The sequence below is a fragment of the Paenirhizobium selenitireducens ATCC BAA-1503 genome, assembly GCF_900492185.1.
In the GTDB taxonomy this organism is placed as follows: Bacteria; Pseudomonadota; Alphaproteobacteria; order Rhizobiales; family Rhizobiaceae; genus Allorhizobium; species Allorhizobium selenitireducens_A.
In genome coordinates this window covers 1-112,895 of record NZ_UEYP01000008.1, presented here as the reverse complement: position 1 = coordinate 112,895, position 112,895 = coordinate 1, and the positions used below count along the sequence as shown (strand labels likewise).

Annotated in this window: 104 protein-coding genes (1 of these 104 running past the window's edge); 52 read left to right on the top strand and 52 right to left on the bottom strand. The window is 63.1% G+C overall.

The features are described 5' to 3' along the window. Both RHIZ70P_RS15205 and RHIZ70P_RS15200 read right to left on the bottom strand, forming a co-directional pair. On the bottom strand, positions 1-844 hold the 5' portion of the coding sequence (locus RHIZ70P_RS15205; RefSeq protein ID WP_115671322.1) for a branched-chain amino acid ABC transporter permease. Its footprint begins 29 nt before the window's first position; the window shows 844 of its 873 coding nt (coding positions 1-844); it begins with the start codon at positions 842-844; its stop codon lies beyond the left edge, outside the window. Positions 845-1,008: 164 nt separating this feature from the next. Then, entirely contained in the window at positions 1,009-2,235 is a 1,227-nt protein-coding gene (locus RHIZ70P_RS15200) for an amino acid ABC transporter substrate-binding protein (protein WP_115671321.1), read from the bottom strand. Between the two features lie 175 nt (positions 2,236-2,410). Here RHIZ70P_RS15200 and RHIZ70P_RS15195 point away from each other — a divergent pair, with 175 nt between their 5' ends. Next, positions 2,411-3,307, top strand: coding sequence for a helix-turn-helix domain-containing protein (locus RHIZ70P_RS15195; protein ID WP_181904039.1), 897 nt, complete (start codon positions 2,411-2,413; stop codon positions 3,305-3,307). A 31-nt stretch (positions 3,308-3,338) separates the two neighbouring features. On the opposite strand, the gene moaA is transcribed toward RHIZ70P_RS15195, so the two are convergent. From moaA to RHIZ70P_RS15150, 9 genes are all read right to left on the bottom strand, one after another. Then, complete coding sequence (gene moaA / locus RHIZ70P_RS15190; RefSeq protein WP_115671319.1) at positions 3,339-4,376, bottom strand: GTP 3',8-cyclase MoaA; 1,038 nt, start codon at positions 4,374-4,376, stop codon at positions 3,339-3,341. Further along, positions 4,366-4,914 carry a DUF2478 domain-containing protein gene (locus tag RHIZ70P_RS15185; protein ID WP_115671318.1) on the bottom strand — a complete coding sequence of 183 codons (549 nt, stop codon included), beginning with the start codon at positions 4,912-4,914 and terminating at the stop codon, positions 4,366-4,368. Before RHIZ70P_RS15185 ends, moaA begins: the two co-directional genes overlap by 11 nt. Next, a complete protein-coding gene (can, locus tag RHIZ70P_RS15180) occupies positions 4,911-5,576 on the bottom strand; it encodes a carbonate dehydratase (protein ID WP_115671317.1) in 666 nt (221 codons plus the stop codon). The genes RHIZ70P_RS15185 and can overlap by 4 nt, the downstream gene beginning before the upstream one ends. Before the next feature lie 110 nt (positions 5,577-5,686). Next, entirely contained in the window at positions 5,687-6,604 is a 918-nt protein-coding gene (locus tag RHIZ70P_RS15175) for a peptidylprolyl isomerase (RefSeq protein ID WP_115671316.1), read from the bottom strand. Positions 6,605-6,608: 4 nt separating this feature from the next. Further along, positions 6,609-7,328, bottom strand: a complete 720-nt coding sequence (gene narI / locus RHIZ70P_RS15170; protein WP_115671315.1) for a respiratory nitrate reductase subunit gamma — start codon at positions 7,326-7,328, stop codon at positions 6,609-6,611. A gap of 11 nt (positions 7,329-7,339) precedes the next feature. Then, a complete protein-coding gene (gene narJ, locus RHIZ70P_RS15165) occupies positions 7,340-8,053 on the bottom strand; it encodes a nitrate reductase molybdenum cofactor assembly chaperone (RefSeq protein ID WP_115671314.1) in 714 nt (237 codons plus the stop codon). Further along, positions 8,053-9,591 carry a nitrate reductase subunit beta gene (gene narH, locus RHIZ70P_RS15160; RefSeq protein WP_115671313.1) on the bottom strand — a complete coding sequence of 513 codons (1,539 nt, stop codon included), beginning with the start codon at positions 9,589-9,591 and terminating at the stop codon, positions 8,053-8,055. Before narH ends, narJ begins: the two co-directional genes overlap by 1 nt. Then, entirely contained in the window at positions 9,588-13,346 is a 3,759-nt protein-coding gene (locus tag RHIZ70P_RS15155; RefSeq protein ID WP_115671312.1) for a nitrate reductase subunit alpha, read from the bottom strand. The genes narH and RHIZ70P_RS15155 overlap by 4 nt, the downstream gene beginning before the upstream one ends. Before the next feature lie 17 nt (positions 13,347-13,363). Continuing rightward, the gene (locus tag RHIZ70P_RS15150; protein ID WP_147294008.1) at positions 13,364-16,108 is read right to left on the bottom strand and encodes a nitrate/nitrite transporter; all 2,745 of its coding nucleotides are present in this window, start codon (positions 16,106-16,108) and stop codon (positions 13,364-13,366) included. A gap of 234 nt (positions 16,109-16,342) precedes the next feature. On the opposite strand from RHIZ70P_RS15150, the gene RHIZ70P_RS15145 reads away from it, so the two are divergent. After that, a complete protein-coding gene (locus RHIZ70P_RS15145; RefSeq protein WP_115671310.1) occupies positions 16,343-17,077 on the top strand; it encodes a cyclic nucleotide-binding domain-containing protein in 735 nt (244 codons plus the stop codon). Here RHIZ70P_RS15145 and RHIZ70P_RS15140 read toward each other — a convergent pair whose 3' ends face one another. From RHIZ70P_RS15140 to RHIZ70P_RS15120, 5 genes are read right to left on the bottom strand one after another with little or no spacing between them, the layout of a single operon-like run. Then, positions 17,078-17,473 carry a hypothetical protein gene (locus RHIZ70P_RS15140; protein ID WP_115671309.1) on the bottom strand — a complete coding sequence of 132 codons (396 nt, stop codon included), beginning with the start codon at positions 17,471-17,473 and terminating at the stop codon, positions 17,078-17,080. It abuts the gene before it with no gap. Continuing rightward, positions 17,470-18,183, bottom strand: a complete 714-nt coding sequence (locus RHIZ70P_RS15135) for an ABC transporter ATP-binding protein (protein ID WP_115671308.1) — start codon at positions 18,181-18,183, stop codon at positions 17,470-17,472. Before RHIZ70P_RS15135 ends, RHIZ70P_RS15140 begins: the two co-directional genes overlap by 4 nt. A gap of 4 nt (positions 18,184-18,187) precedes the next feature. Continuing rightward, a complete protein-coding gene (locus RHIZ70P_RS15130) occupies positions 18,188-19,321 on the bottom strand; it encodes an ABC transporter permease (protein ID WP_115671307.1) in 1,134 nt (377 codons plus the stop codon). Beyond that, positions 19,318-20,481 carry an efflux RND transporter periplasmic adaptor subunit gene (locus RHIZ70P_RS15125; protein ID WP_115671306.1) on the bottom strand — a complete coding sequence of 388 codons (1,164 nt, stop codon included), beginning with the start codon at positions 20,479-20,481 and terminating at the stop codon, positions 19,318-19,320. The genes RHIZ70P_RS15130 and RHIZ70P_RS15125 overlap by 4 nt, the downstream gene beginning before the upstream one ends. Continuing rightward, positions 20,478-21,092: a TetR/AcrR family transcriptional regulator gene (locus tag RHIZ70P_RS15120; RefSeq protein WP_181904038.1), complete on the bottom strand. Its 615-nt coding sequence runs from the start codon at positions 21,090-21,092 to the stop codon at positions 20,478-20,480. The genes RHIZ70P_RS15125 and RHIZ70P_RS15120 overlap by 4 nt, the downstream gene beginning before the upstream one ends. Before the next feature lie 291 nt (positions 21,093-21,383). Between RHIZ70P_RS15120 and RHIZ70P_RS15115 the strand changes: the two genes are divergently transcribed. From RHIZ70P_RS15115 to paaZ, 8 genes are all read left to right on the top strand, one after another. After that, complete coding sequence (locus tag RHIZ70P_RS15115; RefSeq protein WP_115671366.1) at positions 21,384-22,259, top strand: PaaX family transcriptional regulator C-terminal domain-containing protein; 876 nt, start codon at positions 21,384-21,386, stop codon at positions 22,257-22,259. 171 nt (positions 22,260-22,430) lie between these two features. Continuing rightward, a complete protein-coding gene (pcaF, locus tag RHIZ70P_RS15110; RefSeq protein WP_115671305.1) occupies positions 22,431-23,636 on the top strand; it encodes a 3-oxoadipyl-CoA thiolase in 1,206 nt (401 codons plus the stop codon). 17 nt (positions 23,637-23,653) lie between these two features. Next, a complete protein-coding gene (gene paaA / locus RHIZ70P_RS15105) occupies positions 23,654-24,652 on the top strand; it encodes a 1,2-phenylacetyl-CoA epoxidase subunit PaaA (RefSeq protein ID WP_115671304.1) in 999 nt (332 codons plus the stop codon). Positions 24,653-24,715: 63 nt separating this feature from the next. After that, the gene (paaB, locus tag RHIZ70P_RS15100; protein ID WP_028737551.1) at positions 24,716-25,000 is read left to right on the top strand and encodes a 1,2-phenylacetyl-CoA epoxidase subunit PaaB; all 285 of its coding nucleotides are present in this window, start codon (positions 24,716-24,718) and stop codon (positions 24,998-25,000) included. Beyond that, the gene (gene paaC, locus RHIZ70P_RS15095; RefSeq protein ID WP_115671303.1) at positions 25,000-25,776 is read left to right on the top strand and encodes a 1,2-phenylacetyl-CoA epoxidase subunit PaaC; all 777 of its coding nucleotides are present in this window, start codon (positions 25,000-25,002) and stop codon (positions 25,774-25,776) included. Before paaB ends, paaC begins: the two co-directional genes overlap by 1 nt. Before the next feature lie 10 nt (positions 25,777-25,786). Further along, positions 25,787-26,308: a 1,2-phenylacetyl-CoA epoxidase subunit PaaD gene (paaD, locus tag RHIZ70P_RS15090; protein WP_115671302.1), complete on the top strand. Its 522-nt coding sequence runs from the start codon at positions 25,787-25,789 to the stop codon at positions 26,306-26,308. A 20-nt stretch (positions 26,309-26,328) separates the two neighbouring features. Then, positions 26,329-27,405, top strand: coding sequence for a 1,2-phenylacetyl-CoA epoxidase subunit PaaE (gene paaE / locus RHIZ70P_RS15085; protein WP_115671301.1), 1,077 nt, complete (start codon positions 26,329-26,331; stop codon positions 27,403-27,405). Between the two features lie 71 nt (positions 27,406-27,476). Beyond that, positions 27,477-29,540 (top strand): phenylacetic acid degradation bifunctional protein PaaZ, encoded by a 2,064-nt coding sequence (gene paaZ / locus RHIZ70P_RS15080; RefSeq protein WP_115671300.1) that lies wholly within the window; start codon positions 27,477-27,479, stop codon positions 29,538-29,540. A gap of 98 nt (positions 29,541-29,638) precedes the next feature. Here paaZ and RHIZ70P_RS15075 read toward each other — a convergent pair whose 3' ends face one another. The 4 genes from RHIZ70P_RS15075 to paaG all read right to left on the bottom strand — a co-directional run bounded on the left by RHIZ70P_RS15075 (position 29,639) and on the right by paaG (position 32,902). After that, positions 29,639-30,238 (bottom strand): TetR/AcrR family transcriptional regulator, encoded by a 600-nt coding sequence (locus tag RHIZ70P_RS15075; RefSeq protein WP_115671299.1) that lies wholly within the window; start codon positions 30,236-30,238, stop codon positions 29,639-29,641. 97 nt (positions 30,239-30,335) lie between these two features. After that, positions 30,336-31,646, bottom strand: coding sequence for a phenylacetate--CoA ligase PaaK (gene paaK / locus RHIZ70P_RS15070; protein ID WP_115671298.1), 1,311 nt, complete (start codon positions 31,644-31,646; stop codon positions 30,336-30,338). Positions 31,647-31,673: 27 nt separating this feature from the next. Further along, positions 31,674-32,111: a hydroxyphenylacetyl-CoA thioesterase PaaI gene (paaI, locus tag RHIZ70P_RS15065; protein ID WP_210209750.1), complete on the bottom strand. Its 438-nt coding sequence runs from the start codon at positions 32,109-32,111 to the stop codon at positions 31,674-31,676. Next, positions 32,108-32,902, bottom strand: a complete 795-nt coding sequence (paaG, locus tag RHIZ70P_RS15060) for a 2-(1,2-epoxy-1,2-dihydrophenyl)acetyl-CoA isomerase PaaG (protein WP_115671297.1) — start codon at positions 32,900-32,902, stop codon at positions 32,108-32,110. The genes paaI and paaG overlap by 4 nt, the downstream gene beginning before the upstream one ends. Positions 32,903-33,009: 107 nt before the next feature. On the opposite strand from paaG, the gene paaN reads away from it, so the two are divergent. The 7 genes from paaN (at position 33,010) to RHIZ70P_RS15025 (ending at position 41,209) form a co-directional block, all read left to right on the top strand. Continuing rightward, positions 33,010-34,662, top strand: a complete 1,653-nt coding sequence (gene paaN, locus RHIZ70P_RS15055) for a phenylacetic acid degradation protein PaaN (protein ID WP_115671296.1) — start codon at positions 33,010-33,012, stop codon at positions 34,660-34,662. Positions 34,663-34,700: 38 nt separating this feature from the next. Beyond that, positions 34,701-35,843, top strand: coding sequence for an ABC transporter substrate-binding protein (locus RHIZ70P_RS15050; RefSeq protein WP_115671295.1), 1,143 nt, complete (start codon positions 34,701-34,703; stop codon positions 35,841-35,843). A 102-nt stretch (positions 35,844-35,945) separates the two neighbouring features. Beyond that, on the top strand, positions 35,946-36,818 hold the full coding sequence (locus RHIZ70P_RS15045; RefSeq protein ID WP_115671294.1) for a branched-chain amino acid ABC transporter permease: 873 nt from the start codon (positions 35,946-35,948) through the stop codon (positions 36,816-36,818). A gap of 2 nt (positions 36,819-36,820) precedes the next feature. Then, positions 36,821-37,777, top strand: coding sequence for a branched-chain amino acid ABC transporter permease (locus RHIZ70P_RS15040; protein ID WP_181904037.1), 957 nt, complete (start codon positions 36,821-36,823; stop codon positions 37,775-37,777). Further along, positions 37,774-38,559 (top strand): ABC transporter ATP-binding protein, encoded by a 786-nt coding sequence (locus tag RHIZ70P_RS15035; RefSeq protein WP_115671292.1) that lies wholly within the window; start codon positions 37,774-37,776, stop codon positions 38,557-38,559. Before RHIZ70P_RS15040 ends, RHIZ70P_RS15035 begins: the two co-directional genes overlap by 4 nt. Then, positions 38,501-39,247 carry an ABC transporter ATP-binding protein gene (locus RHIZ70P_RS15030; protein ID WP_419178300.1) on the top strand — a complete coding sequence of 249 codons (747 nt, stop codon included), beginning with the start codon at positions 38,501-38,503 and terminating at the stop codon, positions 39,245-39,247. Before RHIZ70P_RS15035 ends, RHIZ70P_RS15030 begins: the two co-directional genes overlap by 59 nt. Before the next feature lie 6 nt (positions 39,248-39,253). Continuing rightward, a complete protein-coding gene (locus RHIZ70P_RS15025; RefSeq protein ID WP_115671290.1) occupies positions 39,254-41,209 on the top strand; it encodes a 3-hydroxyacyl-CoA dehydrogenase NAD-binding domain-containing protein in 1,956 nt (651 codons plus the stop codon). Between the two features lie 12 nt (positions 41,210-41,221). Here RHIZ70P_RS15025 and RHIZ70P_RS15020 read toward each other — a convergent pair whose 3' ends face one another. Continuing rightward, complete coding sequence (locus RHIZ70P_RS15020; RefSeq protein ID WP_115671289.1) at positions 41,222-42,085, bottom strand: MurR/RpiR family transcriptional regulator; 864 nt, start codon at positions 42,083-42,085, stop codon at positions 41,222-41,224. Between the two features lie 188 nt (positions 42,086-42,273). Here RHIZ70P_RS15020 and RHIZ70P_RS15015 point away from each other — a divergent pair, with 188 nt between their 5' ends. The 7 genes from RHIZ70P_RS15015 (at position 42,274) to RHIZ70P_RS14985 (ending at position 51,033) form a co-directional block, all read left to right on the top strand. Then, a complete protein-coding gene (locus RHIZ70P_RS15015) occupies positions 42,274-43,362 on the top strand; it encodes a D-TA family PLP-dependent enzyme (protein ID WP_115671288.1) in 1,089 nt (362 codons plus the stop codon). 530 nt (positions 43,363-43,892) lie between these two features. Beyond that, complete coding sequence (locus RHIZ70P_RS15010) at positions 43,893-45,374, top strand: M81 family metallopeptidase (RefSeq protein ID WP_115671287.1); 1,482 nt, start codon at positions 43,893-43,895, stop codon at positions 45,372-45,374. Positions 45,375-45,442: 68 nt separating this feature from the next. Continuing rightward, the gene (locus RHIZ70P_RS15005; protein ID WP_115671286.1) at positions 45,443-46,960 is read left to right on the top strand and encodes an ABC transporter substrate-binding protein; all 1,518 of its coding nucleotides are present in this window, start codon (positions 45,443-45,445) and stop codon (positions 46,958-46,960) included. A 21-nt stretch (positions 46,961-46,981) separates the two neighbouring features. Continuing rightward, positions 46,982-47,923, top strand: coding sequence for an ABC transporter permease (locus RHIZ70P_RS15000; RefSeq protein WP_181904040.1), 942 nt, complete (start codon positions 46,982-46,984; stop codon positions 47,921-47,923). Positions 47,924-47,928: 5 nt separating this feature from the next. After that, entirely contained in the window at positions 47,929-48,783 is an 855-nt protein-coding gene (locus tag RHIZ70P_RS14995) for an ABC transporter permease (protein ID WP_419178302.1), read from the top strand. A gap of 2 nt (positions 48,784-48,785) precedes the next feature. Continuing rightward, on the top strand, positions 48,786-50,591 hold the full coding sequence (locus RHIZ70P_RS14990) for an ABC transporter ATP-binding protein (RefSeq protein WP_115671283.1): 1,806 nt from the start codon (positions 48,786-48,788) through the stop codon (positions 50,589-50,591). A gap of 46 nt (positions 50,592-50,637) precedes the next feature. Continuing rightward, entirely contained in the window at positions 50,638-51,033 is a 396-nt protein-coding gene (locus RHIZ70P_RS14985; RefSeq protein WP_115671282.1) for a RidA family protein, read from the top strand. A 24-nt stretch (positions 51,034-51,057) separates the two neighbouring features. Here RHIZ70P_RS14985 and RHIZ70P_RS14980 read toward each other — a convergent pair whose 3' ends face one another. From RHIZ70P_RS14980 to dctP, 5 genes are all read right to left on the bottom strand, one after another. Further along, positions 51,058-52,608 (bottom strand): malonate--CoA ligase, encoded by a 1,551-nt coding sequence (locus tag RHIZ70P_RS14980; RefSeq protein ID WP_115671281.1) that lies wholly within the window; start codon positions 52,606-52,608, stop codon positions 51,058-51,060. After that, a complete protein-coding gene (locus RHIZ70P_RS14975; protein ID WP_115671280.1) occupies positions 52,605-54,041 on the bottom strand; it encodes a malonyl-CoA decarboxylase in 1,437 nt (478 codons plus the stop codon). The genes RHIZ70P_RS14980 and RHIZ70P_RS14975 overlap by 4 nt, the downstream gene beginning before the upstream one ends. Next, complete coding sequence (locus RHIZ70P_RS14970) at positions 54,038-55,354, bottom strand: TRAP transporter large permease (RefSeq protein WP_115671279.1); 1,317 nt, start codon at positions 55,352-55,354, stop codon at positions 54,038-54,040. The genes RHIZ70P_RS14975 and RHIZ70P_RS14970 overlap by 4 nt, the downstream gene beginning before the upstream one ends. Beyond that, the gene (locus RHIZ70P_RS14965; RefSeq protein WP_115671278.1) at positions 55,351-55,929 is read right to left on the bottom strand and encodes a TRAP transporter small permease subunit; all 579 of its coding nucleotides are present in this window, start codon (positions 55,927-55,929) and stop codon (positions 55,351-55,353) included. The genes RHIZ70P_RS14970 and RHIZ70P_RS14965 overlap by 4 nt, the downstream gene beginning before the upstream one ends. A gap of 64 nt (positions 55,930-55,993) precedes the next feature. Next, positions 55,994-56,998 carry a TRAP transporter substrate-binding protein DctP gene (dctP, locus tag RHIZ70P_RS14960; protein ID WP_115671277.1) on the bottom strand — a complete coding sequence of 335 codons (1,005 nt, stop codon included), beginning with the start codon at positions 56,996-56,998 and terminating at the stop codon, positions 55,994-55,996. A gap of 122 nt (positions 56,999-57,120) precedes the next feature. Here dctP and RHIZ70P_RS14955 point away from each other — a divergent pair, with 122 nt between their 5' ends. The 6 genes from RHIZ70P_RS14955 (at position 57,121) to RHIZ70P_RS14930 (ending at position 62,739) form a co-directional block, all read left to right on the top strand. After that, positions 57,121-57,795 carry a GntR family transcriptional regulator gene (locus RHIZ70P_RS14955; protein WP_115671276.1) on the top strand — a complete coding sequence of 225 codons (675 nt, stop codon included), beginning with the start codon at positions 57,121-57,123 and terminating at the stop codon, positions 57,793-57,795. Between the two features lie 393 nt (positions 57,796-58,188). After that, the gene (locus tag RHIZ70P_RS14950) at positions 58,189-59,352 is read left to right on the top strand and encodes an ABC transporter substrate-binding protein (protein WP_115671275.1); all 1,164 of its coding nucleotides are present in this window, start codon (positions 58,189-58,191) and stop codon (positions 59,350-59,352) included. A gap of 57 nt (positions 59,353-59,409) precedes the next feature. Further along, complete coding sequence (locus tag RHIZ70P_RS14945) at positions 59,410-60,270, top strand: branched-chain amino acid ABC transporter permease (RefSeq protein ID WP_115671274.1); 861 nt, start codon at positions 59,410-59,412, stop codon at positions 60,268-60,270. Continuing rightward, positions 60,267-61,298 carry a branched-chain amino acid ABC transporter permease gene (locus RHIZ70P_RS14940; protein ID WP_115671273.1) on the top strand — a complete coding sequence of 344 codons (1,032 nt, stop codon included), beginning with the start codon at positions 60,267-60,269 and terminating at the stop codon, positions 61,296-61,298. The genes RHIZ70P_RS14945 and RHIZ70P_RS14940 overlap by 4 nt, the downstream gene beginning before the upstream one ends. Beyond that, complete coding sequence (locus RHIZ70P_RS14935; RefSeq protein ID WP_115671272.1) at positions 61,295-62,041, top strand: ABC transporter ATP-binding protein; 747 nt, start codon at positions 61,295-61,297, stop codon at positions 62,039-62,041. Before RHIZ70P_RS14940 ends, RHIZ70P_RS14935 begins: the two co-directional genes overlap by 4 nt. Further along, the gene (locus tag RHIZ70P_RS14930; RefSeq protein WP_115671271.1) at positions 62,041-62,739 is read left to right on the top strand and encodes an ABC transporter ATP-binding protein; all 699 of its coding nucleotides are present in this window, start codon (positions 62,041-62,043) and stop codon (positions 62,737-62,739) included. The genes RHIZ70P_RS14935 and RHIZ70P_RS14930 overlap by 1 nt, the downstream gene beginning before the upstream one ends. A 147-nt stretch (positions 62,740-62,886) precedes the next feature. Here the strand turns inward: RHIZ70P_RS14930 and ligM are convergent, their stop codons facing one another. Then, positions 62,887-64,296, bottom strand: coding sequence for a vanillate/3-O-methylgallate O-demethylase (gene ligM / locus RHIZ70P_RS14925; RefSeq protein ID WP_115671270.1), 1,410 nt, complete (start codon positions 64,294-64,296; stop codon positions 62,887-62,889). A 152-nt stretch (positions 64,297-64,448) separates the two neighbouring features. Next, on the bottom strand, positions 64,449-65,183 hold the full coding sequence (locus tag RHIZ70P_RS14920; RefSeq protein ID WP_115671269.1) for a GntR family transcriptional regulator: 735 nt from the start codon (positions 65,181-65,183) through the stop codon (positions 64,449-64,451). 226 nt (positions 65,184-65,409) lie between these two features. Between RHIZ70P_RS14920 and RHIZ70P_RS14915 the strand changes: the two genes are divergently transcribed. From RHIZ70P_RS14915 to RHIZ70P_RS14905, 3 genes are read left to right on the top strand one after another with little or no spacing between them, the layout of a single operon-like run. Continuing rightward, entirely contained in the window at positions 65,410-66,462 is a 1,053-nt protein-coding gene (locus RHIZ70P_RS14915; protein ID WP_115671268.1) for an alpha/beta fold hydrolase, read from the top strand. Next, positions 66,455-67,297: a class III extradiol dioxygenase family protein gene (locus RHIZ70P_RS14910; RefSeq protein ID WP_115671267.1), complete on the top strand. Its 843-nt coding sequence runs from the start codon at positions 66,455-66,457 to the stop codon at positions 67,295-67,297. Before RHIZ70P_RS14915 ends, RHIZ70P_RS14910 begins: the two co-directional genes overlap by 8 nt. 4 nt (positions 67,298-67,301) lie before the next feature. Then, positions 67,302-67,622: a YciI family protein gene (locus RHIZ70P_RS14905; protein ID WP_115671266.1), complete on the top strand. Its 321-nt coding sequence runs from the start codon at positions 67,302-67,304 to the stop codon at positions 67,620-67,622. An 18-nt stretch (positions 67,623-67,640) separates the two neighbouring features. Here the strand turns inward: RHIZ70P_RS14905 and purU are convergent, their stop codons facing one another. Further along, positions 67,641-68,489: a formyltetrahydrofolate deformylase gene (purU, locus tag RHIZ70P_RS14900; protein ID WP_115671265.1), complete on the bottom strand. Its 849-nt coding sequence runs from the start codon at positions 68,487-68,489 to the stop codon at positions 67,641-67,643. 204 nt (positions 68,490-68,693) lie between these two features. Between purU and RHIZ70P_RS14895 the strand changes: the two genes are divergently transcribed. Then, positions 68,694-69,623, top strand: a complete 930-nt coding sequence (locus RHIZ70P_RS14895; protein WP_115671264.1) for a methylenetetrahydrofolate reductase — start codon at positions 68,694-68,696, stop codon at positions 69,621-69,623. Between the two features lie 174 nt (positions 69,624-69,797). On the opposite strand, the gene RHIZ70P_RS14890 is transcribed toward RHIZ70P_RS14895, so the two are convergent. From RHIZ70P_RS14890 to RHIZ70P_RS14865, 6 genes are all read right to left on the bottom strand, one after another. After that, a complete protein-coding gene (locus RHIZ70P_RS14890) occupies positions 69,798-71,105 on the bottom strand; it encodes a TRAP transporter large permease (RefSeq protein ID WP_115671263.1) in 1,308 nt (435 codons plus the stop codon). Further along, on the bottom strand, positions 71,102-71,617 hold the full coding sequence (locus RHIZ70P_RS14885; RefSeq protein ID WP_115671262.1) for a TRAP transporter small permease: 516 nt from the start codon (positions 71,615-71,617) through the stop codon (positions 71,102-71,104). The genes RHIZ70P_RS14890 and RHIZ70P_RS14885 overlap by 4 nt, the downstream gene beginning before the upstream one ends. Positions 71,618-71,686: 69 nt before the next feature. After that, a complete protein-coding gene (locus RHIZ70P_RS14880; RefSeq protein WP_115671364.1) occupies positions 71,687-72,802 on the bottom strand; it encodes a C4-dicarboxylate TRAP transporter substrate-binding protein in 1,116 nt (371 codons plus the stop codon). 43 nt (positions 72,803-72,845) lie between these two features. Beyond that, complete coding sequence (locus RHIZ70P_RS14875; protein WP_115671261.1) at positions 72,846-73,727, bottom strand: amidohydrolase family protein; 882 nt, start codon at positions 73,725-73,727, stop codon at positions 72,846-72,848. Further along, positions 73,718-74,188 carry a MarR family winged helix-turn-helix transcriptional regulator gene (locus tag RHIZ70P_RS14870; RefSeq protein ID WP_115671260.1) on the bottom strand — a complete coding sequence of 157 codons (471 nt, stop codon included), beginning with the start codon at positions 74,186-74,188 and terminating at the stop codon, positions 73,718-73,720. Before RHIZ70P_RS14870 ends, RHIZ70P_RS14875 begins: the two co-directional genes overlap by 10 nt. 10 nt (positions 74,189-74,198) lie before the next feature. Further along, positions 74,199-74,993 (bottom strand): crotonase/enoyl-CoA hydratase family protein, encoded by a 795-nt coding sequence (locus RHIZ70P_RS14865; RefSeq protein ID WP_115671259.1) that lies wholly within the window; start codon positions 74,991-74,993, stop codon positions 74,199-74,201. A 141-nt stretch (positions 74,994-75,134) separates the two neighbouring features. Here RHIZ70P_RS14865 and RHIZ70P_RS14860 point away from each other — a divergent pair, with 141 nt between their 5' ends. From RHIZ70P_RS14860 to RHIZ70P_RS14850, 3 genes are read left to right on the top strand one after another with little or no spacing between them, the layout of a single operon-like run. Further along, complete coding sequence (locus tag RHIZ70P_RS14860) at positions 75,135-76,988, top strand: feruloyl-CoA synthase (protein ID WP_115671258.1); 1,854 nt, start codon at positions 75,135-75,137, stop codon at positions 76,986-76,988. After that, entirely contained in the window at positions 76,985-77,746 is a 762-nt protein-coding gene (locus RHIZ70P_RS14855; protein WP_115671257.1) for an SDR family NAD(P)-dependent oxidoreductase, read from the top strand. Before RHIZ70P_RS14860 ends, RHIZ70P_RS14855 begins: the two co-directional genes overlap by 4 nt. Before the next feature lie 5 nt (positions 77,747-77,751). Beyond that, entirely contained in the window at positions 77,752-79,329 is a 1,578-nt protein-coding gene (locus RHIZ70P_RS14850) for an acyl-CoA dehydrogenase family protein (protein ID WP_115671256.1), read from the top strand. 59 nt (positions 79,330-79,388) lie between these two features. Here the strand turns inward: RHIZ70P_RS14850 and RHIZ70P_RS14845 are convergent, their stop codons facing one another. Continuing rightward, positions 79,389-81,032, bottom strand: coding sequence for a sulfatase-like hydrolase/transferase (locus RHIZ70P_RS14845; RefSeq protein ID WP_235842240.1), 1,644 nt, complete (start codon positions 81,030-81,032; stop codon positions 79,389-79,391). A 62-nt stretch (positions 81,033-81,094) separates the two neighbouring features. Between RHIZ70P_RS14845 and RHIZ70P_RS14840 the strand changes: the two genes are divergently transcribed. Further along, complete coding sequence (locus tag RHIZ70P_RS14840) at positions 81,095-82,018, top strand: lysylphosphatidylglycerol synthase transmembrane domain-containing protein (RefSeq protein WP_115671254.1); 924 nt, start codon at positions 81,095-81,097, stop codon at positions 82,016-82,018. Positions 82,019-82,032: 14 nt separating this feature from the next. Here RHIZ70P_RS14840 and RHIZ70P_RS14835 read toward each other — a convergent pair whose 3' ends face one another. From RHIZ70P_RS14835 to ribA, 3 genes are read right to left on the bottom strand one after another with little or no spacing between them, the layout of a single operon-like run. Then, complete coding sequence (locus tag RHIZ70P_RS14835; protein ID WP_115671253.1) at positions 82,033-82,785, bottom strand: FkbM family methyltransferase; 753 nt, start codon at positions 82,783-82,785, stop codon at positions 82,033-82,035. Continuing rightward, positions 82,782-83,561: a CDP-alcohol phosphatidyltransferase family protein gene (locus RHIZ70P_RS14830; protein WP_115671252.1), complete on the bottom strand. Its 780-nt coding sequence runs from the start codon at positions 83,559-83,561 to the stop codon at positions 82,782-82,784. Before RHIZ70P_RS14830 ends, RHIZ70P_RS14835 begins: the two co-directional genes overlap by 4 nt. Before the next feature lie 6 nt (positions 83,562-83,567). After that, the gene (gene ribA / locus RHIZ70P_RS14825; protein ID WP_115671251.1) at positions 83,568-84,674 is read right to left on the bottom strand and encodes a GTP cyclohydrolase II RibA; all 1,107 of its coding nucleotides are present in this window, start codon (positions 84,672-84,674) and stop codon (positions 83,568-83,570) included. A 321-nt stretch (positions 84,675-84,995) separates the two neighbouring features. On the opposite strand from ribA, the gene RHIZ70P_RS14820 reads away from it, so the two are divergent. From RHIZ70P_RS14820 to RHIZ70P_RS14805, 4 genes are read left to right on the top strand one after another with little or no spacing between them, the layout of a single operon-like run. Then, positions 84,996-85,997 carry a zinc-dependent alcohol dehydrogenase gene (locus tag RHIZ70P_RS14820; protein WP_115671250.1) on the top strand — a complete coding sequence of 334 codons (1,002 nt, stop codon included), beginning with the start codon at positions 84,996-84,998 and terminating at the stop codon, positions 85,995-85,997. A gap of 25 nt (positions 85,998-86,022) precedes the next feature. Then, positions 86,023-86,421: a 6-pyruvoyl trahydropterin synthase family protein gene (locus tag RHIZ70P_RS14815; RefSeq protein ID WP_115671249.1), complete on the top strand. Its 399-nt coding sequence runs from the start codon at positions 86,023-86,025 to the stop codon at positions 86,419-86,421. Continuing rightward, the gene (locus RHIZ70P_RS14810; protein WP_115671248.1) at positions 86,418-87,461 is read left to right on the top strand and encodes a glycosyltransferase; all 1,044 of its coding nucleotides are present in this window, start codon (positions 86,418-86,420) and stop codon (positions 87,459-87,461) included. Before RHIZ70P_RS14815 ends, RHIZ70P_RS14810 begins: the two co-directional genes overlap by 4 nt. Continuing rightward, positions 87,458-88,252 carry a class I SAM-dependent methyltransferase gene (locus RHIZ70P_RS14805; protein WP_115671247.1) on the top strand — a complete coding sequence of 265 codons (795 nt, stop codon included), beginning with the start codon at positions 87,458-87,460 and terminating at the stop codon, positions 88,250-88,252. Before RHIZ70P_RS14810 ends, RHIZ70P_RS14805 begins: the two co-directional genes overlap by 4 nt. 205 nt (positions 88,253-88,457) lie before the next feature. Here the strand turns inward: RHIZ70P_RS14805 and RHIZ70P_RS14800 are convergent, their stop codons facing one another. The 11 genes from RHIZ70P_RS14800 to RHIZ70P_RS14750 form a co-directional block, all read right to left on the bottom strand. Next, positions 88,458-89,633 carry a M20 aminoacylase family protein gene (locus RHIZ70P_RS14800; RefSeq protein WP_115671363.1) on the bottom strand — a complete coding sequence of 392 codons (1,176 nt, stop codon included), beginning with the start codon at positions 89,631-89,633 and terminating at the stop codon, positions 88,458-88,460. Positions 89,634-89,635: 2 nt separating this feature from the next. Then, positions 89,636-90,241, bottom strand: coding sequence for a CoxG family protein (locus RHIZ70P_RS14795; RefSeq protein WP_115671246.1), 606 nt, complete (start codon positions 90,239-90,241; stop codon positions 89,636-89,638). Positions 90,242-90,264: 23 nt separating this feature from the next. Next, positions 90,265-91,146 carry an NAD(P)-dependent oxidoreductase gene (locus RHIZ70P_RS14790; protein WP_115671245.1) on the bottom strand — a complete coding sequence of 294 codons (882 nt, stop codon included), beginning with the start codon at positions 91,144-91,146 and terminating at the stop codon, positions 90,265-90,267. Continuing rightward, positions 91,143-93,533: a xanthine dehydrogenase family protein molybdopterin-binding subunit gene (locus RHIZ70P_RS14785; protein ID WP_210209749.1), complete on the bottom strand. Its 2,391-nt coding sequence runs from the start codon at positions 93,531-93,533 to the stop codon at positions 91,143-91,145. Before RHIZ70P_RS14785 ends, RHIZ70P_RS14790 begins: the two co-directional genes overlap by 4 nt. After that, on the bottom strand, positions 93,530-94,012 hold the full coding sequence (locus RHIZ70P_RS14780) for a (2Fe-2S)-binding protein (RefSeq protein ID WP_115671243.1): 483 nt from the start codon (positions 94,010-94,012) through the stop codon (positions 93,530-93,532). Before RHIZ70P_RS14780 ends, RHIZ70P_RS14785 begins: the two co-directional genes overlap by 4 nt. Further along, positions 94,009-94,887 carry an FAD binding domain-containing protein gene (locus RHIZ70P_RS14775; protein WP_115671242.1) on the bottom strand — a complete coding sequence of 293 codons (879 nt, stop codon included), beginning with the start codon at positions 94,885-94,887 and terminating at the stop codon, positions 94,009-94,011. Before RHIZ70P_RS14775 ends, RHIZ70P_RS14780 begins: the two co-directional genes overlap by 4 nt. A gap of 4 nt (positions 94,888-94,891) precedes the next feature. Continuing rightward, on the bottom strand, positions 94,892-95,989 hold the full coding sequence (locus RHIZ70P_RS14770; RefSeq protein ID WP_115671241.1) for an ABC transporter ATP-binding protein: 1,098 nt from the start codon (positions 95,987-95,989) through the stop codon (positions 94,892-94,894). Positions 95,990-96,003: 14 nt separating this feature from the next. After that, a complete protein-coding gene (locus RHIZ70P_RS14765; RefSeq protein WP_115671240.1) occupies positions 96,004-96,981 on the bottom strand; it encodes a carbohydrate ABC transporter permease in 978 nt (325 codons plus the stop codon). A 1-nt stretch (position 96,982) separates the two neighbouring features. After that, positions 96,983-97,864 (bottom strand): carbohydrate ABC transporter permease, encoded by an 882-nt coding sequence (locus tag RHIZ70P_RS14760; RefSeq protein ID WP_115671362.1) that lies wholly within the window; start codon positions 97,862-97,864, stop codon positions 96,983-96,985. A 256-nt stretch (positions 97,865-98,120) separates the two neighbouring features. Continuing rightward, positions 98,121-99,449 carry an extracellular solute-binding protein gene (locus RHIZ70P_RS14755; protein WP_115671239.1) on the bottom strand — a complete coding sequence of 443 codons (1,329 nt, stop codon included), beginning with the start codon at positions 99,447-99,449 and terminating at the stop codon, positions 98,121-98,123. A 176-nt stretch (positions 99,450-99,625) separates the two neighbouring features. Beyond that, positions 99,626-100,315 carry a TetR/AcrR family transcriptional regulator gene (locus RHIZ70P_RS14750; RefSeq protein WP_115671238.1) on the bottom strand — a complete coding sequence of 230 codons (690 nt, stop codon included), beginning with the start codon at positions 100,313-100,315 and terminating at the stop codon, positions 99,626-99,628. Between the two features lie 181 nt (positions 100,316-100,496). Between RHIZ70P_RS14750 and RHIZ70P_RS14745 the strand changes: the two genes are divergently transcribed. Next, complete coding sequence (locus RHIZ70P_RS14745; protein WP_115671237.1) at positions 100,497-100,808, top strand: NIPSNAP family protein; 312 nt, start codon at positions 100,497-100,499, stop codon at positions 100,806-100,808. On the opposite strand, the gene RHIZ70P_RS14740 is transcribed toward RHIZ70P_RS14745, so the two are convergent. Both RHIZ70P_RS14740 and RHIZ70P_RS14735 read right to left on the bottom strand, forming a co-directional pair. Then, the gene (locus RHIZ70P_RS14740) at positions 100,760-101,101 is read right to left on the bottom strand and encodes an AMP-binding enzyme (protein ID WP_115671236.1); all 342 of its coding nucleotides are present in this window, start codon (positions 101,099-101,101) and stop codon (positions 100,760-100,762) included. The genes RHIZ70P_RS14745 and RHIZ70P_RS14740 overlap by 49 nt on opposite strands. Positions 101,102-101,709: 608 nt before the next feature. After that, the gene (locus RHIZ70P_RS14735) at positions 101,710-102,666 is read right to left on the bottom strand and encodes a bile acid:sodium symporter family protein (RefSeq protein ID WP_115671235.1); all 957 of its coding nucleotides are present in this window, start codon (positions 102,664-102,666) and stop codon (positions 101,710-101,712) included. An 89-nt stretch (positions 102,667-102,755) separates the two neighbouring features. Between RHIZ70P_RS14735 and RHIZ70P_RS14730 the strand changes: the two genes are divergently transcribed. The 9 genes from RHIZ70P_RS14730 to RHIZ70P_RS14690 all read left to right on the top strand — a co-directional run. Then, positions 102,756-103,616, top strand: coding sequence for a LysR family transcriptional regulator (locus tag RHIZ70P_RS14730; protein ID WP_115671234.1), 861 nt, complete (start codon positions 102,756-102,758; stop codon positions 103,614-103,616). Between the two features lie 208 nt (positions 103,617-103,824). Continuing rightward, the gene (locus RHIZ70P_RS14725) at positions 103,825-104,556 is read left to right on the top strand and encodes a FadR/GntR family transcriptional regulator (protein WP_115671233.1); all 732 of its coding nucleotides are present in this window, start codon (positions 103,825-103,827) and stop codon (positions 104,554-104,556) included. A gap of 101 nt (positions 104,557-104,657) precedes the next feature. Then, the gene (locus RHIZ70P_RS14720) at positions 104,658-106,166 is read left to right on the top strand and encodes an ABC transporter substrate-binding protein (protein WP_115671232.1); all 1,509 of its coding nucleotides are present in this window, start codon (positions 104,658-104,660) and stop codon (positions 106,164-106,166) included. 69 nt (positions 106,167-106,235) lie between these two features. Then, positions 106,236-107,183 carry an ABC transporter permease gene (locus tag RHIZ70P_RS14715; protein WP_115671231.1) on the top strand — a complete coding sequence of 316 codons (948 nt, stop codon included), beginning with the start codon at positions 106,236-106,238 and terminating at the stop codon, positions 107,181-107,183. Continuing rightward, entirely contained in the window at positions 107,180-108,058 is an 879-nt protein-coding gene (locus RHIZ70P_RS14710; RefSeq protein ID WP_115671230.1) for an ABC transporter permease, read from the top strand. The genes RHIZ70P_RS14715 and RHIZ70P_RS14710 overlap by 4 nt, the downstream gene beginning before the upstream one ends. 22 nt (positions 108,059-108,080) lie before the next feature. Next, positions 108,081-109,865 carry a gamma-glutamyltransferase family protein gene (locus RHIZ70P_RS14705; protein WP_115671229.1) on the top strand — a complete coding sequence of 595 codons (1,785 nt, stop codon included), beginning with the start codon at positions 108,081-108,083 and terminating at the stop codon, positions 109,863-109,865. Between the two features lie 2 nt (positions 109,866-109,867). Then, positions 109,868-110,626: a DUF1028 domain-containing protein gene (locus RHIZ70P_RS14700; protein WP_115671228.1), complete on the top strand. Its 759-nt coding sequence runs from the start codon at positions 109,868-109,870 to the stop codon at positions 110,624-110,626. Between the two features lie 37 nt (positions 110,627-110,663). Further along, entirely contained in the window at positions 110,664-112,505 is a 1,842-nt protein-coding gene (locus RHIZ70P_RS14695; RefSeq protein WP_115671227.1) for an ABC transporter ATP-binding protein, read from the top strand. 224 nt (positions 112,506-112,729) lie between these two features. Beyond that, positions 112,730-112,895: transposase (locus RHIZ70P_RS14690; protein WP_147294007.1), on the top strand; the 166-nt coding region annotated here is incomplete at its 3' end.

Below are 112,895 nucleotides of genomic sequence, written 5' to 3'. Positions count from 1 at the left end.
CCGGGCGCCACAGCAGCACGGACAGGAAGATGAGATAGGTGGCGGCGAGCGTCAGGCCGGGATCGAGATAGGTGGCGACAAAGGTCTCGACGAGGCCGAGGATCAGGCCCGCGGACAGCGCCCCGAGGATATTGCCGACCCCGCCCATGATGACGACCACCAGGGCCTTCATGGTGAAGACGACACCGGCCGTGGCGGTGAAGGTCTGGTAGGTGGAGATCACCACGCCACCGGCGGCAGAAAGTCCGCAACCGATGGCGAAAGCCAAACGGGCGGCCCGGTCGACATCGATTCCGACCAGGGGCGCGGCTGTGGGCGAAACGGCAACGGCGCGCAGCGCCGTGCCCCACAGCGTGCGGGTGAAAAGAAGGTAGAGCCCGCCGCCCAATACCACGGCCAAGCCCAAGGCCAGCAGCCGGTTGGCGGCAATCACCGCGCCGAACACGTTGATGCCGACATTGAGGTAATTATAGCTGGTATAGTTGGAACCGAACGCCACCAGCATGACGCCCTGGATAACGAATAGCAGGCCGAACGTGGCAAGGATGGAATCGATTTCCAGGCTTTCGCGATTGGCGGCACGGGCCACCAGCGGTCGCAGCATCAGCCCGTAGACCAGGTAGCCGAACACGAAGCCGATCGGCACCGCGACCAGCAACCCCAGCACCGGATTGACGCCCCACTGGCCGAACAGGACATAGGCGAGGAAGGCGGCGGCAATGATCGTCTCGCCATAGGCGAGATTCATGATGCGCGCGATGCCGTATTGGAGCGTCAGCCCCATGGCGATCAGCGCATAGGTGCCGCCGAGCACGAGGCCGGAGACTATGGTGGTGACGAGCATGTCCTGCTCCTCCTTGCGACTTGTAGCCTGCGGCAGCCCGTTCGGGCCGACCGGACTGCTGGGCCTGGTTCTTGGCGGTATCGAAGCATGGCGACCTGGCCCCCTCCCCGCCGCGCGGGAAGAGGGAGGCGGTCGGCGACGGCGGGAGCGGTGCTCCGGCCTGCCTATTTCTTCCAGGCTGGACGCGGGATGAGCGGCTGGCTGGCGCCGGCTCGATCACCCGGTGCGATGGCGACGAACTGGCCGTTCTGCCACTGACCGGCCCACCACAGATCGCGCAGCTGATTGTCTTCGAGCTTCGTGTCTCCGAGCACGGTGTCGAAGCTGCCGGAAGAGATTTCGGCCGCCACCGCTTCGCGGTCCAGCCCCTTGCGCTTGATCGCCTCCTGGAGGATCTCCAGGGAAGCATAGGTGACCACGCTTGCCCAGTAGTCCGGCACCTTGCCGGTGGCCGCCTCGTGACGCTTGCGGTAGTCGGCGATCTTCTCGCTGGTGCCGTCGATCCCGCCGATCCCCATCACGCCGGTGATCGCCTCGCCGTTGTTCTTGGCATAGACAGGAAAAGCGGTCCCCACCCCGAGATACAGGACCTTCGGGTTGAAGTCGGCGACCTGCGCCTGCTGGGTCAGGGCGAAGGTCTCCGGCGGATAGGAGAAGGCGATGAAGGTGTCGGCGCCGCTCGCCTTTGCCTCGTTGATCATCGGCGTGAAATCGGTGGTCCCGACCGGATAGGTTTTGTCGTAGACCACCTCAATGCCGGCGTCCTTGAAGGCAGGGCGTGCCGCCGTCACCAGATCGATGCCGAAACCGTCGGCGATCGAGATCATCGCCACCTTCTTGTTGATCGTTCCCTTGTCGGCGGCGTCAAGCAGCAGCTTGGCCAGCGCGCCCGTATAGTCATGACCGCCACCGAGCAGCCAGAAGCTCTTCTTCCAGCGCTTGACGAATTCCGGCGCCTTGTCCGTCACCGACGTGGCGGCCAGATGCGGATAGCCGTAGCGGTCGAGCAGCGGGGCGGCGGCCAGGTTGTAGCCGGTGCTCCACGGCGGCAGGATGAAGTCCACTTCGTCCTGGGTGGCGAGCCTTTGCAGCGCGCGAACCAATTCCTCGGCCGAAGAGCGGTCGTCATATTCGACGACCTCGATCGGCAGCCTCTTGCCGTCCGGCATTTCGAGCCCGCCGGCCGCATTCACTTCCTTGACCCAGAGCTGGTAGTTGGGCAGCGTGGTGATGCCAGTGCCACCGGCATTCGGGCCGGTCAGCGACAGCGCATAGCCGATCTTCACCGAGGTCCGCTCTTGCGCCAGCGCGCCGGTCGCGCCCCCGCCTGCCAGCATGGCCGCCGTGCCGGCGATAACGCCAAGCACCTGTCTGCGTTGAAACAGTGTCATGGTAGTCCTCCCAAATGGCCTGCCTCCACAGGCGTTCCGTCCTGTCACCGCGGCGGTTTCGTCTCCTCCGACCCGCTGCGATTTCCTGACAATCATAAGACTAGCCCCACCTCCCTGGCGAATGAATAGACTTTTGCAGGAGTTATTTGTACTTTTCACGGATAGAGGAGATGTTATGCCAGCTTCCGGCCTTTTCGTCCCGCGACACCGCAGCGCCATAGCCACCTCCAGCCCGACCGAGGCGCGGTTGTTCGGCGTGTCTCTGTCGCCGCTCGGCTGGACCTTTCGCGGTAGAAGGAACCGGTTGATCATCCTTCTGTCGGGCTCGGGACGCATCACCATCGGCGATAGCGAAGTGTCGCTTGCGGGGCCGGCGATCCTGTGGACGCCGGCCGGCGACAGGGGGGCCGTGACCATCGACGCCGGCACGGAAGGGGCGGCGCTGGCGATCCCCGAACTGGAACTCGGCCCCGCCATGCCGGCCGGCGCCATTTTCGCAGAGGTTCGCAATGCCCTGTCCCAGCCGATCCTCGGCGCGCGCATTTCCGCCGCCGACGCGCGACGCCTGTGCGCCACCATTGGAACGATCGAGGAGGAGCTGAAGGAAAACGGCCCTGGCGCCCAGGAGGTGATCCGTCATCATCTGGCGCTTCTGGTCATCGCCATCTGGCGGCTCGCCAATATCGAGACCCGCCAGCCGAAGCCCTCGCCGCGTACCATCGTGCGCGGCTTCGTGCATCTGATGGAACTGCATATCCGAGATCATTGGACGGTTGGCGACTATGCAGCCGCACTCGACATTCCGGCAGACCGGCTGAACACGGCGATCCGTCGCGCGGCCGGCCGAACCCCGCAGGACCTGATCCATGCCCGCATCATGACCGAGGCCGCCACTCTGCTCGACGGCTCGACATTGCAGATCGGCCAGATAGCCACCATCCTCGGCTTCAAGGACGCCGCCTATTTCAGCCGTTTCTTCAAACGGCTTTCCGGCATTTCCCCCCGCGCCCACCGCGAAGGCGCAAGCAATCGCAACCGCCCGCGCGACACGAGCTTCGCCGCCTGGCCGTAAAGCCGCATCAGCAATCCCGCGCCCTGCGTTTCTATCCGCCCAGAACCGACATATGGCGCGCTATTCCGTTGATGGCCTGGCCTGAAATCTCGAACGAATGGCCCTTCGGTTTGCAGCCAAGCGCATCCCGGATCATGCGACCCACAACGACGGCCGGATCTTCGCCACGCAAGGCATCGCGAAGCCCGACTGAGCCCTCCTGCCCCATGCAGGTGAAGAGATCGCCGGTGCAGCTGATGCGGACGCGATTGCAGCTTGCGCAGAAATCGCAGGACAACGGCGTGATGAAGCCGAGCCGTCCGCCGGTTTCGGCAAGGCGCACATAACGGGCCGGACCACCGGTACGGTCTTCGACGGCAACCATCGTCCAGCGTTCCGCGAGCGATCGGCGAAGATCGCGCAGCGACAGGAAACTCTCGCCACGGTCATGACCCGCTTCGCCGAGCGGCATTTCCTCGATCAGCGTCAGGTCCATGCCGCGGCCGTGGGCAAAGCGGATGAGATCGTCGACTTCGCGCTCGAAGGCGCCGCGCAGCGCGACCGCGTTGAGCTTGACCTTGAGCCCGGCGGCAAGCGCGGCGTCGATCCCGTTCAACACGGCATCGAGCCGGCCCCAGCGGGTGATCTGCGCATAGCGGGCGGGGTCGCGACTGTCGAGCGAGACATTGACGCGACGGACGCCCGCGGCAAACAACGCCTCCGCATGACGCGCCAGCAGCGTGCCGTTGGTGGTCAGGGTCACCTCGTCCAGATCGCCGTTCCGCAGATGGGCCGACAAGAGCTCGAACAATTGGATGATATTCTTGCGCACCAGCGGCTCCCCGCCGGTTAGTCGGATCTTGCGCACCCCGCCGCGCATGAACACCTGCGCCAGGTCATAGAGTTCCTCCAGCGACAGCACGTCCCGGCGTGGCAGGAAGGTCATGTGCTCGGCCATGCAATAGGTGCAGCGCAGATCGCAGCGATCCGTCACGGAGAGCCGAAGATAGGTGACCTGCCGGCCGAACTGATCGATCAGCGGGGAAGGCCCTGCCCCGGGATCGGTGATGACCCGACGTTCATGCCGCATCGCAAGACGTCCTCGCCGCTTCGACGGCTGCGCGTGCCCATTCGACCACGACGGCCTCATCCGGCGCCAGCACCGCGCCGAGTTCGCCGGCAAACCCTTGCCACGCCTCGACATAGTTTTCGCGCACCGCCGTCAGGAGGGGAATGCCCCGCGCGCAGGCCTCCTCGATGACGGCGCGAAAGCCCTGGCCCTCGGATTCCCCCTTGCCGAACCGGTTGAGGATCAGAAGGTCGGGCCGCCTGTCGAGCCCCGCCAGCAGTGGACCGGCGACGCCCGCCAGCGCCTGCGGATCGAGCCGGCAACCGCGCGCGCCAGAGCCCAGGGCCTGCGAGATGATGTGGTGCTCGCCGCTCGCGATATCCTCCAGATCGATCCGGTTGCAGCACTCGCCGTCGCCGCCGCTTTCCCGCTGAAGGAAGCCGGCGACGATTACCCCCTCCTTCTGCAGGACGCGGGCGACCGCTTCGAGAATATCGTCGACCGGGCGGTCCCGCTCGACGCGGATGGCGGCCTGGAGGGGGAAATCATGGTCTTTCATGGTGCTTTCCTGGACGATCCGAAGGTGATGACCGGCGGCGCTATGCCCTCGTCGCAACGAAACTCCGCCGCACTCCTGTCGCAGTCGCATTTCAGGTCGCGCAGCAGGCCGTCCTTCAGGCCGTAGATCCAGCCGTGGATGGTGAGCGGACGCCCACGCTTCCAGGCCGATTGCAGGATCGGGGTGCGCGACAGGCTTTCCACCTGCCCCACGACCGTCAGCTCGCAGAGCCGGTTCAGCTTCTCTTCCGTCTCGTCAATCCTCGCCAGTTCCGCGCAGTTCGCCTGCGCCACGTCCCGGATGGGCTGCAGCCAGTGATCGATGATGCCGTGGCGATGCCCGTCCATGGCCGCTCGGATACCGCCGCAGCCATAGTGCCCGCAGACGATGATGTGCTTCACCTCGAGGGACTCCACGGCAAATTCCAGCACCGACAGCAGGTTGAGATCGGCCCGGTGGACGAGATTGGCGACATTGCGGTGGACGAAGACCTCGCCGGGCTCGAGCCCGGTGATGACATTGGCGGGAACCCGGCTGTCGGAGCAGCCGATCCACAAATATTCGGGCCGCTGCAGCGCCGACAGCCTGTCGAAATAATCGGGGTCTTCCGTGCGTTTGGCCGCCGCCCAGCGGACATTGTGGTCGAAGAGATCAGAAAGCATCGCGGTACTCCAGGGCTGACGTCCCGTCCGGGCGGAGCGGCAAGGCTTGGCGGAACATCCCGAAGTTTGCCCGTTTCGCCTTGTCGTTCCTTTCCGTCATCGCCACTCCGTCACTGCATCAAAGGTCCGTCGGCACCGAGCACGTCGATCCCGGTGATCGTGGCGTCGGCGGCCAGGATGGCGATGAACTGCGACACGGCCTTCGACCAGGTCGAGGCTTCGAGCCAGCCGGCGATCCGGTCCTGCACGAAGTCGAACGGCAGTTGCTCGCCATCGATCCGCCGTTCCAGCCGGATGATGTGGAAGCCGAACCGGCTTTCGACCGGCCGTGGCGTGATCTCGCCTTCCGTCATCCGCGCCAGCGCCCGCTCGAATTCCGCAACCGTGCTGCCGCGGGTCAACTGGCCGAGATTGCCGCCCTGGGCCGCGGAGGGACAGGCCGAATGGGTCCGCGCCATCGTCGCGAACTCGCTGGGGTGCTCGACAAGGACCGTCGCCAGCCGTTCCGCGTCGTGGCGGGCCGCATCGCGGGCCCGTTGGTCCGCGGGATCGGCGGCGATCAGGATATGGCTCGCCTCGAAGATCGGCTCGCTGCGGAACTTCGCCCTGTTGTTCTCGTAGAAGCGCAGGCATTCCTCCGCCGTCGCGGAGGGAACGGAAACCTCCTGCTCGATCAGCATCCGGATGGCTGCGTCCTCGTCGGTTTCACGACGCCCATCCGCGTTCCGTTCAGGCGCCAGGACAAGGTTCAGTTCGACGGCCCGCTGCAGCAGAAGCTCGCGCACGGCCAGCGCCCTTGCCGCCGCCAGGAGGGCCGCGCCAGGGTTTTCGGCCGGATGGTTCTGCGCCTCGGCGAGAATGTCGCTTTCGGCGATCTCCACCCCGTTCACCGACACTGCGTCGAGCACCGGTCGGGCTTTCGGCGGAATGCGGGTATCCGGCTCCTGGTAGGTCGAATAGCTGTCCTTGTGCCCGGAGCCTTCGGGCGCGCCGGTACCCTTGTTCGCATTGTTAAAAAGGGTGACCATGGATCTACTCCGCCGGAATACGGTTGACGGAAGCGCTGCGATTGCGCTGCCGCACGACCTGATAGCCCGGGCGCCAGAGATAGCGCACGGGTGCGCTCAGCATGTGCACCAGTCGGGTGAACGGGAAGAGCAGCAGGATCGTCAGGCCGAGGAAGAGGTGCAGCTTGAACACCAGCGCCGCGTCGGCGACATAGGAGGCCGCATCCGGATTGAAGGTGAAGATGCCCTGTGCCCAGTTCATGAACTTTACCATTTCGTGGCCGTCGAGATGGGCAAGCGAGGTCGGGATGGTCGAGAGCCCGAGGAAGAGCTGGATCCAAAGCAGAATGATGATCAGCGTGTCGGTGGTGCTCGACGAGGCGCGCACGCGCGGATCGAACAGCCGGCGATGGACGAGAAGGGTGGCGCCGATGATCGCCATGACGCCGGCAATGCCGCCGGCCACCACGGCCAGCGTCTGCTTGGCGCTGTGGCTGATGCCGAGGGTGTCGAAGATGACGATCGGCGTCAGCAGGCCGACCAGATGGCCGGCGAAGATGAACAGCACGCCGAGATGAAACAGCACGGAGCCCCAGATCAGCTGCCTGCGACGCAAGAGCTGGCTCGACCCCGAGCGCCAGGTATAGGGCTCGCGGTCATAACGGATGATCGAGCCGAGGATCAGCACCACGAGCGCGATGTAAGGGTAGATGCCGAACAACAGCGAATTGAAAAAACCAGACATGTCCTGCCCTCCTAAACCGGTATCGTGTTCAAGGGATCGTTCGGCTTGCGCGCCGCCGCCCGCATCTGTGTGCGCAGCCGGTCGGGGCCGCAGCTGTTGTCACCCGCATTGCCGCCGAAGGTGACGACCTCATCCTCCCAGATGCGGTCCATCGCCTCGAGGTCGTTCGGATCGTCCTCCGCGCCGTCCAGCAGCTCCTTCAGGAGCTTCTGGTCCGGCTTGCTTTTCGACACGAGAGCAAGGGCCGAAAACGCGTTGGAATAGACTGAATCGCGCTTCCTCAGCCGCTCGCCGATCGCCGCCGTGATATGACCGGTCTGGGCGAGCAGGTCGTCGACTTCTTCCGTTGTCAGGGTCGCAAGGAATTCCAGGAACAGCGGCAGATAGTCCGGCAGTTCCTTGGCGTCGATTTCAAAACCCTGGTCCTCGTACATGGTCTTCAGGTCGACCATGGCCTGGCCGCGGTCGCGGCTCTCGCCATGGACATGCTCGAACAGGTTGAGCGACAGCGACCGGCTGCGGTCGAACAGGTAGACGTAGCGCTCCTGAGCCTCGTAAAGGTCCTGTCCGGCGAGATCGTCGATCAGGCGGCCAAGCAGCAGCCTGACCTCCCGGGAGATCGTTCCGTCATCTTCGACCGCCGCCTTGAGTTCCGGCGCTCCCTCGATGAGTTCCTCGGTCGGGTAGCTGAGCAACAGCGATATTGCCTTCAGTGCCTTGTGCATCAGAGGCGCTCCTTGAACAGGTCGGTCGGGGTCTGGACGACCTTGCGGCGCTTGGCGCCGAAGAGGTCGCTGTCGGACGTGCCGCCCGAGCAGCCATTGCCGAAGGAGAATCCGCAGGAACCACGGACGTCATAGGCGTCCTCGGTGACCTCGCGATGCGTCGTCGGGATGACGAAGCGGTCCTCGTAATTGGCGATCGCCATGATGTGGTACATTTCCTCGATCATCTCGGCGCTCATGCCGACCTTCGCGGCAATCGACGTGTCGATGACGCCGTCGATCGTCTTCGAGCGCATGTAGGCGCGCATGGCGAGCATGCGCTCCAGCGCCGAGACCACGGGGGCCTCCTTGCCGGCCGTCAGAAGGTTGGCGAGGTAGCGAACCGGAATGCGTAGCGACCGAACATCCGGCAGCGGGCCGTCCATGCCGAGCTTGCCCGACTGGGCCGCCGACTGCAGCGGCGAGAGCGGCGGGATGTACCAGACCATCGGCAGCGTGCGGTATTCCGGATGGAGCGGGAAGGCGATCTTCCAGTCCATCGCCATCTTGTAGACCGGCGAACGCTTGGCGGCCTCCAGCCAGGCATCCGGGACGCCGTCCTTGCGGGCCTGCTCGATGACGGCCGAATCGTTCGGATCGAGGAAGATCTTCAGCTGTTCCTCGTAGAGATCCTGCTCGTTTGCCGTGGATGCTGCTTCCGATATCCGGTCGGCATCGTAAAGGATGACACCGAGATAGCGGATACGTCCGACGCAGGTTTCCGAGCAGACGGTCGGATGGCCCGCCTCGATGCGCGGATAGCAGAAAATGCACTTTTCGGATTTGCCCGAGTTCCAGTTGTAGTAGATCTTCTTGTAGGGACAGCCCGACACGCACATGCGCCAGCCGCGGCATTTTTCCTGGTCGATCAGGACGATGCCGTCATCCTCGCGCTTGTAGATCGCCCCCGACGGACAGGCGGCTGCACAGGTCGGGTTGAGGCAGTGCTCGCACAACCTCGGCAGATACATCATGAAGGTGTTCTCGAACTGGCCGTAGATTTCCTTCTGCACACCCTCGAAATTGTAGTCCTTCGAGCGCTTCTCGAACTCGCCGCCGAGGATTTCCTCCCAGTTCGGACCCCATTCGATCTTTTCCATCCGCTCGCCGGTGATCATCGAGCGCGGCCGTGCCGTCGGCATGGCGCGGCTTTCGCCGGCTGTCTGCAGGTGGCCGTAGTCGAAGTCGAAGGGCTCGTAGTAGTCGTCGATTTCCGGCAGGTCGGGATTGGCGAAGATCTTGGCGAGGATGCGCCACTTGGCACCCATCTTCGGCTCGATCTTGCCGTTCGACTTGCGGACCCAGCCGCCGTTCCACTTCTTCTGGTTTTCCCATTCCTTAGGGAAACCGATACCGGGCTTGGTCTCGACATTGTTGAACCAGGCGTATTCGACACCTTCGCGATTGGTCCAGACGTTCTTGCAGGTGACCGAGCAGGTGTGACACCCGATGCACTTGTCGAGGTTCAGGACCATGCCAATTTGCGCGCGGATTTTCATTCTGCCGCCTCCTTGTTGTCTGCGACGCCTTCGGTGTGCGGCCCTTCCAGCCAGTCCACCGTTTCGAGTTTGCGGACCACGACGAATTCGTCGCGGTTGGCGCCGACCGTGCCGTAGTAGTTGAAGCCGTAGGCCTGGTGGGCGTAGCCGCCGATCATGTGGGTCGGCTTGGTGATGACGCGCGTGACCGAGTTGTGAATGCCGCCACGCTGGCCGGTGATCGGCGAGCCGGGCGTGTTCACGATCTTCTCCTGGGCATGGTACATGAAGATCGTACCGTCCTTCATGCGCTGCGAGACCACCGCGCGGGCGACGATGGCGCCGTTGGCGTTGTAGACCTCGACCCAGTCATTGTCGGCGATGCCGGCCCGCTTGGCGTCGGGCTCGGAAATCCACACGACAGGGCCGCCGCGATTGAGCGTCAGCATCATCAGATTGTCGCTATAGGTGGAGTGAATGCCCCACTTCTGGTGCGGCGTGATGAAGTTCAGCACCAGATGCGGCTTGCCGTCCGACTTCGCCTCGATCGCCGGATTGACGGTCTTGGTGTCGATCGGCGGCCGGTAAACGCAGAAGCCTTCGCCGAAGGCGCGCATCCACAGGTGATCCTGATAGAGTTGCTGGCGGCCGGTGAGCGTCCGCCACGGGATCAGCTCGTGGACGTTGGTATAACCGGCATTGTAGCAGACCTTCTCCGATTCCAGGCCCGACCAGGTCGGCGAGGAGATGATCTTGCGCGGCTGGGCGACCACATCGCGGAAGCGGATCTTCTCGTCTTCCTTCGGGATGGCGAGATGGGTGTGGTCGCGGCCGGTGAACTTCGACAGCGCTTCCCAGGCCTTGACCGCCACTTCGCCGTTGGTTTCAGGCGCGAGCGACAGGATGACCTCGGTTGCGTCGATATCGCTGTCGATCCTCGGACGGCCCTTTGTGACGCCCTCCTCCTGCACGACGCCGTTCAGGCGGGCGAGCAGGTCGACTTCGTGCTCGGTATTCCAGGCAATGCCCTTGCCACCATTACCGAGCTTCTCGAGCAGGGTGCCGACCGAGGTGAACTTCTTGTAGAGGTTGGGATAGTCGCGCTCGACCACCGCGACCGTCGGCATGGTCCGACCCGGGATGGGCTCGATCTCGCCCTTCTTCCAGTCCTTGACGTCGAACGGCTGGGCGAGTTCGCCGGCGGTATCGTGCAACGTCGGCACGAGGACGACGTCCTTCTCCACCCCGAGGACCTCCGGCGCGACCTCCGAGAACTTGCGGGCAATGCCCTTGAAGATCTCCCAGTCGCTGCGCGCATCCCAGGCCGGATCCGCCGCACTCGACAGCGGATGGATGAAAGGATGCATGTCGGACGTGTTGAGATCGTTCTTCTCGTACCATGTGGCCGTCGGAAGCACGATGTCGGAATAGACGCAGGTGGTCGACATGCGGAAGTCGAGCGTGACCAGCAGGTCGAGCTTTCCTTCCGGCGCGTCCTGGTGCCAGACGGCTTCCTTGGTGATCTGGCGACCTTCCTCGCCGAGATCCTTGCCAAGCACGCCGTGCTTGGTGCCGAGCAGGTGTTTGAGGAAATATTCATGCCCCTTGCCGGACGAGCCGAGCAGGTTGGAACGCCAGACGAACAGGTTGCGCGGCCAGTTGGCCTTGTCGTCCGGGTCCTCGCAGGACATGGACAGCGTGCCGGCCTTCAGTTGCTCGGCGACATAGTCCTTGGCTTCCTTGCCGGCCGCTGCCGCGTCCTTCGACACCTGAAGCGGATTGGTCTTCAGCTGCGGTGCCGACGGCAACCAGCCCATGCGCTCGGCACGGATGTTGTAGTCGATCAGTGTCGCGTCCCAAGGACCTTCCGGCGCGGTCGGCGAGAGGATCTCGTCCACCTTCAGCGTCTCGTAGCGCCACTGGTCGGTATGCGCGTAGAAGAAGGATGTGCCGTTCATGTGGCGCGGCGGACGGTTCCAGTCGAGCGCGAAGGCGAGTGCCGTCCAGCCGGTCTGCGGGCGCAGCTTCTCCTGTCCGACATAATGGCTCCACCCGCCGCCGGACTGACCAACGCAACCGCACATCACCAGCATGTTGATGATGCCGCGATAGTTCATGTCCATGTGGTACCAGTGGTTCAGACCGGCACCGAGGATGACCATGGAACGACCGTTCGTCTTTTCCGCATTGCTGGCGAATTCGCGGGCGACCGCGATGATCTGGTCGCGCGGAACGCCGGTGATCTTCTCGGCCCAGGCCGGCGTGTAGGGCAGGTTTTCCTGGTAGGACTTGGCCGAGTTCGGATCGTCGAGGCCGCGGTCGAGACCGTAGTTGGCGACGAACAGATCGAAGACGGTGGCAACGAGTGCTTCGCCGTCGGCGAGCTTGACCTTGCGGGCCGGCACCTTGCGAACCAGCACGCTGGCATGGTCGGTGCCCTCGAAGTAATCGTGCTCGCGATTGCCGAAATAGGGGAAGCCGACATTGGCGATCGTGTCATGCTCGCCGTCGAGGATGAAGCTCATGGCGAGTTCGACGTCGGCGCCCTTGCCGTCCTTCGCCTCAAGGTTCCACTTGCCCTGCTCGCCCCAGCGATAGCCGATCGAACCGCCCGGCGAGACGAACTGCTTCGTCTTGGCATCGACCGCGACCGTCTTCCATTCCGGATTGTTCGTCTCGTCGAGCGCGCCGGTGAAGTCGGAGGCCCGTACGAAGCGATCGGGGATGAAGTGGCCGTCCTTGCCGACCAGTTTGACCAGCATCGGCATGTCGGTATAGCGGCGACAGTAGTCCTCGAAATATTCGGCCTGGCGGTCGAGATGGAACTCGCGCAGGATGACGTGGCCCATGGCCATGGCGAGCGCGGCGTCGGTTCCCTGCTTCGGATGCAGCCAGAGATCGGAGAATTTCGCCGCTTCCGAATAGTCGGGCGAAATCACCACCGACTTGGCGCCCTTGTAGCGCGCCTCGGTATAGAAATGGGCATCGGGCGTGCGCGTCTGGGGGACGTTGGAGCCCCAAAGGATCAGGAAGCCGGAATTGTACCAGTCGGCCGATTCCGGAACGTCGGTCTGCTCGCCCCAGGTCATCGGCGAAGCAGGCGGCAGGTCGCAGTACCAGTCGTAGAACGACAGGCAGACCCCACCGAGCAGCGACAGGTAGCGCGAGCCGGCCGCATAGGAGACCATAGACATGGCCGGGATCGGCGAGAAGCCCACCACCCGGTCCGGGCCATAGGTCTTGACCGTATAGGCGTTGGCGGCGGCGATGATCTCGTTGACCTCGTCCCAGGTGGCGCGCACGAAGCCGCCGAGACCGCGCATCTTCATATAGTCGGCGCGCTTCTCCGGGTTCTCCTGGATCGCCGTCCAGGCGCCGACCGGGGTCTTGATCGTGCGTTCCTTGCGCCACAGCTTGAGCAGGCGCGAGCGGATCAGCGGATATTTCACCCGGTTGGCAGAATACATGTACCAGCTGTAGCTGGCGCCGCGTGCGCAGCCGCGCGGCTCGTGGTTGGGAAGGTCCGGCCGGGTGCGGGGATAGTCCGTCTGCTGGGTTTCCCAGGTAACGATCCCGCCCTTCACATAGATCTTCCACGAACAGGAACCCGTGCAGTTCACGCCATGCGTAGAGCGCACGATCTTGTCGTGCTGCCAGCGCTTGCGATAGGCGTCTTCCCAGTCGCGGTTCTCGGTCGTGGTGACGCCGTGGCCGTCCGAGAAGGTATCGGCATTCTTGCGCGCCAGGAAGTTCAGGCGATCGAGCAAATGGCTCATGGTGTTTTCCTCCAGATTCAGGCGGTTGCGGCGACCGGGCTGACCCGGCCTCGCTCGACGTCATGGAGCAGTCCGCCCTTGCGGGTGTAGACGGCCCAGGTGATCGCCAGGCAGGTGACGTAGAAGAACAGGAAGGCCCAGAGCGCTGCTTCCGGCCCACCGGTCATGGCGATCGAAGTGCCGTAACCCTTGGGGATGAAGAAGGCACCGAAGGCGGCGATCGCCGAGGTGAAGCCGGTGATCGCGGCCGATTCCTTCTCGGCCTGCAGGCGACGTTGTTCCGGGGTTGCCTGCGGCATCAGCCGGCCCATTTCCTTGCCCATGATCGCCGGGATCATCTGGAAGGTGGAGGCATTGCCGACGCCGGTGGCGAAGAACAGCAGCAGGAAGGAGGCGAAGAACCCCCAGAAGGCATTCGGCTGTTCCTTGATGCCGATGAACCACAGCACACCGGAGACGCCGATCATCATCAGGGCGAAAGCCCAGAAGGTGACCCGTGCCCCGCCGTACTTATCGGCAAGCCAGCCGGTGCCGGAGCGCGACAGAGCGCCGACCAGCGGACCGAGGAAGGCGAACTGCAGCACGTTGACGTCCGGAAAGAGCGTCTTGGTGAGAAGCGGGAAGCCTGCCGAATAGCCGATGAAGGAACCGAAGGTGCCGGTGTAGAGCCAGCACATGATCCAGTTGTGCTTGCGCTGGAAGATCACGGCTTGCTCGGCGAACGAGGCCTTGGCCGAGGCGATGTCGTTCATGCCGAACCAGTTGCCGAGCGCAGCCAGGATGATGAACGGCACGAAGAAGAAGCCGGCATTCTGCAGCCAGAGCGGCGCCTCTCCCGTCGCCGATTTGACGATGGCCGGATCGCCGCCAAGACTGCCGAAGATGCCGGCGGTGATGGCCAGCGGCACGACGAACTGGACGACGGAAACGCCGAGGTTGCCGAGGCCGGCGTTAAGCGCCAGCGCATTGCCCTTCTCCGCCTTGGGGAAGAAGAAGGAGATGTTCGCCATGGAGGAGGCGAAATTGCCGCCACCAAAGCCGCACAGCAGCGCCAGCAGCAGCAGGATCGCATAGGGCGTGTCGGGGTTCTGCACGGCATAGCCGATGCCGAGCGCCGGGATGATCAGCGACCAGGTGGTGAGCGTCGTCCACAGGCGCCCGCCGAAGACCGGTACCATGAAGGAATAGAAGATGCGCAATGTCGCGCCCGACAGGCCCGGCAGCGCGGCCAGCCAGAACAGCTGGTCGGTGGTGAAGGTGAAGCCGACCAGCGGCAGCTTGGCGACGACGACCGACCACACCTGCCAGATGGCGAAGGACAGAAGCAGCGCCGGGATCGAGAGCCACAGATTGCGGCGGGCGATCTTGCGGCCCTTTTCCGACCAGAAGGTCTTGTCTTCCGGCCGCCAGTCGGTCAGCACGGCGGCGCTTTCCTTGACCGGTTTGCCCACACCCTGGCCCATGCCCTGCATTTCGGGGAAGGACGGCAGCTCGGCGAGTTTCTCGCCTGCGGTTTCCTTTTCCATCTGGCGAACAGCGAAGTGCATCCAGGTGAGCGAACCGAGCGCGATCAGGAAGAGCAGCATGAAACAGCTGGTCCACAGACCGGTGAGATCGAGCAGCAGGCCGAAGACGATCGGCAGGATGAAGCCGCCGAGACCACCGATCATGCCGACCAGGCCGCCGACGGAACCGACATTGCCGGGATAATAGACGGGGATGTGCTTGAACACCGCGGCCTTGCCGAGCGCCATGAAGAAGCCGAGGATGAAGACCGTGACAGTGAAGCCGATGAGGCCCATCTCAGCATGGAAGGCAATCGGACCGTTGACGCCCTGGATGACGTAGTCCGTCGGCGGATAGGAAAGCACAAAAGTGGCGGCGACGGAGACCAGGAAGGTCCAGTACATGACGCGGCGCGCCCCGTAGACGTCGGAGAGATGGCCGCCATAGGCACGGAACAGGCTGGCGGGGACCGAGAAGAAGGCGGCGATCATGCCGGCGGCCCGAATGTCGACGCCATAGACCTTGATCAGATACTGCGGCAGCCACAGCGCCAGCGCGACGAAGGCACCGAAGACGAAGAAATAATAGAGCGAGAAGCGCCAGACCTGGACATTCTTTAGCGGCTCGAGCTCCAGCCAGGTGCTCTTCGGCTTTTCGCCGGTGCGGCGGCGCTCAACGAGGACCGGGTCATCCTTGGTGGTGAACCAGAAGACGATCGCCATGACCACCAGCGCGCCGGCCCAGACCTGGGCGACCGCGTGCCAGCCGAAGGCAACCAGCACCAGGGGCGCGAGGAACTTGGTGACTGCAGAGCCGACATTGCCGGCGCCGAAGATGCCAAGCGCCGTGCCCTGCTTTTCCGGCGGATACCAGCGCGACACATAGGCCACGCCGACCGCGAAGGAGCCGCCGGCGATGCCGACGCCGAGCGCTGCGACCAGCATTTGCGGATACGTGGTGGCGTAGGTCAGGAAGAAGGTTGCCACGGCGGCGGCAAGCATGGTGGCGGTGAAGACGACACGACCGCCATAGCGGTCCGTCCAGATGCCCAAGACGACGCGGATGAGCGATCCGGTGAGGATCGGCGTGCCGACCAGCAGGCCGAACTGGGTTTCGGAGAGATTCAGATCCTTGCGGATCTGAATGCCGATGATTGCAAAGATCGTCCATACGGCGAAACAGACGGTAAAGGCGATGGTACTCATCGCCAAAGCAGTCCTTCGCCCCTGCGGATTGCCATCCAATGGGTTTGGCATAGCCATGCTCCTGGTTCGGATTACACGTATTTCCAAGCAATAAGAGACCAGTCGCGGATTGTTTTTGTTGATCTGGGTCAACAGTATTGTATTTAGGCGATATTTTTTCTAAACTGCATTTAGCATTATTTGAATGCTACTATTTTGACTCTACGTTTTACTTAGTTAGCCTAGCGATTTGACATTTTTCGTTCCATCGTTTGATATCCGCAGCAACGAGCCGGGACCGACGCGATGCGCGCTGAAGATATCGAGAAGCTGAAATGTCTGAACGTCTTCAGGGGGGTGAAGGAAAACACCTTCCAACGGGCAATAGCCCCCAGCTTCCTGCAATCATTCCCTGCCGGAACGATACTCCTCGAGGAGAATAGGCCAGCAGATTTTCTCTACATCGTCCTCGACGGACTGGTAGAAATGTCGTCGTCTGCAACTGGTGACGAGACGGTAATTGAAATACTCGGGCCCGTAAATCTGTTCATACTTGCGGCCGTGCTCAACAACGACATCTGTCTTCAGTCCGCCAGAACCCTGACGCCTGCCCGGATCCTGATGATCCCCGCCAACCTCATTCGCGAGCTGCTGGCAGAGGATCACGATTTCATGAAGGCGGTGGTGTTCGAACTGGCAAGCGCCTACCGGCGCACGGTCAAGGAATTGAAGAACCAGAAATTGCGCAGCGGAGCGGAACGGCTGGCCAACTGGCTGCTCCGGGAGGAGCGCAGCCAGGGCGGCGAAGGGCGCCTGACCATTCCGTACGAAAAACGGATCCTGGCCGCCTATCTCGGCATGACGGCGGAAAACCTGTCGCGCGGGTTTTCTGCCCTGTCGGCGCACGGCGTCACTATCAAGGGACTGCAGGTCGACATTGTCGATATCGGCAAGCTCATCGATTATGCCCGGCCCTCGCCGCTGATCGATGAGGGCGAACCGCGATTGCCGCGAAACCAACTGACCGCTGCGACACTTTAGCTACCGACGCATGGACCGCCACGACACAGCGGCGATGGACGCCCATACAGCCGTGCGCAGAAGCATCGCGCCAACGGTACGCATCTCGTAGAGCCCGCCGCCTGCCACATGCAGCCCGAAAGCTGCAAGCACCAGCGCCGTCGCCAGGGCAATCGCAATGGATAGCCAGACCGCCAAGCGCCGTTTCAGCAGGAGCCCCAGCCCGGCCAAGACATAGAAGAATCCGGCGATGAAATTGAACCACAAGACGAATGGAACGGCATTGCCCACGGCCGCCCGTGCCGCCTCGTCGCCGAACAGCGCCGTACCGCCGGAGAAGATCGTCAACAGGCCAAAGACAAGACCGAAGGCGCCTGCCGCCTTCAGTCCCCGGCCGCCGTGTGGAATCGTGCTCATGCAGTGCTCCCTTCCTGGTTTTCCAACTTACCATCGCGCAGATGGAAAAGCCGATCGAAACGGTCGTAGATCTTTTCGTCATGGGTCACCGCGACAATGCAGGCCTCCTGTTCGGCGGCGAGTTTGCGCAGCAGATCCATGACGATCCCAGCCCGCTTGGAATCGAGCGCCGCGGTCGGCTCGTCGGCGAGAATGATGCGCGGGCTGTTGGCGAGCGCGCGGGCAATCGCCACGCGTTGCGCCTCGCCGCCCGACAGCAGCGCCGGCATGGCATCCTTGCGGTGGCCGACTTCCAGGTAGTCCAAGAGTTCGATCGCCCTGCGCCTTGCCTCGCCGGCCGACTTCCCCGCCAGTTGCAGCACCAGCGCGACATTGTCCTTGGCGTCGAGGAACGGCAAGAGGTTGTGAAACTGGAAGATGAAGCCGATCTTGTCGAGCCGCAGCCGCCGGAGATCACCCCTCAGCCAGCGGTTCTCGTAGACCGGCTCCCCGTCCAGCCACACCCGCCCCTCGGTCGGGTCGATGATGCAGCCGATGATGTTGAGCAGCGTGGTCTTGCCCGAGCCGGACGGCCCGAGCAGCGCCACGACCTCGCCGGAGCGGACCTGAAGGTCGACCCCGCGCAGGGCATCGACGCGCGTCGCTCCCTCTCCATAGTGCTTGGAGATGGCCTTGAGGTCGATGATCAGGCGGCCTTGGGGATCAGCCATCGCGTCAGCCTCCGATTGCGGTCGCCGGATCGACCCTGAGCGCGGCACGAATGCCGAGGCCGCTGGCGAGGATGCAGACAACCAGAATAATGCCGGCAAGAGCCGCCGCATTGATCGGCTCCAGCATCACGCGGCGGGGGAAATAGTCCTTGATCAGCAGGATCAGCATCAGTCCGAAGCTCCAGCCGACGGCACCGAGCGCGATCGATTGCTGGACGATCAGCCCGATGATGGTGCGGTCGGGCGCGCCGATCAGCTTGAGCGTCGCGATCTGCTTCAGCTTCTCCATGGTCATGGTGTAGATGATGAGCGCGATGACGACGGCCGAAACGGTCAGCAAAATACCGAGAAAAAGGCCGATCTGCCGGCGTGCCCTGTCAACGACGGAGCGGACCAGCAAGTCCTCCTGGTCGGCCTGCGTCATGGCCGAGAGGTGTTTCCACTGGCGAACGGTGCGCGCTACCGAATCCACATCGGCATTGGCATCGACGCGGGCGATGACGGCGGCCACCGTGTTGCCGCTCTCGCCTGTCGCGCCGCGCGCTTCAAGGATACGGGCGGCAGGCGGTGCGAGCTGCGATTGCAGCGTCTGCGCATCCGAAAGCGTGATGTAGAGCACAGGATCGCCGCCGGAGTTCATCGCATCCTCGACAAGTCCGACAACTTCGAACCGGTTTCGGCCGAGCGTGATCCGATCGCCGATGGCGAGCCCCGACTTGCGGTCCGCGACCGCCTCGAAATGGCTCTGCCCGATGCCGCGCCCCTCAACCACCGCATCCGGGCCGCCGGGACGGCCACGCTCGTAGCCGATGATGTAGAGCCGGAGCGTCTTTCCGGCAAAGGCGGCTTCGACGGTCTGGTAGGTGATGCTGCCGGCATCGCTGACGCCGTGCAGACGCGCCACGGCATCGCGCGTCTCGCCGGGGATCTTGGAGGATTCGGCGAACGGGCCTTGCCGACCGGCTTCCACCACCCAGAGATCGGCCTTGGGAGCCTTGACGATGTTCAGCGCATCGGCCACGAGGCCGTTGTAGATCCCCATCATCGCCAGGACCACGGCCATCAACAGACTGAGACCGAGACAGGTCAGCACGAAGCGGAACAGATTGTGGCGGACATCGCGATAGGCAAGGTTCATGGCCGCGTCTCCCCGGCCATGCGTGCGGCCCGGCCCTCCACCAGCCCCTTCGACGGCGCGGTCACGACGCTGGCGCCGTCCGGCAGGCCGCTCACGATCTCGACCCGCGCATCCTCCGTTCGATGGCCGAAGGTCACCGGCACCTGGACCAGTTTGCGGTCCACGACGACGAACACCCGCCCCTGATGGCCGTCGAAGCCGCTGATCGCCGCCTCCGGCACCAGCAGCGCCTCCGGCAGTTCGTCGACCGTGATCCGCACCTCGGCCTGTTCGCCGAGAAAGGCCTGCGGCGGACACTTGTCGCAGGTGATCCAGACGCGGCGCTCCTCGTTGGCGCGGTCGCTCTCGATGCCGATGCGCGCCACCTTCCCCCTGTAGACGTCATGCGGCATGGATCGCAGCCGAACCTCGGCCGGCTGTCCGACGGCCAGCGCGCCGGCGCGTTCCTCGTCGATGTATGCCAAAGTCCAGACGGTCTTGGGATCCATGAGCGTGAAGATCGCATCACCGGTGCGCACGACGGCACCAGCTTCGGCATGGCGAGCGACGACGACCGCGTCGAAGGGTGCCTGCAGAACATGCTGCTTGAGCACGGCGGTCTCATAATCGAGTGCCGCGGCGGCATCGGCCGCTTGTGAAACGAGAACATCCACCTCCGTCTGCGCGACGGTGAGTTCGGCGGCTGCAACCTCAACGTCGCGTTTCGCCTCCTCGGCGGTCTGACGAGAAATCGCATTTCGACCAGCCAGTTCCTGCTGGCGTGTGTCGTCCGCCTGGCGTTGAGCAAGCACTGCCCTGGCTTTCTCGACATTGGCCTTCGCCTTGCGGGTATTTGCCGCCGTAGCGGCAATTGCCGCCTTGGCCCTTGCCACCCGGGCCTGCTGCGCATCCCGATGCAATCGCGCCAGCTCCTGGCCGCGCGTCACGACGTCACCGCTATCGACGGAGAGATCGGCCAGCGCACCGCCGACCTCGAACCCGATCTTCGATACGATCCGCGCCTCGACCGTGCCGAGCCCGTACACCTTCACCGCGACATTCCGCTCGACGGCGGCAACCGGAACGACGATCGGCCGCTTGGTCAAAAGGACATAGGCTAGAACACCTGTCGCGACGACCGCCACGGCCACCAGCAGGACTTTGATCTTTGCGCCCATCATGACTGCTTCCCCTCTATCGCCGACCCCAGGAACAACGCCATCTGCACGGTCAGTAGCCGTGCGCCCTCCGGCCGCAAGGCAAAGCCGCGCCCACCGAGCGACCATCGCATCGCCAGCCCCTGGACAAGCGAGATCAGCAGCACCGCGCCGTCCGCCGGATCGAGGTCCTGGCGGACCGTACCGGCATCGCGCGCCGCAGCCAGTTCGCCGGCAAGGATGCCGTGAAACGCCGTCATCAAACCGACGAAGGACTGGCGGAGCACGTCGTTCTCGACACGCAGTTCGCGCGAGAACAGGATCGCGGGTATGGCAGGGTTGGCTTCGATCAGCGCGAGCTGAGCATCGACCAGCGCCACAATTCGGCCTTCCGGCGTCGCGCTCGAGGCCTGGGCCTCACCCCAGGCCGCCTGCAGCCGATCGGCAATATCCGCCGCCACGGCCTGCCACAGGACGGTTTTTGTCGGGAAGTGCCTGAAGATCCCCGGTTGCGTCAGCCCGACAGCTTCCGCGACGGCATTGGTGGTCAGTCGGTCGGGCCCCAACTCGTCGGCAAGTCGCAGCGCCGCCCGCAATATCTCGTCCTTGCGCTCATCCGCCGTCTTACGCACCATCGTCGATCCGATCCTATAGTTAGTTATCGATCACTAACTATAGGAATGATGAAGAAAAGTCGAGGGGCTTTTTATGCGCAATCGCGTCAATCATTGATGGGGGGGGGGGTATCAGCCGGACAAACGTCGAACCAGGTCCACCGATCCGACCAGTCGGCATCCGCGCGTGAGACAGGATAATGACCGGCAATTTGACATTCATCTGCGGTGCGCCTACCTCGGAAAATCAACGCGTTGAACCGCCGGCCGTCCGGCCGAGCGTATTTGCCCGACTGCATGTTTGGAGGCGAAATGTCCGTTGCGCTGCCTGGAACCAAATGGTTGCCGCTGCTGCAGCAGGGCCTGACCATTCGCGCGCCCGCGATGATCGTTACGATCTACGGCGATATCGTCGTGCCGCGCGGCGGCGTGTTGTGGATGGGCACGCTGGTGGAGATCTGCGCGCGGCTCGGGATCAGCGAGACGCTGGTGCGCACCGCCGTCTCACGCCTGGTCGCGGCCGAGCAACTGGTCGGTGAGCGTGATGGCCGGCGATCCTACTATCGGCTGGCATCCGGTGCGCGGACGGAGTTCGCCGCCGCAGCGAGGTTGCTTTACGGCCCGCAGGCCGAGGCCGACGGTTTCCTCATCCATCATGCGCCGGGCCTTTCCGACGAGGTCATCCGCCGATTGCGTCTCGGCCGCATGGGGCCGGACCTCTACCTTCGGCCAAATCATCCGGAAAATGCTCCGCTTCCCGGCCTTGCCTTCCGCGCCGACGTCATGAAGGGCGGCGGCATGCTGGCCGAGTATGCGGCAACGCTCTGGGACCTCGGGTCATTAGCCGACGAGTACCGCGCGATGATCGATCTGTTCTCGCCGCTCGCGGCGGCGCTGGAGCAAGGCGAGACCTTGCTGCCGGCCGATGCGGTCAGCGCGCGGCTTCTGTTGGTTCAGGTCTATCGCGCCGTGCTTCTGCGTGATCCACGGCTGCCCGCCGACGCACTTCCCCTCGATTGGCCGGGTCTTGCGGCCCGCCGGCTCTTTGCCCGTCTCTACCGCTCGCTCTCCCCCCTGGCCGACGCCCATATCGCTGCCCGGTTCGAAGGCCGAGATGGCCATCTGCCGGCTGAAACGGCCGAGACCGCGACACGGCTGCAATCACTGTCGCTCGAGATTGCAAACTAAGTAGCAGAAAGAAAAAAGGATAATTCCTGCTCGGTAGGCAATCGACCCAAAACATCACGCATTCATCAAAAAACCGCTTTCCTGTGTGATGTTTTGGCGCTATAAGCTGACCGAACGGTTGGCGAATTGGAGACATGCCAGCTGCAGCTGATACTCGTGGAGGAGTGATCGATGAGCCAAGCCTTTATCTGCGATGCCGTGCGAACACCCGTCGGCCGCTATGGCGGGGTCCTCGCATCCGTGCGGGCGGATGATCTGGCTGCGTTGCCGCTGGCCGCGCTGATGGCGCGCAATCCGAGTGTCGATTGGTCCAAGGTCGACGACCTTATCTACGGCTGCGCCAACCAGGCCGGCGAAGACAATCGCAATGTCGGCCGTATGGCCGTTCTCCTGTCCGGCATGCCGATCAATGTTCCGGCAACGACCGTCAATCGCCTCTGTGGTTCCGGCATGGATGCCGTCGGCATGGCCGCGCGGGCGATCCGCGGCGGCGATTGCGACCTGGTGATTGCGGGTGGCGTCGAGAGCATGACGCGCGCGCCTTTCGTCATGCCGAAGGCGGATGCGGCCTTTTCCCGTTCGAACGCGGTCTACGACACCACGATCGGCTGGCGCTTTCCCAATCCCGAACTGAAAAAGAAGTTCGGCACCCATTCCATGCCCGAGACGGCCGACAATGTCGCCGAGCAGTACAATGTCAGCCGCGCCGATCAGGACGCCTTTGCCGCCCGCAGCCAGGCCCGCTGGGCCGCAGCCCAGGCCGCCGGTGTCTTTGCCGACGAGATCGTCCCCGTGACGATCCCGCAGAAGAAGGGCGAGCCGCTGGTCGTCTCGATCGACGAACATCCGCGTCCCGGCACCACGGCCGAACAGCTGTCGAAGCTCAAGGGCGTCAACGGCCCGGATCTCAGCGTCACCGCCGGCAATGCCTCCGGCGTCAACGATGGCGCGGCCGCGCTGGTGGTCGCCTCGGAAGCCATGGCCAGGGAACAGGGTCTGGCACCGCGCGCCCGGATCGTCGCCATGGCCGCAGCCGGCGTCGAGCCGCGCATCATGGGTGTCGGCCCGGTGCCGGCGGTCCGCAAGGTCCTGGCCCGCGCCGGCCTGTCGCTTTCGCAGATGGACGTCATCGAGCTCAACGAGGCGTTTGCGGCCCAGGCGCTCGCCGTCCTTCGGGAACTCGGGCTCCCCGACGATGCTGCGCATGTCAATCCGAACGGCGGCGCCATCGCGCTCGGCCATCCGCTCGGCATGTCCGGCGCCCGCCTCGTCACCACCGCCATGTACCAGCTTCACCGCACCGGGGGCCGCTATGCGCTCTGCACCATGTGCATCGGGGTGGGCCAGGGCATCGCCATCATCATTGAACGGATCTGAGCAGGGAGGAAACCGCCATGTATGCGCAAATGGTCAAGACCGACAGTGATCGGGTGAAGTCGCCGAACGAGATGTCACCGCAGGAGCGGGCCTTTCAGGAGCGCATCGACCGGGGCGAGAAGATCGAGCCCAAGGAGTGGATGCCCGAAAGCTACCGCAAGACGCTGATCCGCCAGGTCGGCCAGCACGCCCATTCAGAGATCGTCGGCCAGCTGCCGGAGGGCAACTGGATCACCCGGGCGCCCACGCTGGAGCGCAAGGCGATCCTTCTGGCCAAGGTGCAGGACGAGGCGGGCCACGGCCTCTATCTCTATTCCGCCGCCGAGACCCTCGGCGTCAGCCGCGACGAGCTTCTCGCGCTGCTGCATTCCGGCAAGATGAAGTATTCCTCGATCTTCAACTATCCGACGCTCAACTGGGCAGACATCGGTGCGGTCGGCTGGCTGGTCGATGGCGCCGCGATCATGAACCAGGTGCAGCTGCAGAAAACCTCCTACGGCCCCTATAGCCGGGCGATGATCCGCATCTGCAAGGAAGAGAGCTTCCACCAGCGCCAGGGCTACGACATCATGATGAAGATGGCCTTCGGTACGCCCGAACAGAAGGCGATGGCGCAGGATGCGCTCAACCGCTTCTGGTATCCGTCGCTGATGATGTTCGGTCCGTCCGACAAGGACTCCGTGCACTCCGCGCAGTCGATGCAGTGGAAGATCAAGATCAACACCAATGACGAACTGCGCCAGAAATTCGTCGACCAGACGGTGCCGCAGGCCAAGTATCTTGGGCTCACCATCCCCGACGAGAACCTGCGCTGGAACGAGGAGAAGGGCGGATACGACTTCTCCGAGCCGGACTGGGAAGAGTTCTTCAACGTCATCGCCGGCAATGGACCCTGCAATGCCGAGCGCCTCGGTGCCCGCGTCACCGCCTGGGAAGAAGGCGCGTGGTTCCGCGATGGCCTGATGGCCCATGCCGAAAAGCAAGAGGCGCGCCGGGCCGGGCGCAAGGCTGCCTGATCAATCCAATTCGGGGGCGGCCCGCCCGCTCCCGTCCGTCATTTGAACTTGGGAGGAATAGCAATGTCCAGCGAATGGCCCCTTTGGGAAGTCTTTATCCGCGGTCAACATGGCCTCAACCATCGCCATGTAGGCAGCCTGCATGCACCGGACGCCGAAATGGCGATCCGCAATGCCCGCGACGTCTACACCCGCCGCAACGAAGGCGTATCGATCTGGGTGGTGAAGTCGGTCGATATCACCGCTTCGTCTCCGTCGGAAAAGGGGCCCCTGTTCGAACCGTCGAACTCCAAGGTCTATCGTCACCCGACCTTCTTCGACATCCCGGCTGAAGTGGGGCACATGTGATGGCAACCGCAATCCCGGCGGTCGATCAGGCCGCATTCTTCGAATGGCTGCTCAGAATGGGAGACAACACGCTGATCCTCGGACACCGGGTATCCGAATGGTGCGGTCATTCGCCCGTGCTGGAAGAGGATATCGCGCTCGCCAACGTCGCGCTCGACCTGATCGGCCAGACCCAGTTCTGGCTGGGTCTTGCGGGTGAGGTCGAAGGCAAGGGGCGCACGGCGGACAATCTCGCCTATTTGCGCGATGCTGCGGCCTTCCGCAACGTGCTGCTCGTCGAGCGCCCGAACGGCGATTTCGGCAAGACGCTGATGCGGCAGTTCCTCTTCGATGCCTACCACATCGAAATGCTCCGCGCGCTCGTCGCCTCGAGCGATCCGCGCGTCATGGAAATCGCCCAGAAGGCGCTGAAGGAAGTGTCCTACCATTTCGAGCGCTCTGCCGACCTCGTCATCCGTCTCGGCGACGGAACCGAGGAAAGCCATCGCCGAATGCAGAAGGCGTTGGATGATCTGTGGCCCTATACGGCCGAGATGTTCCTCGACGATTCCGCCGACGAAGCCGTGGCTGAGGCCGGCATCGCGCCGCTTCCCTCGGCGCTGAAGGCAGCCTGGGACAGTTCGGTCGGCGAAGTGCTCACGGAAGCGACGCTCGTTCGCCCGGACGGCAGCTACCAGCACAAGGGTGGCAAGCGCGGGGTCCATACCGAGCATCTGGGCTATATCCTCGCCGACATGCAGTTCCTGCAGCGGGCCTATCCGAACTCGGTCTGGTGAGGGCGGTGCGATGGACGCCAGGACATTGCCCGAAACGGAAGAGGTCTGGCGCTGGCTGGGCGAGGTGCCGGATCCGGAAATCCCCGTCATCAGCCTGACCGATCTGGGCATCATTCGCGATGTCTCATGGGACGGCGACACCCTCGTTGTTGCCGTTACCCCGACCTATTCGGGCTGCCCGGCAACGACAGTGATCAACCTCGACATCGAGGCGGCGCTCAAGGGCCACGGCATCGAGAAACTACGTCTCGAACGACGGTTGTCGCCCGCCTGGACGACGGACTGGATCAGCGCCGAGGGGCGGGAAAAGCTGCGCGCCTACGGCATTGCGCCGCCGATCGACGGCACAGCCGCCGACGGGCGGCTGATGGCCCGGGCCAGCCGGCTTGCCGGTTCGAACCTCGCCGTCGCCTGCCCGCGTTGCGGCTCGACCAGGACCGAAAAAGTCAGCCAGTTCGGCTCGACCCCGTGCAAGGCGAGTTACCGATGCCGCGACTGTCTGGAACCCTTCGACTATTTCAAGTGCATCTGAGGATGCGGAGGACATAACTCATGGCACGCTTTCATCCCCTGACCGTGACCGACATCCGCCACGAGACCCGTGATGCGGTGGTCGTGACGCTCAAGCCGCGCGAGGAGGATCGCGCAGCCTTCGATTTCACCCAGGGCCAGTACCTGACTTTCCGCCGCGATTTCGAGGGGGAAGAGTTGCGCCGGTCCTACTCGATCTGTGCGGGCAAGGACGAGGGCGTCCTGCGCGTCGGCATCAAGCGCGTCGACGGCGGCGCGTTCAGCAACTGGGCCAATGGCAATCTCGCGCCGGGCGACGTAATCGAGGCCATGCCGCCGATGGGCCGCTTCTACATGGACATCGATCCGGCCGCCGAGAAGCAGTACCTCGGCTTTGCCGGCGGCTCCGGCATCACGCCGCTGCTGTCCATCATCAAGACGGTCCTGGCACGCGAGCCGAAGTCCCAGTTCACGCTGGTCTATGCCAACCGCCAGATCAATTCGATCATGTTCCGGGAGGAGCTGGAGGACCTGAAGAACACCTATCTCGGCCGTTTCTCCGTCCTGCATGTGCTGGAAAGCGAAGTGCAGGAGATCGACCTGTTCACCGGCCGTCTCGACGAGAACAAGCTTTCTGCGCTGTTTTCCACCTGGATCGATCCGAAGTCGATCGACGCCGCCTTCATCTGCGGGCCCGAGCCGATGATGCTGACCATCGTCGCCAGCCTCAAGGCGCATGGGCTGAAGGACGAGCAGATCAAGTTCGAACTCTTCGCCTCTGGCCAGCCGGGCCGCGCCAAGAACCGTGTTGCCTCGGTCAGCGCCGAGGAAGCGGCGGCCGTGGTAGAGGCGACGATCACGCTCGACGGCACCACGCGGACCTTCAAAATGCCCAAGCACGGCGTCAGCATTCTCGAGGCGGCGATCGCCCAGAGCATGGACGCCCCCTTCTCCTGCAAGGCCGGCGTCTGCTCCACCTGCCGGGCGAAGGTGCTCGAAGGCGAGGTCGAGATGGACACCAACCACGCACTTGAGGACTACGAGGTCGAAGCCGGCTACGTGCTGACCTGCCAGTGTCACCCGCTGACCGAGAAGGTCGTGCTCTCCTACGACGAATAACCTCCCAAGCGGCGGGGCCACTTGTGCCCCGCCGACTGCACTGAATAAACCGATCCAGGAAGGATGACTTCATGAATGTTTCGGCCCGCGTTCCGCGCCGTCTCGAAAGCTATGTCTGCGGCCGCTGGACACCCGGCGACAAGCAGGGCGTTCCGCTACTCGATGCCTCGACGGGTGCCGCAATCGCATTCATCGACTCGACCGGCATCGATTTTGCCGCAGCACTCGCCTATGGCCGCGAGGTCGGCGGACCGAACCTGCGCGCCCTGTCCTTCCATGAACGGGCGCAGATGCTGAAATCCCTCGGCCAGGTCCTGATGGACCTGAAGGAGGAATTCTACGCCGAGAGCGCGCTGACCGGTGCCACCCGTGCCGACGGCTGGGTCGACATCGAGGGCGGCATCGGCACCATGCTGTCCTATTCCTCCAAGGCGCGCCGCGAACTGCCGAATACCCGCGTGCTGCTCGACGGCGACGTGGAACTGCTGTCCAGGGACAACAGCTTCTCCGCCCAGCATATCCTCACCCCGCTGCACGGCATCGCCGTCCACATCAACGCCTTCAACTTCCCCGTCTGGGGCATGCTGGAAAAGATCGCCCCGACGCTGATCGCTGGCGTCCCCTCGCTGGTCAAGCCGGCAAGCCAGACCGCCTATCTGACCGAACTCGTGGTCCGGCGGATCATCGAGACCGGCATCCTGCCGGAAGGTTCGTTGCAGCTGGTGTCGGGCTCCGTTGGCAACCTGCTCGACCATGTCGAGGGGCAGGACGCGGTGACCTTTACCGGCTCCGCCTGGACCGGCCGCAAGCTCAAGTCTCATCCGGCGGTGGTGGCCAATTCGGTGCGCTTCACCATGGAGGCCGACAGCCTGAACGCGTCGATTCTTGGGCCTGATGCCGCTCCGGGCACGGAGGAGTTCGACCTCTTCGTCAAGGAAGTGGCGCGCGAGATGACGTCCAAGGCCGGGCAGAAATGCACCGCCATCCGTCGTGTGATCGCACCCAAGGCCCATGTCCAGGCGCTTGTCGAAGCGCTCGGCGATCGTCTCTCGAAGACCGCGCTCGGCAACCCCTCTGACGAGGGCGTGCGCATGGGGCCGCTGGCAAGCCTCGCCCAGCGCGACGAAGTGCGCGAGCGCATCCGCGACCTTTCCGCCGATGCCGAGATCGTCGCCGGCGATCCGGACAATGTCCGCGTCTTCTCCGGCGATGCCGAGAAGGGCGCCTTCCTCAATCCGGTTCTTCTCTATTGCGACAAGCCGTTTACCGCCTCTGCCGTCCACGATGTCGAGGCATTCGGGCCTGTCTCCACCGTGATGCCCTATGAGGGGATCGAGGAAGCGATTGCGCTCGCCCACAAGGGCAAGGGTTCGCTGGTCGCCTCGGTCTTCACCAACGATCCGAAGGTCGCCGAAGAAATGGTGATCGGCATGGCGCCCTATCATGGCCGTGTCCTGATCGGAAACCGAGCCTCGGCAAAGTCCTCGACGGGCCATGGATCGCCCCTTGCAGGGCTGGTGCATGGCGGGCCGGGCCGCGCCGGCGGCGGCGAGGAAATGGGCGGCATGCGCGGCGTCAAGCACTACATGCAGCGCACCGCCGTCCAGGGCACCCCGCGTCTCCTTTCGGCCGTCACCGGCCGCTGGATCGAGGGTGCCGGGGCCGGCGACACGAGCGTCCATCCGTTCCGCAAGTCGCTGGCGGAGCTGAAGATCGGCGACCAGATCGTCACCGCCAAGCGAACGGTCACGCTCGAGGACATCGAGCACTTCGCCCACTTCACCGGCGATACCTTCTATGCCCACATGGACGAGGCGGCGGCCAAGGCCAACCCCTTCTTCGACGGGCGCGTGGCGCACGGATACCTGATCGTCTCCTTCGCCGCCGGCCTGTTCGTCGATCCGGATCCGGGTCCGGTGCTTGCCAATTACGGCGTCGACAACCTGCGCTTCCTCACCCCCGTCAATCCGGGCGACACGCTGCAGGTTCGATTGACCTGCAAGGAGATCAATCCGCGCGCCAATGCCGATCATGGCGAAGTCCGCTGGGACTGCCAGGTGACGAACCAGAATGGCGCAGTCGTCGCGCAATACGACGTCTTGACCATGGTCGCCAAGACCTGGAACGCGGCTTGAGGACATGCAAAAAAACCGACGGCCAGAATTAACCTGGCCGTCGGTATGAAGAATTTTGTCAGGAAGAATGGGCGCCGGTTGAAGCTTGCGGGCGGCGGTTAGCGAACCGCCTTGATGCCTTCGAGGATCAGGGTCGTCGCCACATCGGCATAGTCTTCGCGGGTGATGCGACCGCCGTCCCGGAACCACATGTAGACCCAGTTCATCATGCCGAACAGCGACATGGTGACCGGCATCAGCAGAGGTCGCTCTCTGCTGTCGAGTTCCGGATTGATTTCTTTGAGCACATTCGAGAACCGGCGCACGATCCGTCGTTCGATCGCGGTAATGCCTGCCTTCTGCTCGTCGGACAGGGCCGAGGTGGCGTTGAGCTGTACCTTGTGCTGGTTGTCTGCCCCGCGATAGTTTTCCAGCACCACGCCGACCAGCCGCCGGAGCCGCTTCTCCGGTGAATCGTTCGCATCGTCGGCCGCCTCGATCGCCTGGTCAAGCTCTTCCAGATGGGTAATGATGATCGCGTAGATCAGCGCATCCTTGCTCGGATAGTAGTGATAGAGCAGTGCCTTGGAGACGCTGGAATGACTGGCGATCTGGGACATGGAAGCCTTTTCCATGCCCTGCTCGGCAAATACGGCGGCGGCATTGTCGAGAAGGCCGCGGCGCTTTTCCTCAAAATCGGTTGCCCGGGTGCGAGCCATATTTTCACTTTCCTACTCGCAGAACGCCTGCAAAAGGGGGGCCTTGTCGCCCCCGCCTGAATATATCAATTGCCTTTGCCCTGTCATGGGTCGCGTTTCAGGTCTTCGGGCGGTTATCCACCACACGCTTGGCCTTGCCTTCCGAACGGGCGATGGACGTCGGGTCCTGAACCTCGATCTTGGTGGTGATGCCGACGACGCTCTTGATGTGGTGCGCCAGTTCCTTGGCCGATTGCGCACGCGCCGCAGCATCGGTGAAATTAGCCGCGCATTCGACGTGGACGGTCATGTTGTCCATGCGGCCGGCGCGCGTGAGCTCGATCTGGAAGTGCGGGGCAAGTCCGGCGCATTTCAGGATCTGTTCCTCGATCTGCGTCGGGAAGACATTGACGCCGCGCAGGATGATCATGTCGTCGCTGCGGCCGGTGATCTTCTCGATGCGCCGCATCGAACGCGCCGTGCCCGGCAGAAGCCGCGTCAGGTCGCGGGTGCGGTAACGCACCATCGGCAGGCCTTCCTTGGTCAGCGTGGTGAAGACCAGTTCGCCGAGCTCGCCGTCGGGCAGCACGGCACCGGTCACCGGGTCGATGATTTCCGGATAGAAATGGTCTTCCCAGACGTGCAGACCGTCCTTGGTCTCGACGCATTCATTGGCGACGCCCGGCCCCATGACTTCGGAGAGGCCGTAGATGTCGACGGCGTGCATGTTGAAGGCCTGTTCGATCTCGCTGCGCATGGCATTGGTCCAGGGTTCGGCACCGAAGATGCCGACCTCGATCGAGCTTTCGCGCGGATCGATGCCCTGGCGGCGAAACTCGTCGAGGATCGACAGCATGTAGGAGGGCGTCACCATGATGATGCGCGGCTTGAAGTCGTTCATCAGCGTGACCTGGCGCTCGGTCATTCCGCCGGAGATCGGCACGACGGTGCAGCCAAGCCGTTCGGCCCCGTAGTGCGCGCCAAGGCCACCGGTGAACAGGCCGTAGCCATAGGCGACATGCACGATGTCACCCGGACGGCCGCCGGACGCGCGGATCGAGCGAGCGACGACATCGGCCCAGACGTCGATGTCGTGCTTGGTGTAGCCGACCACCGTCGGCTTGCCGGTGGTGCCGGACGAGCCGTGGATACGGACCAGTTTTTCCCGGGGAACGGCGAACATGCCGAAGGGATAGGTGTCGCGCAGGTCGGTCTTGGTGGTGAAGGGGAACTTCGAGAGATCCGAAAGCGTCTTCAGGTCTTCCGGATGCACGCCGTGCTCGTCGAACCGCTGGCGATAGAACGGCGAGTTTTCGTAGGAATGCTTCAGCGAGCGCTTCATCCGGTGAAACTGGAGCGCCGAGATTTCATCCCGCGAGGCGATTTCGATCGGGTCCAGATCTTGGGGACGGGTTACAAAGTCGAGCATGATTTCCTCCCTGGGATACGTCTTGGTTCAGGCGGGATCGGGCAGGTGGGTGCCCTTCACCGTTCGCGACAGGCCGCGAAACTCGGCGACCAGGTCGCCGTTCTGATTTGAAATGCGAATGTCGTAGATGCCGGACCGGCCCTTGCGCGAGACTTCGCGGGCCTCCGCTGTCAGCCGGTCGCCGATCCTCCCGGGACTGATATAGGTAATCGAGCAGTTCTGCGCGACGGTCAGCTGATTGTAGCCGTTGCAGGCAAAGGCGAAGGCGCTGTCGGCCAGCGTGAAGATATAGCCGCCGTGGCAGTTGCCGTGACCGTTGGACATGATCTTGGTGATCTCCATCGACAGGGTCGCCTGCCCCGGCGCGATGTGCTCAATGCGCATGCCGAGATTTTGCGACGCCGTGTCGAGGTCCCACATCGCCTTGGCGCAGGCCTCGGCCATTTCCTGTGCGTTCATCGTCATCGGCCCGAAAACTCCGGCTTGCGCTTCTCGAGGAAGGCGGTGACGCCTTCGGCATAGTCGGCCGTGCGGCCAGCTTCGCGCTGGCAGTCTCGCTCCATGTCGAGCTGATCGTCGAGGCTGTTGGTGGCCGCCGCCTGGATGAGGCGCTTGGTGAGGCCGAGGCCGCGCGTTGCGCCTTCGGCCAGCGAGCGAGCCAGCGTCTCGGCCTCGCCGATCAGCTGATCGTCGTCGACGGCCTTCCAGATCAGGCCCCAGTCGGCGGCGCGCTCCGCCATCAGCGGCTCAGCGGTCATGGCGAGCGCCTTGGCGCGCGGTTCGCCGAGGATGCGGGCGAGGCTCCAGCTGCCGCCGGCATCGGGGATCAGGCCGATCTTTGAGAAGGCCTGGATGAACTTCGCGGAGCGGGCCGCGAGCACGATATCGCAGGCGAAGGCGATGTTGGCGCCGGCTCCTGCCGCGACGCCGTTGACCGCGCAGATCACCGGTTTTTCCAGCGAGCGGATCAGACGCAGCGTCGGATTGTAGAAGGTTTCCAGCGTGTGGCCGAGATCGGGAGCGGGGCCGCCCTTGCGCGGATCGCGGTCGCCGAGGTCCTGGCCGGCGCAGAAGCCGCGGCCGGCGCCGGTCAGCAGGACGGCCCGCACGCCGGCATCGTCATGGGCGCGCTGAAGCGCCGCGCGCAGGGCGAGGTGCATTTCTTCATTAAACGAATTGAGTTTGTCCGGCCGGTTCAGCGTCAGCCGCAGAACCCCGTGATCCATCGTCACCAGAACGGTGTCGGATTGGTGCATCGCTCTCTCCCTGGTCCCCGCTCCGAATTTTCCCGGGGGCGTAAAAAGATCTTGCATAAACCGACCGGACGGTCAATGATAAAGGCAGGAGCAGGGAGGAAATTGCCATGAACGACATGTTCGACCGCCATCGCGGTCTGTTGGAGACGGCTGTCAAGGCCCTGTCCGACCGGGGTTTCTGGTCGCCCTTTCCGGAAGTTCCGAGCGGCAAGATCTATGGCGAAACCGCCAAGGACGATGGCGAGGCTTTTTTCAAGGCCCTGCTCGGCACGCAGTTCGAACTGCCCGGCCACCCGGAAGATGCCCGCCTCGGTTCCGAAGTCTCGCCCTGGGGACCTGACCTCAATATCCTTTATCCGGCAGCCGGTGCCGCGACGCTCGTTGCCGCCTCCAAAGCGGCCGGCGATGCCTGGGCCGATGCCTCGCCAGAGCTGCGCGTTGGCGTCTGCCTCGAAATCCTGACGCGGCTCAACCGCATAAGCTTTGAAATGGCCAATGCCGTGATGCACACGACCGGCCAGGCCTTTCCCATGGCCTTCCAGGCCGGCGGTCCGCATGCCCAGGACCGTGGTCTCGAAGCCGTCGCCACCGCCTGGGCGGAAATGACCCGCATGCCGGGCCAGGCCACCTGGGAAAAGCCGCAGGGCAAGGCGGCGCCGATCGTTCTGGAAAAGAACTGGCAGGTCGTGCCGCGCGGCGTGGCGCTGGCCATCGGCTGCCAGACCTTCCCGACCTGGAACACCTATCCGGGCCTGTTCGCGAGCCTCGCGACCGGCAATACCGTGATCGTCAAGCCACATCCCGGCGCCATCCTGCCGCTCGCACTGACCGTGAAGGTGGCGCGCGAAGTCCTGGTCGACGCAGGTTTCCCGGCTGACGTGGTCCTGCTGGCTGTCGATCAGGCCGGCGCCGAAATCACCAAGGAACTGGTCACCCACCCGGACATCGGCATCATCGACTACACCGGCTCCAGCGCCTTCGGCGAATGGGTGCGCGACAATGCCCGTTCCGCCCAGGTGTTTACCGAGGAAGCCGGGGTGAACTCGATCGTCGTCGCCGCGACCGACGATTTCTCCGGCATGTGCGCCAACATCGCGTTTTCGCTGTCGCTCTATTCCGGGCAAATGTGCACGGCCCCGCAAGACATTTTCGTACCCCGTGCCGGCATCTCGACCAATGAAGGGCACAAGAGCTTCGACGAAGTTGCAGCCGCGATCGGCGCTGCGGTCGACGCGCTGCTGAGCGACCCGGCACGCGCTTCCGGTGTCTGTGGCACGATCGCCAATCCGGCGACGTTGGCACGGATCGACAAGGCGCGCGGCTTTGGCCGGATCGTCCGCGATTCGCAGCCGCTGACCATCGGTTGTAGCGCCACCCCACTGATCATCGCCCTGGACGCCGCCGAGACGCAGGTTCACGAGGACGAGTGCTTCGGGCCGGTTGCCTTCATTATCGCGGTCGACAGCGCCGAAGCCGGCATTGACGCAGCCGCCAACCTTGCCCGCAGCAAGGGCGCAATTACCGCCGCGCTGTACGACACCGACGAGGCGCGTATCGCCTACGCGGTGAAGGCCTTCGCCCGGGCCGGCGTTAACCTGTCGATCAACCTGACCGGCAACATTTTCGTCAACCAGTCCGCGGCATTTTCCGACTTTCACGTCACCGGCGGCAATCCCGCCGGCAATGCCAGCCTGACCGACACTGCCTTCGTCGCCAACCGGTTCCGGCTGGCGATGTGGCGCCGCCCCAAGGCGGCGTAATCGACTTCATTATTCAACGTTCTCAGGGAGGAGACACAATGAAAATCACCACGACAACCGCACTCGCCACGCTGATGGCATTGGGCATCGCAACCGCTGCCCAGGCCGAGATCAAGATCGGTGCCACCGTATCGGCAACCGGCCCCGCCTCGTTCCTCGGCGACCCGGAAGCCAAGACGCTCGAAATGCTGGTGGAGGAAATCAATGCCGCCGGCGGCGTCAACGGCGAACCGCTGAAGCTCGTCCTCTATGACGACGGCGGCGACCCGAACAAGGCGCGCACCTTCGCGACCCGCCTCGTCGAAGACGACGAAGTCGTCGCCATCATCGGCGGCACGACGACCGGCACGACCATGTCGATCATTCCGGTCGCCGAGGACTCGGAGGTTCCGTTCATCTCGCTCGCCGGCGCGATCGAAATCATCGATCCTGTCAAGCACTGGGTCTTCAAGACCCCGCATACCGACCGCATGGCCTGCCAGAAGATCTTCGAGAACATGAAGAAGAACGCCATCACCAAGATCGGCGTGATTTCCGGCACCGACGGCTTCGGCGCCTCGATGCACAAGCAGTGCGTCGCCGTAGCGGGTGATTACGGCATCGAGATCGCAGCCGACGAGACCTATGGCCTGCAGGACGCGGACATGACCCCGCAGCTGACCAACATCAAGGGCACGGCCGGCGTGCAGGCCGTGCTGAATGCCGGCTTCGGCCAGGGCCCGTCGATCGTGACGCGCAACTATTCGCAGCTGGCCGTCGGCCTGCCGCTCTACCAGTCGCATGGTGTCGCCTCCGACGGCTTCATCGAGCTGGCCGGCGCAAAGGCCGCCGAAGGCGTGCGCCTCCCCGGTACCGCCCTGCTGGTCGCCGGCCTCCTGGCGGATGGCGATCCCCAGAAGTCAGTCGTAATGGCCTACAAAACCGCCTATGAGAAGAAGACAGGTTCTGCCGTCTCGACCTTCGGCGGCTATGCCCATGACGCGCTGCGCATTCTCGTTGATTCGATCGGACGTGCCGGTTCCGCAGAACCGGAAGCGATCCGCGATGCAATCGAGTCCACGTCCGGCCTGGTCGGCACCACCGGTGTCGTCACGATGAAGGCGGACGATCACCTCGGCCTCGATCTCTCGGCATTCCGTATGCTCGAGATCAAGAATGGTGGCTGGACCATCATCGAGTAAGCACCTGGCTCGCTCCGTTCACGGGGCGATGGCATTGGCGCGGAGCCTGCGTGCGACATGCAGGCTCCGCCTCAAGAATGTTCGGCCACAGTGGGGTCTTTGATGCCTGAACTGATGCAGTTTCTTCTTTCCGGCCTGACGGTCGGCGCAGTCTACGCGCTCGTCGCGCTGGGCTTCACCATCATCTACAACGCCTCCGATGTGGTGAACTTCGCCCAGGGCGAGTTCGTCATGCTGGGCGGCATGATCACGGTGTTTGCCTTCGACGCCGGCCTGCCTCTGCCACTGGCCGCGTTGATCGCCATCGCCCTGACCGCGGCCATCGGCGTGGCGCTCAACAAGCTCGCCATCGAACCGGCGCGCGGCGCACCTGTGGTCTCGCTGATCATCATCACCATCGGTGCATCGATCTTCATTCGCGGCGTGACGCAGCTCGTCTTCGACAAGCAGCTTCACCGTTTCCCGGCTTTCACCGGCGACGAGCCGATCAAGATCCTCGCCGCCACCATTCTGCCGCAGAGCCTGTGGGTCATCGCCGGGGCGGTCGTCGTGTTCGTCGGCCTTTGGCTGTTCTTCACCCGCACATTGACCGGCAAGGCGGTGCTTGCCACCTCCAACAATCGCCTCGCCGCACAGCTCGTCGGCATCAACACGAACTGGGTGATGACGCTCTCCTTCGCGCTTTCGGCCGCCATCGGTGCGCTCGCCGGCGTGCTGGTCACCCCGATCACGCTGACCAGCTACGATCTCGGTATCGCGCTGGCGCTTAAAGGTTTTGCCGCCGCCATGCTCGGTGGGATGGGCAATCCGAAGGGTGCGCTCGTCGGCGGCATCCTGCTCGGCCTGTTCGAGGCGCTGACGGCCGGCTTTATCAGCTCGCAATACAAGGATGCGGTCGCCTTCGTCGTCATCCTCGCCGTCCTCTTCGCCATGCCGCAAGGCCTCTTCGGACGCAATTCGGTCAATCGGGTGTGATGATGCGGCTCACGACAAAACAGACCACTCTGCTGGTGCTGGCGCTGCTGATCGCCGCCACGCCCTTCTTCTTCCCGTCGGCCTTCTATTTCCGCGTCGGTTCGCTGCTCTTCGTCAACGGCGTGGCGGTGCTCGGCATCGTCATCCTGACCGGCTTTGCCGGACAGATCAGCCTCGGCCATGCGGGCTTTGCAGGCATCGGCGCCTATGCTTCGGCGCTGGCGCCCGTGCATCTCGGCCTGCACCCGGCGTTCGCTGCACTCCTTGGCGCGGCGCTCTCGGCTGCGATCGCCTATGGGGTCGGGCGGCCGATCCTGCGACTCAAGGGCTATTATCTCGCCGTCGCATCGCTCGGTTTCGGTATCCTGGTTTCCATGGTGCTGTCCAACGAAGCCTGGTTGACGGGCGGGCCGGACGGCATCGCCGTTGCCGATCTCGGCCTTCGCCAGGCGCTCGGTGCGCTGGGGCTCAAGCTTTCTGCACCGGAATTCTGGTACTTTTTCTGCGGGCTCTGCCTTTTGATCGGCGCATGGCTGGCCCTCAATCTCTACGACAGCCCGACGGGCCGCGCGCTGCGTGCCCTGCATGGTTCCGAGATCGCCGCAAGCACGGTCGGTGTCGACGTCGCCCGGCTGAAGCTGCAGGCCTTCGTCATCTCCGCAGTTTTTGCCTCGGTCTCCGGTTCCCTGCTGGCCCTGCAGAACAAGTTCATCACGCCGGACGTCGCCGGCTACATGCACTCGATCGAGCTCGTCACCATGGCCGTGCTCGGCGGCGCGGGATCGGTGCTCGGCGCCATTCTCGGCGCCGGCATCCTGACGCTCCTGCCGCAGGTGCTCACCGTGTTTGCCGAATATGAACAGGTCATGCTCGGCCTGGTCATGATGCTGGTAATGATCTTCCTGCGCGAAGGCCTGCTGCCGTCACTGCTGCGTCAATTCACCGGGAGGGGAGCATGAGCCTTCTTAGCGTCGAGGGATTGGGAATTGCCTTCGGCGGCCTGAAGGCCGTCGACAATGTCAGCTTTTCCGTCAATCCCGGGGAAATCGTCTCGGTCATCGGCCCGAACGGTGCCGGCAAGACCACCCTGTTCAACATGATTTCCGGCGTCTACATGCCGAAATCCGGCAAGGTGAAGCTCAGCGGTGAAGAGGTGACCGGGTTTTCTCCGCATCTTCTGGCACGGCGCGGCATGTCGCGCACGTTCCAGAACCTGCAGATCTTCCAGAACATGACCGTGCTCGAGAACGCCATTGCCGGCTTTCATCTGCGCGAGAAGGGCTCGGTGTTCGCCGACCTGCTCGGGCTTCCGGCGTCACGCCGGCGATCGAGGAAAGCGCAGGCCGGGGCGCGCGAACTCCTGGCACGCGTCGGCCTTGCCAACGCCGCCGAACTGGAGGCCGGCAACCTCTCCTATGGTGCGTTGAAGCGGCTGGAGATCGCCCGGGCCCTCGCCCTCGACACCAAGGTCCTGCTGCTCGACGAACCGGCCGCCGGCTGCAATGCGGTAGAGACCGAGGAGATCGACCACCTGATCGCCGAGGTGGCCGCCTCCGGCGTCGCCATCCTTCTGGTCGAGCACGACATGAAGATGGTCATGCGCATCTCCAACCACATCGTCGTCCTCGATCATGGGGTGAAGATCGCCGAGGGTGATCCCGCCACCGTGGCCCGCAATCCCGATGTCGTCGCGGCCTATCTCGGAACTCAGGCACAGGAGGCGTCCCATGCTCACGGTTGAGGGACTGCGGTCGCGCTATGGCCGCATCGAGGCGCTGCACGGCATCGACCTGCACATCGATTCCGGCGAGATCGTCACCATCGTCGGCGCCAATGGCGCGGGCAAGACGACCTTGCTGCGCTGCCTGTCCGGCCTGCAGCCGATCAGTGCCGGACAGATCATCTTCCGCGGTGAGGCGCTGGCCACAACGCCCGCCTACAAGCGTCTCAAGCGAGGTCTTGCCCAGTCTCCGGAAGGCCGGCAGATCTTCACCAACCTGACGGTGGAGGAAAACCTGCGCCTCGGGGCCTTTCTCTTCACCGACGATCGGGTTGACCGGGACATGGAAAACGCCTTCCAGATGTTCCCGATCCTCAAGGAAAAGCGCAACCTCGCCGCCGGCGGCCTGTCCGGCGGCCAGCAGCAGATGCTGGCCATCGCCCGCGCGCTGATGGGGCGGCCCTCCTGCCTGCTGCTCGACGAGCCCTCCATGGGCCTGGCACCCATCCTCGTCCAGCAGATCTTCGACGTGGTGAAAAGCATGCGCGATCTCAAGGTCACCGTGCTCCTCGTCGAGCAGAACGCCTTCGGTGCCCTGTCCGTCGCCGACCGTGGCTATGTCATGGAAACGGGCAAGATCACCATGGAAGGACCGGCCAGCGATTTGCTCGCCGATCCCCGCATTCGAGAAGCCTATCTGGGAATCTGATTACACATGTCCGTCGTCACCATCGCCCGTGAGGGAAACATCGCCGTCGTCACGATCGACAACCCGCCCGTCAACGCGTTGAGCCAGGCCGTGCGCCAAGGTCTTTTGGACGCGGTGACCGCCCTGGACGGCGATCCCGATGTCTCGGCCGTGGTTCTCGCATGCGCCGGACGAACCTTCATCGCCGGCGCCGATGTCAGCGAATTCGACAAGCCGCCGCAGCCGCCCCACCTTCCCGATGTCGTCTCGGCCATCGAACTGGCGGCCAAGCCCTGGATCGCGGCGATCCATGGTTCTGCCCTTGGCGGCGGCTTCGAGGTCGCGCTTGGCTGCCGTTTCCGCCTTGCGACCGTGGATGCCTCGGTCGGCCTGCCGGAAGTGACGCTTGGGCTCGTTCCCGGTGCCGGCGGAACGGTGCGCACGCCGCGTCTCGCCGGCGTGGAGGCCGCCGTCGATCTGGTGACCACGGGCAAGCCGGTGCGCGCGCCGCGGGGGCTGGAGCTGGGGCTGATCGACAGTGTTGTCGAGGGTGATCTGCGCACGGCTGCCATCGCCTTCGCCCGGGAACGGCTCGTGGGGCCCCTTCCCCAGCCGCTGTCGCTTCGTCCCGCGCCGACAGCGCCGGATGCCTTCTGGACCGAGGCCGAGGCAGCGATTGCCAAGCGCGCCAAGGGCGAAGTTGCACCGCTGAAAGCCCTTGCCTGCCTGCGCCGGGCAACCGAAGCCGACTTCGCCGCGGCGATGCAGTTCGAGCGTGCCACCTTCCTGGAACTGCGGGCCTCGAGTCAGGCGGCGGCGCTGCGTCACGTCTTCTTCGCCGAACGGGCAGCCCCGCGGCCGGCAGCCTTGTCGGGCGTCCAGGCCCTGCCGCTTCGCAATGCCGCCGTGATCGGCGGCGGCACGATGGGCGCGGGCATTGCCGCCGCCCTGCGCGATGCCGGATTGCCCGTCATCCTGATCGAACGGGACAATGCGGCCGTCGAGCGCGGCATCGCGAATCTGAAGGACATCTTCGCCAGCGCGGTCAAGCGCGGGCGCCTGACCGAGGCATCCGCCGAAGCACGGCTTGCCGGGGTCCTGGGCTCTACTGACTATGCCATGCTTGCTGATACCGACCTCGTGATCGAGGCCGTGTTCGAGGAGCTTTCGGTCAAGCGCCAGGTGTTTGCGCGACTGGGTCGCGTCTGCCGTCCCGATGCGGTGCTGGCGACCAACACCTCCTATCTCGATCCGCGGGCGATCGCCGAGGGCCTGCCCAATCCCGGGCGCTTCATCGGCTTGCATTTCTTCAGCCCGGCCAATGTCATGAAGCTGCTGGAGATCGTGCCGACGCCGCAGACGACCGACACTACGCTGGCGACCGGCTTCGCCCTTTCCCGGATGCTCGGCAAGGTGCCGGTGCGTGCCGGTATCTGCGAAGGCTTCATCGGCAACCGCATACTCAAGCGGTATCGCGCCGAGGCGGAGGCGCTGGTTCGGCAAGGCGTGGCGATTGCCGCCGTCGATGCGGCCATGCGCGGCTATGGCTTTGCCATGGGCCCCTTCGAAGCGCAGGATCTCGGCGGCCTCGACATCGCGTTCCTGCAACGCGAAGGCGCGCGGGCGGCGGGCCAGGATGTGCCGGAAACGCTCGGCGACATTCTGGTGCGGGCCGGCCGCAAGGGCCAGAAGACCGGCGGCGGCTGGTACGACTACAAGCCTGGCGATCGCCGGCCTGTTCCTTCGGACGAGGTGACCCGGCTCCTCGGCGCCCTGATCGAACCCGGCCCAGCACTGAATGCCGAGGCGATCGCCGTACACCTGGTCGGCGCCATGGCCCGAGAGGGCGAAGCGATCCTGGCGGAAGGCATCGCCGAAAAGGCCTCAGACATCGATCTGGTCGAAATCCACGGCTACGGTTTCCCTCGCTGGCGTGGCGGCCCCATGTTCCATGCCGCCAAAGGCGCGGGATCTAGTTCCTGAAACACGCCGCCTTCAATCGCCTAGGAGCTGGCGATCGTCGCCATCACGGTTGCGCACCAGTTCCTCCTTGATGCTCCGCAGCGATTTCAGTGCCTTGGTGCGATCGGCATAGGCCACCATGTTGGCCAGGATGTCGATCGCGGCGAGATAGGCGTAGCGGGTCGATGTCGGGCGGAAGATGTTCTTGCCCTCCGGCATGTCGATTTCGATGACCACGTCCGCGGCCATGGCGACCGGCGAGCCGGCCTGGGTCATCACGATGGTCGGAATGGCGTTCTGCCTCAGTATCTCCAGGCAATGGACGAGGCCCAGGTCCCGGCCGGTGAACGATGACCCGAACACCACCGTTCCCGGCTGCACGGCCGCCGAGATCATCAGGTTCATGCCGTGGTCGTTGGATGCGTTGATTCGGCAACCGAGGCGGAAGAGGCGATTGTGCAGCTCGTTGACGATCATCGCCGAGTTGCCACTGGCGCCGAAAGCCTGGACGAATTCGGCCGCGCGCAGCATCTGCGCCGCCTTTTCGATGGCGGCGAGGTCGAGCTGGCGATGGAGCTCAAAAAGCGCATTCTGCGCCTTGGACACGATATCGCGAGCCACCTCCTCGGCGGTCGCCGTCGTTGCCTCCGGCTTCAGGTAGCGCAGGCCGACATAAGCCAGCTTGGCCAGTTGTACCTTGAAATCGGAATAGCCCTGGCACCCCAGCCGCCGGCAGAAGCGGGTGACCGTCGGCGGCGAGACCCCCGCCCGATGGGCGAGCTCGATGATTGACGAATTGACGACGAAGTCCACGTTCTCCATCGCAAACTTCGCCAGTTTGGCATCCAGGCCCGAAAGTCGGCCATCCTCGTCGGAGAGGGCGTGAAAGAGGTCCATTCGGTCTTGCCTGATGCCCGCGTTGCGAAAATTTGGAGCGCCGGTGAAATTGAATTTCACTCGCGCCATTTTTGATAGCATAATGAGCACAAGCATCAACGAAACTCGTCCCATTCCTGAAAATAAAAGCAACATTACCGCGCCAAAAACCCGTCCTGCGACGGCGCGCCTTCCCAACGAGGTCTACCATGAACTATCCGTGGCCGGAATCCGGCACGCCGCTCGACCAGGTCGCAACGCCGATGCCGGTCATCGACGAAGACCGGCTTGCCGCGAACATCGCCCGCGTCCAGACCTATTGCGATCAACACGGCAAGGCGTTCCGTCCGCATATCAAGACCCACAAGATCGTCGCGGTCGCCCGCCAGCAGGTAGAGGCCGGCGCGGTCGGCCTCAATTGCCAGAAAGTGACCGAGGCGGAAGTCTTTGCGGATGCCGGCTTCGACGACATACTGATCACCTACAATATTCTCGGACCGGCGAAGCTCGCGCGGTTGAAGGCGCTCAACGAACGGATCGCGAGGCTCGCGGTCGTGGCCGATAGCGAGATCACGCTTGCCGGTCTCGCCTCCACCTTCGATGCCGATCGTCCGCTGACGGTTCTGGTCGAATGCGATACCGGCGCCAAGCGCTGCGGCGTGCAGACACCGGAGGCGGCGGTCGCGCTCGCCGAGAAGATCGCTTCGGCGCCCGGCCTGCGTTTCGGCGGGATCATGACCTACCCCGCCGTCGGCGGCGCGGTCGAGGTCGAGACCTTCATGGCCCGCACCATGACGCTTCTGTCGGACAAGGGGATAGATTGCCCCGTCCGGTCCAGCGGTGGTTCGCCGGACCTCTTTGCCGCCCACCTGGTGCCGTCCGCCACCGAACATCGCGCCGGAACCTATGTCTATAATGACCGCAGCATGGTCCGCGCCGGCCATTGCACCGTGGACGATCTCGCCATGCACATCCTTGCAACGGTGGTTTCGCGTCCGGCGGCGGATCGTGCCGTTCTGGATTGCGGCTCGAAGGCACTGACCTCCGACCTGCTCGGCTTCACCGACTACGGTTCCATCCACGGCTTCGAGGGCGCGCGGATTGTGTCGCTGTCTGAGGAGCATGCGGTGGTCGATTTGTCGGGCTGCGCCGAGCCGTTCCCGCAAATCGGCACGATGGTCAAAGTGGTGCCGAACCACACCTGCGTCGTCACCAATCTCTTCGACCGGATGGTCTTTCATCGCGACGGCATCGTGACGCGGGTCGAGAATGTGGATGCCCGCGGGACGGTCTGGTAGCTGCTCCACTCAAAAAATTCCGCCGCATCAAATTTTCAGGCAAACACCATGCTGCGGACATTTGGCAGAACGATGAAAAAGGGGCCCCTCCAACAGGCCCCCTTTTTCATGCCGAAACAGTCTTCCATCGCCCTCACCCTGCATTTCCGGCTCGGCTAAAACTTTCGATTCCCACACAAAAGTGTTGCGCGCATCTTCGGAGACCGGTTCACGGGCCCATTCTCGATCATGAAAATTGGGTGACGCTTTCGAGCGCCAAGAAAATGAATTACATAAATCCACAGGTATCCGGAAAGTTCATTGACTTTGCACTGCTTTATCGCATTATTGAGAAAATAAATTACACCAAAAACGGTGAGCGGGTGAACTGAAGAAGATGGGAACTCCAATTTTCGAATGCGCAGCGGCCATCGCTGAAAAGATGACCCCATAGATCGGCGGCGTTCGGAAATTGGTCAGCAAGACAACATGACGACGGTAGCGAGCCCCCTAGCGGTGGCTGAAGGCCGGAGTGTATTCGGATTTAAGACATGCGCATCTTCACCGCCTCGCTGGCGACTGAGACGAACACCTTCTCTCCCGTACCGACGGACATGAACGCGTTCAAGGCGGCCTTCTATGCCGGGCCGGGCGAGCATCCGGATACGCCGACACTCTGTTCCTCCGTCGTCCCCATCCTGCGCCGTCGTGGCAGGGAAGAGGGCTTCACCGTGATCGAGGGCACGTCCTGCTGGGCAGAACCCGCGGGCCTGATCCAGCGCCAGACCTACGAGACGCTGCGCGACCTGATCCTTGCCGAACTGAAGGCGGCACTGCCGGTTGATGGCGTCGTGCTCGGCCTGCACGGCGCGATGGCGGCTCAAGGCTATGATGATCCGGAAGGCGATCTCCTGGCCCGTATCCGAGAAATCGTTGGCCCGAACGTTCTGATCGCCGCCGAATTTGACCCACACAGCCATCTGACCGCTCTCAGGGTCGCCAATCTCGACCTCATGGCGGCCTTCCTCGAATTCCCGCATACGGATTTCGAACAGCGCGGCGAGCATGTCGTGGAACTCGCGCTGCGGGCGCTGCGTGGCGAGATCAAGCCGGTGATTTCGACCTTTGACTGCAGGATGATCACCATTTTCCCGACCAGCCGCGAGCCGATGCGGTCCTTCGTCGACCGCATGCAGGCGATGGAAGGCAAGGACGGCGTCCTTTCCGCCTCCGTCATCCACGGCTTCATGGCCGGGGACCTGCCGGACATGGGCACACGCATCGTCGTCGTGACCGACAACGAAAAAGAGAAGGGGGATGCTCTCGCCGCTCGGCTCGGCCGCGAGCTCTACAGCCTGCGCAAGACCACCGCGATGCCGATGTTCGACACCGAGGCGGGTCTCGACAAGGCAGTCGCCATGCGCACCGCACATCCTGACATGCCGGTCACCATAGCCGACGTCTGGGACAATCCCGGCGGTGGCGTCGCCGGCGACGCGACCTACATCCTGGGCCGGATGCTGAAGCGCGGCATGGACAATTTCGCCGTCGCGACGATCTGGGATCCGATCGCCGTGACCTTCTGCCATGCGGCCGGCGAAGGTGCCGAACTTAGCCTGCGTGTCGGAGGAAAGTCCGGCCCCGAAGGCGGAGAGCCGCTCGATCTGCGCGTGACCGTCAGCAAGGTCTTCGACGCCGGATGGCAGAGTTTCCGCAACAGCCGGGTCACGCTCGGCAGCGCGGCCGTCGTCCGCCCGGTCGGCACGACCATCGACATCGTGCTGATCACCAGCCGCACCCAGACCTACGAGCCCGACATCTTCTTGAACCAGGGCATAGACTTCGCGGAGAAGTCCTATCTGCTGATCAAGTCGACCAATCATTTCTACGCTGGCTTTGAGCCGATCTCCTCCGAAATCGTCTATATCGCCGCACCGACCTCCTATCCCACCAACCCGGCAACCACGCCCTACCGCAAGGCGAGCCTCGAGCTCTGGCCGCGCGTTGCCGATCCGCTGGGACTGGATGTCTGAATTTTCGACCGGGAGGAAAGCCGGCCGGGATCTTTGACCAAACCGATGCCAATGAAGGGAACCGAAAAATGAATAAGAGTGCATTCGTTCTGATCACGCTGGCGGCGCTTGCCAGCACGAGCAGTCTGGCTCTGGCCCAGTCAAGTGACGGCGTATTGACCGTTGCGACGATCGGCGAGCCGCCGACCCTCGACGTGATGCAGACGCCGACCGACATCGTGCTGACCATCGACCAGCACATCTTCGAGACGCTCTACACCTATGATGCCCAGTGGAAGTCCGTGCCGTTGCTCGCAGCGGGCATGCCGACCCTTTCCGAAGACGGCCTTACCTACCGCATAGCGCTGCGCGAAGGCGTGACATTCCACGACGGCAGCGCTTTCGACGCCAAGGACGTCACAGCCTCGCTGAAGCGCTGGATGGCGATCAATTCCAAGGGCAAGCAGGTTGCGGCAATCGTCGAGAGCCTGACCGAAGACGGAGACCACGCCGTCGTCATCAAGCTCAAGTCGCGTTATGCGCCGCTGCTCGCCACGCTCTCCCAGGCCTCGGTGATCATGCCCTCGGAGAAACTTGCAGACACGCTGACCGAGTTTGTAGGCACCGGTCCCTATGCCCTGAAGGAGCGCAAGCCCGACCAGTACACCCGGCTTGTCCGTTTCGAGGGCTACAAGTCGCCGGAAGGCGAGGTCAGCAATTATGCCGGCAAGCGCGAGGCGATCGCCAGGGAAATCCGTTTCGTTCCGGTTCCAGACGCCAATACGCGCGTCGAGGGCCTGATCTCCGGTCAGTTCGACTATGCCGACTCGCTGCCGGTCAGCGCCTATGAGCGCGTCGAGCAGAGCGGCAATGCCAAGCCCGTGATCTTCAAGGATGCCGGCTGGGCCTCGATGAACATGAACATGAAGGAAGGCCTGCTTGTTAAGAAGGAACTCCGTCAGGCGGTTCAGGCGGCGCTCAACCCGAACGACATGATGCTGGCGGCCTTTTCCGAAGACCGCTTCTTCAGCGTCGATGCCTCGATCTTCCCGAAAGGCTCCTTCTGGCACACCGAAGCGGGCGTTGCCCGTTACGGCGAAGGCGATCCGGAAGCGGCTGAAAAACTGCTTCAACAGGCCGGCTATGACGGCACCCCGCTGCGCCTGATGACCAGCCGCCAGTACGAATTCCACTACAAGATCGGCGAAGTCGCCAAGGCCTATCTGGAAGCGGCCGGCTTCAAGGTCGATCTTCAGGTGGTCGATTGGGCAACGCTGACCACCCGCCGCGCAGATCCGAAGGAATGGGACATCTTCATCACCCATTCCAACTTCCCGGGCGATCCGACGACGATCAACACGATCACCGACACCTATCCGGGCTGGTACGTTTCCGACCAGAAGGCGAAGGCCGTTGCCGCCTACATGGATGCGACAACCGACGAGGCCAAGAAGGCGGCCTGGGACGGGATCCAGACGGTCATCTATGATGATGCGCCGCTCTACAAGGTCGGCAACTTCAATGCCGTTTCCGGTCTCGCCAATGGTGTATCCGGTTATGAGCCGACCTATTGGCCCCATTTCTGGAACGTAAGCCCGAAAAAATAAGGACGATAGACTATGGCAAGGATCGCTGAGGCACTCTTGAAACGGCTGGGGGGCATGGCCATCGTGCTCGCCCTCGTCGTGACGGTGGTCTTCATCATCGTCCGCGTAACGCCCGGCGATCCTGCCGCTGTCATGCTGGGGTCGGATGCGACCCCGGAAGATATAGCCCAGCTGCGCACCCGCATGGGGCTCGATGCGCCGCTCCTCATGCAATACGGCCAGTTTGTCCTCGGCATATTGCAGGGTGATCTCGGCCAGTCGATCTTTCTCAACCAACCGGTCACCACGGCACTCGCTGCGCGTGCCGAGCCGACTTTCTTCCTCACCCTGTTCTCGATCCTGATCGCGGTGGCGATCGCGCTGCCGGTCGGCATACTGTCGGCCGTCAATCGCGGTACGACCTTCGACCAGATCGTCGTGACGCTCACCATGGTGGCGTCAAGCGTGCCGAGCTTCTGGCTCGGCCTGATGCTGATTCAGGTCTTCGCCGTCGGTCAGGGCTGGTTTCCGGCCTCCGGTTACGGCGGTCCGGACACGCCGTTTCTCGAGCGTCTGCATCATCTGATCCTGCCGGCCGTGGCGCTCGGCGTCGTCAATTCCGCCTTGATCACCCGCTTCACCCGCGCCGCCATGCTGGACGTGCTCGGTGAGGACTATGTCCGCACCGCCCGCGCCAAGGGCGCCGGCGAAGGCCGCGTCATCCTGAAACACGCGCTGAAGAACGCGCTCATCCCGATCATCACCGTCATCGGTCTGTCGATCGCCATGCTGGTTGCCGGCGCGGTCGTGACCGAGACCGTCTTCGGCCTGCCCGGCATCGGCAATCTCGTCGTCTCGGCCGTCCTGCGCCGCGACTATCCGGTCATCCAGGGCGCGCTGCTCGTCGTCGCCGCGATCTACGTGCTCATCAACTTCATTGTCGACATGCTCTATATTCTCGTTGATCCGCGGGTGCGCCAATGACCATCATGGCCTCCGTTTCCATGCCGTTCGTCTCCGGCCTTCGCCGCCTGCTTGGCAACCGGGCGATCCTGCTCGGGGCAATCATTCTGGCGGTGGTGGTGCTGGCTGCACTTCTGGCACCGTGGGCTGCACCCTACGAACCGAACAAGCTTTCGATCGTCAACAGGCTGAAGCCACCGTCGATGACGAACTTCTTCGGCACCGACGAATTCGGCCGTGACATCTTTTCCCGCGCCATGTTTGCCGGACGGATCTCGCTGCTCGTCAGCCTCGGCGTCGTCGTCATCTCCACTGTGCTCGGCGTGTTCCTCGGTGTCACCGCCGGCTTCTTTCGCAGCCTTGATGCGCCGATCTCGCGCCTGCTCGATGCGATGATGTCGTTCCCGGACATCCTTCTCGCTATCGCCCTGGTCGCCGCTCTCGGCCCCTCGCTGTCGACCGTCATCCTGGCACTCGGCATAACCTATGCTCCGCGTCTTGCCCGTATCGTCCGCGGCTCGACATTGGTTCTGCGCGAACTGCCATACATCGAGGCAGCCGTCGCCATGGGCCTGCCGACCTGGCAGATTCTAATCCGCCACGTTCTGCTCAACCTCGCCTCCCCGATCCTGGTTCAGGCAACCTTCGTCTTCGCTTCGGCGATGCTCGCGGAGGCAAGCCTGTCCTTCCTCGGCGTCGGCGTTTCCACCGACATGCCGACCTGGGGCACGATGCTGGCTTCCGGTCGGGAATACATGAACAACGCCTCGTGGCTGATGGTGTTTCCCGGTCTCGCCATCGTGCTTTCGGTTCTCTCCCTGCAATTGCTGGGTGATGGCCTGCGCGATCTCGTCGATCCCCGACTGGCCAAGGAAAGCTGATCATGAGCGAAAAAACGACCACGGTTCGGCCGGTGCTTTCGGTCGAGAACCTGACGACCTCGTTCAAGACGCCCGAAGGCTGGAAGGCGGTCATCCGCAACATCAGCCTGCATGTCGATGCCGGTGAGACCCTCGCCATCGTCGGTGAGAGCGGTTCGGGCAAGAGCGTCACGGCCCTATCGACCATGCGGCTTCTGCCGTCCGGCCGCTCGCGCACGGAAGGCCGCATCCTGCTCGACGGTAAGGACCTGCTTACCTCCAGCGAAGCCGAGATGCGGAAAGTCCGCGGCGGTTCGATCGGCATGATCTTCCAGGAGCCGATGACCTCGCTCAACCCGATCTTCACCATCGGCAACCAGATTGCCGAGGCGCTGGTGCTCCATCGCGCGCTGTCATGGAAAGAGGCAGAGGCGGAGACCGTCAGGTTGATGGAGCGGGTGCGCATCCCTGCGGCCAAAACACGCCTTCATGAATATCCGCATAAATTCTCGGGCGGCATGCGCCAGCGCGTGATGATCGCCATGGCGCTCGCCTGTCGTCCCAAGCTCTTGATCGCCGACGAACCGACGACGGCCCTCGACGTGACCATCCAGGCAGAGATCCTTCACCTGCTGCGCGAGTTGCAGCGGGAGGAGAATATGGGCGTATTGTTCATTACCCACGATATGGGCGTCGTGGCCGAGATCGCCGATCGCACAGTGGTTATGTTCCGTGGCGACATGATCGAGACCGGCCCGACATCTCGGATCTTTGCTTCACCGAAGGAAGTCTACACGAAGTCTTTGCTTGCCTCGATCCCGCGCCTCGGCACGATGGGTTCGGCTGCCGCTCCAAAGCGTTTCCCGGAGGTCGATCCGGCAACGGGAGTGGCGACGGACGGGATCGAGATGAGCCCGGTTTGCCAGACCGTCGAACCTATCCTCAAGGTCGACAATCTGGCAGTCCGTTTCGATTTGCCGAAGGGCCGCGTTCATGCAGTGGAGAATGTCTCCTTTGATCTGCGGCCGGGCGAGACGCTCTCACTGGTGGGTGAATCCGGCTGCGGCAAATCGACGACGGGACGTGCCATCATCCGGCTGCTCACACCCACCGCCGGTTCGATCGTGATCGACGGCCAGGACGTGACGAAGGCAGGCACCCGCGAATTGCGCGCAATGCGACGCACCTCGCAGATGATCTTCCAGGACCCGTTCGCCTCGCTCAATCCGCGCATCACGGTGGGTTCTGCGATTGCCGAGCCGATCCTCGCCCACGGCTTGATGGGACGAAGGGATGCCAAGGCGCGCGTCGCCGAACTGCTGGAACAGGTCGGCCTTTCCGCAAACATGGCCGATCGCCATCCGCATGAGTTCTCCGGCGGCCAGCGCCAACGTATCTCGATCGCCCGGGCGCTCGCGCTCGAACCGAAGTTCATCGTCGCCGACGAAGCGGTCTCGGCACTCGACGTTTCGGTCAAGGCACAGGTTTCCAACCTCTTGCTCGACCTGCAGCAAAAGCACGGCCTCGCCTATCTCTTCATTTCCCACGACATGGCCGTGGTAGAGCGGATGAGCCATCGCGTGGCGGTGATGTTCCTCGGCGAGATCGTCGAAATCGGCCCCCGTGCGGCAATCTTCGACGACCCGCAGCATCCCTATACGCGTCGCCTGATCTCGGCCGTTCCGATCCCGGATCCGGCACGCCGCGGTCACGCGCCACCACCACTCTTGGAGGAAATCAAGAGCCCCGTAAGGGCCTTCGACTACGTCGTGCCGAAGCGCACCTACCGGGAAGTCTCGCCCGGACACTTCGTGCAAGACATGTCGTAAACCGGCTCCTGCCTCCCCGGCCCATCGACAACAGAAAGGCGACCCCATGACCAACAACAGACTTGTCCGCTATGACGTGGCCGACGCACAGGCCGGCGGCCAGCGCCGCCCCTTCGCCAAGGCCGTCCGCGCCGGTGATTTCGTCTATGTGTCGGGCCAGGTCCCGACCGTCGACGGCGAGGTCATCGTCGGCAATATCGTCGCGCAGACCGAACAGGTGATTGCCAATATCAAGGCCGTTCTGGCCCTTGCCGGTTGCACGCTCGAGGACGTGATCAAGGTCAATGTCTGGCTCGACGACGCCCGCGACTTCTCCAGCTTCAACGCGGTATTTCAACGGCATTTCATCGATCATCCGCCGGCACGTTCGACCGTTCAGTCGCCGATGATGGTCGATGTGAAGGTCGAGATGGACGTGATCGCCTACAAGCCTTTGGGTTAGGCGGGGATGCGGGGTACCTCGTTGTCAGGCGGAACCCCGGGCTTTCGCCCCCTCCCCTGACGCTGCCGCCGCATACAGATCGGCGTATGTATCGCGAAGCACGTTCTTCTGAACCTTGCCCATCGTGTTGCGCGGCAGTTCGTCGACGAAGATCACCCGCTTCGGCTGCTTGTAGCGCGCCAGGCGATCCTTCAATCCGTCGAGGATGACGCGCTCGTCGATCGCCGCACCTGGCTTCCTGACCACGACGGCCGTGACGCCTTCGCCGAAATCCGGATGCGCCACCCCGATCACGGCGGTTTCGATGACGCCCGGCATCTGGTCGATCTCCGTCTCGACCTCCTTCGGATAGATATTGTATCCGCCGGAGATCACCAGGTCCTTGCCTCGCCCGACGATGTGGACATAGCCCCTTTCGTCGATCTTGCCGAGGTCGCCGGTGATGAAGAAACCATCGGCGCGAAACTCCGCTGCGGTCTTTTCCGGCATTCGCCAATAGCCCTTGAACACGTTCGGACCTTTCACTTCGATCATCCCGGTCTCGCCATCGGCAACGGGTACCCCCGTCTCCGGATCGGTGACGCGGATCGAGACGCCCGGCAATGGAAAGCCCACCGTGCCGGCGATCCGATCACCGTCATAGGGGTTCGAGGTATTCATGTTGGTTTCGGTCATGCCGTAGCGCTCGAGGATGGCATGACCGGTCATCGCCTCGAACTTGCGGTGCGTCTCGGCAAGCAGCGGCGCCGAACCGGAGATGAAAAGCCGCATGTGCGCCGCCGCCTCGCGCGTCAAACCCTCATGCTGTGTCAGTCGAACGTAGAAGGTCGGGACCCCCATCATCACCGTCGCCGTCTTCATCAGGCGAAGTGCCTCGTCGGCATCGAATTTCGGCAGGAAATACATGGAGGCGCCGGAGAGAAGAACGACATTCGACGCGACGAACAGGCCATGGGTGTGGAAGATCGGCAGTGCGTGGATCAGCCGGTCGTTCGCCGAGAAGCGCCAGTGGTCGCGGAGCGTGACAGCGTTCGACAGCAGGTTGTCATGGGTGAGCATCGCGCCCTTGGAACGACCGGTCGTGCCCGATGTATAGAGGATCGCGGCGAGGTCGTCGGGCCCGCGCTCGGCGTCGAGGAAATCGGCCGCTTCGTCCCTCGCCAGTTCGGCGAGCGAGCCGCCCCCGGCTTCGTCGAGCGTTTCGACATGCGCCCCATGGCTGGCGGCAATCCCCTCCATTCCAGCCCTTGCACCCGGCGTGCAGACGACCAGGCGCGGCTCGGCATCACCGATGAAATAGTCCAGTTCCGCAAGCGTATAGGCGGTATTGAGTGGGAGATAGATCGCTCCTACGCGAATACAGGCGAGATAGAGCATCAGCGCCTCGGGACTCTTCTCCACCTGGACGGCCACCCGATCGCCCGGCCGAACCCCCAGCATCTCGAGGGTGGAGGCGAAACGGCCGGATTGCGCCAGCATGTCGCCATAGGTCCACGACCGACCATCCGCGCCCAGAATGAAAACCGCGGCAGGGCGCAAGGCCAGGCGGATGGCATCGAAGAGATGGTTGCTCATGGCGTGAACTCCTTGTTGGCTTTCTTTCGTTCGGCGTCGAGGGGAAATGGTCTGGACGTGGGAAGGGTCGTGGCCGCCACCGGGTTGCGGACGTTTCTGTCGGGGGGCACCAGCCTTCGGATCGCCTGCGCTGCCACCACCTCGCCACGGCCGGCAAATGCTTCGTGGTTCGTCTCGATGTCGTCCAGCTTGTAGAGATAGTTCACCATCAGGCCGTAGGCCTGGCGCATCGCCTTCGTCGATCGGTCTCCGAGAAAATTGATCCGTTCCAGGCGCGCACCGTTGCCAAGGTGGAACCGGGCCACCGGATCGATGACCTTGCCGTTCGAATTGCGCGCCTTGAGAAAATACCAGGCCGCCGCGCTCGTCATCACCGGCTGGACGGCCGCGACAACGTCCGGTCGGTCCGCCCAGTCCGGCTCATCCAGGACGGCAAGCCTGGACCGGTCCGCCTGTGTCAGCGCCTCGGAGGCTTCCGACTGACGTTCCCGTGAAAGCCAGCCCGCAAAACCCGGCACGGGCGACAGGGTGACGAAGGTATCGAGTTTCGGCAGTTCACGCCGCAGATCTTCAACCACCTGCTTGATCAGGAAATTTCCGAAGGAAATGCCGCGCAGTCCCTCCTGGCAGTTCGAGATCGAATAGAAGACGGCGGTGGTCGCCTCCGCGGCCTTGATCTGTCCACGATCCTCCTTGAGGAGATCGGCGATGTTGCCGGGGATTTCGCGCGTCAGCGCCACTTCGACGAAGATAAGCGGATCGTCGATCAGTTGGGGATGGAAGAAGGCGAAGCAACGGCGATCCTCCGGCGCGAGGCGCAGGCGCAATTCCTCCCATCCGCCGATGTGATGCACCGCCTCGTAGCGGATGATCTTTTCCAGAATGTCGGCTGGAGTCGACCAACTCACCGGGCGCAGGACCAGAAAGCCCCGGTTGAACCACGACCCGAACAGGTGGGCGAAATCGGAATCGACGGCCTCCAGATCGGGATCGTCCACCTTCAGTTTGAGCAGGGCTTCGCGCATACTGACCAGCGTGGCAATCCCGTTCGGCGCCAGGTTCAGACGACGGATCAATTCCTGCCGGCGAGGTTCCGCCGCCACGTGCAGTTCGAGCAGCGCCGCCGGGCTTTGACTGGCGCGATAGCTCTCGATGGCGGCCTCCAGGCGCTCCGTCCTCGGCCCGAAACGCTGGAGCAGCATCCCCATGAACTCGCGCTGCATGGAGGGATCGAACCGCTGCCAGCGGTCGAGGATGTCCTTGGCCAGCGCCATGCCGGAGGCTTCGCCCCGGCTGGAGAGCAAGGTCTCGCACAGTGCCTCGATATGACCGAGCGGATCGCCCTCATCCTCGCGCGGCCCAAACGACAGGAAGCGACGACCGCGATCGGTGATGGTTTGAAGCATGTCACCGAAGAAGGATGTCGTGTTCATTCGACCGCTCCCAGCATCCGGTTGGGCAGCCACGTCGCGATCTCTGGGAAGATGCAAAGCAGGAGGATCGCGAGGAACATCACCAGCACATAGGGCAAGGCACCCCAGAGGATGTCCTTCGTCCTGATCGTCGGCGCGATGGCGTTGATGACGAAGAGGTTGAGACCGATCGGCGGCGTGATCAACCCGACCTCCATGTTGATCGTCAGCACGATGGCGAACCAGTAGGGGTCGAAGCCTGCCTGGGTGACGATCGGAAAGAGCATCGGCGCAGTCATGACAATGACGGCCACCGGCGGCAGGAACATGCCGCAGACGAGCAGGAAGACATTGATGACCGCCATCAGCACCCACCGGTTGACCTCCATGTCGCCGATCGCGGTGGCGATCGTCTGGGTGATGAACAGCGAGGAAAGCGCGAAGGCGAACAGCTCGGCCGCCGCCATGATCATCATGATCATAACGCTTTCGCGAATTGCCGAACCGAAGATGTTGGCGATCGGGCGGAAACGGAACAGGCGGTAGGCGATGATGACGACGAGCAGCGTCAGAAGCGCGCCTGCCCCGGCGGCTTCGGATGGTGTAGCGATGCCGCCATAGAGCACGTAGAGCGTGCCGCCGATGATGAGCAGGAACGGCAGGATGCGCGGCAGGCCGGAAAGCCGTTCCTTGAACGTGTAGCGGATCGCGCGGGCCTCGAACTCATACCCCTTGCGTTTGCAGTCGATGATCGCCCAGATCATGAACATGACCGTCAGCATGATGCCAGGGATGACGCCCGCCATGAACAGCCGACCGATCGAGGTCTCGGTCGCGATGCCATAGACGATAAGCGTCACGGAGGGCGGGATGAGAATTCCGAGCGTCCCGCCCGCGGCGATCGAGCCGGTCGCGACGGAGGTAGGGTAGCCGCGCCGCAGCATTTCCGGAATGCCCATCTTGCCGATCGCCGCGCAGGTGGCGGGCGACGAGCCCGTCATCCCGGAAAATATCGCGCATGCGCCAATATTGGAAAGCACCAGCCCGCCCGGGACGCGGTTCAGCCAGCGGTCGAGCGCGGTGTAAAGATCGGAGCCCGCAGGCGATGACGCAACGGCCGCCCCCATCAGCACGAACATCGGAATGGAGACATAGGCGAGGTTGGCGATGCCGGAAAACATCGTGTCGCCGAGAATGTAGAAAATATCCAGGCCGCTCTGCAGATAGAGCGCGGCGAAGGCGGCCAGGCCGAGTGCGAAGGCGATCGGCATACCGGTTCCGAGCAGAACGAAGAGGGCCGCGATGATCAGCAGGCCGGATAGGGTCGGGCTCATCGGATCGATCCCTTCATCGAATGGCTGTCATTTTCGAGAACACCGGTTGGAAGCTCCGGAGTGAGCGGCGCGTGGCCTTGCACCTGCTGCACGTCTCCCGACAGCAGGACGAGGATCTGCGCGACATATTGCAGACACAGCATGCCGAAGCCGACCGGCAGGGCGAGCAGGGGTATCCACAGCGGCGGCGCCCAGACGCTCGAATGCTTCCAGTTGCCGAGCCAGGCTTCATGAAACTGGATCCATGTCGCAATCAGCATGAAGAAACAGAACAGCAGGCCGAGAAAGCTGCCGATGAGTTTCAACCTCGCTCGCGCCCGGTCGCCAAGCAGCATCTCGATCACGTCGACGCCGACATGTCCGCCCTTCATCAATACATAGGGCGCGCCGAGGAACATGGCGGCCGTGGCGGAAAACACCACGAAGTCGGTCTGCCAGATCGTTGGCTGACGGAATACATAGCGTGTCAGGATCATCTGGCAGACGACAAGCATCGCGGCGATAACCATGGCGGTCGACAGGACGGCGAGCGCGCGCGACAGGTTACCGACGACCTGAATATAGGTCTTGACCATTTCGGACATCCTTCGTTGCGGAGGGGGAAGGCAGCGCGCCGGGGCGCGCCGCCTCGCATCCGGATCATTCGACGGCCAGGGCCTTCTCGATCAGTTTGTCGCCATCCGGCACATTCGCCGCGAAATTCTTGTAGGAAGACTCCTTGGCGACAGCGAGCCAGGCGTCATAGTCCTGCTTCGACATCTCCACGACTTCGACGCCGGCCTTCTTGTAGGTGTCGATCATCAACTGATCGCCCTTGCGGACCTCCTCGTTGAAATAGGCTTCGGCCTTCTCGCCGGCGGCGAGGATGGCCTTCTGCTGCTCGGGTGTTAGGCCGTCGAAGACCTTCTTGGAGACGAGGACCGGCTCATACATGAACCAGAGCGCGTTCTCCCCCGGTGCCGTCAGGCATTTGGCATGTTCGAAAAGGCGATAGGACACGAAGCTCGCCGAGGATGTATTGGCGGCATCCAGGACGCCGGTCTGCATGCCGGTGTAGATCTCCGACGATGGCATCGAGGAAATCGAGGCGCCGGCAGCGACCAGCATCTCCTCGAAGGCCGGACCGGCGGCGCGAATGACCTGCCCCTTGATCGTATCCGGCGAGGTGATGCAGCCCTTCTTTGAGGCAAAAGCGCCGGAAAGCCATGCATCCGCGATCACGATCGCGCCGGCGTCCTCGATCACCTTCTTGATGTCCATCATGAACTCGGAATCGTTGAGGCGCGTGGCTCGATCGAAATTGCCGACCAGTCCGGGCATGAGCGTCGCGGAGAAGATCGGATGACGGCCAGACGCATAGTCGAGCGGGAACGAGGTCATGTCGAGCAGTCCGCGCGTGACGGCATTCCATTGGTCGTTCGGCTTGTAGAGCGAGGACCCGGGAAAGACCTGGATTTCCAGATCGACATTGGCGGCCGCCACATCCCTTGCGATCATCTGCACCATCTCGTCGCGGATGTCGCCCTTGCCGCCGGGGAACTGGTGCGATGCCTTGAGCACGGTCTGTGCGTGGGCTGTTGACGCTGTCAGGCCAGCAAGAGCGGCCACGGATAGTGCCATCAGATTTCGTCGAAAGAGCTTCATTTTTTCCTCCCTGGTATTCCGGCCCTCCAGCCGGTCTGGTATAAGAGTGCCGTTATCTTGTGTGCAAAGTCAACCTTCTCGTATACAAGAACGACGGACGTGGGATCAGGACCGGATGGGCAATGAGCGAGAACATCTTCTTCAAGCTGCGCGACGAGATAGAAAACGGGATAGTGGCCGGTGAGTTCGAGCCGGGCGAGCGACTGGACGAAACGCAGTTGGCGGCACGCTTTGGGGTGTCACGCACACCCATCCGCGAGGCCTTGATGCAGTTGAGCGCCATCGGCTTTGTCGAGATCCGACCGCGGCGCGGAGCCGTCGTCGCGGATCCGGCGCCGCAACGAGTCTTTGAAATGTTCGAGGTCATGGCCGAACTGGAGGGCATGGCGGGCGCGCTTGCAGCCCGCCGGCACACCGAGGAGGATCGCCACGCGCTCCTGGCCGCCCATGAAAAATGCAGGGAAGCGCTCTTAAGCGAGGACACCGACCGCTACTACTACGAGAACGAGGTCTTCCATCGTGCGATCTATGCGGCAAGCGGAAGCGACTTCCTCGAGGAACAGTGCGTGGCGATGCATCGCCGCCTTCGACCCTATCGGCGCCTCCAATTGCGGGTCCGCAACCGGATGAAGGTCTCGTTCAAGGAGCATGGCGAAGTCATCGATGCGATCCTCGCCGGCGACGCGGAACAGGCTCGGATCCTTCTGCGCGGCCATGTCGCGGTTCAGGGCGACCGCTTCGGCGATCTCGTCGCCAACCTTTCGAACCGCGAGCGCCGCGGTAGCCGGCAGGCATAGAAACGGCCCGGACACCGTTGTCAACATCACCGTTGAACGCGAGGCTATGATCCACCGCGTGTTCGAGACATGGATCGGCATCCGCCACGTGGCAACAGGCCATGTCGGCGGCGGTACCGCCATGATCACCGCCATCTTCACCCGAGGCACTCCATGCAGCCGCCATCACATTCGGGTGATAGACGGCCAAGCAATTGCCGGGCTATCCTAACCCGGCGAATTTGCCCGCCTGCCGGGCTCGTTTGCCTTGTGGCCGTCCGCGATCTATGTATACATAAACTCCAGCATGCGATTTTCGTGCGACAGTATCTCGTCTTGGGAGTGACGAGAAACGTTTGCACTGCAGCGGATCCGGCGCCTGGGCGCGGGATGGGACAAACGGGAGGAGTATACATGGTTACGAGAAGAGTTTTCATCGCCAGCACTCTGCTTTCGATGCTGGCTGCGGGGTCTGCACTGGCGCAGGACGCGGTCAAGATTGGGCTTATCCTGCCGATGACAGGCCCCTTCGCCTCGACCGGACGACAGGTCGAAGCAGGCGTCCGTGCCTACATGGCTTTGCATGGCGACACGGTCGCCGGCAAGAAGATCGAACTTGTGCTGCGCGACGATGCCGGCACCGCCGACCAGACACGCCGCATCGCCCAGGAACTCGTGGTCAACGAGGGCGTGTCCATGCTCACAGGCTTCGGCCTGACCCCGCTTGCCATGTCGGTGGCACCGGTTCTCAACCAGGCCAAGGTCCCGGCCATCATCACCTCGGCAACGACCTCGGCGATCATGAAGCAGTCGGACTATTTTGTCCGCACCAGCATGGGCGGCCCCCAATCGGCGGTGCCGGTTGCGACCTGGGCGGTGGAGAACGGCCTGAAGCGCGTCGTTACGCTGGTGACGGACTACGGCCCCGGCCATGACATCGAGAAGGGTTTCACCGACCAGTTCAAGAAGGAGGGCGGCGAGATCGTCGAAGCGGTTCGCGTACCGCTGCAGAATCCGGACTTTGCCCCCTTCCTGCAGCGCGTTCGTGACGCCAAACCCGACGCCGTCTTCGTTTTCGTCCCCTCGGGCGTCGGCTCGCTGTTCATGAAGCAGTTCACCGATCGCGGCCTGAAGGAGGCGGGGATCAAGCTGATCGCCACCGGCGACGTCACGGACGACGATCTGCTGAACGGCATCGGCGATCCGGCGATGGGCGTGGTGACGGGCCATTTCTACTCGGCCAACCACGACAGCCCGGAAAACAAGGCCTTCGTCGAGCAGGTGCGCAAGGCCAACAACAACATGCGCCCCAACTTCATGTCGGTCGGCGGCTATGATGCCATGCACCTCGCCTATGCGGCACTGGAGAAGACCGGTGGCGACACCGACGGAACGAAGCTCGTCGAGGCGATGAAGGGCATGGAATGGATGAGCCCGCGCGGACCGATCGCGATCGACCCGGCCACGCGCGACATCGTCCAGGACATCTACATCCGCGAAGTCAAGAAAGTGGACGGCGAGCTCTATAACGTCGAGCTCAAGACCTACGAGAAGATCCGCGATCCGAACGCCAACTAAGCGCCACAACCGCGTGGAGGGCCTGAGATCGGGCCCTCCACGCCCTTGCGAGTGACCATGCTGACAATCCTGTTCGACGGCATCGCCTATGGCATGCTTCTTTTCGTCCTTGCCTGCGGCCTGTCGCTGACGCTGGGCCTGATGAACTTCGTCAACCTGGCCCATGGCGCCTTCGCCATGGCGGGCGGCTACGTCACCGTGATCCTGATGAACCGCTACGGCATTTCCTTCTATTGGTGCCTGCCGGCCGCCTTCCTCGTCACGGCACTCGCCGGGGCCATCCTGGAGCGGACGCTCTATCGGCATCTCTACGGCGTCTCACACCTCGATCAGGTCCTGTTTTCGATCGGCCTGGTCTTCATGTCGATTGCCGCGGTCGATTATTTCATGGGTGGCCAGCAGCAGATGATCAACCTGCCGCCGCTCCTGCGGGGACGGTTCGAGTTCCTCGGCGTAGGCGTCGGCCACTACAGGCTGTTCATCATCGTGCTTTGCGCGGTGCTCACCGTGGCGCTGCAACTGGCGCTGACGCACACCCGGTTCGGCAGCCAGTTGCGCGCTGCCGTCGATGATGGGCGGGTGGCGCGTGGACTGGGCATCAATGTCTCGGTGATCTTCGCGCTGACGTTTGCGCTCGGCTCCGGCCTTGCCGGTCTCGGCGGCGCGCTCGGGGTCGACCTCCTCGGCCTCGATCCGAACTTCCCGCTCAAGTTCCTCATTTATTTCATGATCGTCGTCACAGTGGGAGGCACCTCTTCCATCACCGGCCCGTTCATTGCCGCACTCCTGCTGGGCATCGCCGATGTGGCGGGTAAATACTACGTGCCGCAGTTGGGCTCATTCATCATCTATGCGGTGATGATCGTCATGCTGATCCTGAGGCCCTACGGGTTGTTCGCGCGGGAGGGCGGCCGATGAACAGGCAACCCGACAGATCCGCCGCCGACACCGCCCAGGCTCTGCTCAGGCAGGCGGGCCGCTGGCGCCTCTGGGAGATCGGCCTGTGGCTGCTCGCGGTGGCCCTGATCTTCATCCTGCCCTCCAAGATGCTGATCCTGACCGAAATCGCCATCCTGGCGCTTTTCGCCATCTCGCTCGACCTGATCCTCGGCTATGCCGGCATTGTCTCGCTCGGCCACACCGCCTTCTTCGGCCTGGGCGCCTATGCCGCCGGGCTGTTCGCCCGCGACTATTTTTCCGAGCCGGTGACTGGCCTTGTGGTCGCGGGCCTTGTCAGCGGGGCGTTCGGCTTCGTCACCAGCTTCCTCGTGCTGCGCGGCTCGGATCTCACCCGTCTGATGACGACCTTCGGCGTCGCCATGCTGCTCGCCGAGATTGCCAATCAGGCCACCTGGCTGACCGGCGGCGCCGACGGCCTCAGCGGCGTGACGGTCACGCCCATTCTCGGTATGTTCGAGTTCGACCTCTGGGGCCGCAACGGATACATCTATGCGCTCGTGGTGCTGATGGTGCTGACCTACATCGCGCGCCGCATCGTGAATTCGCCCTTCGGCCTGTCCCTGAAGGCGATCAAGCGCAACCAGCGACGCGCCTCCATGCTGGGTATCTCGCCCACGCGCCGGATCGTCGTCATCTATACGATTTCCGCGGCCTATGCCGGGATCGCCGGCGCGCTTCTGACCCAGACGACCAGCTTCGTCTCGCCCGACGTGCTGGCCTTCCATCGTTCCGCCGACGTGCTTTTGGTGCTGGTGATCGGCGGGGTCGGCTATCTCTATGGCGGCGTATTCGGCGCGGTAATCTTCTCGGTCCTGCGCGATTGGCTCTCCGTTATCACCCCGCAATACTGGATGTTCTGGATCGGCCTCATCCTGATCATCATCGTCTTCGTCGGCCGTGAGCGCCTCGGTCGCTGGCGGACCTATCTGCCGGGTGCGGCCGGCCGGCTGAAGGCGAAAGCGCAGGCGGCGGAGGACGCGTCATGACGGTAGCCCTCGAGACCCGCAACCTGGTCAAGCGCTTCGGCGCCTTCATGGCAACCAACGACGTCTCGCTCAGCGTCCGGCAGGGCGCGCGGCACGCTCTGATCGGTCCGAACGGCGCCGGCAAGACGACGCTGATCAATCTGCTGACCGGAGCCCTCACCCCGAGCAGCGGCCAGGTCCTGCTCGGCGGCGAGGATATCACCAACCTGCCGGCCCATGTCCGCGTCGGCCGAGGCCTGTCGCGCACCTTCCAGATCAATCAGCTCTTTGGCGATTTCACCCCGCTGGAATCGATGATGCTGGCGATCGGCGAACGGGAAGGCCATGGTTGGCGCGCCTGGAAGCCGCTGTCGCGGGATCGCGAAGTGGCGGACGAGGCGGCACAACTTCTGGAGCGGTTCCGCCTGGTCGACACGATGGGCGTCCCCACGGCCCTCCTTCCCTACGGAAAGCAGCGGCTGCTGGAGATCGCGCTCGCAATCGCCACCCGCCCCAGGGTGCTGCTGCTGGACGAGCCGGCGGCAGGCGTTCCCGAGGAAGAGCGCCATGAAGTCCTGTCGATCGTGCGTGAGTTGCCACCCGACGTCACCGTCGTGCTGATCGAGCACGACATGGACCTCGTCTTTTCCTTTGCCGACCGCATTTCGGTTCTGGCGGCGGGCAGCCTCTTTGCCGAAGGCACGGTGGAGGAAATATCCAAGGACCGCCACGTCAAGGCGATCTATCTCGGGGAGGACGCCTGATGCCGGAACTGCTGCGCATCGAAGGGCTGTCGGCCGGATATCGCGAGGCGCGCGTCCTGTTCAACATCGAGCTTGCGCTCGAGGAGGGCAAGTCGCTGGCGCTGCTGGGCCGCAACGGCGCCGGCAAGACGACGCTGCTCGACACCATCGTCGGCACCACGACCTATCATTCCGGGGCGATCTTCCTGGCCGGCCGGGACATTTCCCGGCTTCGCCCGGAACAGCGGGCAGCGCTCGGCATCGGCTGGGTGCCGCAGGAGCGCAACATCTTCCGCTCGCTCACAGTGGAGGAAAACCTGACGGCGACGGCCCGGCCCGGACCCTTCACGCTTGCGCGCGCCTTCGGCATGTTCCCGCGGCTCCAGGAGCGCCGGCGCAATCTCGGCAACCAGCTCTCCGGCGGCGAACAGCAGATGCTGGCGGTCGCCCGCGCACTCATGCTCAATCCGAAGCTGCTACTGCTGGACGAACCCCTGGAGGGCCTGGCCCCGATCATCGTCGACGAACTCCTGGCCGCCATGCGCCGCATCGTGACCGACGAAGGGATCTCGGCCATCATCGTCGAACAAAAGGCCCGCAAGATACTGCCGCTCACCGACGAGGTCGTCTTCCTCGAGCGCGGCGCGATCGTCTACCACGACACGTCGGCAGCGCTGCTGGCTTCGCCTGAGACGCTCGACGCCCATCTGAGCATCTGATCTCCCGAAGAGACTGAATGCAATCCTCCAGGCCGCCAAAAGGATTCAGGACTGGGTGAAAACGGTTCTGTCTCCATCCAACCCTGAACCAGTCAAAAAAAATGGCGGCCCCAGAAGGAGCCGCCTTACTTGCATGTGAATGGACCTTCAGTCCTTCCGCTTGCGCCAGCTGTCGGCGTAGTTCTCGCGGGCCTCGCGCGCATAGGGCGTCGGCGCCACGCGCACGCGGATCTCGGCCTGCCGGTGCGGCTCGATCGAGGTCTTGCGTGAGCCGCCGTCCGGTTCGCCCCAGATCAGCGTCAAAACGTCTCCTTCTTCGACATCCTGATCGACGACACCGAGCGACAGCATGCAGCGCTCGTTGAAGCTGTAGCCATTGAACATCGACATGCCGACCATCTTGTCACCCTTCATCACCATGTCGGCACTGGTCGACGCGTAGTTCGGCTGCGGGAAGTCGATCCACTTGTAGGGGAGCCCATCCTCGAAGCCGGAGGCGATGACCTTGAGCACATCCTCGCGGTTCCATTCGAAGGTGACCTTCTTGCGGTTCTTCCGCCCCTTCATCTGTTCAAGCGCGGCCTTGCCGACGAAGTCGTCCTTCTTCCAGCCGATATAGAAGTCATAGCCGAGTTCGAACGGATTGACGTAATAGTCCTCGATATTGTCCGAGACGAAGGAGCCGCCGATCGCACCGGTCGCCTCGTAGCTATCGGCGCCGAGCCATTTGCGGTATTCGGCGAGCATGCCGTCACCGGTGTAGATGCCTGGAAGCGGCGACGGGATCCAGCCGGATTCCAGCGTGTTGGTCGAATAGGCGCGGCTGCCGCAGCGGACGAGATCGACTTTGGCGGCCTTGGCGGATTCCAGGATGACAGAGAGGATATAGGCCTTGTCCTCGTAAGGACCCCAGATCTCCAGACCCGGGGCGCCCGACATGCCATGGCGCAGCGCCTGCACCTTCTTCGACCCGACATTGATCCAGTCGACGTGGAAGAACTTGATCTCCGGCAGAGGTCCGCCATTCATCTGCTCGAGGACCTTCGGCGCGTCGGGACCCTGGATCTGGTAGCGGTAATGGGTGCGCAGCACACGCTCCCCTTCCGGACGCGACGGCGAGCGCGGATCGTGCTTGAGACGCACATTCCACTTGCCGTAGGCGGCGCAGAACATCAGCCAGTTGGACGTCGGCGCACGGCCGACCAGAATGAACTTGTCCTCGCGCTCGCGGAAGATGATGTGGTCGCCGATCACATGGCCGTTCGGTGTGACCGGGACGAAATGCTTGGCGCGATTGAGGCCGAAATTGGCGAAGGAATTGATGCCGTGATGGGCGAGAAACTTCTCCGCATCCGGCCCTTCGACAATCAGCTCATCCATATGGTGCGACTGGTCGAAGAGCACGGCGGAATTGCGCCAGGCCGCCTGCTCCGAGCGCCAGTTGGCGAACTCGGCAGCGACGACAGGGTATACATAGATCCCAACCTGGGAATTGCGCAGCAATCCCACCGCATCCTGATTCTCACCCAAAACATCATGAAGACTGGAATTGGCCATGGTACTCCTCCCTGAGTATTGCCCATTGATGTATACATCAATGCCGATCACGAACGAGAATGCAAGCCCCTTTCTTCCAAGCCGAGATACCCGGAAACGCCGAGGGCGGCCTTCAGGCCGCCCTCCCCTTGTCCTTGCCGCGATCCGCCCTCCTAACGATGGATGAGCGCCAGGCCGGGGATCTTCTGCAGCAGTTCGGGGTCCTGGCTGAAAATGTATTCGAGATTGTGCCGGGCAGTCCGCGCATGTTCGCGGGCGATCCATTCCGCACGAGCACCCTCGCGTGCAGCAATGGCTTCGACCATGGCATGGTGCTGCTCCTGGGCCGAGCGCAAGGATCGGCGGAAGGCCTCGATCTCCGTCTTGTTGGGAAGGAAGGCCGAGGGCGACGCGAAGGGCAGCGAACTCGCGCGCTCCACCTCGCGCCGGACGATGTCGCTGCCCGAAAGGCCCGCAAGCTGATGATGAAACTCCTCGTTCAGGTCGGCATAGGCGTCGAAATCAACCTCGTCCGCGCCCGGACCGAAACAGGTGTCCAGCCGCCCGACAACGTCCCTGATCCGCACCAGGGCCTCGGGCGCCACCCCGCGTTCGGCCGCAAGCCGGGCCGCCGTCCCCTCCATGACGCCGCGCAATTCGATGGAATCGATCACGTCGGCATAGCCGAAGCGGCGTACGACAAATCCGCCATTGGGCAGCCGATCAAGAAGACCTTCCTCGGCCAGCCGCGAAAGCGCCTCGCGAACCGGCGTGCGGGAAATATCCAGCACCTCGGCCAGCGACACCTCGAACAGACGCGTGCCGCCCGGCAGTTCGCCGCTGACGATCTTCTCGCGCAACTCGATCACCGCCCGGCGGCCATGCGTTGCGACTTCGGAAACCTTCATGAATACACCTCATTTCCCTTGGGATTCTATAGCATTGGTACCGCACATCACAAAAGCCACCTGGGAATCACACCTAGGGCCTTCTCTACGTGTATTCACAAAAGAGAGGGCAGTCGCGGAACGGGCGCATATTTTTGCATGTAACGGCAATTTTGTCGGCACAATGTATACATTCACTTGACTTCATTGTATACACGCTGCAGGTTTGCCCGGGAGGATCATGGTTATGACGACGCTGGTGTACATTCCCGGACTGCTGTCCGATTCGACGGTGTGGGGGCCGATTGCCGAGGCCACAAAGACGGTGATGCCGATCCGTCACGCCGAAGTGACAGGGAACACTTCCATCCCCACCATGGCCTCGCGCATTCTGGACGAGACCGACGGCGATCTGATCGCCATCGGTCACTCGATGGGCGGACGGGTAGCGATGGAGATGGCGCGGCAGGCGCCGGAACGCATTCGCGGCTTGGTACTTGCCAACACGGGTTATCAGCCCAGGCGAGAGGGCGAAGAGGCCAAGCGTCAGCAAATGATCGATCTGGGCCATCGCGACATGGCGGCGCTGGCCGACCAGTGGCTGCCACCGATGCTCGCCCCTTCCCGCACGGACGACACGGAACTGCTTGCCCGCCTGAAAGCCATGGTCCTGCGCACCGGCCCCGTCGTGCACGAGCGCCAGATCCGCGCCCTGCTCGACCGCCCCGATGCCGGAGCCTATATGGCAAATTTCAAGTGCCCGGTCCTGCTCATTGCAGCGCGTGAGGACGGCTGGAGTCCTATCGCACAGCACCGGGAAATCGCCGATGCGGTGCCGGACGCCGAACTCGTCATCATCGAGCACGCTGGACATTTTGCCCCGGTGGAACGCGCCGAGGACGTTGCCAGCGCCATCTGCGACTGGCTCGACCGCAGATTTGGCGGAGCGATGCCCGAGAAGGAAGCCATACCCGATACGCCACTGTTCGATCGCGCCGGATCGATCCGCGGCTACAGGATCAACAAGATGGCCATGGCGCTTGGCCAGCCGGCCAATCGCGAGGCCTTCAAGGCCAATGAGGAAGTCTATCTCGACCGCTTTGGCCTGACGCCCGAGGAAAAGGCGGCCGTGATGCGGCGCGACTGGCACGAGATGGTGCGACTGGGCGGCAACCTGTTTTTCATTTTGAAGATCGCCGCGGTCGATCCGACCCCGATCACGCAGATCGGCGCCGCACAGGCTCGCATGTCGCACGACGATTTTCTCTACGAACGATTGGGAAAGAAACGCAATGGCTAGGATCATCGGCGGTATCGGCACGAGCCACGTCCCCTCGATTGGCGCGGCACTCGACAAGGGCCTGCGCGATAGCGCCGACTGGAAGCCCTTCTTCGATGGCTACGAATTCGGCAAACAGTGGATGCGGGACGCGAAACCCGACATCGCCGTCGTCATCTTCAACGACCACGGAAATACCTTCTTCCTCGACAAGGTGCCGACCTTCGCCGTCGGCGTCGCGGAGACTTACCAGCCGGTAGACGAGGGCTGGGGTCCACGGGCCATTCCTCCCTTCGAGGGCGCCGTGGATTTTTCCTGGCATTTCGTCGACAAGCTCGTTGAGCGGCATTTCGACCCGCTGGTCTGCCGCGAGATCGAAGTCGACCATGGCCTGCAGGTCCCGATGGAACTGTTCTTCGGCCGACCGGAGCGCTGGCCGGTCAAGATTCTGCCGATCTGGGTCAACACGATCCAGTATCCGATCCCCACCCCGCAACGCTGCTGGGACATGGGCCTCGTCCTGCGGGAGGCAATCGAAAGCTGGCCCGGCGACGAGCGGGTTGTCATCATGGGGACCGGCGGCCTGTCGCATCAGCTTCAGGGCGCCCGCGCCGGCTTCATCAACCAGCCGGCGGACCGCGCCTGGCTGGACGGCATCGCCGCCGATCCGGAACCCTATCGGGCGATGAGCCGCGAGGACTATGTCGAACAATTTGGCTCGGAAGGCGCGGAACTGATCATGTGGCTGGTGATGCGCGCCGCGATGGATCCAGAAGTGAAACTCCTCCACAAGCACTATCACGCGCCGGCCTCGATGACCGGCGCCGGCATGGTCGTGCTCGAAAACGCAGGCTGAGCTCATGTATTTCCTCATGCGCTGCCTGCACCATGCGGAACAAGATGCAGCTCGCGACACTCATCGACCAGCGCACCGTTCCTGGGTCCAGTCCGGCGGAGACGGGACCGCGACCGTGCTCATCGGATCGGCGCTGCTCGACGAGAATGGTGCCTCCATCGGCAATTTCGGCATCCTCGAGGCCGCCGACCTCGCCCAGGCACGCGCCTTTGCCGAAGGCGACCCGTTCAACAGGGCCGGCATCGTCGCCTCGATCGAACTGACGCCGCTGCCGGAAACATTCCAGGCCCACCGCATCGCCGATCCGATGACGTTACGCCGATAGAACACCACTCTTCCCCGTCTATCGCGCGAAGACCACCGTCTTGCCCTTGTTGAGCAGGACGCGATCCTCCAGATGCCAGGCGACCGCGCGGGCGAGCACGCGGCGCTCGATGTCGCGCCCCTTGCGAACCAGATCTTCCGACGTGTCGGCATGGGTCACGGCTTCGACGTCCTGGCAAATGATCGGACCTTCATCGAGGTCGCCCGTCACGTAGTGCGCGGTGGCGCCGATCATCTTCACGCCGCGCTCATGGGCCTGGTGATAGGGCTTGGCGCCCTTGAAACCGGGCAGGAAGCTATGATGGATGTTGATGCAACGGCCCGACAGATAGGCCGACAATTCATCTGAAAGCACCTGCATGTAACGCGCAAGCACGACAAGTTCCGCGCCGGTTTGCTCGAAGATGGCCCGGATCTGCGCCTCCTGCGCCGGCTTCGTCTCGCGCGTGACCGGCAGGTGGTGATAGGCAATCCCCTCCATCAGCGTCAGGTTGAGCGACTCGCGCGGATGGTTGCCTATGATGCCGACGACTTCCATGTTCGACTCGCCGATCCGCATGCGGTAGAGCAGGTCTCCGAGACAATGGTCGAATTTGGAGACCAGCAGCAGCACCTTGCGCTTCAGCCCCGCCACGCGCAGCGTCAGGTCCAGCCCAAAGGCCTTCTCGTGTTCCGCCAGGGCCGTCCGGAAGGACTCGACCGGTCCCGCCATGAAGAAAGCCACCCGCATGAAGAACATGCCGGTCTCGCCATCGTCGAACTGGTGCGCCTCGAATATGTCGCCGCCATGGGCGGCAATGCGCGTTGCCACGGCGGCGACGATACCGCTGCGGTTGTTGCAGCGCAGCGTCAAAACATAATTGGTCATGCTTCCTCCCTGTCGCACCCCGCGACTGCGCGCGAATGGCCACCTCCCGAACGCAGCCGCCAAAATGTATTCTTTTATGAAGTCTCGAACCGGGCAAGGCAACGCCACAACTTCATTTTTCTCATAAAAATAAGCCTTTCGTCGACATCACTTGATTTTCCGGCCTCTCTCAATGTATACATTAATGGATCCCGGGAGGAAAAGATGGCATTGTTGAATTTCAGAAGCCGCGCAAACCGGCAGGTGTCATCTCCCGGTCTAGGCGTCCTCCTCGAGGGCTGGTCGATCGAGGTCATGCCGCGCACCGCGGCCAAGGTCGATGACTTCAGGGCGCTCCTGCCCGCCGGAACGCGCGTCTATATCGCCCACATCGCCGGAACCCCGATTGAAGACATGATCGCGACCGCGCGCCGGCTGCAGGACGAGGGCTTCCCGGTCATGCCGCACTTCCCGGCCCGCAGCATTCCTGATGCTGCAACGCTGGAGGACTGGATCAAGCGCTATCGCAACGAAGCGGGCGTTCAAGAGGCCTTGCTTCTGGGCGGGGGCCAGCCGGAACCGGCGGGCAGTCTCGATAGCTCGATCCAGATGATGGAGACCGGCTTGTTCGATCGATACGGATTCACCAGACTCCATATCGCCGGCCATCCCGAGGGAAACCGTGACATCGACCGGGACGGCTCGACCCGTGGCGTCGACCAGGCGCTTGCCTGGAAACAGGACTTTGCTTCAAGAACCGATGCCCGTATGGCGATCGTTACCCAGTTCGCTTTCGATGCGCGCTCCGTCACGGACTGGGCCGAGCGCATACAGCGCGCCGGCGTCACGCTGCCGATCCATGTCGGCATCGCCGGGCCGGCCAAGCTGCAGACGCTGCTCAAATATGCGCTTGCATGCGGCGTCGGGCCCTCCCTGAAGGTGCTCCAGAAGCGGGCGATGGATGTGACGCGCCTTCTCGTTCCCTACGAGCCAACCGAGGTCGTGGCGGGGCTCGCCGACTACAAGGCGAACAATCCCGACAGCCTGATCGAGCAGTTGCACATCTTTCCCCTCGGTGGAATCAAGGAGGCGGGAGATTGGGCCGACAGCCAGGGAAACGCGGCGCCGGGCGGGCTTTCGCGCAAGGAACTCTGACCGGCCCGGCAGCTCGATCGATCGCTCCGCAGCCACTGCCTCAAACCAAATCATCGCAGGATTCCGGCGCCGTTCTTGCGCGACCGACCGGCGCCGGGTTCATGGTCAAAGGAGAGAAAGGCGGTGTCGCTCCCGCCTTCCGGAACCCTTGAGAGCAAACGGTCTCGCGCTTCGTCAGAAGAACAATTGCGGCAGGCTGAGGACAATCGCCGGGAAGGCGATCGTCAGGATCACCACCAGGAGATCGGCCAGCATGAAGGGCGTCACGCCCTTGAACACCTGCACCACCGTGACATAGCGGGACGCCACGTTCTTGATGACGAAGACGTTGAGCCCCACTGGCGGCGTGATCATGCCAATCTCCAGCAGCTTGACCACCAGCACCCCGAACCAGACGAGGCTGATACCCTCGGCCTTGAGCACCGGCAGCAGCACCGGCAGCGTCACCAGCAGGGCGCCGAAGGGCTCCATGAACATGCCGAGAATGAGATAGATCACCACGATGATGGTCATCAGTTCGACATAGCCGAGATCCGCACCGGCGACGAAGGAGCCGATGAAGGAGGAGAGCCCGGTGACGCCGAGGAACCGGGTGAACATCGAGGCGCCGATACCGATGATGAACAGCGACGCGCAGGTGGTGAGCGTTTCCAAGAGCGAGACGCGCACGACCTGCATGCTGAGCTTGCCGGTGATCGCCGACAGCAGGAATGCGCCTCCGGCACCCACCGCCCCTGCCTCCGTCGCGGTGAAATAGCCGGAGAACAGGCCGCCGAATACCAGCAGCACGAGGATGGCCAGCGGCCAGATGCGCAGGATCGCCGCACGGTTGCCGCCCTCGCCTGATACGGCCGTCAGCGTGCGCGGCACGATGTCGGGCCTCAGCCAACATACAGTCAGCACGACGATGCAATAGGAAAGCGCGGTGAGAAGGCCAACGCCGATGCCGCCAACGAAGATCTGCGTGATCGAGGTCTCGGCGAAGACGCCGTAGACGATCATCAGGATCGAGGGCGGGATCAGTGCCCCGATCGTGCCGCCGGCGGCAAGGGCGCCTGCGGCAAAACTCGGCCGATAGCCGGCAGCCACCATTTCCGGGATGGCGATCCGGCCCATGGCGGCGGCACAGGCGATCGACGAGCCGCTGACGGCGGCAAAGCCGGTGCAGGCGAAGATCGAGGAAATCGCCAGTCCGCCGGGAACCCGCCCGAGGATCGCCTTCGCCGCATCGAAGAGATTGGTCGTGAGCCCGGCGTGAAAGGAGATGAAACCCATCAGCAGGAACATCGGCACGGCGCTCATGGTCCAGCTTGCCACGAAACTGTACGGCGTCGAGGTGATCATCCCGAGGGCGGGCTTGAAGCCGAGCAGAAACGCGATGCCACCGAACGAGACGGAGATCATCGCCAGCGCCACGGGTATCCGCAGGAGCAGGAGCAGCGCCAGTATACCGATGCCGTAGAGACCGGTTTCGACGCTCATGCCTCACTCTCCCGCGTTCCATCGACGCTGTCTGTGGTGATCTCAAGGAAGCGGACGGCCAGGATGACCGCCGCGAGCGCAAAGCCGATGGACGGCAGGAAATAGCCGGGCCAGGTGATGATCTTCACCTGCAGCGCGACGACGAAGGTGCCGGTCACGTAGTTCTTCACTGCCGTGATCCAGGTCGCATAGGCCATCACCGCATAGATGACCATGCCCAGCGCGGCGACGATGGCGTCGGAGATCTTTATCATGCGCGGCGACATCATGAACTCGATGAGTTCGACCGAAATCATGCCGCCCCTGCGCTCGACCCAAGCCAGTGGCAGGAAGGCGACGAGCACCATGTAGTAATAAGAGACGATTTCGACCGTGGCGGGCAAAGAAGCGCCGGTGATCGTGCGTGCGACGATGTCGGCACAGACATGGACCATCATCAGGATGACGCCGACGGCACCGACGAAGGCCAACATGCGCGACAGTCTGTCGGCAAGAGAAAATATCTGGGGCATGGAAGACCCTTTGAAATGGTATTGTCGAAAGAAGAGCGGCCGGCGGGTGGCTGCCCGCCGGCCCCCACCTCAAAGGCCGTAGGTGGCGAAGTCGACCTTGCTCCAGACTTCGTCGTCGAGACGCTTGGTGATCGCGTCGGTGTCGCCGTTCGCTTCCTTGACGATGCCATTCCATTTCTCGACCAGACCGACGAAGCGGTCGACACGGGCCTGGGCATCGTCGAAACCGAAGCGCTCCTGCGAGACCTTTGCCGCGGTGGCCTTGTCCGCCTCGGCGAAGGCTTCGGATGCTTTCAGGAATTCAGCATCCGGCTCGAGGAACTGGATGCCGGCCTTTTGCGCGGCCTCCTTGGCGATCGAGGCCATTTCATAGCCCCAGCGCTGGGTGAAGACGACATTGGCCTTGTTGGCGGCCGTCGCCAGTTGCTTGCGCTCCTCGGGTGAAAGATCTGTCCAGGCAGAGTTGGCGACGGTGAAATCCGAGGTCGCGTGATAGGTGCCGAGCGGAATGAAGGTGATGTTCTTCACCAGTTCGACCAGCCGGAACGACAGGAGATCGCCGATCGACGCCATCGAGCCGTCGATCACGCCCTGCGACATGGATTCGAAGGTATCGCCGACGCCGATATTGGCGGGCACGGCGCCGAAATTCTCGGCCCAGCGCGAGAAAGGCGCCCCGCCACTACGCAGCCTGAGGCCCTTGATGTCGGCCGCGGTCTTGACCGGCTTGGTTGTCAGCAGGGCATAGACGTCCGAGGAGCCCGAGCCCAGATAGACAACGCCGAACTTCTTCAGCTCCGCCTGGCATGTGTCGCAGGTCACCATGTATTCCGTCATCGCTGCGGCCATGGCGTGCGGCTCGCGGCCGGAAAGCGCGAGTTCCCCGGCCAACGACATGTTCGGCAGGTCGGCCGGGAAATAGAGCGGGAGCAGGTTGCCCACTTCGACGAGCTGGCTCTGGAGCGCGTCCTTCATCTGGCCGAGGCCGACCACTTCGGGACCGAGCATCTGGGCGGTGAGGTTTCCACCGGAGACCTCCGGCAGATATTCGACGAGTTTTCCATAAAGATGGCTGTTGGACGGATGGGCAGGCGGTGCGCCGGGTGCGACGCGCAATTCGCGGGCATCGGCGGTCGTGGCAGCCAGGGCAGCAAGCCCCATGATCATATGCAGCATGCGTTTCATGTTCATTTCCTCCCAGTTCAGAACACGTTACGGGCGATAGATTTTAAAGCTTCAGCAGTCTCCGCGCGTTTTCCTTGAGAATAAGCGGACGGACTTCGTCACGGATGTCGATTGTCTCGAAATCCTTGAGCCACCGATCCGGCGTGATCGCCGGCCAATCCGAACCGAACAGCATCTTGTGCTTCAGCATGGTATTGGCGTAGCGGATCAGGATCGGCGGAAAATACTTCGGCGACCAGCCGGACATGTCGATGTAGACGTTGGGCTTGTGGGTCGCGACGGACAGCGCCTCCTCCTGCCAGGGGAAGGAGGGATGGGCAAGAATAATCGGCATGTCGGGAAAATCGGCCGCGACATCGTCCAGGTGAATCGGATTGGAGTATTTCAACCGCATGCCCATGCCGCCGCGCATGCCGGCGCCCACGCCGGTCTGGCCGGTATGGAACAGCGTGATCGCGCCCTCCTCGGCGATTGCCTCGTAAAGCGGATAGGCGCTGCGGTCATAGGGGTAGAAGCCCTGCATGGTCGGATGGAACTTGAAGCCCTTGACGCCGAATTCGCGAACCAGCCGCCGGGCCTCGCGCGCACCGAGCCTGCCCTTGGCCGGATCGATCGAGGCAAAAGGGATCATGATGTCGGTGTTTTCCGCAGCGATCCGCGCCACTTCCTCGTTCTCGTAGCGGCGAAAACCGGTCTCCCGTTCGGCATCGACCGGGAAGATCACGCAGGCGATCTTGCGTTCGCGGTAGTAGCTTGCCGTCTCCTGCACGGTCGGGAGCATGCCTTGGGCTCCGGCCGGATTCTTGAAGTAATTCGCCATGCCGGCCTGGAACTCGTCATATCCGTCGTCGCGCGGGCCGCAGCAAGGCTCCTCGGCATGGGTGTGGAAGTCGATCGCGACCAGATCGTCGATGTTTAACGGCATGCTTCCCCCTCCAGACCGACATATTTCTGCAGAAGCGCGATCAACTGCGCCTGCTCACGCTTGCTGAGCGGAGCGCCGGTCGTTTCCTCGTAGCCGAAGAAGGCGGCAGCGGCCGTCTCGACGGCATCCTCGCCGGTGGGCGTCAACGTCAGTTCCACCGCGCGCCGATCGGCGTCCGGGATCTCCCGCGAAACGAAGCCCTGCTCCTCCAGCACGCGGATCAGCTTGGTCATATGGGCCCGCTTGATCATCAACCGCTGGCCGAGCGCGCTCTGACGTATGCCGGGATTGCGGGCGATGACCCAGAGCACCGAGAATTCGCCGGGCTTCAGGCCACGTGGGCCGCGGTCGGAGAAGAAATCCTCGAAGGCGCGCAACTGCGCCAGCCGCAAGAGAAATCCGAGCGAACCGGAAAGCGCTCCCACCTTGACCTGATCGATGCTGCGGAGAGACAGATCCACGATGCTCTCCTCAATTCGCGCCGGGCGCCTTGAGGCGCGCCGCACGTTTGTCGAGGAAGGCTTGCAGCCGTTCTTCCGCCTCCGGGCTGGTGGCGGTGAAGGAGGAGATGAAGGATTCGACGAACAGGCCGTCCTCCTTGGCCATGTCCTGGATGCGCGGCAAGGCATTGATGACGGCATAGTTCGACAGCGCCGCATTCGAGGCCGCAACCACCGCCAGGTCATGCGCCTTCTTGCGCGCCTCGCCGGCCGGAACGACATATTGCACGAGGTTCCAGCGCTCCGCCTCGGCGGCCGATGCCACGCGACCGGTCAGCATCATGTCGGTCATGCGCGCCACCCCCGACAGCCGTGCCACCCGCACCGATCCGCCACCACCGACGAAAATGCCGCGCTGTCCTTCAGGAAGCGCGAAGAATGCGGTCTCGTCGGCCACACGAATATGGGTGGAGGCGGCCAGTTCCAGGCCGCCTCCGACAACCGCACCATGCAAGGCCGAGAACCACGGGATAGTGCCGTGTTCGATGCCGGAAAAGACGGCATGCCAGCGGCGGGAGCCGCGCACACCCTCGATCGCCGTCTTCTTCACATGTTCGGCCAGATCGAGGCCCGCGCAAAAGTGATTGCCATGCCCGTAGAGCACGACGGCCTTCGCCTCGCGCTCGGCCCTGGCAACGGCGTCCGCAATCGCCTCGACAAAACGGTCACTGATCGCATTGCGCTTTTCCGGCCGGTTCAGGCCGATATGCGCGATCTCGCCCACGGTTTCATAGGTTACGAAATGCGATGCAACATCCACGCCCATCGTCGGCAGCTCCTTGGATCAAATGTGTTTTGATTTTGTTTTCTTGTCGATTGTTTACAAGGGGATTGTTTCTTTGTAAACAAAATTCCAACGCCCGGGAGGGGCTATTGATATCGTTGCTGGCATTCTGGGAGGAGAGTCATGACGACAAGGCACATGCGCGCCATCAAGCTGTGGTCACCCAAGCTTGAGTGGCAGGAGCGACCCGATGGCTCCATCCTGATCTGGCGCTGCGATGCGCTCGGGCCCTATCCCGACAAGATCACCGAGCGTTTCCTCTATTGGGCCAAGACAGCATCCGACCGGACATGGATGGCCGAGCGCGACGAGCACGGCTCATGGCGCAAGCTTTCCTATGGGGAGGCCTTGGCCCGTATCCGGGCACTCGCCCAGGCCTTTCTCGATTTCGGCCTTTCGGTGGAACGTCCGCTGATCATCCTTTCGGACAACTCGATCGCCCATGCGCTGGTTGCGCTGGCCGCACAGCACGTCGGCATTCCGTCGGCGGCGATCTCGCCGGCCTATGCGACCGTATCGAACGAATTCGACAAGCTGAAGGACATTGTCGGCCAGATCACCCCCGGCCTCGTCTTCGTTGAGAATGCCGCCCCTTTCCATGCCGCCATCGCCGCGGCCTTCCCGCCCGATGTGCCGGTGGTCTGCCTGCGCAATCCGCCACCGGGCCGGCCATCGCATCATCTGCCAGATCTCTTCGATGTCGAACCCGGCCCGGCGGTCGATACGGCCCATGCCGCCGTCGGCCCCGACACGGTGGCGAAGTTCCTGTTCACCTCCGGCACCACCGGTTCACCCAAGGCCGTGATCCAGACCCAGCGCATGCTGTGCTCAAACCAGGAGATGATTGCCGATTGCTACGCCTTCCTGCGCGAGGATCCGCCGATCGTCGTCGACTGGGCGCCGTGGAACCACACGGCGAGCGGCAACAAGGTGTTCAATATGGTCATCTACCATGGCGGCACCTTCTACATCGACAAGGGGCGGCCGACGCCACCGGGGATCAAGGAAACAATCGCCAATCTGCGCGAGGTCTCCCCCACTTGGTACTTCAACGTGCCGGCCGGCTACGAGATGCTGGTTCATGCCATGCACGACGACGAGGCGCTCAGGGATACCTTCTTCCGCGACCTGAAGATGCTGATGTATGCCGGGGCCGGCATGGCGCAGCACACCTGGGATAGCCTCAAGGAACTCTCCAAACAGGCTGGCGGCGAGCCGGTGCATATCGGTACCGGCCTTGGCTCGACCGAAACGGCGCCGTTTTCGCTCTATTGTACCGAGCCGCAGGAAAGGCCCGGCAATATCGGCATTCCGGCGCAGGGCATCACCCTGAAGCTGGTTCCGGTCGAAGACAAGTTTGAACTGCGGTTGAAGGGGCCCAATGTCACGCCCGGCTACTGGCGCAGCCCGCAATTGACGGCCGCCGCCTTCGACGAAGAGGGCTTCTACATGATCGGCGACGCGGTGAAGTTTGCCGTCGACCGCGACCCGCGGCACGGCTTCTTCTTCGACGGCCGGATCGCCGAGAACTTCAAGCTGCAGACCGGCACATGGGTCGCCGTCGGCAAACTGCGCGCCCAGTTGGTGGACCAATTCGGCGGCCTTATCCGCGATGCCGTGATCACCGGTGCCGACCGCGAGGAACTCGGCGCGCTCGTCGTGCCGTTCCTTCCAGCGCTGAGAGCCCTGGTTTCCGGCAGCGACGCCCTGAGCGATGCGGATATCCTGACATCCCCCGAAGTCCGTGGGGCACTCGCCGAAAAGCTCGCCGGGCACGCGCGCTCGGCATCCGGCTCGGCCACCCGCGTCATGCGGATCATGCTGCTGAAAGATCCACCCCGCTTCGAGCGCGGCGAGGTGACCGACAAGGGTTCGATCAACCAGCGCGCGATGCTGTCGCACCGGGCCGATCTGGTGGCCGCCCTCTATCGCGGCGGCGAAGACGTCATACGTTTCGACAAGGAGATGGCAGCATGAAGATCGAAGGCAGCAGCGCATTGGTAACGGGTGGCGGATCGGGTCTTGGCGAGGCGACCGCACGGATGCTCGCCGCCCGTGGCGCCATTGTTCATGTCATGGATCTCAACGAGGATGCCGCCGTGCGCGTTGCGGCGGACATCGGCGGGATCGCCATCGCCGGCGACGTCGCCAGCGAGGCCGATGCCGGTCGTGCGATCACCAATGCCGGCGAGGCAGGCGATGGCCTGAGAATCCTCGTCAACTGCGCCGGCATCGGTCCTGCCGCCCGGGTGATCGGCCGCGATGGCCCGATGCCGCTTGGCGATTTCGAAAAGGTCATCCGCGTCAATCTGATGGGTACCTTCAACATGATGCGGCTTGCAGCGGCACACATGGCCGATCTGCCGGAACTTGACGACAAGGCACGCGGCGCGATCGTCAATACCGCCTCGGTCGCCGCCACCGACGGACAGATCGGTCAGGTGGCCTATTCGGCATCCAAGGGCGCGATCGTCTCCATGGCCCTGCCGGCAGCACGCGAACTCGCCCGGTTCGGAATCAGGGTCAACACCATCGCACCCGGCATCTTTGCGACGCCGCTGCTCAAATCCTTGCCCGCCGAAGTGCAACAGAGCCTGGCCGCTTCCATTCCCTATCCCTCGCGGCTCGGCGATCCGGCGGAATATGCGGATGCCGTTCGCTTCTGCATCGAGAACCAGTATCTCAACGCCGAAGTCATTCGCCTCGACGGGGCGATCCGCATGCAGCCGAAGTGAAGCACATGTCGACTTTCGCACGACAGGCGGCACGGACCGCGCGACTGCTTCAGGTCACCCCCGGCTGGAAACGGCTGCAGGCATTGCATCCCGACTGCGATGACGAGACCACGCGAGCCATCCTCGATGAGGCCGCCGCATTTGCCGAGGGCGTGCTTCAGCCGCTGAACACGCCGGGCGATCGCCAAGGCTGCACCGTGACCGATGGCCGCGTCCGGACACCGGCCGGATTTGCCGACGCTTATCGCCAGTATGCGCAAGCCGGCTGGCTCGGCATGGATGTGCCGGAGGGGTTTGGCGGCCAGGGCCTGCCTCTCACTGTTCACGCCGCCTGCGCGCCGCTCTTCGAGCGGGGCTGCGTGGCGCTGATGATGGCGGCCGGATCGGCTCGCGCGGCATCTCACCTGCTGGCCAGGGCGGCGGACGCAGAGGTTGCCGCCGAATGGGTGCCGCGGCTGGCCTCAGGCGAATGGGCCGCGACCATCTGCATCTCCGAGCCTGATGCCGGCTCCGACGTCGGGCGGCTGCGCACCCGGGCTGAGTTGATCGACGGCGAGTGGCGCATTACCGGACAGAAGATCTGGATTTCCTTTGGCGATCACGACATGACGGAGCGGATCGGCCATTGCCTGCTGGCGCGCACCGGCGACCTGCCGGGCACAAGGGGCCTTAGTCTCTTTCTCGTCCCCAATCTGAGCGATGGCCGGCCGAATGGCATCTCGCTCGACCGGATTGAAGACAAGATGGGGCTGCACGGCTCCCCCACCTGTGCGCTGCGCTTCGAAGGCGCACGAGGCATCCTGATCGGCGAGCAAGGGCGTGGGCTGCCGGAGCTCTTTGCCATGATCGAGTTGATGCGCCTGCTGACTGCTTGCCAGGGGCTCGGCATTGCGTCGGCTTCGGCCGATATTGCGGAAAGCTACGCCGCCGACCGTCGCCAGGGCGGCCCGCCCGAACACGCTCCCGTGCCGATCGCCGACCATCCGGACGTGCGCCGCCAACTGCATGATATCCGGTCACGCACGGAGGTGCTGCGCGCGGCGGTGCTGGAGCTCGCCACCATCATGGATCTAGCCCGTCTCGAAGCGGATGACGAGCTCCGCCGGGAGCTTGGCGACCTGGCGGGCTGGATGCTGCCGCTGATCAAGAACTTCGGCGCGGGCGCCGGTTTCGACGTCGCCAATGCCGCCATCCAGGTGCTTGGCGGCGCCGGCTACACAAGGGACTGGCCGCTCGAACAGTACTTGCGCGATTCCCGCGTTATGACCATCTACGAGGGCACGACCGGCATGCAGGCGCTGGACTTCCTGACGCGGAGGCTCTGGCGGGAAGAAGGTCGCGGCCTGAATGCCTTCCTGCGGCGGGCGCGACAGGAGATCGATGGACTGGCGGTCCGACACCCGGCGAAGGTTGCCGACGTCCTTCGCATACTCGATGACTTCGATGATTTCAGCACACGCATGATGGCCCTGCAGGCTGACCCGGACACCGCTCTTTACCAGGCAAACGACTATATGGGCGCGGCCTGGCGGGCGGTTTCGGGCTGGATGGCCCTCAGACTCGAAATGGTCGGCCCCGAATAGTTGGCGCCCCTCGAAATGGAGCGGTAACAGGATCCAACGGAAGGTGCGGGACCTCGGCCTCACCGCGCGCTGAAATGGCGCATCAAACGGTCCCGCATGCTATCCATCGACGGTTCCGGGCCCTGGTCATCCGGCGTCATGCCCATCGTGAAGCCATCCGAACGGAAGGCCTCGATGAGCGAGACATCCCTGCTGACGACATGGAACGGCACAGCACGCGAGGCATCCGGTCCGCTGACGAGCGCGGCGGGCTGGTGATCGCCGAGCACGATGAAGACGGCATCGCCGCCGAAGCGAGCAATGTAATCGCCAATGGTTTCCAGCGTGTAGTCTATGGTTTCGACATATTGCCGGCGGACGCGGTCGTGATCAGACCAGACCACCTGTGGTGAATCGCCGCTTTCTGCCTGGTCGTTGAAAACAGTGCCGTCGCCGACAGCCTGCCAATCAATCAGCTTCGGCACCGGCGTCCACGGCGCATGGCTGGAAATGAGGGCGATCTCCGCCATGACGGGCTCACCCGCATCCCGCGCCGGCTGCCGGGCCAGGCGATCGAAGGCAGAAAGCGTGTACTGGTCCGGCATGGTCACCCAGTTGAACGGCTTGCCACGATAGCCGAGATCCTTCGACGCGAGGATCTGATCGTAGCCGTAATAGGCGGCCTCCGGCCAGTCCATGGTGATGGCCGGCATGACCGCCACCGTCCGCCATCCGGCGTCGCGAAACAGCCGGTTGAGGCTCGCCCGCTCGCTCTTCATCAAAAGGTCATAGCGCGCCTGACTGTCGACCCACAGGCCCGACAGCAGCGTGCCGTGGGCAAGCCAACTGAGGCCGCCGACGGTCGGGGAGCGCGTCCAGCCGCTGGCAGCAGAGAAACCCGCCGCCTGCAACTGCCGATCGACGCTGTCGAGGCGCGGCTTGATCAGAGCACCATAGCGCGGATCCTCGATGGCGCTGCGCCCGTAGGATTCGATGAAGACGAGGATCACGTCGCGCCCCCTGATACGGGCGAAGAGACCGTCGCCACCGGCATATCCCTTGTCGGCAGTGAGCTCGTCTTCGAATCTCCTGATATCGGCGACGGAGCGGGCCACGAGCGAAAGTCGCTCGCCGAGATAGGGAGCCACCCGCAGTTCGGCGACATCCTTCAGCCCCACCCGCGAACCGCCCGCCAGCAAACCGAGGCCAACGGCGAGGATGATCGCGAAACCGGCAACCGCCGCGCGCCGGGCTTGCCGGCCAAGCCGCGTCATCCGGATGCAGGCCCACCAGAAAGCGCCGATCAGCGCGGTCAGGGCTCCCGCCGCCAAGCCAATCGCCAGAGCCGCGCCAAGTTTGCCGATGGCCCCGGAAAGCAGGTTCCAGCCGTCGAACAGCATCTTAAGGTCGAGATAGGGATTGAAGCGCCGCTGGAAGGCGGAGAGCACACCGACATCCGCGAGCTTCAGAAACAGAAGACAAAACACGACGGCCGTGGCAAGAAGTGCGACGAGGGCGGCCATCCGCCGCGGCAACAGAAGCAAGGCGAACGCGAGCAGCGGAACCTCAAGCGGTATCCGCAAGAAGGCGGCGGGATGGAAAGCGCCCGGATTGTCCGGCATCATGCAGGCGGTAAACCCGATGACGGCGAACATGACGACCGAAAGTACGGCCCGCCGTCCGGAGACATGCATGCGCCCACCGTCCGATCCTTGCCACGTCATCCGGTTCACCTTCCTGCAGAGTGGAATGCAATCTTGAAAGATCGCCCCGAAACGAGACCGCGATGCGCAAGCTGAAGGCATTCACCATCGCCGCCGGTCTCCTGCTTCTCGCGGTCCTCCTTATCGCCGTCAATCCGGTGAGCGTAATCGAAGCGCTCGGCCGGGTACCGCCGGGACACATTCTGGCAGCCGTTCTGGTGGTCCAGGTGCAGATCGTGCTGTCGGCGCTGCGCTGGCGCTTCACCGCCGCCCGGCTGGGTCATCCTATATCGGTTCAGATCGCCGTCCGCGAATATTATCTCGGCGGCGTTCTCAACCAGATCCTGCCGGGCGGCATCGCCGGCGACGCGGCCCGCGTCTACCGTAGCCGACAAGAAAATTCGGGCGGCTGGAAACGGGCCGCGACCGCCGTCGTGCTGGAGCGGCTGTCCGGCCAAATCGCCTTTTTCCTGCTCACATGCCTCGGCCTGATCGCCTGGCCCGTCCTGTTGCCTGACCGTCTGCCGATCGCCCTTTCGCCGGCGATCTGGACCGTGACGGCCGTCGTTGTCGCTCTTGGCGCCGCCGTCGCATGGTTCGGCGCCCCCCTGAAGGCTCGGCTTGGCCGGTTCGGCCCCGATATTCACGCCGCCTTCTGGAAGGACGGGGCGCTGGGGGTGCAGGTCGGCCTCAGCGCGCTGATCGTCGCAAGCTATGTCCTGACCTTCCTGCTGGCCTCCGACGCGGTCGGCGCGACGCTGCCGGCGATTGCTGCCGTGACCGTGGTTCCCCTCTGCCTTCTCACCATGCTGGTTCCCATTGGCATCGGCGGATGGGGCACGCGGGAAGCAGCCGCCGCAGCGCTCTGGCCGCTCTTCGGCTTCACCGGCGCGGAAGGCCTCGCTGCGAGCCTTTTGTATGGCGTGTTCTCTCTTGCGGGCACCGCCCTGCCCGGCCTGCTCGTCCTGGCCGGCTCCCTGCTCGGCGGGCCGCGCCTCCGCAAATAGGGCCGCAACGGGCGTCACGGCATCAGCCGGGCGTAGATATCGCCGGACCGGCTTTCCGGCGCGAGCATGGCGAGAGCCTTCAGAACGGTATCCGCGTCGCTCCATTCCGCTTCGACGAAGCTGTGCCTTTCGCCGATCACCCGGTTGAAACGGTAGTTGCCGAGACGCCGGAGCCGGTCGATGGCTTCGCGAGCGATCTCAGGCAGAGCGGGCGTGTATTCGAACGCAATGAGCCCGATCGGCCGGGAGAGGCCGCGCAGGATGTCCGCTTCCGCTCCTTCGACATCGATCTTGCAGAAGGCGGGCGGTCCGTATTTGTCGATCAGCCGATCGAGCGTCGTCATCGGCAACCTGATTTCCCTGTCCCAGATCACGTTCCTGAAACCATCGGCATGGCTGACGCCCTTGATGAAGCGGTCGGAGATGGTCGTTACCGTGGGATGGCGGCTTGAAATGTGCAGCACCGCCTCGCCTTCGCCGGCGCCGACCGCCACCCGCTCGAAACCCTTCAATCGTCCGGCCAGATGCATCCCGATGATGTCGGCAAAGACGGGCTGCGGTTCCACCGCCACCACTTCGGCGCCAAGAGAAAGCAGTGTGCGGCTGCGGCTGCCGACATGGGCACCGATGTCGAAGACGAGGTCACCCGGCGCGATCAGGCCGCTATAGAACCGCCTGAGCTGCCGCCGACGCCAGGGCTGGCCGTAGTAGATCAGAAGCGAGCGGGCGACGCCGATTGCGGTGTCGACACTTTCAACGCCACTCATTCGTCGGCCTCCGCCTGGCTCAGGAGATAAAGGCAATCGATCGCGAAGGAATAGGACAGCAACAGGAGCGCGAGGGCGGCGAGCCATGATGAAACAGGCGGAGCGATGCCAGGCAAGAGGATCAGGCACAGCACCGCGACCTGCACCACACAGACGACCTTGCGCCTGAGAGACGGCGGCAGCGAGCCTGCGAGGCGCGGCAAGGGATATTGTGCCAGCACAAAGCCGTAGCGCATCAATCCGATCAGCAGCACCCAAGCTCCCGCCTTGTCGAGGAGGAGCGCCGCCGCAGACAGGCAGAGGATCAGCAGCGCGTCGACCTCCATGTCGAACCGGGCGCCAAGCTCGGACTCCTGTGAGAAGCGACGGGCCAGATGACCATCGACGCCGTCCAGCGCGAGGGCCACGAGCACGAGCACGACAAGCGCCCACACAGTGGGTTGTGCCTCCTGAAGGGCATCGGGAAAGACGACGATGGCGCAGGCCATGCTGACGAGCGCCGCGCGGACGGCCGTCACCGCATTAGCCAGCCCGAAGCGATCGAAGCCGTGGTGATGCAATCCGTTGACGACGAGCGCGAAGATCAACAGGAGCAGGACCGTCGCCGCGACGAGCGCGTCACGGCCGAGCGACAGTTGGACAGCCGCCAGCCCATAACCGACGAGCGCTACGGCGAAAACGCTGCCAAGAACGATCAGCGCGCTCGTCTTTAGCGCCGGAGATGCTCTCCCGTCCGCGACGGCCGCCTGTACGGCTGATCGTTCCTTCGTCGTCATGTTCGCCTATTCCGCGGCAAGAAGCGCCTCTATATCCAGCATGTGGCCGGCGCGCGCCTTCTTCGTCCGCAGATAGCGGGCATTCTCGGCCGTCACCTCACCCGTGATGGCAACGCGGCTGTCCACCGCGATGCCCCCGTCGGCAAGCGCTGCCATCTTGGCCGGGTTGTTGGTAAATATGACAACATCGGCGATGCCGAGCAAGCGCAGCATCGCGATCGCCGCCTCGTACCGGCGGTGGTCGCTGCCATAGCCGAGTTCGGCATCGGCATCGATCGTATCCAACCCGAGATGCTGGTAGCCATAGGCCCGCATCTTGGCGCCGATACCGGTTCCACGTCCCTCCTGGTCGAGATAGAGCAGCACGCCCCCGCCTGCCTCCTTCAGCGCGGCCAATCCGTTGCGCAGCTGGTCACCGCAATCGCACTTGAGCGAACCACAGAGATCGCCGGTGATGCAGGAGGAATGGATGCGGATCGGCACCGGGGCGCCGAGATCGGGTTGGCCGACCACGATCGCGACCTGATCCTTCTGCGCCAGTCCACCACGAAAGACGACGAACTCGGCATCGCCGAGATCACGCAGCGGAACGCGGGTGCGGACCACGATATCGAACTTCTGTCTTCCGGCGACGGCGGTTGCGAGCAGCGATCGGTCGAGCATGCAGCAGGCCGCGAACCGGTGTTCAAAACCGTTTAAGTCGGCGCAGACCATGGCCGGCAGCAGAAGCGCCAGTCGTGCCAATTCGGCCGAGGCGCCCATCAACGGGTCGGCCGCGCGCCAGCGGGCCGGTGCGTGCGCTTGAAGCCCGTAGGCGAGGCGCGACGCCTCGGCGAAGGAAACCCCGTCGAGCGGTACAGAAATGTCGCCGTATGTTCCCGGCAACAGTCGCGCCGCGCGGTGCGATGTCAGGAGGAGCGAATGCTTCCCCTCGACGGCGGCGGCGAACTGGTCGTAGACGGACGGGGCCGCGCTATCCAGCGCCAATACGGCGATCCGGCGCGCGCCTTCCCCGAGGATGACCGGCCGACCGAACCGCAATTCGGCGACTGCGCGTTCCACCTGCATGGCCGGCGAGGCAAACTGAAAGCCTTGGTCATCAAACGGTGTCATCAGAGTTCTCCAAAATGTCCGGTAACAGAGTTACGCGTGGAAGGGTCGGCCGGATCATTCATGTTGCCCGTCACCTGCCGGATTTTCCGACCGACCGTATGGAAAATCTGGCTCCGCGCACAAAGTGACAAGGAATCCGCGCGCCAGCGCAATCGCGCCTTGCGGCATCGCGCTATGAGCGGTGATATCTGAACCCACTGGTTGGCGAGAACTCCGTGGCGCCATCCGAGAATTCGAGGCATCGTTGCCGCAAATTCCGCATTCCGCGCAAGGGGCCCGTCCTACAATGCGGGCCGCGCTGCGTCGCTGAGGAGAAGATGAATGAACCTGGACACCAGGACAGCCGGTAAGACGGGAGGCGGAAGCGCCCGCGCGTTGTGGCTCCCGAGCCCCGGCACATGCGAGATAAGGGACGAGGCCCTGCCGCCGCCGGCGGAGGGCCAGGTGATCGTGCGCATGCTGTTCAGCGGCGTCAGCCGCGGTACGGAGAACCTCGTCTTCAACGGCCGTGTGCCCACGAGCGAATTCGAGCGCATGCGCGGCCCCCATATGGGCGGAGAATTCCCCTTTCCGGTGAAGTACGGCTATTCGGCCGTCGGGCAGGTTGAATCCGGCAATGCATCGCTTCTCGGCAGGACCGTATTCTGCCTTCACCCGCATCAGGATGTCTTCACCGTCGGCGAGACCGCCGTGACCGTCCTGCCCGACGGATTGCCGTCGGCGCGGGCAGTGCTCACGGCGAACATGGAGACGGCGCTCAACATTGTCTGGGACGCGGGCATTCTGCCGGGTGACCGGGTCGTGGTGTTTGGCGCAGGCGTCGTCGGCGCCCTCGTCGCCTATCTCGCGTCGCGCATCGCCGGAACCGAGGTCTTGCTCATCGACCGCAACCCGGCAAGACGGGCACTGGCCGCAAGTCTCGGTCTCGACTTTGCCTCGGGCGACGAGGTCACCGGCGAATTCGACGTGGCTGTCAACGCGTCCGGTTCGGCCGAGGCGCTGGCCCGCGCCATCGAACTGGCCGGGCAGGAGGCACGCGTGGTCGAGGCGAGCTGGCACGGCGACAGACCCGTCAGCCTGCCGCTTGGCGGCGCTTTCCATGCGCGAAGGCTGAGCATCGTCAGTTCCCAGGTGGGGTCGGTGCCGCCATCGCGGCGCGCGCGCTGGACCTATGCAAGACGACTTGCCAAGGCCCTCGACCTGCTGCGCGACGACCGTCTGGATGTCCTGATTTCCGGCGAGACCCGGTTCGCCGACCTCGAGAAGGCTTATCCGGCCATACTCGCCGATCCGGAAACCCTTTGTCATCGTATCCACTACTGAAACCAAAATTTGAGAGTGAGGCCCCATGTTCGCCGTTGAAGTCCGTGATCACATCATGATCGCCCACAGCCTGCCCCGCCCCGTTTTCGGCCCCGCCCAAGGCATGCACGGCGCCACCTTCGTGGTCGATGCCGCCTTCTTCACCCGCGACCTCGACGAGGACGGGCTGGCGGTCGACATCGGCGCTGCCACCAACGTGCTCGGCGAGGTGCTGAAGCCGCTGAATTACCAGAATCTCGACGAACTCCCGGCATTTTCCGGCAAGGTCACCACGACGGAGGTGGTCGCGAAACACATCTTCGACGCACTTGCGCGCGCGGTGGCCGACAGGAAGCTCGGACCGGGCAGCCACCGCATCTGCCGGCTGAAGGTAACGCTGCACGAGTCCCACACTGCCCGCGGTTGGTACGAGGCCGATCTTTGAGCCAGAGCATCACCTTCGCCTATCCCGGCGATCTTTCCCTCAACACCGGCGGCTATGCCTATGACCGGCGGGTGATCGCCGGCCTCCTGGAAAGCGGCTGGCCTGTCCAGCGACTGTCGCTGGGCGAGGGCTTTCCCGCCCCGTCCCCCGAGATGAAGCGGGAAGCTGAGCGAAGGCTGTCGGCTCTGCCGGACGGTGGGCTCGTCATCATCGACGGCCTTGCCTTCGGCGTACTGGACGAATGGGCGGAGCGCGAGGCCCGCCGGCTGCGCATCGTCGCGCTCGTACATCATCCGCTGGCGCTCGAGACCGGCCTCGACAGCACGCAGCAGAGCTGTTTCCACGGCTGCGAGCGTCACGCACTGTCCTTTGCCAAGCACGTCGTCGTCACCTCGCCGATGACCGCGCGCAATTTAATAGCCGACTACGGCATACGTTCACACCAGATCACGGTCGCCATTCCGGGCACGGATCCCGCGCCCATCGCCACCGGCAACGGTGACCCGCCCCACATCATTTCCATCGGCACACTGACGCCGCGCAAGGGCCACGACATCCTCATATCGGCGCTGAAGGCGGTGGAGCACCTGCCCTGGCGGGCAACCATCATCGGCAGCCAGACGCTCAATCCGGAGACGGCCACGCTTCTGCGCCGGCAGGTCGAAGCACTCGGACTTGCCGATCGGATTTCGCTTGCCGGCGAATGCGACGATCCGCGCGCGCTTCTGGCGGGCGCCGACATCTTCGCGCTGGCCAGCCGCTTCGAGGGTTATGGCATGGTCTTCGCGGAAGCGCTGTCGCAGGGACTGCCGATCATCGCCTGCCGGACGGGGGCCATTCCCGAGGTTGTTCCGGAAGAAGCGGGCCTGTTGGTGCCCGTCGATGACATCGGCGCCTTCGCCCAAGCGCTCCACAGCCTTCTCACGGACAAGACGCTGAGGCGCGCGAAGGCCGAGGCAGCAAGGCGCGCCGGCGCGCAACTGCCGGGCTGGATGACGACTGTCGACATCATCTCGACCGCATTGAGGGCGCTTCCATGAGCGGTTTCGACAAGGACTGGCTGGCCCTTCGCGAGCCCGCCGATCGTGCCGCACGTCATGACGGGCTGGTGGACGACCTCGCGCGCCATCTCGCAGGCATGGAAGACGCGCGGGTTCTCGACATCGGCTGCGGCACCGGCTCGACCTGGCGGAGCCTCGGTGATCGTCTGCCCCGCAAGGTGGGCTGGACGTTGCTGGACCATGACGCCGACCTGCTGGAAGAAGCGGAGCGGCGGATCGGGCAGAACGCTAAGGTCGGGTTCCGTCGGCACGACCTCAACGACATCGACGGCCTGCCGCTTCAGGGCATTGAGGTGGTCACGGCATCAGCGCTGTTCGATCTGTGTTCGGAGCGCTTCTGCGAAGCTGTCGCCGACCGGCTCGCATCCGCGCGGATCGGCCTCTATGCGGCGCTGAACTATGACGGGATCATGGAATGGTCCCTCCCCCATCCGCTCGACAGACAGATGGTGGACCTGTTCAACAGGCATCAGCGCACCGACAAGGGGTTCGGCCCGGCGCTGGGCCCCGATGCCACGGCATGCCTCGCCAGCCTATTTGCGGCACGCGGATACAACGTCAGGATCGGGAACAGTCCATGGCGTTTGGATGCCGGGTCGACCGCCCTGCAGGTCGAACTGCTGAACGGCCTGCGCCGTCCGCTTCTGGAAATCTCCGAACTTTCGGAGGAAACCGTCGCTGACTGGCTGGAATACCGGCTTTTGGCCGTCGGCCAGCCGGGCAGCTCATGCCGGGTCGGCCACACGGACATCCTCGCCCTGCCGGTCTAGATCTGATCCCCAAAAACTGGAGGAGGATCAGGGTGAGGTCAGCTTGGAATCATTGGGGAACGTGTTGCACTGTGTTCGGTGCTCACACGGAAAGAAACGCCTTCGTACTTCGCAAAGTCATCTCAGACCTTGACCACCATCGAGTGACATCCACAAATCTTGGCGTGTACGCCACGAACGGCGAACCCGATGACGCTGACGAAAATCAGGGCATGCTGTTTCTCGTCAGCGCCCGGCGTGCCACCTCGATCCAGTATTCCACACCGATGGTGAGCGCTTCGTCGTTGAAGTCGTAGTTCGGGTTGTGCAAGTTGCGCCCGCCCTCCGCGCTGCCGTTCCCCATCCAGATATAGGCGCCGGGCTTCTTCTGCAGCATGAAGGAGAAATCCTCCGCCCCCATGCTCGCCGGCATGTCCTGGCGAATGGCGTCCTCGCCGGCCACGGCTTCGGATGCAGCACGGGCGATATCGGTTTCCGCCGGCGTGTTGATGGTGGCCGGGTAACGCCGCTGATAGTCGAATTCCACCCGCGCTCCGAAGGTTTCGGCAACCAGCCTCGCCCGGTGCCCCATCTCGGCCTCGAGCCGGTCGCGGACGTCGGGCGACAGGGAACGCGCGGTACCCCTGATCAGCACGCTCTCGGGGATGATATTCCAGGTGTCGCCGGCGTGGATCTGAGTGATGCTGATCACCCCTGCGTCGGCCGGGCTCAATGTGCGGCTGACGATCGCCTGCCACGCAGTGTTGACCTGCCCGGCCACCAGGATCGGATCGATGCCCTGATGCGGCATGCCGGCGTGGGATCCCTTGCCGATGATCTTCAGCTCGAAATTATCCTGCGCCGCCATCATGGCGCCGCTGTGGAGGGCGAATTGCCCGACAGGCAAACCCGGCCAGTTGTGCATGCCGAAAACGCAGTCGACCGGGAACCGATCGAACAGGCCGTCCTCCACCATGACCCGGGCGCCGCCTTCGTTTTCCTCGGCCGGCTGAAAGATGAAGACTACGGTGCCACGGCTCGGCGGATTGGCCGCCATATGGCACGCCGCACCCAAAAGCATCGCGGTATGGCCGTCATGGCCGCAAGCGTGCATCTTGCCGGGCATCGTCGACGCATAGGGCACCCCTGTTGTCTCGGTTATGTCGAGGGCGTCCATATCGGCCCGCAGGCCGACCGACGGTCCATCGCCATTGCGCAGCACCGCAACGACGCCGGTCCTGCCGATACCTTCATGAACCTCAAGACCGGCAGCCCGCAACTCGCGTGCCACGAGGGCCGCAGTGCGGTGCTCCTGAAAGGCCGTTTCCGGATGGGCATGCAAGTCGTGACGCCATTCGATCAGGCGCGGTTCGAGCGCCTTGACGCTATCGGAAACCTTCATCGTCATGCTCCCAACAACAATGTGCCAGCCACGCCCAGCGCCGTTCCGACGAGCAGCCAGGCGACCCGGTCTATCAGCGCAATATGCCCGCCGCCGGCATAGGATCCCCCCGGCACAGCGGCGCCAAGCGCGCCCTCGCTCCGCTGCGGCACCTCGGAAAGACCTTTCCCCCCGGTGACGACGCTGGAAAAGGCCGAGAAGAAATCGTCGGCGTTTTTCTTGGCAACGCTCTGGATCAGCCGCCCGCCGACGCTTGCGAGCTTGCCGCCGATATCGACATCGGCGACATAGGCCAGCCGCGTGCCCTCGCCCTCCGGCGTCAGGCGGATCCTGGCCGAACCCTTGGCAAAGCCTGCCGGGCCGCCCTGCCCCCGCCCCGACAACTTGTAGCCGTGCGGCGGATCGAGATCGCTCAATTCCACCTTACCCTTGAAGGTCGCAGAAACCGGGCCCACCCTCACGACCACGGAGGCCGTGAATTCGCGGTCGCCGGTCTGCAGCATTTCAGTGCAGCCGGGAATGCTGCGCCTGAGGCTCTCCGGGTCGTTGAGCCCTGCCCAGACCTTGTCGATGGCCGCTGGGATCACATGTTCGCCAACAAATTCCATTGTCGTCTTCCCTGTTGCGCGATCTAGTTTCCGTAGACCCTGAAGATCGCCTGGGTACCCTCTTCGCCAAATCCGCCCGCCGCCAGCTTTTCATAGAGCTGCTTGGCCAGCGCCAGCGCCGGCAGGTCAAGCTTCATGCGCTCGGCTTCGGCAATGGCGATCGACATGTCCTTGATGAAGTGGTGGACGTAGAAACCCGGCGCATAGTCGTCGTTGAGCATCTTCGGGCCGAGATTGTTGAGTAGGAAGCTCGACGCCGCACCGGTGCCGATCGACGACAGGACGCGTTTCGCGTCGAGTCCGGACGCCTTGGCGTAGGCAAGGCTTTCACTGACGGCGAGCATGGTCGCGGCAATGGCGATCTGGTTGCACATCTTGGTGTGCTGCCCGGCGCCCGGCCCGCCCTGGTGAACAATATTCTCGCCCATCAGCTGGAACAGCGGCAGCGCCGCAGCAAAGGCCTCTTCAGTGCCGCCGACCATGATCGAAAGCTTGGCCGCCCTTGCGCCGATGTCGCCGCCGGAAACCGGCGCGTCGAGCACGGAGACCCCTTTCTCCGCCGCCTTGGCAGCGATCTCGCCGGCAAGGGTCGGGCTCGATGTCGTCATGTCGATGAGGATCGTCCCCGCCTTTGCCTGCTCCACGATACCGCCCGCGCCGAGATAGGTCTCCTCGACGTCCTTCGGATAGCCGACGATCGTGATCACAACGTCGCACGCGGCGGCAACGTCTCCAGCGGTATCGTGCCAGATGGCACCCCTGGCGACCAGTTCGTCCGCCTTGCTCCGGGTCCGGTTGTAGACATGCAATTCATGGCCGCCGTCGAGGATATGGCCGGCCATGCTGCGCCCCATGATCCCCAGCCCGATGAAGCCGACCTTTTTCCTGCCGTTCGTAACGCTCATGTCAGTTTCTGTCCTTCGTGCAGGGCCGTTCCGCTGCACTCACGCAGCAACGACCGCAGATATTGCGGAGAAAGTGGCTGGCGATCCGCCACCACGCCAAAGGGGGCCAGCGCGTCGTTGACGGCGTTGGTCACCGCCCCGATCGCCCCCATCACACCGCCCTCGGCCATTCCCTTGATGCCGGCAGGCGTGCGCTTGTTCGGCGTGTGATGGTGCAGGATCTCGAAATTCGGCAGTTCGCAGGCCGTGGCCACCAGATAGTCGGCGAAGGTCGCGGACAGATTCTGCCCGTTCTCGTCGTAGACGACCTCCTCCAGAAGCGCGCCGCTCAGGCCCATGGCGATCGCGCCCTGCTGCTGGCCGCGCACCACGATCGGATTGATCACGGTGCCGCAATCCTCCGAGACCACGTATCGGGCGATGCTGAGCGCACCGGTGGCGATATCGACCTCGACTTCGCAGGCATGGGTCGAATTGGAATAGGTCATCGGGGGCGGATCATAGGTCAGCGAGAAATCGAGCCCCGGCGCCACCCCCTCGGGCAGGTTCGTGGGATCGAGATAGGCCGTGCGAGCGATATCGGCGAGCGACAGTCCCGTCCCGCTCCATTCGCCGTTGATAAGTCGCTCCACCTGCCCGTCGAGCAGACGAATCTCCTGCGCGGAGTTCAGACCGAGCTTGTGGGCGGCGATCCGCAGCACCTGTTCGCGTGCTTTCTGCGCGCAGAGATACAGCGAGCCGCCACCCGCCGTACCTCCGCGCGCGCCACGGCTTCCCATGCCATAGGGAGCCACATCGGTGTTACCGATCTGGATCCTGACATTGGACGGGTCCACCCCTAGACCCTCAGCCACGGCCTGAGACATCGCCGTCTCATAGCCCTGTCCCGTCGCGCCGAGCCCGACGGATGCATTGACCACCCCGCTCGGCTCGATCCGCACCCATGCCGCCTCGTGCCCCGAGCCGGGAATGCCGGTCGACTTGTAGAAGGCGGATCCATAGGTCGTGGATTCGACCACGGTGCAAAGTCCGAGCCCGATATACCGCCCTTCGGCGCGCAGTGCCTGCTGGCGTTTGCGGAAAGCCTCGTAGTCAATCGCTTCGACCACGCTTTCGAGCGTCTCGGCCGGCGTGATGTCCTCCAGCACTTCGCCGGTCGCCATGCGATAGGGCAGATCGCCCTCGCGCAGCATGTTGATCCGCCGGACCGCCAGCGGATCAAGGCCCAACTGGCGGGCGATGGCGTCGATTGTCCCGTCCATCACCCAGCTGGTAATCGCCATCGGCGCCCGCATCGGCCCGTTGCCGCATTTGTTGGTGAGCGCGATCTTCACCTCGAAGGCATAGTCCTCGATCCGGTAGGGACCCGTCAGGATCATCGCGACGACGCGCGACATGTAGTTGGCCGGATAGAAGCAATAGGCGCCGAAATCCTCGGTGATCTCCAGCTCGAGCCCGAGGATCCGACCGTCCGCGGCAACGGAAGCGCGGGTGCGGCAGAGGTTCTCTCGCGCATGGCTTGCCGCCATCAGGTTTTCCGTGCGGTCCTCGCGCCACCGTACCGGGCGATTGAGCTGACGCGCGAGCGCGGCAACGGTCAGTTCCTCGCGGTAAAGCGCGATCTTCTGGCCGAAGCCACCGCCCACGTCGGGCGACATGACGGTGACCTGGCTTTCCGAAAGCCCGAGCCGCCCGGCCAGCTGGCTCCTGAGCGGATGCGGCACCTGGTTGCCGATATGGAAGGTCAGGTGTTCGCGCCCTGCGTCCCAGACGGCGGCGCAGCCGCGCGTCTCAATCGGTACGTGGGTCTGGCGATGCTGGTAGAAGGAAGCCTCGACCACAGCATGAGCTTCGCCACGGCGCTGCGCGACGTTTCCGGCAGAGAATGTCTGGTGCGAAACCAGATTGGAGGGCAACGTCTCGTCGACAAGCGCGGCACCCGGCGCAAAGGCACCTTCCAACGACGCGATCGCCGGCAGGACCTCGTACTCGACCTCGACCAGCTCTGCCGCATCCTCCGCGACATAGCGGTCCCGTGCCACGACGACTGCCACCGGGTCGCCGTGAAACCGCACCTTGTCGATCGGCAGTGTCTCTATCTCAGTCGGGTGAAGCCCTTCGATCGGCGGCGCCAGCCGCAGGCGATTGGTCCATTTGTCGAGGTCTTCGCCGGTAAAGACACCGGTCACGCCGGGCAATTCCCGCGCCGCATCCGCCGAAATACCCAGGATTCGGGCATGGGCATGCGGCGACCTCACGAAACTGACATGCAGCGCGCCCGGCACGACAATGTCGTCCAGATAGCGCCCTTGCCCGGTGACGAGACGCTTGTCCTCCTTTCGCGCCAACGGCTTGCCGATGTAGTGGAAATCACTGGCCTCTTTCACAATTGTGCCTCCCGCATCGCGGCCGCTGCCTTCATGACGGCGGCAACGATGTTCTGGTAGCCCGTGCAGCGGCATAGATTGCCCGAAAGAACATCGCGCACCTCCTCCTCTGTCGGATCGGGCGTATCGCGCAGAAAAGCCTCGAAGGTCATGACGATACCCGGGGTGCAGAAGCCGCATTGCAGCCCGTGTTCCTCATGCATGGCCTGCTGCAGCAGGCTCAGGCCAATTCCGCCCACCGCCTCGATCGTCGTGATCTCGTGCCCTTCCATCTGGACGGCATAGGTCAGGCAGGCCCGTGCCGGCTGGTCGTCGATCAGGACCGTGCAGGCGCCACAGACCCCATGCTCGCAACCGACATGCGTTCCGGTCAGACCGAAGTCCTCGCGCAGAACGTCGACGAGCAGCTTGCGCGGTTCGACCATTGCCTCGCGGGTTTCGCCGTTTACGGTGAGAGATATCAGTCGCGCATCGCTCATGCTTTCTCTCCACGTGCGCGGGCCAGCGCTGTCGCCAAGGCCTTCTCGACGAGGGCCGCAGCCACTTCCCGGCGGAACGCTGCGGGGATCGACGCGCTGTCCTCGGGGGAAATGGATTGCGCCGCAAAGTTGGAAACGCCCGCAATCCATTTTCCGCTTGGCATAGCCCCGACCTCGGCCACCGCCGACACATCGAGCCGGAAGGGAACGGAGCCGACGCCGCCACACGCCATTTCCAGGGACGCCAGCCTGCCGTCGCTGTCCAGCAGCAGCGTCACCGCAACCGAGACGATGGCGAAATCGCCACGTCGACGGCTGAAAAGCTCGAAGCCCCAGCCTGAATTCGCCGGCAACTGCGGAAACCGGACCGAGGTCACCATCTCGCCATACCCGACATCGACCGTCATCACGGACCGGAAGAAATCGACGGCATTGATCTCGCGCTGCCCGGCAAGCCCGCGCACCATGATCTTGGCTCCGCCGAGAACCGCGATCAGCGGCATTTGCGCAGCCGGATCCGCATGAACCAGGCTCCCCCCCAGCGTGCCACGCTGGCGGATCGCGTAGTGCCCGATTGTCGCTGCCGCCGCCGCCAGCAGAGGATGTGTACGGCGTACTTCTGGTGCTGTCGCCACCCGCTGATGCCGGGTCATCGCCCCGATTTCCAGCACGCCCTCGGACATTCTCACGAAATCGAGTTCGACAAGGTCATTCAGGTCGACCAGATGCTCCGGCCGGGCAAGCCGCATGTTCAGCATCGGGCCGAGGCTCTGGCCGCCCGCGATCGGCTTGGCCCTGTCACCATAGCGCGCGAGCAGGCCAAGCGCCGCCTCCAGAGTTTGCGGTCGATGATAGTCGAATGACGCCGGTTTCATCCTGCTATCCGATCAGGCTCATCTCGCTGTCGGCATCGAATACGTGCAACCTGCTCGTATTCGCCGACAGCTTGATCTGGTCGCCATAGTTGTGACGCAGATCCTTGTTGACGCGGAAGAAGAGCTCCTGGCCCTCCACCTTCAGACCGAGGAACTGGTCCGAGCCGACCGGAAGAACCGAGGTCACAGTGCCGCCGATCACTTCGCCATCGGCGGCCTCGGCCCGCTCGTCTACGTCTTCCGCGCGGATGCCAAGCCTCACCTTGCGCCCGTCGTAGCTCAGCAACTTCTTGCCGCGATCCGGCGCGAAATCGAGCCGCGTTTCCCCGCGCACGAAGGTGACCTTGCCGCCCTCCACGCTTAATACCCCGTCGAGATAGTTGATCGGCGGATTGCCGAGGAACGAGGCAACGAAGGTGTTTGCCGGATGTTCGTAAATTTCATCCGGGGTGCCGATCTGCTGCACCCGGCCGCTGCGCATCACCACGATGCGGTCCGCAAGTGTGAGCGCCTCGGCCTGGTCATGGGTCACGTAGACGAAGGTGGTCTGCATGCTGCGATGCAGCTCCTTGATCTCCGCGCGCATGGAAATGCGCAGCGCCGCATCCAGGTTCGACAGCGGTTCATCCATGAGGAAAACCGCCGGCTTGCGCACCATGGCGCGTCCAAGCGCCACGCGCTGCCGCTGCCCGCCGGAAAGCTGGCTCGGACGCCGGTCGAGAAGATGGGTGATCTCGAGACGCTCGGCCGCGTCGCGCACACGGCGGTCGATATCGTCCTTCGGATGCTTGCGCATCACCAGGCCGAAGGCAATGTTCTCGTAGACCGTCTTGTGCGGATAGAGCGCGTAGCTCTGGAAAACCATCGCCACGTCGCGGTGATGCGGCGGCGTGTAGTTCACCGTCTCGTCGTCGAAGAAGAGATTGCCTTCGGTGACTTCCTCAAGACCGGCGATCATGTTGAGGGTGGTCGACTTGCCGCACCCCGAAGGCCCGAGCAGGACGACGAATTCCTTGTCCTTGATCTCGAGATTGAGATTTTCGAGCGCGACAAACCCGTTGGGATAGCGCTTGGATGCGTTTTCAAAAAGAATGCGGGCCACTGGCGAACTCCCTGTTAACCCTTCACCGCGCCGGCTGTCAGACCGGAGACGATGTAGCGTTCGAAGATGATGGCGACGATCACCGGCGGCACGATCGCGAGAAGACCCGCCGCATTGATGAACGAGAAGCTGATGGTGAAGTCGGACGTGAATGATGCAAGCACGATCGGCAGGGTCTGTGACTGCGCCGTCTGGGTGAACATCAAGGCCAGAAGGAACTCGTTCCAGCTGGTGAGGAAGGCGAACAGGATCACGGCAACCAGTGACGGAAGGGCGAGCGGCAGGTACACCTTGGTCATGGCCTGGAATCGCGAACAGCCGTCGACACGCGCCGCCTTGTCCAGTTCATCCGGAAGCCCTTCGAAATACTGGATCAGGATAAACACCGTGAACGGCACGGTGACTGCCAGATAGGTGATGACGAGCGACAGGATGTTGTCGAGCAGGCCCAGATTCTTGATGACCAGGAAGAACGGCACGACCAGCGCGATATCGGGAATGACCCGCGTCGTAAGAATGAAATAGATCGAACCTGATCGCCCCAGGAACCGGATCTTCGCCATCGCATAGGCGGCCGGAACGCCGACCAGCAGGTTGAGGATGACCACCAGGGTCGCCACGACGAAGCTGTTGAGCATGGCCGGCAGCAGGTTGCGCGCCGTCGACGGGATATAGTTGCCCGAGGCGGGATCCTGCGTGCTGCGCGTCTCGTAGGTGACTTCCTCGGCGCCGGCGGAGAAGATCGCCTGGAAATTCTTCAGCGTCGGCTGATCGGGCACCCAGTGCGGCGGCACTGACACGATCTCGGCCTCGGTCTGAAGGGAAGAGGATACGAGCCAGCCGACGGGCGCCAGGACAACGAACAGGATAACCAGCGATCCGAGAAGAATGATGCCGCGATGCAGCCACCTGAAGATCTCGCCGCGCCGCTTGTAGTCGATGCCGCTCGACCGGCCGGGCTTGCCGGCAGGATTTTGCTGAACGGTTGCCATGTTACACGCTCCTGCCAAGGGTTCTGATGATGAAATAGGCGAGCGCGAACGTCACCAGCGCCAGCAGGTAGGACATCGCGGCCCCCGTGCCGAAGGACAGATTGCGGAATGTCTCGACGTAGATTTCCCAGGAGAGCACATGGGATGCCGTGCCCGGGCCGCCTTCGGTGAGAATGAAGAAGAGATCGAAATGGCGGATCGCCATCATCGTCTCATAGATCATGACGAGCATGAATCCGGTCCGCATCGAGGGAAGCGTCACATGGATGAAGCGCTGCCACAGCGGCGCGCCGTCTACGCGGGCGGCCTGATAGAGGTCCGCCGGAATGGACTTCAGCGACACCAGAAGCAGGATTGTCGCCAGCGGCACTTCCTTCCAGACGAAGGCATTGGCGATCAGCGGCAGGGTCTTGTTCTGGTCACCGAGCCAGATCATGTATTTGTCGATGAAACCCAGCTGGTAAAGCAGTCCGTTGAGTGCGCCATAGCCTGAATCGTAGATCCACTTCCACATCAGCGCATCGGCGACATAGGGAATGGCCCAGGGGATCAGGAGCACCGTGCTGACCAGCCTGCGGCCGCGAAAGGTCTCGTTCAGGAGCAGGGCCGCCAGAAGCGCCAAAAACGTGATAGCCGTCACCGACATGACGGTAAAGGACACCGTGCGCAATACGGCGGTCCAGAACAACTGGTCGCCGAAGAGTTCGAGATAATTGTCGAACCAGACGAAGGGCGTGCGATTGGGTCGGGTCAGCTTGATCTGAAAAAAGCTCAGATAGAACGAATAGGCGATCGGAAAGACCGCGACCAGCCCGAGGACGGCCATGACCGGCGCTATGAAGAGATAAGCCGTGCGTTCTTCATAACCAAAGTGCCGCCGCATGCTTGTCGCCATTCCCGCTTTTGTCTTCATCATGATGCGGAGATCCCCCGTAGACTTGCGGCCGCGAACAGGTGGCCGAGTTCCGATTTCACGTGCCCGCATGAGGCATGCGATATGTCCGCTAAAACGCGATGGGCTCGACCCTCGCCCGGCCAGCCGTTCTTTTGCTTTTCTCGCGGCATCGAAGATCGACAACCGCCCGCCGAACAGAAAATTGAGCGGCCCGCCCTCGTCGCGGGCCGCTCCGGTCCGCCCCTTAAGCCTGAGACTTAAGATCGTCCCATTCTGCGCCCGCTTCCTTCAGGGCATCCGCCGGCGTGGCGTTGCCAAGGATCGCCGACTGCCAAGCCGCGCCGTTGACTTCGCTCCAGTCACCAAACCAGGGCGTGATGACGTCTTTCTTCTGGGCGAGAGCCTGCTGCTTCTGGATCATCTCCACGTCGCCATACTTGTTGTAGGCGGCGCGTACATCGGCATCCTCGAACAACGGCTTGACGCCGAATCCGGAACCCAGATCGAGGAAAAGAAGCTTCTGGAATGTGTACTCGCCGTTCGCCTTGCCGCCGAACCACTCGATCAGCTTGGCCGCATTGTCGGCGCGCGCCTTGTCGGCCGCCGCCTGCGCGGACATGCCGTGGAAACGCATCCACCCGACCGTCGCATGGGAACCGTCCGCGCCCATCGGCATCAATGCCTGCTTCGCGCGGCCGGCAATCTGCGACTGGCCGGGGTCGTTCAGCATGGCGAGGCGGTACTTCGGCAGCAGTGCGAAGGCGTGATTGCCTGCCGCGAACGCCTTCAGGCCGTTGAGTTCGCCGATTTCCACGCAGCCCGGCGAAACGATCTTGTGCTTGTTGACCGCGTCGACGACCCACTGGAGGGCGGAAAGGGCCCCGCCCTTCTCCTCCTGCATGATCGAGTCACCTTTGTCGTCGGTGAAGCGTCCGCCATGCGAGAAGACCATGGCCGACATGAACTCGATCAGCCAGCTTTCCTTGGCCATGGCGAGCATCAGCGGGAATTCGGCAATCCCCTTCTGCTTCATCACCAGCGCCTGCTCGACGAGTTCATCCCAGCTCGCGGGAGGCGCGGAGAAGCCGGCGGCGGAGAGCTTTTCCGCATCGTAGATGAAGCCCATGTAGTCGGTGTAGTAGGTGAGGCCATACTGCTCACCCTTGTAGGTCATGGAATCAGTGCAGAAGGCTTCTGCATCGCTGTTATAGGCCATCAGGTTGTCGTAGGCGTTGATCGGAGCAATCCACTTCGCCTCGGCCCATTCCGGCAACCAGGCGTCGGATACCCACAGGACGTCCATAGGCGCCGCGCCGACGAACTTGGTGACCATGGCGTCGCGATACTGTGCCCAGGGGGCATTCGCATAGTCGACAGCCAAGCCGCTGGCCTTCTCGAAAGCGGCAAGGTGGCTTTTCACCAAATCCACTGCCGCCGACCACGTCTGATAGTTGATCGTATTGCCCGCGGCAAAGGCACCCATGCCCGGCAATGCGAGCGCGGCACCTCCGGCCAGGGCCGAAGTCTTGAGAAATTCGCGCCGTCCGATTGCGCGTCCAAACCCAGTTTTCATCCTTGCTTCCCCTTTTTTACATCGAAACCGCGCCCGCCACAGCCTGCAGCCGTGAAGACATTTTCAACCTCGATGGAAAAAAGCTAACAGCGATTCTGCTTGTCGTCAATTGACGACTTTTGTCCAAGGCGCAGGTTTCCGATCGGCGTTTGCCTCGACCGAAAGACAGGCCAGGATTACTCGAATTGCGCGACCATTGCGTCGAAGCCGCTGAGGAAGGCGCGAACATGCATGTCGACAACCTGGGCCTGCGGCGTGATCAGGCTCGCGCGGTAGATGTGACGACGAATGCCGTAGTGGGAGAGCGCGCCGTGGATTGTCCAGCCGATCTCATGAACCGCCTCCGGTTCCACGCTAAGCGCGATGCCGCGCTCGCGCGCCGTTTCGGTGACGATCGTCTCCGTCAGCTTGGTGATGATCGACGAGATATAGTTCGGCGCCATGTCAGCCTCGGCCAGCGAGGAATAAAGAAAAAGCCGCAGCCACTGCCGTCCGAGCACCGTATCGAGATAATCATTGTAGAAACCGTTCAGGCGATCATGCATGGGCCGGGAGCGGTCGCTCAGTTCCGCAAACCAGACAGCCTTGAAAGGTCCCAGGATCGCGGTATCATAGACTTCCCTCAGCAGATCTTCCTTTGTCGGGAAGAAGCGGTACAGCAGCCTCTGCGAGATACCGCATTCAGCCGCAAGTGCCCGCGTCTGCGCCGTGAGCCCATATTCGGCAAACAACTCAGTCGCCCTTTCCAGGATCTGCGCGCGCCGCTCGGCGTAGGGCATGCGTTTTTCCTTCTTCTTGCCCTTGGCTGCGCCGGTCTGTGCGGCGCCGGTCTGACTTCCCCGCAAATTGGTGGATTTGGCCTTCAAGTTATCCTCACTCCCGGCGTTGCACGCCTCTCGGTCCTGGACGACTCATATCATTGAACCGCTTCCAACTATCAATAGAGCGCATTATGTCGTCAATTGACGAATTAATGTGCGATGTGCATGCTGCAGGAATTGGAGCCGGCGAGACCGGAAGTTGGACTGACGGTAGAGGAAGACCCAGATGATCTACGAGCAGCGAATTTACGAGATGAAGCCCGGCTCGACCGGCGCATTTCTGAAGGTCTATGAAGAGGAAGGCCTCGCCATCATCACACAATACGCAAAGCTCGTCGGCTGCTGGACAAGCGAGAGTGGCGTCTTGAACTCGGTCGTCTTCCTCTGGGCCTATGAGGATTTCGGCCATCGCACCGCACAGCGTGCCAAGATGGGCGCCAATCCGGCGTGGCAGGCCTTTGTGCCCAAGATCCTTCCCTTTCTGGTTCATCAGGAGAGCCGCTTCCTGCTGCCCGCGCCGTTTTCTCCCCAGGCGTGATTGCATGGCCTGCTGTGCGTATACGTCAAAGGCAGTTGATCCGTCAGCAGCACGTAACCTGGCACCTTGACCACCGCCAGAGGCTCGGCGCACCACGCCTTCAACTGTTCGGGTAGCACATTGGCCCCGCCGCGAAGCTTCACAGCCCCGAGGATATCCTCGTCACCCATTTCCTCGGGCACGCCGACCGCGGCCGCCAGTTCAACATCGGGGTGTGGCAGAAGAACGCGGTCGACCTCGGCACCGCAGACATTCTCGCTTCGGACGCGAATGATATCCTTCCTGCGCGCCACGAAGTAGAAGTTCCCCTCGCCGTCGCGCCTGTCGAGATCGCCCGTGCGGAACCAGCCGTCCGTGAACGCGATCTGCTCCGGTCGTCGAAATATTCGATCATCCGCACCGGGGTCTTTTTCACAGTTCGCCCGTCACCCCTTCATCGAGGTCCCGGCCCGTCTCGTCGATAAAGCCGCCGAGGCTCCAATCGCCGCCGGATAAAAATCAGTGGCATGTCACTTGCTGAGACTTCGTTCACCTCAGATTCTTTGCCCATACTCAGAGCGACCTTGCCCCTTTGTGGAGTGCACCCCGTTTGACCGGACATGTCGGCTGGTTTGATTTAGCCCTGATGAACTGCCGTGGGGAAGCCATCTTGAGCGCTGAACAGTCCGCTGTTCCCGGAATTCCTATCGATCCTGAAGCAATTGAAGAGCCAGAACGGAATGTGGCAAAAAACTCCGCACGCAGGTTCGTGTCCTGACAGATCAAAGCGAGCCACCGGTTTTGCGGAACTGAATTTTCAGCGCGGTCAACCAGTTTGCCGATGACCGAGCGGTTGGTCCCATCGATGGAATGTCGTTGGAGGCGTGCCGCAGATCAAGAGGGCCTGAGGAAGCGCAACCGATCAGGCATACCGCGCATAGCGCTGAGCAATCAGCGCGCACACCATCAACTGGATCTGGTGGAACAGCATCAGGGGCAGAACGATGGCGCCGACGCTCTGTCCGGCGAAGATCGCGCCAGCCATCGGCACGCCGCTGGCCAGGCTTTTCTTCGAGCCGCAAAAGGTGATCGTGATTTCGTCTTGCCTGGAAAAGCCGAGTAAGCGGCTGCCGAACATGGTGATCGTCAGCACGGTCGCCAGGAGGACGATGTCGACAACGACGACGATACCGAGATCACGAAAAGACAGCGTCCGCCACAGGCCCTCGACGACGGCGGAGCTGAAGGCGAGATAGACGACCATCAGGATCGAACCGCGGTCGACCGGCGACAAGAGCTTCTTGCGGGCACGGACCCAATCGCCGATCCACGGCTGGAGGATTTGCCCGAGGATGAAGGGTGCCAGCAGTTGCAGCAGGATCTGCTTGAGCGCGGTCATCGAATAGCCGCCGTCGCCCGATGCCGAAAGCAGCAAGCCGACCAGTAGCGGCGTCAGGAACATGCCGAGGATATTCGAGGCGGACGCGGCGCAAATCGCGGCCGGCACGTTGCCGCCGGCCATCGAGGTGAAGGCTATCGACGACTGCACCGTCGAGGGCAATACGCAGAGAAACAGGATTCCGGTGTAGAGCGCCGGCGGAAGCGATGCCGGCAGCAGCAGACCGATGGCGAGCCCGAGCAGCGGAAAGATGACGAAGCTCACGAACAGGATCACTCCGTGCAGCCGCCAGTGCAACAGGCCCGCGATCACCACATCGCGCGATAGCCGGGCGCCATGCAGAAAGAACAGGAGAGCGATGGCCAGCTTCGTGGCGAGCGCCATCCACACCTGCGCCTCGCCGGTGATCGGCAAGACCGAGGCCAGAAGCACTGCCGCGACAAGCAGCATGGTGAATGTATCGGGGAGGAAACGGCGCATCTTTTCTTTCCGCTGGACGGGTTCGCCTTCACTCCATTATTGCGATACAAGATGCAATAGATAACACTCATCACGAAATAAGATAACAGATGCTCGACCTCGTACAATTGCGCAGTTTCCTTGCCGTCCAGCAGACAGGCAGTTTCACCCGCGCTGCGGAGAGTCTTGGACTGGGCCAGTCCACGGTCAGCCAGCATATCCAGAGGCTGGAGGGCGCTCTCGGCCGCCGGCTGATCTTTCGCGACACCCATCGTGTCAGCTTGACGCCCGATGGCGAAGTCCTGGCGGGCCATGCCCGCGCCATGCTGTCGATCGACGCCCAAGTCTTCGGCCTTTTTGCCGAAAACAAGTTGCGCGGACAATTGCGGCTGGGTGTTTCGGAAGATTTCGCAACCAGCCGTCTGACGGCGGTCCTCGAAGATTTCATCCGTGCTTACCCCTCTGTCGATCTGCAATTGACCGTCGCATTGAGCGGCGTGCTGTATCAGATGCAGGATTCCGGAGAAATCGATCTCGTATTCGCCAAACGGCGTCTTGGCGATCAGCGTGGGCGCCTCGTCTATCGTGAGCCGCTGATCTGGCTGGCGCGCGATCCGCAGCAATTGGCCGATCCATCGACCCCCGTGCCGTTGATTGCGTTCCCTCCGCCGAGCATCACCCGCAACATTGCTCTCGAAGCGCTCAATGCAAACCGGATCCCCTGGCGCATTGTCTGTACATGCAGCAGTTTGAGCGGATTGACAGCCGCCGCGCGCGCCGGAATGGGTGTGCTTGTGCAGCCCCGCAGCATGGCGCCCGCCGGGCTGAAGGAGATCGCCCCGGGCGTCCTGCCGCCGCTGGAGGATGTCGAGTTCGTGCTGGTTCCGCGCATTGGAGCAGACGAGGCCCTCGTCACAGCACTTTCGAACGAGATCTTCTCCAAAGTCGGCGGCAATCTCGAGATCGCCTGAAACCCCGGCAGGACATTTCGCGTCCACCGCATTGCGACATCGCCCTACGAGAATTCCGCTCCAAAAAGGGCACAGACGCAGCCGTTTTGAGCAACCTCGCATCGATTTGCCCTCTATTTGTGCATCTAGAAAATTGCACAAAAAACATCTTGACGGATATTGGAAATCGGCATTGACTGAACCAATCGGAAATTGGTTCGGACCAATCATGACAGACGCACCGCCCATGGAAAATTCGAACTATGCCCTGGAGAAGCTGCGTGATCTTCTTCGGAATGGTGACTTCGGAACGGACGGAAAGCTGCCGACCGAGCGTACACTATCCGACAGACTGGGCCTCAGCCGCCGGGCGATCCGCCGGGCCCTCGAAGTGCTCGAGGCGGAGGGATCCATCTGGCGCAAGCAGGGATCCGGCACCTATGTAGGCCAGAAGCCGAGCGAGTGGAGCGATCATGTCGAGACCATCGTGGCCGGGACCAATTTCATGGAAATCATGGAGGTCCGCCTTCGCATAGAGCCGCAACTGGCCCAGCTTGCAGCGATGCGCGCCAAGCCCGGCGACATTGAGCGGATGCGCGAACTCGCCCAGAAAATCCATGTCAGGGAAGATGCCGACGGCAAGGAATTGTGGGACGGCGCGCTGCACCGTCAGATTGCGCAGACCGCGGGAAACCTCCTGTTCCTGTCGATATTCGACATGATCAATCGCGTCCGCCAGGACGAGGCCTGGCAAACGATCCGCGAGCGCGCCCGCAGCAACGCCAATACCATGAGCATATCCAACGCCCAGCATACCGCCATCATCAATGCCATTGCCGCCCGCGATCCCGCAAAGGCGGGGGAAGCGATGCGCCAACATCTGTTGATGCTGCAGGAGCGCCTGATCCGGCAAACCTCGATGGACCATCTCGAGGATGATCCGATCGGCAATGTGTCGTGACATACCGAATACCGGCCGCGTGGCCGGTCTAACTTGAACGCCGGGGCAACAACCGGTGAGACCCTTGAGAACAGAAAACCAGACCAGAGGAGTTTTAGATTATGAAGATACTGTCCCGTCTTTCCACCCTGCTTTTGGCAAGCGCGCTGCTGGCAACGCCTGCCCTTTCTGCCGAGCTTCGCATCGGCCTGGCGGACGACGCCGACGTGCTTGACCCGGCTCAATCCCGCACCTTTGTCGGCCGCATCGTCTACACCGCCATGTGCGACAAGCTCGTCGATGTCTCGCCGGACCTCAAAATCGTGCCGCAACTTGCCACCGAGTGGAATTGGTCTGCCGACGGCAAGGAACTCACCATGAAGCTGCGCGAGGGCGTGAAGTTTCACGACGAGACGCCGCTCAACGCAGCCGCGGTCGTTGCGACCATCGAACGCAACATGACGCTTCCGGAATCGCGCCGCAAAAGCGAGCTGAGCTCGGTTGAGAAGATCGAAGCCACCGGCGATTACGAAGTCAAGTTCACCCTGAAGGCGCCGGATGTCACCTTGCTCGCGCAGCTTTCCGACCGTGCCGGCATGATCGTCTCGCCGACGGCCGCCAAGGAGCTGGGCGCCAATTTCGGCTCGAAGCCCGTCTGCGCCGGCCCGTTCAAATTCGTCGAGCGCGTGCAGCAGGACCGTATCGTCCTCGAGAAGTTCGCCGACTACTGGGACAAGGACAAGGTGTTCATCGACAAGGTCACCTATCTGCCGATCCCGGATTCCACGGTGCGTCTCGCCAACCTGCGCTCCGGCGAACTCGACATGATCGAGCGGTTGGCTGCAACCGATGCCGCTTCTGTCAAGAGCGACGCCACCCTAACCTATGCGGATGTCGTCGGCATCGGCTACATGGCCATGTACGTCAACATTGCCAATGGCGCGCGCGCCGACAACCCGTTTGGCAAGGACAAGCGCCTGCGTCAGGCTTTCTCGCTTGCCATCGACCGCGAGGCACTGAGCCAGGTGGTCTTCGAAGGAACGGCCATGGCCGGCAATCAACCCTATCCGCCAACCAGCCCGTGGTTCAACAAGGATATCCCGGTTCCCACCCGCGATATCGCCAAGGCCAAGGAGCTGATGAAGGCGGCAGGGCATGAAACGCTCGACATCGAGCTGCAGCACGCCAATAGCCCTGTGGTCACCCAGATGATGCAGGTCGTGCAATCGATGGTCGCTGAAGCCGGCTTCAATGTTTCGCTGAAGGCGACCGAATTCGCCACCCTGCTCTCCGAACAGACTGCCGGCAATTTTCAGCTCAGCCGCTCGGATTGGTCGGGCCGCATTGACCCTGATGGCAACCTGCACCAGTTCGTCACCTGCGAGGGCGGCATCAACGACTCCAAGTACTGCAATGCGGAAGTCGACAAGCTCCTCAACGAGGCACGCGCTTCGGCCGATGAAGCGGTCCGCAAGCAGAAATACGATGCTGCCGGCAAGATCCTCGATGACGATCTGCCGATCATCTATCTCGGCCATCAGTCCTGGATCTGGGCCATCAAGAAGGAAGTCACGGGCTTCGTTCCGTCGCCCGACGGCATGATCCGCCTGCTCGGCGTCAAGAAGGGCTGATTTGCCCAGTCTTGCCTACGGAGCATCGATGCTCCGTAGGCAACCCCGCCAATCCAGGACCGTGCGCCCATGCATATCTACATCGGAAAACGGCTGCTCGTAGCCATACCGACGCTGCTGATCGTCTCGATCTTCGTCTTCTCGCTGCAGAAGTTGCTGCCAGGCGATCCCGTCCTCGCCATGGCCGGTGAAGAGCGCGACCCGCAGGTGATCGAATTCCTTCGGGAAAAATACCGCCTGAACGATCCGGTCGTGTACCAATACGGCTATTGGATCGCCAATGTACTGCAGGGCGACTTCGGCATTTCGCTACGCACCAACCAGCCGGTACTGGAACTGATCGGCGAGAAGCTGCCGGTCACCATCCAGCTCGCGGTGATGTCGATGATCTTCGCCTTCATCATCGGCGTGCCGATGGGTATCCTGGCGGCAGTCAAGAAGAATACCATTACAGATTATGTTGCCAATATCGTCGCGCTGTCGGGCCTGTCCATCCCGAATTTCTGGCTGGGCATCATGCTGATCCTGCTGGTCTCGGTGAGGCTCGGCTGGCTTCCGGCCTCGGGTTACGAATCAATCTTCGTCGACCCCGTGCGCTCGCTTGAGACCATGATCATGCCCTCCTTCGTCCTTGGCACGGCGCTTGCCGCCACCTTGATGCGGCATACCCGCTCGGCCATGCTGGGTGTCATGAAGGCGGACTACATCCGCACGGCGCGCGCCAAGGGGCTGTCGGAACGGGTCGTCATCCTGAGCCATACCTTCCGCAACGCCCTGCTTCCGATCGTGACCCTCAGTGCGCTTCTGTTCGGCGAGCTTCTGGCCGGCGCTGTCCTCACCGAACAGATCTTCACCATTCCCGGATTCGGCAAGCTGATCGTCGATGCCGTGTTCAACCGCGATTACGCCGTCGTCCAGGGTGTCGTTCTGTGCACCGCCATCGGCTTCATCCTGATGAACCTCGTGGCGGACGTACTCTATGTCCTCCTCAATCCACGCATGAGGGCCAACCTATGACCGCGCTCGACCAGACCGCCGTTGCCGTTGCGGCACCGGGCAAGAGCAGCAATCGCGCCTGGAGGAAGCTCAAGGCCAACAGAAGCGCCCTTGTCGGCCTCGCCATCATCGTGTTCTTCACCTTGCTTGCGATCGCCGCCCCTCTTCTGCCGATCGTCGATCCGCTGGCAACCAGCTGGACGGCCATTCGCAAGGCGCCGTCCGCGGCCCATTGGATGGGCACCGACGATATCGGCCGCGATATCCTGTCCCGCATGATCTGGGGCGCGCAGGCATCGCTCATGGCCGGCATCTTTTCGGTAGCCATCGCCATCGCCATCGGCGTTCCCTTCGGCTTGGTCTCCGGCTATTTCGGCGGGTGGGTCGATCAGGTGATATCGCGGATCACGGAGGCCTTTCTGGCCCTTCCGTTTCTGATCATGGCCATTGCCCTTGCCGCCTTTCTCGGTCCCAGCCTCACCAATGCGATGATCGCGATCGGCCTTTCCGCTATGCCGGTATTCGTGCGGTTGACGCGCGGCCAGGTGCTCGCGGTCAAGACCGAAGACTATGTCGAGGGCGCGCGCTCGATCGGCCTTGGCCACTTCGACATCATGACGCGATACATCCTGCCGAACATCATGGCGCCGATCATCGTGCAGGCGACCCTGACGGTCGCGACCGCCATCATTGCCGAGGCCAGCCTCTCCTTCCTCGGCCTTGGCCAACAGCCACCGGCCCCAAGCTGGGGTTCCATGCTCAATGTCGCGAAGAATTTCCTAGACCAGGCTCCCTGGATGGCCATGTGGCCGGGGGCAGCAATCTTCCTTGTCGTGATCGGTTTCAACCTGCTCGGCGACGGTCTGCGCGATGCGCTCGACCCCCGGGAATCATAAAGAAATATCGAAGGAACAGTTGATGAGTGACTTTACCACCCGCCCGGAGATCCTCGGCACCTTCGGCGTCGTGACCTCCACCCACTGGATCGCCTCGGCCGTCGGCATGAGCATCCTGGAAAAGGGCGGCAACGCCTTCGACGCGGCCGTTGCTTCCGGTTTCGTGCTGCAGGTTCTCGAGCCGCATCTGGTCGGTCCCGGCGGCGACATGCCCGCCGTCATCTATTCCGCGAAAAAGGGCAAGGTCGAGGTCATATGCGCGCAAGGGACCGCACCCGCCGGCGCGACCATCGAACACTACAGCGGCGAAGGCCTGTCGATCATTCCCGGTGACGGACTGCTGGCGACCGTCATCCCCGGCTCCTTCGACGGCTGGATGCTGATGCTGCGCGACTACGGCACCATGTCGGTGCGCGACGTGCTGGAACCTGCGATCCATTATGCCGAGCATGGCCACCCGGTATTGCCGCGCGTTTCGGCAACGATAAAGGGATTGGCGGGCTTCTTCGAAAAGGAGTGGCCGACGTCGTACGAGACCTGGCTTCCGGGCGGTTCCGCGCCCGAGCCCCATGCACTCTTCCGCAATCCGGTCCTGGCTGCCACCTGGCAGCGCATTGTCACCGAAGCCGAATGCGCCAAGGGTCGCGAAAACCAGATCGAAGCAGCCCGCAACGCCTTCTACCGCGGCTTCGTGGCCGAGGCGATCGACACCTATCTGAAGACCGCCGAAGTGATGGACGCGAGCGGCAGCCGCCACAAGGGCGTTCTGACCGCCGACGACATGGCCAGCTGGAGCGCAACGATCGAAGAACCGTTGACCTATGACTATCATGGATGGACCGTGGCCAAGACCGGCCCCTGGGGCCAGGGCCCGGTGCTCCTGCAATCGCTCGCCTTGCTGAAGGGCATCGATATCGCCGCCATGGACCCCGGCAGCGCCGATTTCGTCCACACGGTCGTCGAGGCGATGAAGCTCGCTTATGCCGACCGCGAGGTCTACTACGGCGATCCGTCCTTCGCCACCGTCCCGATGGACCAGTTGTTGTCCGACAAATACAACGACGAGCGGCGCAAGCTGATCTCCTCGCAGGCGTCGATGATGCTCTGCCCGGGCAAGCTGCCGGGCTACGAGACCCAATACGATCTCACCGTGGAAATGCTGGCCGGCATGTCCGGCACAGGCGCGGTCTACGAGCCGACCATGTCGCACCTGACCGAAAAACGCGGCGACACCGTCCACATCGACGTTATCGACCGCGAAGGCAACATGGTGTCGGTGACGCCGTCCGGCGGCTGGCTGCAATCCTCCCCCATCGTTCCGGGTCTCGGCTTCTGCCTCAATTCCCGCGCCCAGATGTTCTGGCTGAAGCCCGGATTGCCGACCTCGCTGGCACCCGGCAAGCGCCCGCGCACGACGCTGACGCCTTCGCTGGCTCTCTACGAGGGCAAGCCGACGCTCGCATTCGGCACGCCGGGTGGCGACCAGCAGGATCAGTGGCAGCTTTCCTTCTTCCTGCGCTACGTCCATCACAAGCAGAACCTGCAGGCGGCAATCGACATGCCGTTGTTCCATACGTCGCATTTCCCGGGCTCCTTCTACCCGCGCACGAGCCAGCCCGGAAACCTGATGATCGAAAGCAATATCGGCAGTGACGTGATCTCCAGTCTGGCCGCCATGGGTCACCAGATCACGCCAGCCGATCCCTGGACCGTCGGTCGACTGACAGCGGCCAGGAGAGATGCGGACGGCTTGCTGCGCGCCGCAGCGACGCCGCGTCTCATGCAAGCCTATGCCATAGGGAGATAGTCATGACCTGGTCGATTGTCGCACGTGATCCGCAGACGGGCCATCTGGCCGTGGCGGTGGCAAGCCGCTTCTTCGCCGTCGGCGCCGCCGTTCCACACATTCGCGGCCGCGTCGGCGCCATAGCCACCCAGGCCTTCGTCAGTCCCCTTTACGGCACGGATGGCCTTGCTCTGCTGGCCGAAGGCCGTTCCCCCGAGGAGATCATTTCGGTGCTGACGGCCCGCGATGACGGGTGCCAGCAGCGCCAGCTGCATCTGATTGACGCGACGGGACGCAATGCAGCCTTCACCGGATCCAAATGCATCGACTGGGCCGGGCACATCGTCGACGACAATGTGTCCGTTGCCGGCAATATGCTGGCTGGTCCGCAGGTCATCGCCGAGACGCTCAGGGTTTACAAGGCGCTGGCGGATGCGCCCTTCGCCGAGCGGTTGCTGGCGGCCATGGACGCCGGGGAAGCGGCCGGCGGTGACAAACGCGGCAAGCAGTCGGCGGCACTCGTGATCTACCGGGACCAGGATTATCCCTGGCTCGATATCCGTGCCGACGACCATCCGGACCCGTTGGTGGAACTCCGCCGGCTCTATGCTGTCGCGCAGGAGCGCTATCTCCATGTGGCGCAGACCATGCCGACCCGTGAGAACCCACACGGACTGACGGACCGCACGGAGATCGACCGCAAGATCGCAGAACTTGAGGCCGCGCGCATAGCCGAAGGACGCCTCTCGCCTTCATTCGCAACGCCACTGAAGCCCGTGTGAACCACAGCCCTACACGCATGACCGGATCAGGAAAACCATGAGCCCCATGACGACAGCAGCCGCCGCCCAAGCCGAGATGCCCGCCGTTCTCTCTGTCGAGGGGTTGACGACCTCATTCCTGGTCGACGGCCAATGGCGATCGGTGGTGCGCAACATCTCCTTCGACGTGAAGCCCGGCGAAACCGTTGCCATCGTGGGCGAATCCGGTTCCGGCAAGAGCGTGACATCGCTTTCCATCATGCGCCTGCTGGCCCGGGACACGAGTCGCGTCGAAGGCCGCATTGTCCTCAACGGCAAGGACATCCTGTCCCTCAGCGAAAGCGAGATGCAGCAGGTTCGCGGCAATGACGCGGCCATGATCTTCCAGGAACCAATGACGAGCCTCAATCCGATTTTCACGATCGGGCGACAGATTTCCGAGGTGTTGACGCGGCACAAGGGCATGTCGAAGACAGAGGCGCGTGCCGAGACCGTGCGGCTTCTGGAAAAGGTGCGCATTCCCAATGCCGCCAACCGCTTCGACGAATACCCGCATCAATTTTCAGGTGGCATGCGCCAGCGCGTGATGATCGCCATGGCGCTTGCCTCCAGACCCAAGTTGCTGATCGCCGATGAGCCGACTACCGCGCTCGACGTCACGATCCAGGGCCAGATTCTCGACCTCATCAAGGTGCTCCAGGAAGAGGAAGGCATGTCGGTCCTCTTCATCACCCATGACATGGGTGTCGTCGCGGAGATCGCCGATCGCACCATAGTGATGCTGCGTGGGGAAACGGTCGAGCAGGGGCCGACGGCCGATGTTTTCCATCGTGGCAAGCATCCCTACACGCGCGCCCTTCTGGCAGCTGTTCCCAAGCTGGGCTCGATGCACGGTCATGCCTGGCCGCTGCGCTTTCCCATTGTCGATATCGGCACGGGCAAGGCGAATGAGCCGACAGAGGTGGCCGATACCGTCGACACCCGCAAGACGCCGGTGCTGTCTGTCAAAAACCTCGTGACGCAGTTCCCAATCCGCAGTGGTCTGTTCGGCCGCCAGACCGGCGCCGTGCATGCCGTTGAGGACATCTCGTTCGAGCTCTTCCAGGGCGAGACGCTTTCGATCGTCGGGGAATCGGGTTGCGGCAAATCGACGACCGGCCGTTCGATCACGCGGCTGGTCGAGCCGAAGAGCGGCGAAATCCACCTTGACGGCTACGATGTGCTGACGCTGGATCAGCCGAGCCTGCGCGCCATGCGCCGCAGCGTGCAGATGATCTTCCAGGATCCGTTCTCAAGCCTCAACCCGCGCATGACGGTGGGAGCGGCCATCGCCGAGCCCTATCTGAAACACCGGCTCGGGAACAGGCAGGAGGCACATGAAAAAGTTGCGGATCTCTTGCGCAAGGTTGGCCTCGCCCCGGATATGATGGGGCGCTATCCGCATGAATTCTCCGGCGGTCAGCGCCAACGCATCGCCATTGCTCGTGCGCTGTCGCTCAATCCGAAGGTGATCGTTGCGGACGAAAGCGTCTCGGCGCTGGATGTCTCGATCAAGGCGCAGGTCTGCAACCTCCTGATGGACCTGCAGGAGGAGTTCAATCTCGCTTTCCTGTTCATCAGCCATGACATGGCCGTGGTCGAGCGGATCAGCCACCGGGTCGCGGTCATGTATCTCGGCGAAATCGTCGAGATCGGTCCGCGCGCCGCCATCTTCGACAATCCGCAGCACGACTATACGAAGAAGCTGATGGCGGCCGTACCCGTGCCGGACCCCGCCCGGCGCGGTTTGAGGCGCAACACGGCTGTCGATGAACTGAAAAGTCCGGTGCGTCCCATCGGCTACGAACCGCCCCCGCGCACGTATCGCGAGGTCGCTGCGGGGCATTTCGTGCAGGTCTGACTCAAGGCAGGCCGCGACGAGCCGATCTTTGTCCTCGCGAGACCAACGCAGGCGGCGCTCGACAGACGTGATCACTGCAATCGGATGCTTCGTCATAGGACTACTCCTAGTGTTTGCACTAGGACTTCCGATGTTCGCATCAACCTTGCAGGACGGCCCCTGACCTGAGACCCTGAACTTCCTCCAGAATTTGGTAGAGTCCGTCACATCAAGGAGACGGACGAATGAAGCGTTCACGGTTCACGGAAGAACAGATCATCGGGATATTGAAGGAGCAGGAGGCGGGCGCGAAGACAGTCGATGTCTGCCGCAAGCACGGCATCTCGGATGCAACCTTCTACAAGTACAAGGCGAAGTATGGCGGCATGGACGGTGAAGCGGAAAAGCAAA

Excerpts from the sequence above, each read along its gene's own strand:
- RHIZ70P_RS14840 (WP_115671254.1), top strand. The coding sequence starts at position 81,095 with ATGCGCAAGCTGAAGGCATTCACCATCGCCGCCGGTCTCCTGCTTCTC.
- RHIZ70P_RS14935 (WP_115671272.1), top strand. The coding sequence starts at position 61,295 with ATGACGGTAGCCCTCGAGACCCGCAACCTGGTCAAGCGCTTCGGCGCC.
- RHIZ70P_RS14995 (WP_419178302.1), top strand. The coding sequence starts at position 47,929 with ATGGCCTCCGTTTCCATGCCGTTCGTCTCCGGCCTTCGCCGCCTGCTT.
- RHIZ70P_RS14955 (WP_115671276.1), top strand. The coding sequence starts at position 57,121 with ATGAGCGAGAACATCTTCTTCAAGCTGCGCGACGAGATAGAAAACGGG.
- paaG (WP_115671297.1), bottom strand. The coding sequence starts at position 32,902 with ATGCACCAATCCGACACCGTTCTGGTGACGATGGATCACGGGGTTCTG.
- paaE (WP_115671301.1), top strand. The coding sequence starts at position 26,329 with ATGGCACGCTTTCATCCCCTGACCGTGACCGACATCCGCCACGAGACC.
- RHIZ70P_RS14805 (WP_115671247.1), top strand. The coding sequence starts at position 87,458 with ATGAGCGGTTTCGACAAGGACTGGCTGGCCCTTCGCGAGCCCGCCGAT.
- RHIZ70P_RS15195 (WP_181904039.1), top strand. The coding sequence starts at position 2,411 with ATGCCAGCTTCCGGCCTTTTCGTCCCGCGACACCGCAGCGCCATAGCC.
- RHIZ70P_RS14760 (WP_115671362.1), bottom strand. The coding sequence starts at position 97,864 with ATGCGGCGGCACTTTGGTTATGAAGAACGCACGGCTTATCTCTTCATA.
- RHIZ70P_RS15135 (WP_115671308.1), bottom strand. The coding sequence starts at position 18,183 with ATGGCTGATCCCCAAGGCCGCCTGATCATCGACCTCAAGGCCATCTCC.
- RHIZ70P_RS14765 (WP_115671240.1), bottom strand. The coding sequence starts at position 96,981 with ATGGCAACCGTTCAGCAAAATCCTGCCGGCAAGCCCGGCCGGTCGAGC.
- dctP (WP_115671277.1), bottom strand. The coding sequence starts at position 56,998 with ATGAAGCTCTTTCGACGAAATCTGATGGCACTATCCGTGGCCGCTCTT.
- RHIZ70P_RS14795 (WP_115671246.1), bottom strand. The coding sequence starts at position 90,241 with ATGGAATTTGTTGGCGAACATGTGATCCCAGCGGCCATCGACAAGGTC.
- RHIZ70P_RS15150 (WP_147294008.1), bottom strand. The coding sequence starts at position 16,108 with ATGCCAAACCCATTGGATGGCAATCCGCAGGGGCGAAGGACTGCTTTG.
- RHIZ70P_RS14790 (WP_115671245.1), bottom strand. The coding sequence starts at position 91,146 with ATGAGCGTTACGAACGGCAGGAAAAAGGTCGGCTTCATCGGGCTGGGG.
- RHIZ70P_RS14990 (WP_115671283.1), top strand. The coding sequence starts at position 48,786 with ATGAGCGAAAAAACGACCACGGTTCGGCCGGTGCTTTCGGTCGAGAAC.
- RHIZ70P_RS14985 (WP_115671282.1), top strand. The coding sequence starts at position 50,638 with ATGACCAACAACAGACTTGTCCGCTATGACGTGGCCGACGCACAGGCC.
- paaN (WP_115671296.1), top strand. The coding sequence starts at position 33,010 with ATGAACGACATGTTCGACCGCCATCGCGGTCTGTTGGAGACGGCTGTC.
- RHIZ70P_RS14930 (WP_115671271.1), top strand. The coding sequence starts at position 62,041 with ATGCCGGAACTGCTGCGCATCGAAGGGCTGTCGGCCGGATATCGCGAG.
- RHIZ70P_RS14890 (WP_115671263.1), bottom strand. The coding sequence starts at position 71,105 with ATGAGCGTCGAAACCGGTCTCTACGGCATCGGTATACTGGCGCTGCTC.
- RHIZ70P_RS14715 (WP_115671231.1), top strand. The coding sequence starts at position 106,236 with ATGCATATCTACATCGGAAAACGGCTGCTCGTAGCCATACCGACGCTG.
- RHIZ70P_RS15030 (WP_419178300.1), top strand. The coding sequence starts at position 38,501 with ATGTCGTCGCGGCCTATCTCGGAACTCAGGCACAGGAGGCGTCCCATG.
- RHIZ70P_RS14695 (WP_115671227.1), top strand. The coding sequence starts at position 110,664 with ATGAGCCCCATGACGACAGCAGCCGCCGCCCAAGCCGAGATGCCCGCC.
- RHIZ70P_RS15020 (WP_115671289.1), bottom strand. The coding sequence starts at position 42,085 with ATGGACCTCTTTCACGCCCTCTCCGACGAGGATGGCCGACTTTCGGGC.
- narH (WP_115671313.1), bottom strand. The coding sequence starts at position 9,591 with ATGAAAATCCGCGCGCAAATTGGCATGGTCCTGAACCTCGACAAGTGC.
- RHIZ70P_RS14780 (WP_115671243.1), bottom strand. The coding sequence starts at position 94,012 with ATGAGCGATGCGCGACTGATATCTCTCACCGTAAACGGCGAAACCCGC.
- RHIZ70P_RS15120 (WP_181904038.1), bottom strand. The coding sequence starts at position 21,092 with ATGGTGCGTAAGACGGCGGATGAGCGCAAGGACGAGATATTGCGGGCG.
- RHIZ70P_RS14970 (WP_115671279.1), bottom strand. The coding sequence starts at position 55,354 with ATGAGCCCGACCCTATCCGGCCTGCTGATCATCGCGGCCCTCTTCGTT.
- RHIZ70P_RS14845 (WP_235842240.1), bottom strand. The coding sequence starts at position 81,032 with ATGACGTGGCAAGGATCGGACGGTGGGCGCATGCATGTCTCCGGACGG.
- RHIZ70P_RS14850 (WP_115671256.1), top strand. The coding sequence starts at position 77,752 with ATGTCGACTTTCGCACGACAGGCGGCACGGACCGCGCGACTGCTTCAG.
- RHIZ70P_RS14880 (WP_115671364.1), bottom strand. The coding sequence starts at position 72,802 with ATGAAACGCATGCTGCATATGATCATGGGGCTTGCTGCCCTGGCTGCC.
- RHIZ70P_RS14980 (WP_115671281.1), bottom strand. The coding sequence starts at position 52,608 with ATGAGCAACCATCTCTTCGATGCCATCCGCCTGGCCTTGCGCCCTGCC.
- RHIZ70P_RS14725 (WP_115671233.1), top strand. The coding sequence starts at position 103,825 with ATGACAGACGCACCGCCCATGGAAAATTCGAACTATGCCCTGGAGAAG.
- pcaF (WP_115671305.1), top strand. The coding sequence starts at position 22,431 with ATGAGCCAAGCCTTTATCTGCGATGCCGTGCGAACACCCGTCGGCCGC.
- RHIZ70P_RS14700 (WP_115671228.1), top strand. The coding sequence starts at position 109,868 with ATGACCTGGTCGATTGTCGCACGTGATCCGCAGACGGGCCATCTGGCC.
- RHIZ70P_RS14865 (WP_115671259.1), bottom strand. The coding sequence starts at position 74,993 with ATGGGCGTGGATGTTGCATCGCATTTCGTAACCTATGAAACCGTGGGC.
- RHIZ70P_RS14755 (WP_115671239.1), bottom strand. The coding sequence starts at position 99,449 with ATGAAAACTGGGTTTGGACGCGCAATCGGACGGCGCGAATTTCTCAAG.
- RHIZ70P_RS15140 (WP_115671309.1), bottom strand. The coding sequence starts at position 17,473 with ATGAGCACGATTCCACACGGCGGCCGGGGACTGAAGGCGGCAGGCGCC.
- paaB (WP_028737551.1), top strand. The coding sequence starts at position 24,716 with ATGTCCAGCGAATGGCCCCTTTGGGAAGTCTTTATCCGCGGTCAACAT.
- RHIZ70P_RS14940 (WP_115671273.1), top strand. The coding sequence starts at position 60,267 with ATGAACAGGCAACCCGACAGATCCGCCGCCGACACCGCCCAGGCTCTG.
- RHIZ70P_RS14965 (WP_115671278.1), bottom strand. The coding sequence starts at position 55,929 with ATGGTCAAGACCTATATTCAGGTCGTCGGTAACCTGTCGCGCGCGCTC.
- RHIZ70P_RS15010 (WP_115671287.1), top strand. The coding sequence starts at position 43,893 with ATGCGCATCTTCACCGCCTCGCTGGCGACTGAGACGAACACCTTCTCT.
- paaD (WP_115671302.1), top strand. The coding sequence starts at position 25,787 with ATGGACGCCAGGACATTGCCCGAAACGGAAGAGGTCTGGCGCTGGCTG.
- paaI (WP_210209750.1), bottom strand. The coding sequence starts at position 32,111 with ATGACGATGAACGCACAGGAAATGGCCGAGGCCTGCGCCAAGGCGATG.
- RHIZ70P_RS15155 (WP_115671312.1), bottom strand. The coding sequence starts at position 13,346 with ATGAGCCATTTGCTCGATCGCCTGAACTTCCTGGCGCGCAAGAATGCC.
- RHIZ70P_RS14950 (WP_115671275.1), top strand. The coding sequence starts at position 58,189 with ATGGTTACGAGAAGAGTTTTCATCGCCAGCACTCTGCTTTCGATGCTG.
- RHIZ70P_RS14895 (WP_115671264.1), top strand. The coding sequence starts at position 68,694 with ATGGCATTGTTGAATTTCAGAAGCCGCGCAAACCGGCAGGTGTCATCT.
- RHIZ70P_RS15035 (WP_115671292.1), top strand. The coding sequence starts at position 37,774 with ATGAGCCTTCTTAGCGTCGAGGGATTGGGAATTGCCTTCGGCGGCCTG.
- RHIZ70P_RS14820 (WP_115671250.1), top strand. The coding sequence starts at position 84,996 with ATGAACCTGGACACCAGGACAGCCGGTAAGACGGGAGGCGGAAGCGCC.
- RHIZ70P_RS14745 (WP_115671237.1), top strand. The coding sequence starts at position 100,497 with ATGATCTACGAGCAGCGAATTTACGAGATGAAGCCCGGCTCGACCGGC.
- ribA (WP_115671251.1), bottom strand. The coding sequence starts at position 84,674 with ATGACACCGTTTGATGACCAAGGCTTTCAGTTTGCCTCGCCGGCCATG.
- RHIZ70P_RS15145 (WP_115671310.1), top strand. The coding sequence starts at position 16,343 with ATGCGCGCTGAAGATATCGAGAAGCTGAAATGTCTGAACGTCTTCAGG.
- RHIZ70P_RS15115 (WP_115671366.1), top strand. The coding sequence starts at position 21,384 with ATGTCCGTTGCGCTGCCTGGAACCAAATGGTTGCCGCTGCTGCAGCAG.
- RHIZ70P_RS15040 (WP_181904037.1), top strand. The coding sequence starts at position 36,821 with ATGCGGCTCACGACAAAACAGACCACTCTGCTGGTGCTGGCGCTGCTG.
- RHIZ70P_RS14885 (WP_115671262.1), bottom strand. The coding sequence starts at position 71,617 with ATGCCCCAGATATTTTCTCTTGCCGACAGACTGTCGCGCATGTTGGCC.
- can (WP_115671317.1), bottom strand. The coding sequence starts at position 5,576 with ATGCTTTCTGATCTCTTCGACCACAATGTCCGCTGGGCGGCGGCCAAA.
- paaK (WP_115671298.1), bottom strand. The coding sequence starts at position 31,646 with ATGCTCGACTTTGTAACCCGTCCCCAAGATCTGGACCCGATCGAAATC.
- RHIZ70P_RS14710 (WP_115671230.1), top strand. The coding sequence starts at position 107,180 with ATGACCGCGCTCGACCAGACCGCCGTTGCCGTTGCGGCACCGGGCAAG.
- ligM (WP_115671270.1), bottom strand. The coding sequence starts at position 64,296 with ATGGCCAATTCCAGTCTTCATGATGTTTTGGGTGAGAATCAGGATGCG.
- RHIZ70P_RS14910 (WP_115671267.1), top strand. The coding sequence starts at position 66,455 with ATGGCTAGGATCATCGGCGGTATCGGCACGAGCCACGTCCCCTCGATT.
- RHIZ70P_RS15015 (WP_115671288.1), top strand. The coding sequence starts at position 42,274 with ATGAACTATCCGTGGCCGGAATCCGGCACGCCGCTCGACCAGGTCGCA.
- RHIZ70P_RS14705 (WP_115671229.1), top strand. The coding sequence starts at position 108,081 with ATGAGTGACTTTACCACCCGCCCGGAGATCCTCGGCACCTTCGGCGTC.
- purU (WP_115671265.1), bottom strand. The coding sequence starts at position 68,489 with ATGACCAATTATGTTTTGACGCTGCGCTGCAACAACCGCAGCGGTATC.
- RHIZ70P_RS15075 (WP_115671299.1), bottom strand. The coding sequence starts at position 30,238 with ATGGCTCGCACCCGGGCAACCGATTTTGAGGAAAAGCGCCGCGGCCTT.
- paaZ (WP_115671300.1), top strand. The coding sequence starts at position 27,477 with ATGAATGTTTCGGCCCGCGTTCCGCGCCGTCTCGAAAGCTATGTCTGC.
- RHIZ70P_RS14815 (WP_115671249.1), top strand. The coding sequence starts at position 86,023 with ATGTTCGCCGTTGAAGTCCGTGATCACATCATGATCGCCCACAGCCTG.
- RHIZ70P_RS15005 (WP_115671286.1), top strand. The coding sequence starts at position 45,443 with ATGAATAAGAGTGCATTCGTTCTGATCACGCTGGCGGCGCTTGCCAGC.
- RHIZ70P_RS15125 (WP_115671306.1), bottom strand. The coding sequence starts at position 20,481 with ATGATGGGCGCAAAGATCAAAGTCCTGCTGGTGGCCGTGGCGGTCGTC.
- narJ (WP_115671314.1), bottom strand. The coding sequence starts at position 8,053 with ATGCACAAGGCACTGAAGGCAATATCGCTGTTGCTCAGCTACCCGACC.
- RHIZ70P_RS14875 (WP_115671261.1), bottom strand. The coding sequence starts at position 73,727 with ATGCCGTTAAACATCGACGATCTGGTCGCGATCGACTTCCACACCCAT.
- RHIZ70P_RS15185 (WP_115671318.1), bottom strand. The coding sequence starts at position 4,914 with ATGAAAGACCATGATTTCCCCCTCCAGGCCGCCATCCGCGTCGAGCGG.
- RHIZ70P_RS14730 (WP_115671234.1), top strand. The coding sequence starts at position 102,756 with ATGCTCGACCTCGTACAATTGCGCAGTTTCCTTGCCGTCCAGCAGACA.
- RHIZ70P_RS14860 (WP_115671258.1), top strand. The coding sequence starts at position 75,135 with ATGACGACAAGGCACATGCGCGCCATCAAGCTGTGGTCACCCAAGCTT.
- RHIZ70P_RS14905 (WP_115671266.1), top strand. The coding sequence starts at position 67,302 with ATGTATTTCCTCATGCGCTGCCTGCACCATGCGGAACAAGATGCAGCT.
- paaC (WP_115671303.1), top strand. The coding sequence starts at position 25,000 with ATGGCAACCGCAATCCCGGCGGTCGATCAGGCCGCATTCTTCGAATGG.
- narI (WP_115671315.1), bottom strand. The coding sequence starts at position 7,328 with ATGTCTGGTTTTTTCAATTCGCTGTTGTTCGGCATCTACCCTTACATC.
- RHIZ70P_RS14720 (WP_115671232.1), top strand. The coding sequence starts at position 104,658 with ATGAAGATACTGTCCCGTCTTTCCACCCTGCTTTTGGCAAGCGCGCTG.
- RHIZ70P_RS14830 (WP_115671252.1), bottom strand. The coding sequence starts at position 83,561 with ATGACGACGAAGGAACGATCAGCCGTACAGGCGGCCGTCGCGGACGGG.
- RHIZ70P_RS14735 (WP_115671235.1), bottom strand. The coding sequence starts at position 102,666 with ATGCGCCGTTTCCTCCCCGATACATTCACCATGCTGCTTGTCGCGGCA.
- RHIZ70P_RS14800 (WP_115671363.1), bottom strand. The coding sequence starts at position 89,633 with ATGAAGGTTTCCGATAGCGTCAAGGCGCTCGAACCGCGCCTGATCGAA.
- RHIZ70P_RS15025 (WP_115671290.1), top strand. The coding sequence starts at position 39,254 with ATGTCCGTCGTCACCATCGCCCGTGAGGGAAACATCGCCGTCGTCACG.
- RHIZ70P_RS15200 (WP_115671321.1), bottom strand. The coding sequence starts at position 2,235 with ATGACACTGTTTCAACGCAGACAGGTGCTTGGCGTTATCGCCGGCACG.
- RHIZ70P_RS15130 (WP_115671307.1), bottom strand. The coding sequence starts at position 19,321 with ATGAACCTTGCCTATCGCGATGTCCGCCACAATCTGTTCCGCTTCGTG.
- RHIZ70P_RS14775 (WP_115671242.1), bottom strand. The coding sequence starts at position 94,887 with ATGAAACCGGCGTCATTCGACTATCATCGACCGCAAACTCTGGAGGCG.
- RHIZ70P_RS14855 (WP_115671257.1), top strand. The coding sequence starts at position 76,985 with ATGAAGATCGAAGGCAGCAGCGCATTGGTAACGGGTGGCGGATCGGGT.
- RHIZ70P_RS14920 (WP_115671269.1), bottom strand. The coding sequence starts at position 65,183 with ATGAAGGTTTCCGAAGTCGCAACGCATGGCCGCCGGGCGGTGATCGAG.
- RHIZ70P_RS14835 (WP_115671253.1), bottom strand. The coding sequence starts at position 82,785 with ATGAGTGGCGTTGAAAGTGTCGACACCGCAATCGGCGTCGCCCGCTCG.
- RHIZ70P_RS14915 (WP_115671268.1), top strand. The coding sequence starts at position 65,410 with ATGACGACGCTGGTGTACATTCCCGGACTGCTGTCCGATTCGACGGTG.
- RHIZ70P_RS14975 (WP_115671280.1), bottom strand. The coding sequence starts at position 54,041 with ATGAACACGACATCCTTCTTCGGTGACATGCTTCAAACCATCACCGAT.
- RHIZ70P_RS14945 (WP_115671274.1), top strand. The coding sequence starts at position 59,410 with ATGCTGACAATCCTGTTCGACGGCATCGCCTATGGCATGCTTCTTTTC.
- RHIZ70P_RS15175 (WP_115671316.1), bottom strand. The coding sequence starts at position 6,604 with ATGGTCACCCTTTTTAACAATGCGAACAAGGGTACCGGCGCGCCCGAA.
- moaA (WP_115671319.1), bottom strand. The coding sequence starts at position 4,376 with ATGCGGCATGAACGTCGGGTCATCACCGATCCCGGGGCAGGGCCTTCC.
- RHIZ70P_RS15045 (WP_115671294.1), top strand. The coding sequence starts at position 35,946 with ATGCCTGAACTGATGCAGTTTCTTCTTTCCGGCCTGACGGTCGGCGCA.
- RHIZ70P_RS15050 (WP_115671295.1), top strand. The coding sequence starts at position 34,701 with ATGAAAATCACCACGACAACCGCACTCGCCACGCTGATGGCATTGGGC.
- paaA (WP_115671304.1), top strand. The coding sequence starts at position 23,654 with ATGTATGCGCAAATGGTCAAGACCGACAGTGATCGGGTGAAGTCGCCG.